Origin of the sequence: Campylobacter sp. P0109, assembly GCF_002138755.1 — a bacterium.
Taxonomy (GTDB): domain Bacteria; phylum Campylobacterota; class Campylobacteria; order Campylobacterales; family Campylobacteraceae; genus Campylobacter; species Campylobacter devanensis.
The window spans coordinates 403701-518583 of record NZ_MJKK01000001.1 but is presented as its reverse complement, the minus strand read 5'-3'; the positions used below and the strand labels follow the sequence as shown (position 1 = coordinate 518583).

The window sequence follows — 114883 nt, the reverse complement described above, 5'->3', positions numbered from 1 at the left end:
ATTCTTTATATCTTATATTTATTAATCTATAGTTTTAGTATTTATTTGTTTTTACCTTAATGGATGAAATGGTATAAATCGCTTTTTATTTTATATATTTTTATATATTTTTATATATTTTTATATATTTTAACTAGTTTATTAATTCTTGGATATTTTATTATCATAAGTTGTTAAGCTTAGATGTTGTAGTGTTTTTATGGCTTATATTATTAATCCTTTAGATATTTTTGTTATTGATTTGGATGGAACTTTATTAGATACTAATTATACTAATCTTATATTATATAAAGATGTTTTAAGCAATAAGTTTGGAATGTCTCACTTAATAGAGTTACTATAAAAACTTTAAACAACTGTTTGGAAAATCCATTATCTGCAGTAGAATTACTTAAAATAAAAGAGTATAAAGATCAAATTTATTCTAAATATTTAATTTAACAAAAGTAAATTATTTACTATATTATCTAATATTAGAATTTCATAAAACAAATAGAATTATTTTATTGACTAATACTAATAAAAATAGAGCTGATGAGCTTATAAAATTTTTATGATTTACAAAATTATTTTTCTTATATCTATTATAACTCTAGCAGAAATAAGCATTATAATTTGATTAATAATTTAAATTTAGTTCCTAATAATCTTATTGCTTATGATGATGAAACAATGGAAATTTAAAATGCAAGAATGCGTGAAGTAAAACTATATTATCAAATTTTTATATAGGATAAAATATGCAAAAATATAATATATTTGATTTTACAATTAGTAGAAATGATTTTTATCTAAAAATATAAAAGCCTTTTATAGCTTAGATTATATTGGTAATTTACGTGTTGATTGTGAAAATTTAAAAAAAAATCCTGCTAGATTTATTTATACTATTAAAGAGGATTTTTACAAACCAAAAGATCAAGGTAAACTTAATAATATTTCAAATATATGTTTTAAATATATCTATACTTTTTTATCAAATATTGATTTGCTTAAATGGTCTTTTAAGCATTAATATTATGTTTGTTTGGTTTCTGATATATATACTAATAATGAAAAAATGCGCTTTAGAGATAGCTAGGTTTGCGTGAATAATTTAAAAGATGGTATTGATTTTTTCTTAGAGTTAAAGATGATGAGTGTTTGTATATATTGCTTCTAAATTTGTAAATAAATGGAGTCGTGATTGCAAGTGGATTAGCATTTATATGTGATGGTATTGCTCATAGGGCTGCTTTTAAATTTAATATGCTAACAATTACGATTTTACTAAGTAGGATAAAAGAGATTATCCCTAAATAAAATACTGATTTGGCAAACCAATATCTATTAATGGTGGATTGATTATTAGTAGATATTATAAAGATATTTTAAATTTTAAAGAACAAATGAGTGGATGTGTGTGAAGAGATAGATTGCAAGTGTTATTTAGCGATATGATGGTTTTAACTACTAGCTATAGCAAAAGTGATGCTAAAAAGAATAAAAAGTTAAATAGTTAGTGGTTCAAGACACGTTATAAAAAATCTAAAAATTATGGTATAAAATTTGCTGTTATATATGATGAGAAGCTTTATAATAGTAAGCAGTTTAATTTAAATATGGAATTTATAAACAAATATAAAAATTATCATGATACATCTGAGATAAATAAAAATATACGATAATTTAAGTTTATAAGCTCTCAAAATGCTGAATTAAGCTATACTAAATTTAAGAGTATTTAAATTTGAAATTCTAAATTAATAATAGATTATATTAAATAAAGATAAAGATAATAATATTAAAGAAAAGATAATATAAATTTATCTTTATAAATAATTATTTGATTTAGTTTTATTTTTTCTTAAATTTAAAATAGTTAATATTCTCATTTTATAAGTTTTTATATTTTATTAGCATAACAAAAAATATGTAAATAAAATATAAAATTGGTAAAAGATGGGAATTTGAGTATTTTTAAAGCTAAATTTAGCTATATTAATAATAAAAATTATTATTTGGATATATAGATGGAATTTGGTTTTATGCAACTTTTTTATGCATTTTTGCTTACGCTTTTTGCTGGGTTTTCTACTTCAATTGGTGCAGTAATTGCATTTTTTAGTAAAAAAGATGATTATAGGCTTCTTAGTATTGGGCTTGGATTTAGTGCTGGAGTGATGATTTATATCTCATTTATGGAGATTTTGCCTAGTTCTATGGATGATTTTGCTAGAATTTTTGAAAGTAAAAATGCTGAGTTTATAGGACTTTTAGCATTTTTTAGCGGAATAGTTTTAACTGCTTTAATTGATAAATTTATTCCAAGCGATTTAAATCCCCATGAACCAAAAGATAGCCTTGATGAGCTTAAATTTTGCCCACTGCCAAAAAGTAATGAGCCACGTCCAACCTATCATCCAGGAATTAGTCAAAAGAGCTTAAAGAGCTTAAAACGAACCGGGATTATTACTGCTTTTGCTATTGCGATACATAATTTTCCTGAGGGATTTGCGACATTTATTAGTAGTGTTGAGTCGTTAAGTTTTGGGCTAGCAATTGCTGGGGCTGTAGCATTACATAATATTCCTGAGGGACTAGCAGTTTCATTGCCAATATATCATGCTACTGGAGATAAAAAGCGAGCCTTTGCCTATTCGTGTTTATCAGGACTTGCTGAGCCTATTGGCGCAATTGCTGGAGCATTGATTTTGATGCCTTTTATGAATGAGACAGTGATGGCTAGTGTTTTTGGTGTTGTTGCTGGAATTATGGTTTTTATTAGCTTTGATGAGCTTTTACCAGCAGCTAGGAGTTATGATAAGGCACATGATAGTTTATATGGTTTAGTTGCTGGTATGGTGGTAATGGCAGTGAGCTTGATTTTACTTGGGATCTAAATTTTGTATTAAATTTAGATCCATAATTTAGCTAATTTATTTTTTTATCTTAGTAGTACGGTATAAGAAACTAAATACTTCAGCGACGGCTTTGTATAAATTTGGTGGAATTTCTTGATTAATATCAACTTTGCTTAGAATCTCGACTAAGTCACTATCTTCTCTAATGGGAACTTTATAAATTTTGGCTGCTTCAATGATTTTATTAGCTACTTCACCTTTGCCGCTAGCTAAAACCATTGGAGCATTGTTTTTATCTTTATTATAACCTAGAGCAACTGCCTTTTTAATTTTTTTTGCCATCTTATGCCTTTTTGTTAAATCCAAAATCAAATGCCCTGTCAGCTTGATGATACGGGGCTTTTTTAGGTTTATGAACCAAAGTAAAGCTACTAACTATTAATCCCAATCCAGTGATTGCACTTTTTAGTTCTTTACTAGCACTTAGGATTAGGTTTTTAAATTCAGCCGTACCAGTAGCAATACTAATATCGATATATTTGTTATCGTTTAAGGCAATTACGATATCAACATTACCAAAATGAGTAAAATTTAGATCAATTTTAGCGTAGAAACGTTTCTTTTTACCTTGTTTAAAAGCTACGCTACTACTCTCAAGCGCATCCCATGAGTATGGTAAGTATGTTTGAAGCGAATTTTGTGCATAGCTAATTAGCTGGTGCATTTCGATTTGAGTTAAAAGTCTATTTATATTTTGATTTAACGCAGCCTGATTTGGTTGATTGGCTGTGGCTTCTTTTAGGGCTAAAAGTGTGGCTTTAACATCGTTTTGTAGTGTTTGAGCAGCTAGATTTTTATCATTTGGAGTGATATTTGCTATATCAGCTTTAGCTAAATTTGTAGCTTTTATCAATCCTTTTAGTTCAGCTAGATGGCTTTTAGCATCTTGGCTATTTTTATCAAAAAAGTTAATAATATTTGATAGCTTTCTAGCAGCCATAGAGAGTTTATCTTGTAGATTTAGATTATTAGCATCAGTGTTAATATGTTGTATGAAATTACTTAAATTTGTGCTATTTTGAGATTGATTTAGACCGCTTATTAGACTTTCTAAATTTGGCGTAGATTGAGCGGTTTGTGCTATTGTAGCGCTATTAATCTGGCTTAGCTGTGTAGATTCTAGCATAGCTGAGAGGCGATTAGCACTGGCTGCTATATTGTTTGATAGCTTAAATTCTTTTATATCAAGAGCGGGATTATTTATATTGGATTTTAGTGAATTTAACTCAGCTTTGATATCTAGAAGCATTTGGCCTAGCTGCGTACTTAGAGGTTTGACATTTTTTAAATTTGGGTGGTTAAAATTAATCTGTGATAGCGAAGTTTCTATATTTTTGATTATATTTTGACCTTGGTTTATAGCTCGTGATATATTTTGCTCTATTGAGAGTGGATTTTTGGGATTAGTTTGAATTTGATATGCGATTTTATCAAGGAATTTCGCCATATGTTCTAGCTTAGTATTTGCCTCTAAAAGCGGCTTAAAATTTGAGTTTTGTACAATTTGGTTATTTTTTAATTTATTTTTTTGTAAAATTTCTAAAAGCGCATTAAAGCTCTCTTGTGGACTACTTTCTTTGGTATTTGCAAGACCCATAAAGGCTAGCGTAAGATCTTTATTAGTAGTATTTTTCATCAGTGATAAAAGTTCTTTAATGCTTGATGGTAAAATTTCAGCCTTTAGAGTTTGGGCGAGTTTAGCCTCTAGCATTATGCCTGTATCTTTGATAGTTTGGGCAATGTTTGTTGTTTTAATATGCTCAACTGGTTTGATAAAACTTTCAAGCTTTGCACCAAGTTGACTTAGCTTCGGGTCTGATTTTATAGAATTTAAAAGAGAGGCTAGATCTTTGGCTAAATTTGGTGCTACTTGCGATGATTTTATCTGGGCTAAGGCATTTTGTTTATATGTTCCATCATCGATATTAGCCTTGAGTGCATTTAATAGTTTTGATGTGAATTTATTTAATTCTAAATCGAGTTTAGTCTGCTCAATTACAATACCTTGGGTTGGTTTTTTTAGTATGGTTTTGCCATCATTTAAGCTAGTTGTATTACTAGTCTCTTTAGATGATTTTTTATCATCTTTGGTTTGGGTTGGTTGTTGGGTTGGGGTATTATTTACTATTATCATCATTTAACTCATCAAAAATCACACTATGACCACCGTGGCGAGTAAATGCCACCTCTTGGTCTTTGGGTACATTTTTTTGAAATGTAGCAAAGATTATCAAAAATGCCAACAGTGTAATGTAGTAATATATAAAAGCTGTAGCGCCAAATTGGTTTATTAAAAATCCTATAATTATTGTAGATAAAAATGAACCTATTAAGTAGTTAAATAGTAAAGCTCTTACAACTTCGACATAAGTAGTTTTATCCGTTACAACATCGTTTGCCCTAGCTAATGCTAGTGCGTAAAGTACAAATATTCCAAAACCTAAAAAGAAAACAATAAGATACTGTAAAGCAATACCTGGGTTAATAAATATAAATATAAGGCATGCTAGCAGTGCTATGCTAGAGGCTAAAATAATAGCAAACTTTCTACCAAATTTATCAGAAATAGTTCCAAATATAGTATGTGCCATAAATCCGCCACTCATTCCAATAATTATAAAAATTCCAGCTTGTGCTGGGGTATAGCCTTGGGTTATTATAAATAGTGAAGCCATTGAAAAAAATCCATTCATTGTAAGACCAGCAATTATACTTGTAGCAAGCGCTAATGGGGCGATATTGTAAATTTTAGGCAAGCTAATACTCATTGCTTTTGGGATTTTAGGTGATTTGATTTTAAGAAAATTTAATGGAATTGAACCTAAAATGATTGCAATTGTGCCAATTAAAAATACCTTCGTAGTGCTTAAATCCATACTCATAATCACAGCGCCAATGGCAAAGGCGCTATAAAAGATAATTTCATAAAATCCAAGCACCCTTGAGCGAACAGAATTTGAAATCTTCTCATTTAACCAACTCTCTACAATTAATACAATACTATAATAGCAAAACCCTAGCATAAATCTTAAAATAGCCCAAAATATGAGATTTTCACTTATATCATGAAGTAGGGCTGAAATGGCAAAAAGCGCAGTAAATATAGCATAAGCCCTCATATGTCCTACATGTGAAATTAACCTATGCGATATAATTGTACAAGTAAGCGCTCCCATAAAAAAGCAAGAAGTAATAAGGCCAATTTGCGTATTTGAAGCTCCTAATTCATTTAGTAGAACTCCAGCAGAACTAACAACTAACCCACTAGCTATAAATATAAAGCTAACTCCTATAAATAAAGCACTAAGCGAGGTTATAGCTCTTTTACTTCCTGCCATAAAATACTCCAGCGCAAAATACCCCAAGTGGCATTAAAGCAAGTCCGGCTAAAAATGCGATTGGTTCTAAAATTCCGTGCCTAAGCAAAACAAAAAAGGAAATAATTAAAATAAAATAGCTAAGCAGCCTAAGCGGTTTAAAAGCACCTAGAATATCTATTTTACGAAATTTAGCTAACTTTTTATCACTTTTGGTAGTAAAATTTTTCTTATTTAAATTGTCTGAATTATCATTGTTTTTAATCTGCTCATCTTCGCTATCTTCAAAAAGCTCAAGTTCTTGCTCGCTTAATTGATAATTAACACTTTTATTCTCAACTCTACTCTTATATCCAAAATAACTAGCAAATAAAATAAGAGTAGAACAAATAAAGGCTACTTGTGAATTTAAAAGCTCAACCGCCCCAAAAGCCGAGCTAATAGCAATTAAAATAGCGTCTAAAATCAGGTAAAAAAAAGCTAAATTTTTAAATTTCATCTCTTTTCTTTAAACTCTTCATAGCTTTTAACTTGAGATTTATAGGCCTTATAGATATTATTTATCGCAGCACCAACACCTATGAAAATACCAACTCCAAGTCCCCAGTTTGAGCCTGTTAGTTCCTTTAATCCCCAGCCGATGCCAAAGCCTATAAGCACCGCAACTACGATTGAGATCCCAAGGCTTAGGCTATCAGCGGCTTTTATTGCGGTGTTTATCTTTTTGCTTTTTTGACTCATAGCGATTTAAAACTCTCTTTTATGGCTTGTGCGGTTTTGTCTAAGCTAGTTTGGCTTAGAGGCTTGCAAACAAAGCAAGTTTCAAACTGACTTGGTGCTAGATAGATGCCACGCTTTAGCATTTGAGCGTGGAATTTGGCAAATAAATTTGTATCGCTTTGTAGGGCTTGAGTGTAGTTAGTAACAGGATTTTCATTGAAGAAAAATCCCCACATAGACCCACGCACTTCAACTTGTAATCCAATCCCGCTCTCATTAGCAGCTTCTAGCATACTATCTGTGATAAATTTGCTTTTTTGCTCTAGTTCATCATATAAATTTGGCATATTATAAATTTTATTTAACGCAGCTAGTCCCGCAGCCATAGCAACAGGATTTCCGCTAAGCGTCCCAGCTTGATATACTCCACCAAGTGGGCTTATAAGCTCCATTATATCCTTTTTACCAGCATACGCAGCGCACGGCATACCACCACCAATGACCTTACCAAAGGTAACTATATCAGCTTCAATCTTATTTAATCCATAGCTACCAGTGGCACTAGCTCTAAATCCACTCATAACTTCATCAAAGATTAAAACCGCACCATTTTCATCACAAATCTTTCTAAGCCCATGTAAAAACTCATCGCTACCAGGCACCAATCCCATATTTCCAGCGATTGGCTCAACGATAATAACACCGATATCACCATTTTTAAAGCACTCTTTGACGCTATCTAGGTCATTATATTTGGCTAGATGAGTGTTTTTGACTATATCATTTGGGACGCCTAAGCTACTTGAATATCCAAAAGTGGTAGCCCCACTACCGGCTTTAACTAATAATCCATCGCTATGGCCGTGATAGCAACCTTCAAATTTGATTATTCCATCTTTTTTGCTATATCCACGAGCTAATCTAATAGCGCTCATAGTAGCTTCAGTCCCGCTACTAACAAAGCGAATTTTATCTAAATGAGGGAATTTAGATAATACTAATTGAGCAAGCTCAGTCTCTAATAAACATGGCGCACCAAAGCTTAGGCCCTTTTTGGCCGTTGATATCACAGCATCTTCTATATCCTTATCACAATGCCCAAAGATGAGTGGCCCCCAGCTTAAAACATAATCAATATACTCATTATTTTCAATATCATAGATAAACTCACGCTCACCCCTATCTATCATCACAGGAGTAGAACCAACTGAACCAAAGGCACGAACAGGCGAATTTACACCACCTGGGATATACTTTTGTGCTTTGAGGAATTCATCTTTATTTCTCATCTTTTTTATCCTTATTAAATGAAGTTATGTATTCAAATAAATTTAAAATCTCATTTTGAGTAAGAAAATATGATGGCATAATGCCTTTTGAGTCTGTGACTGCAGATTCGAATTTATCAAATTCAAGATTATTTATGCGTGGTGCCATCAAAGACCTCTCCTCATATTTATTAGTTTTTTTATTAAATGCTTTGTATTTTACTATCAAAGCGCCATCCCCTTTGCTTCCATGACACTTGTCACAGCCGATTCCACGAGGATTTTTATATAGCATTTTAGCATATTCGCTCTCAGTAATAAACTCTTCACTAAAAGCAAAAGTAATAAAAAGCAAAAAAAAGCCAATAAATTTCATAAATCTCACCTGAGTTTAATTTGAATTTAGGTATGATACAATTTTTGTAATTAAAAAATGCATAAAAGGATTAAAAATGCAAATAATTGATGGTAAAGAGATAAGTAACAGAGTAAAAGAGAGAGTAAAAGCTGAAGCTATAGCTTTAAAAGATATGGGAATTACTCCAACTTTAGCAGTTATTTTAGTAGGTGAAGATAAAGCTAGTCAAACTTATGTTGCAAGTAAAGAAAAATCTACAATAGCTTGCGAAATGGGTTCAGTAGTTCATAAATTACCTGAATCTACTACTCAAGACGAGCTTTTAGCTTTGATTGAGCTTTTAAATGCAGATGATAGTATAGATGGAATTTTAGTTCAACTGCCGCTTCCAAAACATATAGATAGTAATAAAATTTTAGAAGCTATTGATCCAAGTAAAGATGTGGATGGATTTCATGCTATAAATGTAGGTAAATTAAATAGCGGATTAGATGGATTTGTGCCTTGTACGCCACTTGGGATAATGGAGCTTTTAAAAGAGTATAACATTGAAGTTAGTGGTAAAAATGCCGTGGTAATAGGAAGAAGTAATATAGTAGGTAAGCCGATGGCAGCACTGCTACTAAATGCTGGGGCTACTGTGACTATAGCTCACTCTAAAACTAAAGATTTAGCAAAAGTTTGTCAAAATGCCCAAATTATAGTAGTTGCTGTAGGTAAACCAAATTTTTTAACTGCTGATATGGTAAATGATGGAGCAGTGGTAATAGATGTAGGTATAAATCGTTTAGATAATGGTAAGTTAGTAGGTGATTGTGATTATGATAATGTAGCTCCGAAGTGTTCTATGATAACTCCTGTTCCAGGAGGAGTAGGGCCAATGACAATTGCTATGCTGCTTAGCAATACGCTAAAATCAGCTAAAAATAGAAAATTAAAAGGCTAAACTTTGAGAAAAATTTTATCGAAATTCTATAATTTTTGTAGTGGTTGGACGGGGACAGTAATTATAGTTTTGTTTATAATATTTTTTATCGCTCAAGCATTTGTAATCCCTAGTGGCTCTATGAAAAATACTCTTTTAGTTGGAGATTATCTATTTGTAAAGAAATTTTCTTATGGAATTCCAACGCCACATATCCCTTTTGTAGAAATTCCAGTTTTACCTGATAGCGACGGTGATGGGCATTTGATAGCTAGTGATGGGCCAAAGCGTGGTGATATAGTAGTTTTTCGCTATCCAAAAGATCCTAAAATTCACTATGTAAAGCGTAATTTTGCTACTGGAAATGACGAAGTTATATTTGCTCCAAGTGCAATGTATCTAAGACCAAGCGGTGGTGATGATGAGATAAATAGTAAATTTAAAGATGCTGATATTGTAATATTAGGTGGTAAAAGATTTATAAAAGAGCCATATAAGATGGCTGGAATTCACTATGATAATAACACTAATAAGGATAATTATGGTGGATTAGAAGCTGATACATTTACTATTGCTGGTATGGTGGATTTTGCTATGAGTGAGGTAATGGTGCCAGAATTACCTAAAATTAATGGATTAAATTTCAACGCATATTACTTTAAAGTGCCACAAAATGAGTATTTCATGGTAGGTGATAATAGAGAAAATAGCAGCGATAGTAGATTTTGGGGTTCTGTGCCTTATAAATATATAGTTGGCAAGCCGTGGTTTGTCTATCTAAGCTATGATGAAAATTACAAAATTCGCTGGGAGCGTATCGGACGCTTAGCAAGTAGCTTAGAAGATATGGCAAAATAGTTAAATTTATATCATTTTATATGATATAATCAGATAATTTTAATTTAAAGTAGGTTTAGATGAATATTTCTAAGATTTATATAGCAAGTGATCACGCTGGATATGAGGCTAAGATGCAAGTTAAGAGTATTTTAGAAAATATGGGCGTATTGGTGATAGATTTAGGAACTGATAATGCTAAAAATAGCGTGGATTATCCTGATTTTGCTGCTTTAGTGGCTAATAGTATTAAAAGTAATGATGAATTTGGTGTGTTGATATGCGGTAGCGGGATTGGTATATCTATAGCAGCTAATCGCTTTTCTCATATACGCTGTGCTTTGAGTCATAATGCTACTATTGCAAGACTATCTAGAGAGCATAATGATGCAAATGTGCTGTGTTTTGGTGCTAGAGTAGTTGGCGCTGAGATTATTAAAGATATGGTTGAAGTATTTTTTACTACTGAATTTAGTGGTGGTAGGCATCAAAAACGAGTTGAAAAATTGGGAGTATGTCAATGTTCTTAGATTGGATTTTTTATACATTTTTTATCTGCTGTAGCCTTTATTTGGTTGTTATGGTATTTTATTATAAAACTTTACTTAAAAAAGAGCGTGCTATGCGTGATTTTGTTAAGAACAATCTAGATGATACTGAAATAATAATTCGCAAATTGCAAGTTCAACTTCAAAGAAGTCTTGGGAATATAGATATTTTAACCGATGAATTAAATAAAATTAAAAGTGATGTAAGCAGCTTAAGAGCTAGAAATTCTCAATACAGAGTAGAAAATGACAAATTAAGAGCTAGAATAAAAGAGTTAGAGGGCAAAATCGAAGCGCTATTGTAAAATAAATTTATTTATAGAAGGACTAGTGTGTATAGTTTATCACAAGAACAAAAAGATTATTTAGATTCAACTATTAGAAAGATTGCTGATTTTCCAAAGCCTGGAGTGATATTTCGAGATATTACCACACTTTTAGGCGATGGTAAGGCATTTAATCTTTTAATCTCTCATCTCTATGATAGATATAAAGATAAAGATATTGATTATGTAGTTGGGATCGAGAGCCGTGGCTTTATCTTTGGTGCGGCTTTGGCTGATAGGCTTGGGGTGGGATTTGTGCCTTTTAGAAAAAAGGGTAAATTACCAAGTGCTACTATCTCTGAAAAATACTCATTAGAGTATGGAGTAGATGAGATTGAAGCGCATATAGATGCCTTTAAGCCTAGAGCAAATCTATTATTAATAGATGATCTTATAGCTACAGGTGGCACGGCTAAGGCGGCTTGTGAGCTTATTTTAAGACTTAATGGAAATTTGGTTGAAATCATCTCTATAATAGATATTGGAATTGGTGGATTAAAAGAGATTAAAAATTATGCGCCAATTTATGTGGTATTACAGGAGTAGGATATGGAAGAGTTTTTAAAAGGTCTATTATATGAGTATAAAAATTGGGCGTATCTGATTATATTTTTATGGTGTATTGCTGAAGGAGAGTTAGCTCTTATTTTAGGTGGGATATTTGCTCATGAGGGGCATGTGAATTTAGGGCTTATAATATTTGTGGCTGGACTTGGTGGATTTGTGGGGGATCAAATTTATTTTTATATTGGTCGCTATAACAAAAAATATATCCAAAAAAAATTAGCCAAACAAAGACGCAAATTCGCCGTCGCTCACCTACTACTTCAAAAATTTGGCTGGCCGATTATCTTTATGCAGCGTTATATGTATGGATTTCGCACTGTTATACCTATGAGTATAGGAATCACTAGATATAGCGCTAAAAAATTTGCTTTTATAAATTTAATTAGCGCTTGGGTATGGGCGGCTATTACGATACTTTTGGCTTGGCATTTTGGTCAGCTCATTTGGGCTGGGATAGAGTGGGCCGAGTCGCATTGGTATTTTGCGGTGCCAATTATTGGTGGATTTTTAGCATCACTATTTTTTGGTTTAAAATATATGGAAAAGCGAATTTTAAATGAAAGGAAAAAGAGAAGAAATGAATGTTGAATTAATAGATAAAAAATTAGCTGATGTTTTGGCTGATTATGAGATAATTTTTATTGTTGATAAGAATTTGAGTCATAGATTTGTAGATGATCTGAGTGAGTTTGATTTTTACTCTTATAAGGGTGATGTGGTTTTAAATTTGCCTAGTAAGAGGCGGATTTATGTAGGGATTAAAAATCTTGATTTAAATTCTCTTAGATTGGCGAGTGCTACGGCTTTTAATGCTATTAAAGAGCTTAATATCAAAAGTGTCAAAATCGCTAGTTATAGCGGGGATTGCGTTAAGATGAGTTTTGAGGCTATGGTTGAGGGATTTTTGTTAGCTAGTTATAAATTTGATAGATACAAAAGCGAGAAAAAAGAGAATAAAATAGAAAAAATTCTAATTTCAACTGAGGATTATAATAGCAAAAAGATCGCCCTAGATGAAGCACAAATCGGTATAGATCACGCTCATATCATAGCTGAAGCGACTAATTTTACAAGAGATATAGTAAATGAAATTCCAGAGATCTACACCCCACAAAAGATGGCTGAAGATGCAAAAAATTTAAGTCTAAGCTATGCTAATATAGAGTGCGCTATACATGATGAAAACTACCTAAAAAGCCAAAATATGAATGCCTTTTTAGCGGTTAATAAAGCCTCAATCCATCCGCCGCGCCTAATACATTTAAAATACACCCCAAAACAGAGTATTAAAAGAGTTGTATTTGTAGGTAAGGGTCTTACATATGATAGTGGCGGACTAAGCTTAAAGCCAGCTGATTATATGCTAACTATGAAAAGCGATAAGAGTGGCGCAGCGGCTGCTATGGGAATCATAATGGGAGCGGCTAAGATGGAGTTGCCATTTGAAATTCACGCCGTTTTGGGTGCGACTGAAAATATGATAGGCGGAAATGCGTATAAGCCTGATGATGTGCTAATTACTCGTAGTGGAGTTAGTGTAGAGGTTAAAAATACAGATGCTGAAGGTAGGCTTGTTTTGGCTGATTGTTTGGATTGGGCGCAAAGTGAGCTTGACCCAGAGCTTCTTATAGATATGGCGACACTTACAGGTGCTTGTGTTGTAGGGCTTGGTGAATATACTAGTGGAGTTATGGGAAATAGCTATGAATTACAGAGTGAATTTAAAAATTACGCTAGTAGAAGTGGAGAGTATCTAACTGTTTTGGAATTTAATGATCATCTAAAAGAGCTTATAAAAAGCGATATAGCCGATATCTCAAATATCTCTTCAAGTAGATATGGTGGGGCTATTACAGCTGGAATATTTTTGGATAAATTTATAAAAGATGAGTATAAAGATAGGTGGTTACATCTTGATATCGCTGGGCCTGCTTATGTAAATAAAGCATGGGGATATAATCCAGCTGGGGCTAGTGGAGCTGGAGTTAGAGCGTGTTTATACTATCTACAAAAACTAGCTAGAAATCATCAAAAAGGTCAGAATTAATGGGATTATCAGTAGGTATTGTAGGTTTGCCAAATGTGGGTAAATCAACTACATTTAACGCACTAACAAAAGCTAGTAACGCCGAAGCGGCTAATTATCCATTTTGTACGATTGAACCAAATAAAGCTATAGTGCCAGTGCCAGATCCTAGGCTTGATGAACTCGCTAAAATCGTAAAACCAAACAAAATTCAACACTCTGTAATTGAATTTGTAGATATCGCAGGGCTTGTAAAGGGTGCTAGTAAGGGCGAAGGGCTTGGGAATAAATTTCTTTCTAATATTAGGGAAACCGAGGTGATCTTACACATGGTAAGGTGCTTTGAAGATTCTAATGTTACGCATGTAGAAAATAGCGTAGATCCAATTAGAGATATCGAGATTATCGAAACTGAGCTTATACTAGCTGATATAGAGCAACTTGCTAAAAAGATTGAGAAATTAACAAAAGAGGCTAAAGCAAATGTAAAAGGTGCTAAAGAGAGCTTAGAGTGTGCTAAAGCCTTAGCAGATCATTTAGATAGTGGCAAGAGTGCGGCGTCGTTTAGTGAATTTGATAGTGATGTTTTTAACGCTTTAAATAAAGAGCTTAGACTTCTTTCAGCAAAAGAGGTTATATATGGCGCTAATGTTAATGAAGATGAAATTTCTATCGATAATGAGTATGTAAAAAAGGTAAAAGAATATGCCAAAGAGCGTGGGGCAGAGGTTATCAAGCTTTGTGCTAAGATAGAAGAGGAGCTAATAGGGTTAGATGATACTGAGGCTAAAGAGATGTTAGAGAGCTTAGGAGCGAGTGAGAGTGGATTAGAGAGCATTATACGCACGGCATTTGCGAAGCTTGGGCTTATTAGTTATTTTACAGCTGGGGTTGTGGAAGTTAGGGCTTGGACTATACACAAAGGGTGGAAAGCCCCAAAGGCTGCGAGCGTGATACATAATGATTTTGAAAGAGGATTTATCAGAGCTGAAGTTATCAGCTATGATGATTATATCGCTTGTGGCGGTGAAGCCAAGGCCAAAGAAGCTGGCAAGATGAGATTAGAAGGTAAGGATTATGTCGTTAATGATGGCGATGTGATGCATTTTAGATTTAATGTGTGATAATTCAATCCGAATTTAGAGAGATCTAAATTCGGATATATTCTATATATTAATTTTAATTTAAAAACTTATTTTTCAATTATTAAAAATTTATAAACTATTATATAAATTGAGCTAAAGCACAAGATATTTTATTTATATATTTTTATAATTTTACTTAGTATTTATGATAATAAATATCAAATATTTTGTAAATTTTAAATTACTAAAATTTATTATATATATCTTAAATACTGATTTTACCATATATTTTTTGATTTTAATAAAAATATAAAAAGAGTATTAAAGTCTAAATTTAATTAAAATATATTATATAAATAATTATATATCAAAAAAATTTTAAGTAGTAAAATACAAATAAATGTATATAATAACACCAATTCTACATTATTTTAGAAAGGTCGAACATGGATAGACGAGATTTTATTAAAAGCTCAGCTGTTGCAGCTGCGTGTTCAGCAGCTGGTCTTACTGCGCCTAGCGCACTAAGTGCTGCTAACAAAGAGCAAGATTGGCGTTGGGATAAAGCAGTATGTAGATTTTGTGGTACTGGTTGTGGTATTGTCGTTGCTACTAAAGATGGTAAGATAGTTGCGGTAAAAGGCGATCCATTGGCTCCTGTAAATCGTGGTTTGAATTGTATTAAAGGCTATTTTAATGCTAAGATTATGTATGGCGAAGATAGAATTACTAAACCACTTTTAAGGGTAAATTCTAAGGGTGAATTTGATAAAAATGGTAAATTCGTTGAAGTTAGCTGGAAAAGAGCATTTGACGAGATGGAAAAACAATTTAAAAGAGCTTATAATGAGCTTGGACCAACTGGTATTGGTGTATTTGGCTCTGGACAATATACTGTCCAAGAGGGATATTCGGCTGTTAAGCTAATCAAAGGGGGTTTTCGCTCAAACAATATTGACCCAAATGCTAGACACTGTATGGCTAGTGCGGTTGTGGGCTTTATGCAAACTTTTGGTATAGATGAACCCGCTGGTTGCTATGATGATATAGAGCTAACTGATACAGTAGTGTGCTGGGGTGCTAATATGGCAGAGATGCATCCAGTTTTATGGGCTAGGGTGAGCGATAGAAAACTTCAAAATCCAAATAATGTAAAAATTATAAATTTATCTACATTTTCAAATAGAACATCAAATATCGCTGATATGGAGATTATCTTTAGACCGCAAACTGACTTAGCTATATGGAACTATATCGCTAGAGAGATTGTATATAATCATCCAGAAGCTATAGATGAAAAATTCGTAAAAGAGCACTGTGTATTTACTACAGGCCCAGCTGATATTGGCTATGGTATGAGAGATAATATCAACCACCCTAAATATCTACCAAGCGAGCTTGACACTGCAGCCAAAGAGAGATCTAAAGTATTAACTGAAGCCGAAGGCGTAACACTAGCATATTTAGGAATGAAAGCTGGTGATACAATGGAAAATAAACACACAGCTGCTCCAGATGCTCATTGGCAAATTTCATTTGATGAATTTAAAAAGGCTTTAGCGCCATACACACTTGATTTTGTAGCGAAATTAGCTAAAGGTGATGCTAATGAAGATTTAGAAGAGTTTAAGAAAAAACTTCAAACTCTAGCAAATTATTATATAGACCAAAAACGCAAAGTTGTAAGCTTTTGGACAATGGGTATGAATCAACACACTCGTGGTACTTGGGTAAATGAACAAAGCTATATGGTGCATTTCTTACTAGGCAAACAAGCTAAACCGGGCAGTGGAGCATTCTCACTAACAGGTCAGCCAAGTGCCTGTGGTACCGCTAGAGAGGTTGGTACATTCTCACACCGCTTACCAGCAGATATGGTCGTAGCCAATCCAAAACATAGGGAGATTACAGAGAAAATTTGGAAACTTCCAGCTAAAACTCTAAACCCAAAACCAGGTGCGCCATATATGAAAATTATGCGTGATCTTGAAGATGGTAAGATCAAATTTATTTGGGTACATGTAAATAACCCATGGCACAATACTGCAAATGCCAACCACTGGATTAAAGCGGCAAGAGAGATGGATAACTTCATAGTAGTGAGCGATCCATATCCAGGTATTAGTGCTAAGGTAGCTGACCTTATCTTGCCAACAGCTATGATATATGAAAAATGGGGAGCTTATGGTAATGCTGAGAGAAGAACTCAACATTGGAGACAACAAGTCCTTCCAGTAGGCGAGGCTATGAGCGATACATGGCAATATATGGAATTTAGCAAACGCTTTAAACTAAAAGAGGTTTGGGGTGAGAAAAAAATCGATAACAAACTAACGCTTCCAAGTGTCTTAGATGAAGCGGCTAAATTAGGCTATACTCCAGAATCAACTCTATATGATGTGTTATTTGCTAATGCTGAGGCTAAATCATTTAGTGCTGATGATGCTATTATAAATGGATTTGATAATACTGAAGTATTCGGTGATAGCAGAAATGTAGTTGGTAGCGATGGTAATGTATTTAAAGGCTATGGATTTTTTGTCCAAAAATATCTTTGGGAAGAGTATAGAAAATTTGGCGTAGGCCACGGTCACGACCTAGCAGATTTTGATACATATCATAAAGTTAGAGGTCTTAGATGGCCAGTTGTAGATGGCAAAGAGACTCAATGGAGATTTAATACCAAATATGATGTATATGCGAAAAAAGCAGCTCCAGATAGCGATTTTGCTTTCTATGGTAACGCAGGTGGCGCTCTACCAAGTGGGGATTTAACCAAAGTTACTAACCCTGAAAAAACTTCTATAAAAAATAGAGCAAAAATATTCTTTAGACCATTTATGGATGCACCAGAAACTCCAAGCAAAGAGTATCCACTATGGCTATGTACAGGTAGGGTGCTAGAGCACTGGCATAGTGGTACTATGACAATGCGTGTTCCTGAGCTATACCGTGCTGTTCCAGAAGCACTTTGCTATATGAATGAAGAAGATGGCAAAAAAATCGGCGTAGCTCAAAATGATGTCGTATGGGTAGAGAGCCGCCGTGGCAAAGTAAAAGCTAGAGTGGATTTCCGTGGTAGAAATAAACCACCTGTAGGCTTGGTATATGTGCCTTGGTTTGATGAAAATGTATATATTAATAAAGTTTGTCTAGATGCTACTTGTCCATTATCTAAACAGACAGACTTTAAAAAATGTGCTGTAAAAGTCTATAAGGCCTAAAATGCAAAGGCGAGATGCTATCAAGACGGGTTTTAGTTTAGTTGGACTTTTAGCTGCTAGCTCATTTGTTTATAAAGAGTATGCAAATGCTAAGCCTGTGCTTAAACTGCGTCCGCCTGCAGCTTTGGATGAAGATGAGTTTTTGACTCGTTGTATTAGATGCGGGCTATGCGTTGAGGCGTGTCCTTTTGATACGCTAAAACTCGCTGAATTTAAAGATAGTGGCGTAGGTATCGGAACTCCATTTTTTACCCCAAGGGATATCCCTTGCTTTATGTGCGAAGATATTCCTTGTGTAGTTGAGTGTCCAACAGAGGCGCTAGATCCTAAGCTAGTTACAAAAGATGGAGCTTTGGATATCAATATGGCTAAAATGGGTGTAGCAGTTGTTGATGAGAAAAACTGTGTAGCCTATTTTGGAATTCAATGTGATGCGTGTTATCGTGCTTGTCCGTTGATAGATAAGGCTTTATTGATAGATTATAAACGCAATGAAAGAACTGGCAAACACGCATTTTTATTGCCGATTGTAGATAGTGATTATTGTACTGGATGTGGTAAATGTGAAATAGCATGTATCACAGATAAAGCCGCAATAACCGTGCTTCCAAGAGATATGGTTATGGGTAAGTTGGGTAATAACTATGTAAAAGGCTGGGTAGAAGGTGATGATGCTAAACTAAAAGATGCTGATACTAAAATGCATTTAGATAGCAAAAAGGGTATTAAGTATCTAAATGGAGATGAGCTATGAAATTTACAATTGCTAGAAGGGTAGTTCAATTAGCTATTTTGGGATTGTTTATAGCTGGAAATATATATGGCGTAAATATCTTAAAAGGAAATTTAAGTAGCTCAGAGATCTTTGGTGTAATCGGACTTAGTGATCCATATGCTTTACTTCAGCTATTTTTGGCTGGATTTAGTGTAGGTAGTGCAAGTGTAATTGGGGCTTTGATTATGGTTGTCTTTTATGCTTTGATAGCACCTAGAGCATTTTGTTCTTGGGTCTGTCCAGTAAATATTCTAACAGATCTTGGTGCATACATAAGAACAAAGCTAAAAATTGGCAAAAATCTAGTTAATATAAGCTCAAATTCAAGATACTATCTATTTGCGCTGAGCTTGATATTTAGCTTTGCTTTTAGCATAGCAGCCTTTGAAAGTATAAGCTATATAGGGGCTTTTACTAGAGGTGTTGTATATCTTAGTGGATCGGCTATTAGTATAGCTATCATAATTATTTGTATAGAGGCTTTTTTAGGTAAGCGATTAATATGTGGTCATTTATGTCCTTTGGGAGCATTTTGGGCATTAGTTAGTAGATTTAGCTTAATACGCATTTATCACAACAGTAAAAATTGCACTCATTGCAATAAGTGCAAAGTTGTTTGTCCAGAGATGCAAGTCTTGGATATAGTGGGTAAACAAAGTGGCAATATAAGAAGCGAGTGTATAAGTTGCGGACGTTGCGTAGAGGCTTGCGATGATGATGCACTTAATTTTAGTATATTAAAATTTAGGAGAGAACAATGAAAAAGGGTTTGCAAAATGTTTTACTTAGTGCGACTGCAGCACTAGTTTTAGCAGCTTGTAATTTGAGCACAGGACAAGGCTCAGCAGTAGAAGATACACAAATTGGCCTTAGAAGTGTGGAACTTAAAGATGAAGTTAATGTAAAAAATCCAGTAATTACTTGGAAAGGCGATCTGCCAGGTAACAATGAAGTATATGAAAGAAGCTATGAAAATGCTCCGCCATTAATTCCACATAGCTTGGAGGGTTTGTTGCCTATTACAATAGAGTCTAATATGTGTTTGACATGCCACACTCCAGAAACAGCTAAAGAAATGGGCACAATTCCAGCTCCACAAAGTCACTATATGTATCTATCAACTGGTAAAAAAACAAAAGAGCTAAATACAGAAAGATTTAACTGCGTTCAATGCCACGTACCACAAGCAGATGCTGAACCGCTAGTTAAAAATAATTTTAAAGCTGATTTTAGAGATGGTGAGGGTAATAGATCATCTAATCTTATTGATGTTTTAAATCAAGGTATTAAATGATAGATAGGCGAAATCTCTTTGCTAAATTTAAGCAAAGAGAGCCTAGACTTATTGCACCGCCATATTTCAGCGGAGAGTTTGATTGCATTAACTGCCATGCGCCTTGTGTGTCTAGTTGCCAAAGAGAACTTTTGGAGTTTGATGATGGTAGAATTAAATTTAACCAGTATAAGCTTGGTTGTAATTTTTGTAAAGAGTGCGCTATAGCGTGTGAATCTATAGGTAAGAGCGTGTTAAATTTGGCTTATCCGGCTAAAATAAATGCAAGCGTAGAGATAAATACGGCTACTTGCTTGGCTTGGAATGAGGTTATATGCTACAACTGCTTAGATATTTGTAAATTTAGAGCCATAGAGTATTTAGGAATGTTTAGGCCTACTGTTAATGATAGTTGCGTAGGGTGTAGTGAGTGCGTAAGCGTATGTGTAAATAACTCAGTAATTGTAAGGGGAAATTGATGAGATTTTTTGTAGTTTTATTTATGGCTATTACATTTTTATGGGGTAGTTTTGAGTTAAAATTACCTGCAAATGCTGTAAGTGTCAAGCTTGATAAGGATGAGCTATTAATAGGGCTTGATAATGGTGAGCTTTATAATTATAGCATAAAGACTCAAGAGCTAAATAAGATGATAGATCTACCAAAGTTCTCAAATTATTTTGATAATGATATAGCACCAAAGATTTTTAGTATTGACAAACTTGGCGAAGTGGTAGCTATTTTGTATGAGAGCGATAATGGAACCAAGTCGCTTGGTATTTTAGAAAATGGAAATTTAAAGAGCTTTAAAATGCATACTGATGGAGTTAAAAAGATATTTTTACTCGATAGTAATCATGTAATTTTTGTTACTTTAAGTAGCGAGGTTGAGTATTATAATTTTAGAGAAGGTAAGGTTGTTTTTGAAAATAAATTAACTACTTCAAGCACTGGAGATGCTGCTTTTGATAGAAAAAATGGTGTTATAGCTATTGGGATTGAAGGTGGTGTGATATTTTATTTTGATACTAAGCTTAAAAGCGTTGTAAAGCAGGTAAATGCCCAAAAAGATACAATTTATAGCGTTGGTATTGATGGCAAATTATTAATTAGTGGTTCTGCTGATAAAAAATCATATTTTAATAACGGCTCAAAAGAGTTTTATTATGAGGCTAAATTTTTAGTATATTGTGTTGGGATAAGTAGTGATAAGGGAGCATTTAGTACAGAAAATAGTATAAAAATTATTGATAAAAATGGTGAAATAATTAAAAATATAGAGTATGATGGAGCTTCATTAAATTATTTAATTTTTAATGATGAGTATCTAATTGGTTCAAGCTATGATAATAAAATATATTTTTGGAGTATGTAATGAATAATATATCAAGTGTGGTTATAACTCTAATGAATCCTAATATTTGCGAAGAAGTAGCTACAAAAATAGATAAGATTTCAAACTGTGAAGTAGCTGCTAAAGAAAATGATAAAATAGTAGCTGTCATAGAGTCTGCAGATTTAGATGAAGAGTTGGCTACTTTTAGAATGTTAGAACAAATAGAAGGCGTAAGTACCGTAGCTATGATATATAGCTATCAAAATTTAGAAGGCGATATATCTAAAGCCAACTCAAATGATATAGGTAGTATAGTGCGCAAAATAGATGAAATGGATGTTAAAGATATAAAATATAATGGCAATCCAAATATTTGATTTGGATTAATTGTATATAAAACTAGGTTTTTTAAGCTCCTGTATTGGAGCTTAAATTAGATTGAGTTATATCATTTTGTGATAGAATTTGCATATTTTATTAATTCTTCACGCAAAGAGTAGATATCATCTGGCGTTTGAATATCATATCTTTTATCTTCACCATTTTGATCTGGTATGATAATATAAGATCCATTTGGACGATAATAAATTCTACATACCCATTTTGTTGTTTTATTATATAGATAAACATAAAAATAACTTCTTGTATCTTTATAATTCACATCGCTTGCTTGAATGGTTGGACTACAAACAAGTATGGAGCGCACAATATAAAATGACTGCAACTCTTCTTCTGTTGTTATTATTTGATTATCTTCTGCTGTGTTTATGTTGCTTTCTTCTATTTGGGATTGTTGCGAGTTATTGTGTGATTGATTTTGCTTAATTTGAGCTTGGATACTATCGATTTTTTCATTTGCAATGTCATTTATCATATTGGTAAATACTCTTTTGATATGAGATCTAAATTTATCTAAGACATTTCCAGTTATTCTATTGCTAGTAATTTTTTGAGCAAAAAATCTAGTAAAATCATCACTAGGATTTTCTATTTCTTGTTTAAATATATCTCTGATTTTATTATGATATATTTGCTCTGTAGCCATAGATGATAGGTCATCTATATTTAGCTTATCACACTTAAATTTTTCCAACTCTTTTAATTTGCTATCTATTAATTGATTCATATTGATAAGCAAGAAAGGAGTTAAATCCATTATATTAGGTTCTTGGCTATCAGTATAAAATCTATACTCTATACCGTTTGTCAATATTGCAAATTTAGCCTTAGTAACATTAAAATAACGCATAAGTTGATTACAATGAGTGTCTAAATTTTCACTATGATGCTTAGCTTCGATCAATATTAAAGGAGAATCATCTTTTAATATAGCATAATCAACCTTTTCTCCATTTCTTGTTCCGATATCTGCTGTAAATTCTGGTACTACCACAGATGGATCAGTTGCATCATATCCTAAAATTCTAAGAAATGGAACTATAAAGCTCATCTTTGTAGCTTCTTCAGTTAGCACTCTATCTTTTGTATTTTCTATCCTTTTAGAAAGTTTTAAAAGCTCTTCTTTAAACTCAGCCATTTTTATTCCTTGCTAATTTTGCGTAATTTTAGCAAATTTAAAATAAATAATCAAATTTAAATTCAGATTATTTTCATTTGTTATGCTTGTAAATTTTTTACAAATAAATGTAAAATATAATCTAGTATTGCTTAAGTTTTAAAAAATACCTTTTTTAGATAGAGTCCATTTGGTGGAGCGGGCATTTTTGTTAGTGGCTTTTGAGCTTTGTGAAGCTCTATAAATTCCTCTAGCTTTTCATCGCTAGTTGCAGCTTTTATAGCGTTTGCGACCATTAGCCTAACTTGAGCTCTTAAAAAGCCATTGGCTCTAAATTTAATAATAGTTAAATTTGGTTTATCGCTATATCTATTTATGCTAAATGCAGATTTTTGAATTTGATACGCATAAGCTTTGTAAATCTCTCTAATAGTTGATTTTTCACCACTTCCAACTTTGTAATATGGTTTAAAATCTTGCTTACCAATAAAGCAAGCAAGTGCTAAATTTAATCTTTTTAAGTCTAAATTTGGATAAAAATATACAAAATCACTCAAAAATGGTGATTTGTCACCATGATAGATTATATATCTATACTCTCTAGCTACTGCACTAAATCTAGGATGAAAATCTTTATCTACAATCCATATATCTTTAAGATTAATATATGGGCTAAGATGGCGGCTAATTTGATCTTTTAATCTATTTAAATTCCAAAAATCGCCACAATGCACGGTTGATATTTGATTTAATGCATGAACGCCTTTATCGGTTCTAGAGCCTGATAGTATTGGTTCATAAATTCCTACATGATTTAATGCTTCATTTATAGCATCTTCTACGGCTTGGACATTTGGTTGTGTTTGAGAGCCACTAAATTTAGAGCCGTTGTAGCTATATTTGAGAGCTATTTTCATCAGTATTTTTTTACCACTTTATTTATAAATGCTACTTGACTTAATAAAAATGTAACAACAAAAACAAGCGGAATTCCATAAAATGGATGTTTAGATAGTAGTAAAATTGCTGTAAAATATGCCGATAAAACAGCAAATATTCCAATATATACCATACCTTTTTCATATCTATATGTTACAATTCCAAAGCTTAGTGCAAATAGAGTACTGGCTAGAGGGAATAGGGCGATAAGGCAGTATATTGTAAGATTTTTAGCAACTTTTGGATCGCTACTGGTTTGTTTCCAGTATGCAGCTATACTAAAATTATCATTAGAACTATCTTGTATATTTGAACGAATCGTTAGTAAGTCATATTTTGAAACATTCCATTTATTATCTTTAATATCATAAATATAGCCATCTTTTAAGATTAAATTTAGTCTTGCATTCTCATTTGTGATATCGCCACTACTAGCAGTAATAAATCTTTCGTTATCTTTGTTGTGATTATATAATACAATATTTTCATATTTTGAGAGATTTTCATCTATATTTTGCTTATCTATAAATACCATCCACTCGCCAAATTTCTGCCCAAATTCGCTTGGTTTTATATTTAGGCTTAGTTTTGTTTTTTTATATGCTACAAAGTTATTATTTAAATTCATTGCAGTAGGCATTGCAACAAGAGCTATAAATAATAGCGTAATTGATAGTATAGTTGATATTTTTAGAAAAAATTTGGCTATATCTTTTGGATTGTATCCTAAGGTAAATATAACTATGCTCTCATTTTCTCTTGAAAGACGAAAAAAACTCATCGCTAAAGCAACAAAAAATCCAATAGGTATGGTAAAAAGTAGAATTTGTGGAAGCATAAATAGATATAATTTAAGAAGCTCAAAAAAACTAATATCTATATAGCTAGTAATTCTAGCAATTTGGATAAAAAATACAATTGAAACTATTAAAAATAGCGTAGCAAATAAAGAGGCAAAAGTCGATAAAAAGCTACTAAAAAGATATTGATTAACTCTATTCATATTAATCCTAAATTTATATTTGTAAAATTCTTAAGGCTTGCAGCAACGATAAATCCGCCAAAAAGTGCCGGAATAAATGCAATGGTTTTATCTTTTATAGATATGTGGATAAAAAGCTGAACTAATGCGCCTAAAAATAGAGCTATAAATCCCCACTCAAGCCCTAAAATCGCCACCATCGAAGCGATAAAAATACTATCAGCCTCACCCATTGGTTCTAAAATTTGATGGCGTGGGCGTAGCATTAGAGTGCTTTTTAGTATTACCATAATACCAATTATGATAAATGAGTCTAAAATATTGTTAATTTGAGTTATAGAAGCATATAATACAGCCAAAAAATATCCACTCATTAGAAGATAATTTGGAACAGCTTTTAGTCTAAAATCGATCGCCCCAAGGGCATAAAATATAGCAAAAATTAACGCTAAAAGCATAGCTAAGATTAAATTTGATTCTAAAAAAAAGGCAAAAATTGCCAAAAATCCTACTATTAGTTCAGATAACGGATAAAATGACGAAATTTTTGTTTTGCAGTTTTTACACTTTGCTTTAAGCATTACCCACGAAAGTATAGGTATAAGCTCAGTAGCGCCAAGCTTTTTAGCGCAGCTTGGGCAGCGGCTACGACTAAAGACAAAATCCTCTCCAATAGGTATGCGAGTGATTAAAACTGTAGTAAATGAACCAAGACATATCCCAAAAATAAAAAATATTAGCAACATTAAATTGCCCCAAATTTACGGTGAATGGATTTAAATTTAGCTATAATTTCTTCAAGTTCTTTGCTGTTAAAATCTGGCCAAAGAGTTGGCGTAAATGCTAGTTCTGCATAGCTAGACTGCCATAATAAAAAGTTGCTAAGCCTTTGTTCTCCACCAGTACGAATAAGCAGATCTACATCTCCAAAGCTAGCACTATCTAGATGTTTGGCTATGCTTTGTTCTGTAATTTTATATCCATTTTTAAGAGCTAAATTTACAGCTCTTGTAATCTCATTTTGACTTCCATAATTTATTGCTAGGATTAAATTTAATCCATTATTGTTTTGGGTTTTATTTTTTAGATTTGCTATGGCGTCTTTTAGTTTATTGCTAAATGGACTTAAATCACCTATAGTATGAAATCTAATATTGTTTTGTAAAAAAAGCTCCTCTTTGAGTTTGATAAATTTCAAAAGCAAATTTAGTAAAAAATCAACTTCGCTTTTTGGTCGTTTCCAGTTTTCTGTGCTAAAGGCATAAAGTGTTAAATTTTTTATATTATTTTTAGCACAATATATGGCAATATCATTGACCACATCTGCGCCTTTTTTGTGGCCATTAGTCCGTACTAAAGAGCGATTTTTAGCCCATCTTCCATTGCCATCCATAATTATAGCTAGATGATTTAATATATTCATATTGTAGCCTTTATGACTGTTTTTTGCCATAGAGGTGATACTTGTTTAATTTCAAATTCGCATCCTAACTCATCAGCTAAGGCCTTGCTAAGACTAACATAAGGTGAGCTAACTAGGCGAATTTTTTCATCTTTTATAGAGATAATTATTGGTGCAAATAAAGAAAATATCAGGTAAATTTTAGGATTTTTCCCAAGTAAAATTTGTATTAATGCAGAACGGTTATCATAATAAAATGGTATATGAAGTATGTTCTCATTTAATGCCATAATCATATCTGCGTATATGCTAAATTCATCTTTTGAGAGTGGATTTGCCATTTTGGATTTAATATATGGTATTAGCCATGAGAGATTTTGCGAGCTTGCTACCATCTCAATAAGAGCTACTCCATCATCTAAAACTGGCTTTATAATCTCTCTTTTAGTAAGAGAGTTTATACTTATCATACCGCCGCTTTGAGATCCGATATTAGCATAGTATTCGCTTCCTACTTCTAGATCTTTATAGCTTGTAGTGCTGATTGTTTTGGTGCCAAATTTAATATTATAACGATTAAATCTAGTTTGTTCTAATACTTTTATGATAACTGGCAAACTTGAGTTTATTATTGTTGGAATATTATTTGATATTTGAGCAGATTGAATTTTAGATAATTTATTTATCATATATTTTTTGCCAATTTAGTAATTTGTGATGCGACTAGTTCTTTTGATGTTAGTTCTGTTTGTATAACTGTCTCTTTGGTTATAAAGCTTATTTTGGTCTCATTGGAGCCAAATTTAATATCATCTCCTAAGATATTTAAACACACTGCATCAAGATTTTTATCCATTAGCATATTTTTAGCATTATGTAGAGCATTTTTAGCGTCCATTTCCATCTTAAAGCCAATTTTTTTACACTTTAAATTTAGATTTTTTAATATATCGATATTTAATTTTAGCTCAATTTTATCTTCCATTTGATCTTTTTTGATCTTGCCATCTTTGGGATTAGCACAGATAAAATCACTAACTGCTGCACACATTACTAATATATCATCTGGAGCGACTATTTGCTGATTTAATATGCTATTTAATTGGTCTGAGCTTTTAAATTTGATTATCTTATATGGGGTGTTAAAATCAATAGAGCTAATAAATACAACATCAGCCCCAGCATAGTAAAAGCTATCAGCTAAAGCTTTAGCCATTTTACCGCTTGAGTGATTGGTAATAGCTCTTGCATCATCTATTTTTTCAGTTGTTGGACCACCGGTGATTATAACCTTTTTGCCTTTGTAAAACTCATCTTGGTTTAATACTCTTTTGGCGGTTTCTACAATTAGCCATGGCTCATTTAATGCACCTTTTCCATAATCTCCACAAGCTAAAGTTTTAGTAATTGGCTCAATAATTGTAAAACCATCATCATTTAAAATTTTTAAATTTCGAATTGTGGCTGGATTATCTAGCATATTATTATTAGCAGCTGGAGCTATAATCTTAGGACAAGAGGCTGCTAGAATTGTTTGTAAAAATATATTATCAGCTATTCCATTTGCAATTTTATTGATACTATTAGCTGATGCTGGTGCGATGATAAGCAGATCATTTTTACTAAAGCTTATGTGATCTAAGCCATTTGTCCAGCTCTCATTAAGCGATGTTAAAACACCATCGCTAAGGGCTTCAAAGCCAACCGGAGTAGCAAATTTAAGAACTCCATCGCTTAGTAATACTTTAACATTGGCTCCATTTTTTTTAAGCAGACTTAAAATTTCATAAGCTTTATAAAAGCTAATACTCCCACAAACTGCTAAGAGAATATTTTTATTTTTCATCTTTTTTACCAAAGAATTTATAAAAGAATCCACTTTTATTATTTTGTTTGGCTCTAGCTATGATTAGGTCGCCTTTTTGACTATCGTGTGTTACGCTTGAACCTGCTGCTATTAGAGTATCATCAGCGATATTTAGTGGCGCAATAAGCTGTGTATCGCTACCGATAAATACATTTTTGCCTATTATGGTTTTATGTTTGTTTTTACCATCGTAGTTGCAAGTGATTGTACCACATCCTACATTTGTTCCACTATCAATTTGGCAATCTCCCAAATAGCTTAAATGGCCAGCCTTTACACTATTTAAATTTGCATTTTTAAGCTCTACAAAATTGCCAATGTGAGTAGAGACTATGTGGCTTTTTGGTCTTAGGTGTGCCATCGGACCAATATCACTATCAATTACGGTGCTATACTCTATAACTGAACTGCTTTTAATTATAGAGTTTTTAATAAGACAATCGCCTTTAATCACACAGCCACTCTCTATCTCGCACTCTCCTTCAAATTTGGCTCTACTATCTATAAATACAGTTTGAGGAAGTCTAATGATAACGCCATTTTTCATCAAATTTGCTTTTATCTGCTCTTGCATTATATTTTCAGCTTTGCTTAGAGCTAGCTTGTCATTAATACCCATAAAGTTTTGCTCATTTACTAAGACAGAGCTTACGCTTTTGCCAGCTTTCAACGCTAGTTCTATGGCGTCTGTTAGATAGTATTCATTGCTTGCATTTTGGTTATTTATCTGTGGTAGGACTGAATTTAATAAAGCCGTATCAAAGCAGTAAGCCCCAGCGTTGCATAGATTTATTGCTTTTTCATCTTCGTTGGCATCTTTTTGTTCTACTATTTTGATAACTTGATCGCCATTTTTTACTACTCTACCATATCCAAAAGGATCTTTAGATTCAAAAGCAGCTATAGTTATATCAGAATTTGATTGAGTTAGTGATATTAGTTCGCTAGTTGCAACTAGTGGCATATCAGCGCATATTATTAGAGTTTTATCAAATTTAGGTTTTGCTGCCATTACGGCTCCAGCAGTTCCAGGAAAGTTGATAGTATCTTGAGCGACAATATTTATATTATTAAATTCTCTATTTATCTCTGAGCTTACTTCATCAAATTGATAGCCTAAAACTACTGTTATATCATCAGATATTTGTAGCGATTTTTCTACTACATGAGCAATCATTGATCTACCGCTTAGAGTGTGTAGAACTTTAGATTTAGGTGATTTCATACGAGTACCATTACCAGCTGCTAGTATAATTATTGATATATTTTTCATGATCTTTTCTTTTGGATGAAATTTGACAATATTGTAGCTAAATATGGTTAAAATTGATTAAATCTAAATTACAATCTTAACAATAAATTTACATAAATTTCATACAATGGCAATAAAAAATTCTAAGGAAAATAATGAAAATTTCAAAAAAATTATTAATTATTACCGGTCTTATAGCTGTTAGTGGGGCTATTTTATGGTGGGGATTAAAAGATGATGAGCCAAAAGATAAATATATCACAACAGTTGTTAAACGCGGAGATATCATACAAAGTGTAGATGCAGTAGGTGAGGTATTTGCTAGTAATCTAGTAGATGTTGGTGCTCAAGTAAGCGGTCAGATAAAAGAGCTATATGTAAAAGTAGGCGATAAGGTAAAAGCTGGAGATAAAATAGCTCAAATAGATAGCATAAAACAACAAAATACACTAGACCAGCAGCTTGCGGCTTTGGAGATTTTAGAAGCGAAGTTAAACTCGGCTAAAATTTCAGTTGATATCGCATTAAAGCAGTATAAAAGGGAGCAAAACCTAGCTAAACAAAACGCCACAAGCCAAGAGAGCTTAGAAAATGCTAAAGATACTTATAGTTTAAAATTAGCTAGTTTAAAAGAGATAGAAGCTCAAATTAAACAAACTGGAATTGAGATAGATACTGCTAGAACAAATTTGGGCTATACTGATATTAGGGCGCCATTTGATGGAGTTGTAGTATCTGTGCCAGTAGAGGTTGGTCAAACTATCAACGCTAATCAAACCACTCCAACCTTAGTAAATATCGCAGATTTAAGCAAAATGGAGATAAGATTGCAAGTTAGCGAAGGAGATATACCAAATATTAAGGTAGGAAATAAGGTAGAATACTCGATTCTTTCAAATAATACTAAAAAATTTACCGCATATATAAGCTCAATTGACCCAGGTTTGACTACTTTAAGTGATGGCAAATACTCCACTTCAAATTCAAATTCAAGCAGTACTAGCTCAAGCTCAGCTGTATATTATTATGCTAAGGTAAATGTAGATAATAGCGATGAGATTTTGCGTATAGGTATGACAACAGAAAATAAAATAATAATTACTGAAAATAAAGATGTCTTATATCTACCTACAATGGCGATAAAATCAGGTAAAGATGGTAAATTTGTATATATTAAAAATGGTGATAAAATCGAACAAAGAGCTATAACTACAGGAATTACAAATGGTATAAATACACAAATTCTAAGCGGTCTTAGCGAAAATGAAGAGGTAATATATTTTCATCTAAACTCAGCTAGTATGCAAAATATGATGAATGGCTCTAAAAGACCGATGATGAGGTTTTAATGATTAGGCTAAGCAAAATCCGTAAATCCTTCAAAGTCGGTGATACTCAAACAGAGGTATTAAAAGGGATAAATTTAGAGATTAAAAAGGGTGAGTTTGTAGCTATTATAGGGCAATCAGGTAGCGGCAAGAGTACGCTTATGAATATATTGGGTTGTCTAGATACTCCAACAAGTGGTAAATATGAGCTTGATGGTAAAGATATAAGTAAATTTAATAAAGATGAACTCTCAAATTTAAGATTAAAAAAATTTGGCTTTATCTTTCAGCGTTATAATCTACTTAGTTCAAATGATGTCAAAAGCAATGTCGCCTTGCCTGGAATTTATGCTGGAATGAATAAAGATGATAGATTAAATAGATCTAAAGAGCTTCTAGCAAAACTTGGCCTAGAGTCTAAAATAGATACTATGCCAAACTATCTAAGTGGCGGTCAGCAGCAGCGTGTAAGTATCGCTAGAGCGCTGATGAATGGTGGGGAGATTTTGCTATGTGATGAGCCTACTGGAGCGCTTGATAGTGCTAGTGGTGTGATGGTAATGCAGATCTTAAAAGAGCTTCACAAAGATGGCCATACAATTATAATAGTAACACATGATAAAGATATAGCTAGTTGGGCAAATCGTATCATAGAGATTAAAGATGGCAATATAATTAAAGATGATATAAAAAATAATCAATGTTACGAAAAAAGCTCTAAAAACATATCTATAGAATCAAATTTCAAAGCTTTAAAAGATCGTTTGTTAGAGAGCTTTATGATGAGTATTGGAGCGATTAAATCGCATAAGCTTAGATCATTTTTGACTATGCTTGGTATTATTATAGGTATTGCTTCTGTAATTTGTGTAGTTGCTTTAGCCAAAGGTAGTGAGCAAAAGATTTTAGCTAATATCAATAGTATGGGAACAAATACAATTACGTTGCATTTAGGTAAAAATTTTGGTGATAAAAATGCTAGAAAGTTAAAAGATTTTAGTATTGAGAGCTATAAGATGCTTGAGAGTCTTAGCTTTGTAGATTATGCTACGCCTAGGATTAATGCTATTGGATTACTCACATATGGCAATAAAAATATAGATGCAAGTCTAAGAAGCGGAAGTGAAAATTTGCTTAATGTCTCTGGGGTAACAATTACGCATGGTAGGGATTTTGAATTTGATGATTTAAGATTTTCAAGATCAAATATTATCATTGATAATTTAACACAAAAAGAATTTTTTGAAGGTGTTGATCCTATTGGCAAAACAATTATATTTAATAAACAACCTTTTACAATTATAGGAGTAGGATATAAGGATTCAGGCTCATTTGGTGCTGATAATATTACTGTATATCTACCATATACTACAGCAGTAAATAAATTAACAGGCCAACAAAACATTCGATCAATAATTGTAAAAATTAATGATGAGGTAAATGCTCAAGTAGCTGAGAGCGGGATAATAGAGGCTATGAGTTCTATGCGAGGGACAAAGGACTTTTTTACTATAAATTCAGATACTATTATGCAAACCGTTCAAAGCACTGTAAATTCAATGAGTCTTTTAATCTCTGGAGTGGCTTTTATCTCACTGATGGTTGGCGGAATTGGGGTTATGAATATTATGCTTGTAAGTGTATTTGAGAGGACTAAAGAGATTGGTATTCGCATGGCAATTGGTGCTAAAAGTAGAGATATTTTACTTCAATTTTTAATAGAGGCGATATTGCTATGTGCTATTGGCGGGGTAATTGGAGTTGGACTAGCATATTTAGTTGGTACTATTATAAATGCTTTAGATACTGGATTTACGATGATATTTAGCACAGCTTCGATTATTATAGCTATTGGAGTTTCTAGTCTTATTGGGATAATTTTTGGTTATATTCCAGCTAAAAATGCATCTAAATTAAATCCAATTGATGCACTACTAAGGGATTAAAATGAGATATATAATTGTTATTTTTATAGCTATTATCTTTGGCGGATGTACCGGCAAAAAGCTAGATTATGAGATTAAAGATGTTGAGTTTTATACTCCTAAGTGGCATAAAGATTTTAACCAAACTACCTTAAATGAGCTTATTGATTTGGCTCTTAAAAATAATGAAGATATTGGTGTAGCGGTGTTAAATTTAGAAGTAGCTATGCTAAATGCAGGTATAGCAAGTGATGGCTATATCCCATCAATGAGTGGCGAGATAGGAGCAAATAGCAGTAGAGATATAGGCAAAAGTGATGAGTTTAGCAGCAAATTTAATTCTAAATTTAGCCTTAGCTATGAACTTGATATATTTGGTAAGATATATGATAATTATAAATCAAAAGAGTGGATAATGCACTCTAGTAGATTAACATTGGATAATTTAAGATTGACTATTATTAGTCAAGTAGCAAATAGTTATTTTAATATCTTATATCTTAATGACTCTTTGCGTAGTTTAAAGCAAAATTTAGATAATGCAAAGATGCTTGATGATATAGTTAAGGTTAAATTTGAAAATGGTAAAGAGGAGCTTTTAGCTATTAAGCAAAGTTCTCAAAATATATTAAAAATTCAAAATCAAATTCACTCTACACAAAGATCATTAGAATCTAACTATGAGAGTTTAAAAAATCTTACTAGAAGTGATAAAAGGTTTGATGAGCTTAGCTTAGATGGTGTTGAATTTATAGGAATTAGCCAGTTTGATGTTGGTGAGCTTTCAAATCGTCCAGATATTAATGAAGCAGTAGCAAAACTAAATTCGAGCTTTTATGAGTATCGTCTAAGTCAAAAAGAGCTTTTGCCTAGTCTTAGTCTTGGTGCAAATTTAAGCGATAGCGATAAAGAGTTTAAAAATAGCTTTGATTTTAATCAGCTTGGTGGAGTTGTGAGTTTTAGTTTGCCATTTTTGGACTATTTTAAGCTTAAAAAACATATTAAAATTAGTGAGCTTGAGTTTAATAAACTTAAATTTAGCTATGAAAAAACGCTAAAAAATGCCATAAATGAGTCTTTAAAATATCTATTATTTTATCAAACTGATAAAGCAACATATGATAATTTAGCCATAATGGTAAACGATCAAGCTAAGATTGTTGCAATTTATAAGAGTAAATATAATGAAGGAAGTGCTGAGTTAAAAGATCTATTAGAGGCGCAAAATAATCTAATCTCAGCCCAAATTTCACTCCTTAATCAAAAATTTGAGCTATTAAATGATGAGCTAAGCTACTATAAAGCCATTGCAAAGTAGATGAATTTATTTTCTAACTTTAGACAATTTGGAGTATTTATTGCTATTTGTATTGCGATTTTTACTCTAAATTTGTATCTAGAGTTTAGAAGTTATGAAGCTTTTAAAGTTAAGCCATATAGCTTTATTAAGGCTGATCTTTTATTTAGCGATAAAAGACAAGGAAAAAACTCCGAGTATTATGTTTTGCAGTTTAAAAGTGATAACTTTATATTTTATACTCGCTCTAAGAGCTTGCCAAAGTGTAGTAGTTGCGAAGTAGGGATAATAACTAAAAATCTTAAATTTAAAGATTATATTGCTGGTAGATTTTTCTTGCCTAGTTTTAAGATTAGTAAGCTTGATATAAATTATAGTCTTGCTAATATTCTTAAAAATGCAATCATATCTCAACATCAAAATCCTAAAATGCAAGAATTATATAGCGCCTTATATTTAGCAACTCCAATGAGTAAAGAGTTGCGTCAAAATGTTACTCACTGGGGAATTGCGCATATTATTGCAATTAGCGGATTTCATCTTAGTGTAATATTTATTTTTGTATTTTTTGTAGCTAGATTTACTATTGTGCCGTTGCAAGACCGATATTTTCCATACTTAAATTTAAGATTTTATATTAGTTTGATTTTGTTTATTTTAATGGGATTTTATCTATATATTTTAGATTTTACTCCTAGTTTCTTGCGTTCATATATTATGGGTGTGGTTGGGTTTTTATTGCTTAGTCGTGGGCTTAAGGTTTTTAGCTTTGGAAATTTGATTTTAGCAATATTGATTGGATTAGCTTTTAGTCCGCAATTACTATTTTCTATCGGATTTTATTTTTCATGTCTTGGGGTATATTTTATATTTTTATATATCTATCATTTTGGCAATAGAAGTGACCTTAGTAGTTTAAAGAGAATTTTGATGCATACTTTAATTCTTGAGATTTTTGTATTTTTAGCGATGAATATTCCTGTTTATTACTTTTTTCCTATAGCTAGCTGGTATCAAATTAGCGTAATTCCATTATCTTATGTTTTTATAATATTTTATCCAGTTAGTCTATTTTTGCATTTTTTTGGAATAGGCGGGCTTTTTGATGATTTTATGATTAGATTTATTGAATTTGCACCAGCTCAAGGCAAGGCTAATCTGGAGCTATGGCAGTTTATAGGGTATAATATTATTGCATTATTAGCAATATATAAAAAGTGGATAATGCTTTTATTGGCGTTACTTGGATTATTTGTCTATATTTTTGCCTTGATTTAAATTTATATCACTAAAGATAAAGTTATTTATTCCATTATTATATTTATATATTAGTTTTAATTTATGGGCTATTAAGATATTATGTACTATATATAGACCTAGACCAAAGCTTTTTTTGGCATTTGTTCCTTGTGTAAATGGTTCTATATAGTACTTTATATCATTTTCTAATGGCTGGCCTTTTGATGAAAATACTATCTCATTGTTTGTGATAGTGATTTTAACAAATTTGTCATCTGAATATTTTAGAGCATTATCAATTATATTTTTACATGCAATTGCTAAAAGTTTAAAATCTGCCTTTACAGTAGCATCATCTATGGCCTCAATTCCAACGCTAGACTCTTCAGCCATAGCAATATCTATAGCTTCATCTATTACATCTCTTACTTTACAAGGTTTTAATTCTCCTATTAATCTAGAAGTGGCACGCTCTACAGCTGCAAATTCATTTATTAAGCTCTCAAGTCGCTCAAATACATCGATTAAACGCTCTTGATTTTTATTTTTTTGAATCATCTCAGCAGTAATTCTACCTTTTGTAATTGGTGTTTTTAACTCATGCATGATATTGCGTAAAAAGAGCTGACGGCTATTATTTAAATTTTTAATCTGGCTAACAGCATCATAAAAAGCACTTGCTACCTGACTGATCTCATCATTTCCAGTGGCGACATTTTTGATCTCTAAATCCCCTTGAGCAAATTTATCAATCTGGCGTTTTAACTTTCCAAGCGGCATAATCTTACGAATAATAAATATATATGTAAGTAAGATAATTCCAGCTACAAAAGCAAAAATAATCTGAATAATTATATATCTATATGGCTGATATGCTGTATCTATAAGAAGTAGAGTATTGTCATCTTTGGTAACCTTTAAATAGTTTTTTTTCTCATAAAATAATATAGCGCTTGATCCTAATTCAGTAGTAATCTCTTCTAAGATTACAGCTTGATTTAGTATTTTTTCTTTTTTTTCTATATTATCTATTTGGGGCATATATAAATTTGAGACCTGTTCTTTATACTCATCTTCATTAATTAACTCATTTAAATGAAGTAAAGTAGCCCTAGCTACAATAGAATATTTGGTATTCAATTCTCTTGCGTAATTGGCTTTATCATACTCTATAAGCCATAAAAATGCTATTCCTATAGCCCCAATTCCAAGGGCGAAAATAAGCGTAATGGTGTAAAAAATTGATGAAAATCTCATTTTGCCCTTTTTGGTTTTAATTTATTGTTCTAGCTTGTAGCCTACGCCTCTAATAGCGTGGATATATTTTGGCTCTTTTGGATTTTCACCTATTTTGGTGCGAATACGACCTATGATAACATCTATACTTTTATTTGTGCTATCTTCATTTATGGAGTTGCAATTATAAATTAACTCTTCACGACTTATAGCGCCACCTTCTTTTTTAATTAAATATCTTAAGATATCATACTCAGCAACTGTAAGCTGAAGCGGCTCGCCTTTTAGAGTAATAATATGACGAAAATCATCACATACTAGATCTTTTGGAGCTGGAGATATCTCTTGCATTGTGATACTTTGGCGTCGTAAATGGCTTTTGATTCTAGCTAGAAGCTCTTGGGGATTATATGGTTTTGGCAAGTAATCATCTGCGCCAAATTCAAATGCATTTATCTTATCGCTTATATCATGTCTAGCACTAGAGATAATGATGGGAATTGTATGTTTGGTGCGTATCTCTTTGCAAACCTCAAGCCCATCAATACCTGGCAAGGTAAGATCTAAAATAACTAGATCAAATTTATTTGTATTAAGAGTAGAAAGGCCAAGATATGGATCATCACATATCTTAACCTCTATTTCAAATTGCTCTAAATATTCGCTTAATATCTCTGCAAGTTCAAAATCATCTTCAATCATTAGAATCTTTATCATATATCTGCCTTATAAATTTGAGCTGATTATAGCCAAAAATAGCTATTATTTCAATACAAGCCCCATTAAAATTCCGGCTCTATTTATCCAGATTATTGGTTTTCTTTTTGATGCTTTTGACGCTTTTATCTCTTGGCTAAATTCATTAATATTATTTATAATTTTCTCATTTACTTGAATAATTATATCTCCACTTTCAAAGCCTGTATGTGCAGCATTTGAACCATCTTTGACATCTGTGATTAATATACCTTTTATCTCTTGTGGTATTTTGTATTTATATTTTATTTCTTCACTTAAATTTTGTACGCTTAAGCCATCAATGCTTAAATTTTCAGCTGTATTACCAGTAACATCTGTATCAGCTAGCTGGAGTTTAGTAGAGTAGATTTTTCCTGCTCTTTCATATTCTAAATTAATTTTTGTATTTGGCGAGTATGCACCAATTATATTTTTTAAATCATTTGCACTTTTTATGATTGTATTATCTACTTTGATGATAAGGTCGCCTCTTTGAAGGCCGGCTTTACTAGCTGGATAGTCTTTTTCTACATTAGTAATTAATGCGCCTTCTTTGTTTTTATATATCTCTTTTTGGTCTTTTGTTAAATTTGCAATCATAACACCAATGTAGCCACGAGTTATCTTTCCATCACTAATTAGCTTTTGAGCTATTGTTTTTACCATATTTGATGGAATGGCAAATCCTATTCCATTATTGCCTCCACTTCGGCTAAGAATAGCTGAGTTTATACCAACTAAGGCACCACGACTATCTATTAAAGCACCGCCACTATTTCCAGGATTTATACTAGCATCTGTTTGGATAAAATCTTCATATTGATTTAATCCAATATTATCTTTATTTAATCCACTTATTATTCCGCTTGTGATACTTCCACCTACGCCAAAAGGATTACCAATAGCAAATACTACATCGCCTTCAAGAAGCTTAGAGCTATCAGCAAAATATGCTGGTTCTAGGTTTTTAGCATCTATTTTTATAATTGCTAAATCTGTTTTTGGGTCTGAGCCAATTATTTTAGCTTTATACTCTTTTGAATTATCTAACATTGATACTATAATCTCATCACTATCTTCTATTACATGATAATTTGTAACTATATAGCCATCACTAGAGATGATTACACCTGAACCAAGAGATGAGCTTTTTTGGCTTCTTTGTTCTGGAATATTAAAACCAAAACCAAAAAATTCTTTAAAAAATGGATCATTCATTAGGCTATTTAGATTATTTTTTACCTTTATAGTTTTGGTTGTTGATATATTTACAACTGTCTGTTTTGCTTTTTGAATTGAACTATTATATGATAGGATTGAGTTTTGATCTACAGTTGGATTTATGCGGTTAAAATTTGGGTTTGCATCACTAAATTCTACATTAGCACCAAAAATTGTTGAGGCTGCTATAAGTGATATTAATGTTATTTTTTTCATATTATTCCCTTTTAAAAAATTGCTTTGGATTATATTATGTAGGGATAAATATAAATTTAATATTTATACAAATGAATTTAAATAAGTTGATTGACATTAGCTCAACTTTTATGATATAATTTATATAAAAAAATATAAGTGGAGAATTATAATGAGTAATAGTTTATATGAAACTTTGGGAATCTCTAAAGATGCTAGTAGCGATGAGATTAAAAAAGCCTATAGAAAGCTAGCTAGGCAGTATCATCCCGATATCAATAAAGACCCAGGGACTGAAGAGAAATTTAAAGAGATTAATGCAGCTTATGAAATTTTAAGCGATGAAACGAAGCGTAAGCAGTATGATCAATATGGCGATAGTATGTTTGGCGGGCAGAGTTTTCATGATTTTAGTAGAGAAAATTTTGGCGGTAATGCTGATTTTAATGATATATTAAATCAACTTTTTGGCAATTTTGGCGGTGCAGGACGATCTAAGAGAGGGTTTAGTGGATTTAGTTCAGCAGGTTTTGGTGGATTTGATGGTTTTGATCAAGGATTTGGGCAAAATTTAGATATTCAAGCTAGAATAAATATTTCACTTGAACTAGCTGTAAATGGCGGTGATTATGAGTTTGGTATAAATGGTGAAAAGATTAAAATCAAAATTCCAGCTGGATTAAATAGCGGTGAAAAGCTACGGGCTAGAAATAAAGGTAAAAGTGCTGGAAACCATAGAGGAGATCTAATTATTACTGTAAATATAGAAGAGGATAAGGAGTATAAAAGAGATGGCGATGATCTATATAAAAATTTAGATTTAACTCTTAAAACTGCTCTTTTTGGTGATAAAATTGATGTAAAGACATTTAAAAAAGATGTATCAATCAAAATACCGCCTAATACTAAAAATGGTCAAAAAATTAGATTAAAAGGTTATGGTGTAAAAAATAGAAAAAGCAATATCTATGGCGATATGTATTTAGTTACCAATATAATTTTACCAGATATTGAGCGGATTGATCCACAATTAAGAGATATGTTGCAAAGCAAACTATAAAGGAGATGGTATGAGAGATTATGAAGAGCCGGTCTATCTAATAAGCGTAGTAGCAAAGGTTTTAAGTATCCATCCCCAAACTCTAAGACAGTATGAAAGAGAGGGATTAGTAGAGCCTAGCAGAACTGAAGGCAAGATGAGACTTTATAGCGAAAAAGATCTTGATAGGATTAAGATGATTTTAAGACTTACTAGAGATTTAGGTGTAAATTTAGCAGGTGTTGATGTGATTTTGCGCTTAAAACAAAGACTTGAAGAGTATGAAGCTGTAATAGAGGAGTTAAGAGCAAATATAAAAACACAAAATAAAGGTTCGCTAGTCAAGCGTGGTAGTAGTTTTGATTTAATATTTGTAAATGATAAAAAGTAGAGAAAATGGATAATATTATATATATATTTGTAATAACAGCTGGTTGTGCTGTTTTATTTAATCTTATATTTCGCAGATATGGAATCCCAACTATTATAGGTTATATTGCTACAGGAATCTTGATTTCACAGCTTTTTGGGCTAAAAAATAATCATGATTTAAGTTTTGTAGCTGAATTTGGGATTGTATTTTTGATGTTTACTATTGGGCTTGAGTTTAGTATTAAGCATTTAATGTCAATGAAAAAATATGTATTTATATATGGTCCTATTCAAGTATTTGCTACTGGCTTTGCATGTAGCATTTTATCGGTTTATATATTTGATGTAGATATTAAAAGCGCTATTATTATAGGCTTTGCATTATCTCTTAGTTCCACAGCAATAGTTTTAAAAACATTAAATGATAATGGGCATATATCAAAGCGTTATGGACGCAAGGTACTTGGAATATTATTATTTCAAGATATAGCAGTTATTCCTTTGCTTTTAATGATAGATATATTTAATGTAGAAGATGGCGCTGTAAGCTCTTTGATATTTACATCTATGGTTAGTGCTGTAATATTAATTGTAATATTATATTTTATTGGTAAGTATATATTAAGTCGTGTTTTATATTTAGTAGTGAGTGCAAATTCAAAAGAGATATTTATAACTACTATTTTATTTACGGTTATTGGCTCTAGCTTTTTAGCACACTATTTTGGATTTAGTTATTCACTTGGAGCATTTATTGCTGGTATGCTAATAGCTGAAACGCAGTATAAACATCAGATTGAGACAGACCTTATACCTTTTAGAGATCTTCTTTTGGGTCTATTTTTTATAACAGTTGGTATGCAGATAAACTTTAATGTAATTGCTAATAATCTTTTTATAATTGCTTTAGTTTTGATTACTGTTTTAATAATTAAAGCTTTGATTATTTATCTATTCTTAATGATATTAACTAGAAAAAAAGTCGCATTAAAAGCAGCGCTAAGCTTAGCTCAAGTTGGAGAGTTTGCTTTAGCTATATTTACATTATTATCTGTAAAAGGTATGGCTGATGATAAAACATTGCAGATTTTAACTGCTGTAGTAGTTATATCTATGGTTCTTACTCCATTTATCTTAAAAAATGTGAGCAAAATCGCTGATAGCATGGAAGAGCAAGATGAGCTAATGCAGGAAGTTGTAACTACAAAAGAACAAGATGAGATAGAAGAGCTTGTAAATATAGATATTCCAGAGTATAAAAACCATTTTGTAGTATGTGGATATGGCAAGCTTGGTCGTGAAATAGTAAGGCAATTAAAGGCTAAAGGTTGTTCATATATAGCACTTGAAAATGATTTAAATTTAGTAGAGCGTGGTAAGAATAGTAGAGATAATGTATATTATGGAAATGCTATTCAAAAAACTACTTTAGAAAAAGCTCATATTAAAAATTGTATAGCTACAATAATTGCTGTTAGCAATGAACAAAAATCAGAGTTAATAGCAAACTCTATAAAAAATCTAGGATATGATGTAAATACTATTATAAGATTTGCTGATACTATTGAGAAGGGGCTTTATACTGATTTTGGAGATCATTTTTATTTGATTAAAGAGAGAGAAGCTGTGGCTAAAGCTATTATTAGTAAGGCTTTAAAGTGCAAAATAAATAATGACTTAAATCAAGGATAATTATGGATAATTCGTTGATTATATTTGGAGGATTATTTATCCTTAGTGTTTTATTTAGCAAAATATCTGATAAATATGGAGTTCCAGCACTGCTTATGTTTTTAGCAATTGGTATGCTAGCAGGTAGCGATGGGCTTATAGGGCTTGAATTTGATAATGCTAAAATAGCTGAAAATGTAGGAACTATAGCGCTTATATATATACTATTTTCTGGTGGATTTAATACCAACTATAAATCAATAAAACCTATTTTTAAAAGCGGTATAGTATTAGCAACTTTTGGGGTTGTTATCTCAGCTGTGATTACTGGAGTATTTGCTTATTATATAATTGGCTTTTCTATGCTTGAGTCATTACTATTTGGTGCAATTATTAGCTCGACTGATGCAGCAGCAGTATTTTCTATTATGCGTTCAACTAAGCTTAAAAATAATCTTGCGTCGCTACTTGAGTTTGAAAGTGGCAGTAATGATCCGATGGCTATCTTTTTAACTATTACTCTACTTGGACTTCTTACAGCTACTACAGTTATAGATCCATACACAATGAGTATCAAGCTTATACTTGAGTTTATCCTTGGTGGTACAATGGGTTATGTATTTGGTATTATAATCCCAAGCCTTATAAATAGAGTAAAGCTAGGCTCTTGGGGGTTATATCCAGTGCTTTTAATAGCTTTGGTTGCTGTGCTTTTTGGTTTGACAGAAAAGATTGGTGGTAATGGATATATTGCAGTATATGTAGCTGGAATTATCGCTAATAAAAAAGAGTTTTTGTATAAAAAGAATTTAACTGGTTTCTTTGATGGAATAGCTTGGATGATGCAGATATTTATCTTCCTTACACTTGGGCTTTTGGTCTTTCCTAGCGAACTACCTCATGTTGCTATGATTAGTATTTTAATGTCGCTTGTTGTTATGTTTATTTCAAGACCTATTAGTGTATTTATGTCTACTATATTTTCTAAATATAATTTAAAAGAGAAGTGCTTTATCTCATGGGTTGGCCTTAGAGGAGTTGTTCCTATTATTTTGGCTACATATCCTCTCTCAGCTGAACTAGAAAATGGTCAATTAATCTTTAATATAATATTTTTTATGGTATTAATATCTGTGCTTACTCAAGGCACTACGCTTAATAAAAGCGGAAAAATATTTGGAGTTATCGAACCATCTAAGACTACAATTCCAAATATGCCTAGCAGCCCAATATCTTATTCGGACATAAAGCAGTATAAAATAGGGGAATCATCAAAGGTAATTGGTAAAAACTTAACGGAGCTTGGTTTGCCAGATGATTTTTTAATCGTTTTAGCAAAACGAAATGGTGAGCTTATAAAGGTTAGTGGTTCATTTGAATTTATGCAAAATGATATTTTGCTTATTTTGTGCAATAGCGAGTTAAGATATCAAAAGATTATTAGAATTTATGAATTATAGGATTTGAAATGGAGTTAGAAATTTGGGTTTTTGTCCTGTTGTTTTGTGTGGCGTTTTTTAGTGGTTTTGTAGATGCTATCGCTGGTGGTGGTGGGCTTATCACTATTCCAGCGCTTATTTCAGTTGGAATTCCAGAGCATATAGCCTTAGCAACTAATAAATTACAAGCTACATTTGGTAGCTTTACAGCAGCAGCTAACTTCACTCATAAAAAAATGGTGGATTTTAACTCTCTTTGGCGTGGTATTATATGGACTTTTATTGGGGCAGTGCTTGGTACTTGGGCGATTCTTTTAATTGATGCTAGTGTGATAAAGTATCTAATACCGATCTTTTTAATAGCAATTTTGATATATACGATTTTTAGTCCAAAACTTGGCGAATCAGATAGCCAAAAGAGAATTAATGAGTCTTTATTTTATGCTATTTTTGGTTTGGTGATCGGATTTTATGATGGATTTATAGGACCTGGGACTGGGTCGTTTTGGATGTTTGCTTTTGTGAGTTTATTGGGATTAAATTTAAAAACCGCAGTAGCAAATACTAAAATATTAAATTTTACTTCTAATATCGTATCTTTAGCTGTATTTATTGGAGGTGGGCAAATTCTATGGCTACTTGGAATAGTTATGGGTTTTGGCCAAATGATTGGAGCATATTTTGGATCGCATATGGTCATAAAAAAAGAGATTAAATTTATAAAAATTATCTTTTTAACTGTGGTAAGTTTAACTATTGTTAAGATTATTTATGATTTATTTATTAAATAAAATTTAGAATAAAATAACCAAATAGATATTTAAATTGATTTTTTAATTTGTGCTTAATCTAAATTAAGATATAATTACCGCAAATTTTTTCAAAAGGCGCTTTTCTATGAAAGATCTGTTTCTCTTTTCAAATTTGATCGTTAATGATCATAGTTTTACGTACCTTTTTCACATTATTTTAGTTGCGATTATAGTACTAATTGTTGCTAAAATGGCTACTAGCTCGATGCAGCTTGTACCTCGTGGTACTCAAAATTTACTTGAGGCATATTTAGAAGGTATCGTATCAATGGGTCGTGATGTAATGGGTAGTGATGAGCTTGCTAGAAAGTATCTACCGCTAGTAGCTACAATTGGTTTAATCGTATTGACAAGTAATGTAATTGGTATTATTCCTGGTTTTGAAGCTCCTAGTTCTAGCTTGAATCTAACTCTTTGTTTGGCTCTTTGTGTGTTTATATATTATAACTTTGAAGGTATTCGCACTCAAGGTGTGATTAAATATTTTGCTCATTTTATGGGACCAAATAAATTTCTTGCTCCTTTAATGTTTCCTATCGAGATTGTATCTCATTTATCTCGTATAGTTTCATTATCATTTAGGCTTTTTGGAAATATTAAAGGTGATGATCTATTTTTGATGGTTGTTCTTAGTCTTGCTCCGTGGGTTGCTCCACTTCCAGCATTTGCATTACTAACATTTATGGCATTGCTACAAACATTTATCTTTATGATTTTAACATATGTTTATTTAGCTGGTGCTGTGGTAGTTTCTGAAGAGCATTAATTTTTTGGTATATATTTTAAATTTTATTCTAGGTGCGTCGTGGGCAGTTGCTATTGTCGGCGCACTATGTTGTATCTATCATTTTTATTTTTTAGGACTTTTTCTTAGTGGTTTAATTGGGGCTAGTTTCGGTCTTATTTTAGCTTTGATATCATATCTGTTATTAAGGATTTTAAATAGTGATCAAGTATGCAATTAGCGACCCCAAATTTTATTCAAATTTGGATTATGCTTTTAATAATTTTATTAGATTAAAAGAGGCTAACATGCTACTTTTTAGAGATAAAAACTCTAATAACTATGATAAAACAGCTCAAGAATTTATTAAATTTAAATCTCATAATATAAAATTTTTACTTCAAAATGATATCGATTTGGCTTGCAAACTTGGCTTTGACGGTATTCATTTTAGTTCAAATTTTATTCATTTATTAAAGGAAACTCCGCCAAATTTAATCAAAATTGCTAGCACTCATAATATTAAAGAGATAGAATTGGCCAATCAATATGGAGCCGATTTTATTACATTTAGTCCAATTTTTGCAACTCCAAATAAGGGCAAACCAAAAGGCTTAGAAGGATTAAAAGAAGCTATAAAAATATCAAAATTTAAGGTTATTGCTCTTGGCGGGATAATGAGTGCTGAGCAAATTTGTGCTGTGATGAAGTGCGGTGTGGCTGGATTTGCATCAATTCGCTATTTTACGCTAGATTAACCTTATTAATATTTAATTTTTTTTGTGCTAAAATATATTATTTTATCAATATCAAAAGGCTAAATTTATGTTTGAAACAGTTATAGGATTAGAAGTACATTGTCAGTTAAATACAAAAACTAAGATATTTTGTGGATGTTCAACTAGTTTTGGAGAGGAGCCAAATACTCATGTTTGTCCAACATGCTTAGCTCTTCCTGGGGCATTGCCGGTGTTAAATTCTCAAGCAGTAAAAAAAGCAATTAGCTTTGGTAAAGCAATAAATGCAACCGTAAATAAAAAGAGTGTTTTTGACCGCAAAAACTACTTCTATCCAGATCTACCTAAAGCCTATCAGATATCTCAATTTACTATTCCAATTGTAGAAAATGGTGAGCTAATTATTAAAGTTGGCGATAAAAGTAAAAGAATTGGTATTACTAGAGCGCATTTAGAAGAAGATGCTGGCAAAAATAGCCATGAGAGTAAATCTAGTCTTGTAGATCTAAATCGTGCTGGAACTCCGCTTTTAGAGATCGTAAGCGAACCAGATATTAGAAGTAGTGATGAGGCAGTAGCGTATCTTAAAAAACTTCATAGTATTTTAAGATTTTTAAATATTAGCGATGCTAATATGCAAGAAGGCTCTTTTAGATGCGATGTAAATGTTAGCATTAGACCAAAAGGTGATGAAAAGCTATATACAAGAGTTGAAATTAAAAATTTAAATTCATTTAGATTTATTCAAAAAGCTATTGAGTATGAGGTAGAGCGTCAGTGTGAAGCTTGGGAGGATGGCAGATATGATAGTGAGGTTGTTCAAGAAACTAGACTATTTGATACGACAAAATTAATAACTAAACCAATGAGAAGTAAAGAAGATAGTGCAGAGTATCGCTATTTTCCAGATCCTGATTTATTACCAGTTATTATTCCTGATGAGCTTATGGAAGAAGCTAGTATTTTACCTGAGTTACCAGATGAAAAAAGAGCTAGATATATAAGTGAATTTGGAATAAAAGAGAGCGATGCTGATGTGATAATTAGCAGCTATGAGATGGCAAAATATTTTGAAGATCTAATAGCTGGCACAAACTCACCAAAACTATGCGTGACTTGGCTTACTGTAGAGCTTTTAGGTAGATTAAAAAATGGTATAACTATAGAGACAAGTCCAGTTAATAGTGCAAAACTCTCAACTCTATTAAACAGAATAGAAGATGGCACCATATCACAAAAAGCTGCTAAAGATGTCTTAGATGCAATAATAGAAAGTGATGAAGATATAGATAGTGTGATTGATCGTCTAGGCCTAAAACAAGTAAGTGATGATTCAGCTATATTATCTATCATTGATACAGTATTAGCTACAAATGAAGATAAAGTAGCTGAGTATAAGAGCGGTAAAGATAAATTATTTGGTTTCTTTGTTGGTCAAGTTATGAAAGAGGGCAAGGGTGCATTTAATCCAGCCAAAGTAAATGAGTTATTAAAAACGAAATTAGGGTAGCATTATTGGTTTATTAGCAATTTTCATAAGATTAAATTTATTAATATATAGCAAGATTTTTATTTATAAAATTATGTTTTTTATTTTGAAAAATTAAATTTAATCTTATAGAGATTTTGTTAGTAAGTATTAGTAGCGATATAAAACTATGGATAGCAAGATATGAAAATAGCAGTAATCGGTGCTGGAAAATGGGGGCAGGCTTTATACTCAGCACTTAAAATAAATAATGATTGCATTATCTCATCTCGAACAAAGCGTGATATTGAAGGTTTTGTAGAGTTGGATAAGGCGCTAGAGTGCGACTATTTGCTCTTTAGTATATCAACTCAAAAAACACATGAGTTTTTACGCTCAAATTTTAAAGCAAAGAATCAAAAAATATTAGTAGCTTCTAAAGGTATAGATACGATTAGTGGAGAGTTTTTACATGAGATCTATTCTAAATTTGCTCCAAGTGAAAATTTGGCATTTTTAAGCGGTCCTAGCTTTGCAAGTGAGGTTATACAAGGATTGCCGTGTGCTTTAGTGATAAGCAGCAAAAATGATGAGTTAGCTCAAATTTGGGCTAGCACTTTTCCAAGTTTTATTAAGCCATATATTAGCTACGATGTTATAGGAGCTGAGATTTGTGGCGCATATAAGAATGTGATCGCTATAGCTGGCGGTGTATGTGCTGGTCTTGGTCTTGGACAAAATGCTAGAGCCAGTTTGATATCTAGAGGATTAGTAGAGATGGCTAGATTTGGTGAGCATTTTGGTGCTAAGAGTGATACATTTTTAGGTCTTAGTGGAGCAGGGGATCTATTTTTAACTGCAAGTAGTGAATTATCTAGAAATTATAGAGTTGGTCTTGGGTTAGCTAGTGGATTTAGTCTTGATGAGATTTTAGCTCAAATTGGAGAGGTGGCTGAAGGTGTAGCTACAGCATATGCAATTACTAAAATTGCTCAGCAAAAAGCGATTTACACTCCAATTGCTAGTCAAGTAGTTGATATGCTAGGTGGCAAAGACGCCAAAGAGGCATTAAAGGATTTATTAAAACGACGATGAAAAAGATTATTTTGCTATTTATTTTTACTATTTCACTCTTTGGCACACCAAGTGATAAAGAGTTAAGAAATATGATCGGTCAGATGGTGATGGTGGGATTTACTGGAAACAGTTCTAGTGATGAGTGGGTTAAGCAGCTCCATCTTGATATTAAAAATGGTAGAATCGGTGGAGTAATGATACTAGCTAGAAATATTAGCAGCAAACAGGGGTTAAAAAATTTAACCAAATATTTAAATTCCGCCAGTTCTAAATATCCTCTTTTTATAGCTATCGATGAAGAAGGCGGGCAAATTAGTAGATTTAATAAATTTAGTGATTTTGAGCATTTTCCATCAGCTTATAAGGTTGGTAGTGAGTTAGATTTAAATAGTGCTAATAAGCTATATACCAATATGGCAACTCAGCTTAAAAATCTTGGAATAAATATGAATTTTGCTCCAGTAGTTGATCTTCATAATGATATATCACCTATAATTGGTCAAAGACAAAGAGCATTTAGCAAGGATGCAGGTGAAGTAACTGCATATGCTAGTGAGTTTATATCAGCTTTTGATAATGTAGGCGTTGCTAGTGTGTTAAAGCATTTTCCAGGTCATGGCAATGCCTCATCTGATACGCATAAGATTAGCACTATAGTAGATAGTTTTGATTTTGATGAGATTAGGCCGTATTATGAATTAATTAAGCGTAAAAAAGCTAAATTTATAATGGTTGGCCATATGATAATCCCGACAATCGATGATGTAAATCCAGCTACGCTCTCACGCCAAATAGTTACAAATTTACTAAAAGATAGCTTAAATTATGAAGGCGTTGTAATAAGCGATGATATGTTAATGAAAGCACTTGGAGGAACACTTGAGCAAAATGCTATAAAGGCAGTAAATGCTGGAGTAGATATATTGCTAGTAAGTGAGTATTTTTATAATAAAACCAACTCTATAAAAGCTTTAAATGATGCAATTTTTAACTCTGTTAAAAGTGGTAAAATAGAGATTGCTAGAATTATTGATGCGTATAATCGTATAATTGCTCAGAAGGCTAGATTCTAATCTCTATCTAGCCCAAGTCTGTTAAACTCATCTCTTAAATTCTCTTTAATGCTTCTAGCAAGCTGTTCTCCGTTTATAAAATTAGACTCTACAAAACTATCAAGTCTGCTAAGAAGAGCAAAAAGTTTGCTTTGCCATTGGGTGCTATCTTTTGAATTTAAAGACTCAATAAATACAAGTTCTTTACTAAAATCGCTTAAAGCTTCTAGTATTTCATCTTTTTTATTAGGTTCTAATATCATATCTTCTTGGATATTTTGACGCAATATATCTATTTGATTGTCTATCGCATCACAAAATTTAGAATAGACTAAATTTGGATTTTCATCATCATTTGTGATATTTTGTGTTACTTTATTTATCTGTTTATAGAGTATTACTCCTACAATTAATACAGCAACTGCCATTATAATTAAATCATTTTGTGCCATTTTTTCTCCTTAAATTTGAAATTGTAGCAATTGCAAGACTAATCCATATGAGTGCAAAGCTAATAATTTTATAAAAATCTAAAGTCTCATTATATATAAAAACTGCAATAATCATACTTAAAGTTGGGCTTATGTATTGCAAAAATCCAATTGTAGATAGTTTAAGATATTTGGTGCTAGCATTAAATGTAAGTAGTGGTAGTATAGTTACAAATCCGCTTAAAAATAGCATAATTCCATTGAAATTTATCCCAAATTCGCTGCTATTATTTATAGCTAGATATAGCAAATAAAATAGAGCAAATGGTGTTAAAATGATAGTTTCTATAAATAACCCCTCAAAAGTTCTAACCCCAAGTCTTTTTCGCAAAAGTCCATATAACGCAAATGATAATGGCAGTATAATAGATATTAGCGGTAGATTGCCAATGGCATAAATTTGAACTCCAATAGCAATAAATACGATAAAAATTGAGAGTTTTAAAGCAGGACTTAACTCTTCTTTTAATATGATCGCACCAAGAAGTATGGAAAAAAGAGGATTTATAAAGTATCCAAGGCTGGTGGCTAAAATTTCATTTTGGTTGATTGCATAGATAAATACTCCCCAATTACTAGCAATTAATGCACCTGTAATGGCTAAGGTTAGAGTAACTTTTTTGATTTTTGCTATTCTTTTGACGCTGTTTAATCTTTTTGTAATTATAAGTATAGCTAGCAAAATTAAAGCTGACCATATAATCCTATGAGCTAAAACCTCAGTAGCTGCAATTCCTTCAATGAATTTAAAAAATATCGGGAATACACCCCACATAATAAATGTAGCTAAAGCTAAGATAAATCCTTTTTGTGTTGCTTGCATTAGTAATTTAGATCACCTATAAATTTGAGAATTCTTGGATTGTTTTGCGAACTAAAAAACTCTTTTGGGGATTCAATAGTAACTATTTTGCCATCTTCTAAAAATATAATCTTATCAGCGATATCCTTGGCAAATTTAAGCTCATGAGTGACTAAGATCATAGTTTGGTGTTCATTTGCTAGCATTTTAAGCGTGGATAAAACTTCGCTTACTAGTTCTTTATCAAGTGCGCTTGTAGGCTCATCAAGCAATAAAATATTTGGTTTTAAAGCAACAGCTCTAGCAATTGCTACACGCTGTTGTTGTCCTCCGCTTAAAGAGCTAGGATAGGCATTTGCTCTATCTTTGAGGCCAAATTTATTTAGTAAATTTAAAGCAATCTCAATGGCTTTTTCTTTTGGCATTTTTTGGACACTGATTAGCCCTTGAGTAATATTTTGCGTAGCATTTAGATGAGCAAAAAGATTATAAGATTGAAATACCATTCCCATTTTGCGTCTTAAATTTAAAATTTCTTGTTTGCTTGGATGGGATTTAAAATCAATTTTTAATGAACCATCGCTAAATTCTAAAATTCCACTATCTGGTATCTCTAGATAGTTTAATGAACGAAGAAGCGTAGTCTTGCCACTTCCGCTTGGCCCGATAATTGCAATTATCTCACCTTTTTTAATATCAAAACTAATATTTGATAATATGGTATGAGAGCCGATTTTTTTATTTATATCTCTTATTTGTAGCATATTTTCCTCTTATAGATGCTTGCTAAATTTTGCCTCAAGGTGGGTTTGTAAATATCCAAGACCTATACAAATAATCCAGTATATAAGAGCAGCTTGCGAATAGACTCTTAGAAATTCATAATTTTGAGAGGCGATAGTTTGAGCTTGACGAAATAGTTCAGCTACTAATACTACTGATGCTAGTGATGTATCTTTAACTAACGCAATAAATGTATTTGATAGGGTTGGTAGAGCAATTTTAAGTGCTTGTGGAGCAATAATTTTAATAAAAGTATCACTATTAGTTAGTCCTATACTCCATCCAGCTTCCCATTGTCCCTTTGGTACAGCTAAAATACTAGCTCTAATAGTTTCACTGCTATATGCGCCAATACTAAGACTAAAAGCAATAATTGCGCTAATGAATGGATCTAGCGTTATGCCAATATTTGGCAAACCATAAAATATTATAAAAAGCTGTACAAGTAGAGGTGTTCCACGAATTATAGAGATGTAGAACTGACAAATAGCCTTAGCTAAATTTGATAGTGGATTTTTGCTGTGATTGATACGGATAAGCGCTACAATAACACCTATTGCAATACCACAAATAAAAGATATAATACTAAGGGGGATTGTATATAAAATAGCCCCCTTAATCATAGGCAAAAATGCCTCAATATAATTACTCACTAACATCTATTCCAAAATATTTTTCTGAAATTTGTTTTAGGGTGCCATCTTTTTTCATAGATTCTAAGGCTTTGTTGATTCTATCTCTTTGTTCTGTTAGCTCTTTTTTAAACAAAAAGACACTTCTAGTGCCATCGCCTGTATCAAATGCGATTTTAATATTTTTATCGCCAGTTGTTTTTAAGTAGTTTAAAATCGCTAATTTATCATTCATAGTAGCGTCAGCTCTACCTTGGCTTACAGCTTTAATGGCGGGTGCTAAGCCATCAACTAAGATTATATTTGCTCCATTTTTGATAGCAGTTTCATAGTAGTTGCTTCCCATAGCTTGAGCTATGTTTTTGCCTTTAATATCGCTTAGTGAGTTGATGCTATTATCATCAGCTCTTACTGCTATGGCAGCTGAAGTTACAATATATGGCGCACTAAGAGTATAAAGCTCGGCTCTTTTAGGGTCAGCATCGCTAATTTGATTAGCTATCATATCAAAGCGATTTGAGTTTAATCCAGAAAATATCGCATCCCAATTTGTCTCATGAAATTCAATATCAAATCCAGCTCTTTTGGCTGCTTCAGTGATTACTTCTACATCATATCCGACTAGTTTGCCACTTGCATCATGATATGAAAATGGATTATATGTTCCTTCTGTTGCGACTCTTAATTTATCTTTGTTGGTATTATTAGAAGAACAACCAATCATTAAAAGACTAATGAATAAAAAAGATATTAACTTTTTCATATTTACTCCTCAAATTTATTTAAAATTTCATAATATTATCTAAAATATATAAATAAATTATAAAAATTATATATTTTAGATAAAGGCTATATTATAGTTATTTAAAAAATATATATAGTAAAATTATATATTTTTAATATTTTTAATATAAGCATGTATATATTCATATCCCGAATATAAGGTAAGAATAACAGAAATCCAAAGTAAAATTTCACCACCCCACCATTGCATAGATAAAAATCCAATAGCTACCATCTGCATTATTGTTTTAATCTTGCCAGCTATGGATGCACTTATATCTATATTTTCACTAGCCATTACAACTCGAAATCCAGTAATGAAAAACTCTCTAACAAGAATTATATATACTGCCCATGCATCAGCTCTATCTATTATCATTAAACCTAAAAATGCTGCTAAAATCAACATTTTATCGGCAAGCGGATCTAAGATTGCACCTAGTTTTGTCTTTTGATTCCAGCTTCTAGCTATATACCCATCAAAAAAATCAGTAATGCTAGCTACTACAAATGTTAAAGCACAAAAGTAATTAAGCCAACTAATCTCTATAGCATTTCCATTGCCCTTAATACATAAAAGCAAAAAAAACATAAGTGGAGCTAAGAGTATACGAAATATAGCTAGAGAATTTGGTAAATTTATCATTTAAAAGTAGTGCCACCATCTATTATAAATGTATGGCCTGTTACCCAGCTAGCTTTTGAGCTGCATAGAAATAAACAAGCACCAGCAAGATCAGTTGGTTGTCCCATGCGACCTAAAGGACTTAATGATGCTGTAGCATCTCTTACTTCTTCATAATTTGTAAATGCTCTTAAAGCATCAGTTTCTATTGGCCCACCACTTACTACATTTACTCTGATGTTTTTCTCGCCAAGCTCAGTAGCTGCGTATCTTGCCATAGCCTCCACTGCAGCTTTTGCTGTGCCGTGACCGCTATAGTGTTCTATATAGACTAGGTTTCCAGTTGAGCTTAAGCTAACTATGCTACCACCGCCTACCTTTTCCATCCTTTTGGCTGCCTCTTGAGAGCCTACTACAAAGGCATTAACGGTAGCTGTAAAGATATTGTTTATTCCACGAGGTTTTAGCTTCATAAATTTAGTATATCCACCAGCTACTGCGCGTCCTGAAATAATTGCATTTGATACAAAAAAATCGACTCTATCAAAATCTTTATCTATCTCTAAAAATAGCTCTTTATAAGTTTCAGGTTCAAGAATATTTAAAGGATATGCTCTAGCTTTGATGCCAAATTCTTTTTCTAATTCTAATGCTTGATTTTTAGCCATCTCTTCATTAGAGTTATAGGTAAATGCAATATTTGCACCATATTTTGCAAATTCAAGTACAATTGCTCTACCAATTCCTCTTGTACCACCACTAATAACTAGGGTTTTGCCTTTAAATTCTTCATGATAACAGTTCATTAAAATCCTTTTATATCGTAAGTTTTCATTATTGATTCTATCTTTTTGAGATTCTCACTGCTTGGAGCTACAAGTGGTAATCTATATTCTAAGCTATCTATTAAACCAGCAATATACATAGCAGCTTTAATAGGTATTGGATTTGACTCGCAAAATAGAACTTTATTTATATTATATAGTTTATCATTAATCTCTTTTGCTTTTAGAAACTCATTTTGCATAGCATAGTGAGTAAGAGCTGAAGTTTGATCTGGTAAGAGATTTGATGTAACTGATATAACGCCTTTTCCTCCATTGCTTAAAACTGGATAGTTAATAGCATCATCACCGCTTAATAAATATATCTTTGGTTCATGAGCTAAAATATCAACACATCTTTCTATATTGCCACTTGCTTCTTTAACTCCATAGATATTATCGCAATCATTAAATAGCCTTATAATTGTCTCTGGCAGGATATCACACCCAGTTCTAGATGGGACATTGTACAGCAAGATAGGTATATCTACTGATTTGGATATAGCTTTGTAGTGTTGATATAATCCTTCTTGAGTTGGTTTATTATAGTATGGTGCTACTGATAAGATTCCGTCTGCGCCACAATTTTGAGCAAATTCAGCCAAACCTATAGCCTCGTGAGTAGCATTACTTCCAGCACCCGCTAATACTTTTACATCGCTATTTTTACACGCATTTACAGCTATCTCAATACAAATTCTGTGTTCATCATGTGTCAAAGTAGCACTCTCTCCAGTAGTACCTACAGGTACAACTGCATCAATTCCATTTTTTATCTGTCTTTTAATAAGTTTTTCATAACCATCTTCATCTATTTTACCATTTTTAAAAGGTGTTACTAGAGCTGTCATCGCTCCATAAATACTTTTTTTCATTTGATTCCTTTTAATATAATTGTAGTGGATTTATCTTTGTTAAAATACCTATTAGCACACTCTTTGATATCTTGTGTTGTAAGTGCATTTGTTCTATCTGAGAGTTGCCAAAGTGGCTCTATATCGCCTCTTGCTATATAGCTTCCATACAGACTTGCAAGCTTGCTTGCGCTACTTAATGAGTAGATAAAATTGCTCTTTAGGCAATTTTTAATTTTAGTTAGCTCATCAGTATCTATATCACTATTTTTTAGTTTTTTTATCAGCTTTAAGATCTCTTTTTTAACTAGTTTGGCTTTTATACCTGGATTGCAAATAGCGATTATTATAAATAAATTTTCATCAATGCTTTCCATAGGATAAGCATAAATTTGATTTACTAAATTTAATTTATCTATTAAAACTCTTTCAAATAATGAGCTTTTACCGCTGCTAAGATATTCGCCAATTGCACTTAATGCAGTCTGGTCTGGATGATTAAATGGCGGTATTTTATAAGCGATAGCTATCATCTCTACATCACTTTGTTTGTGAATTATTAAAGACTTTTCTCCGTTTTGTTCAGGCTCTATGCAGTGCATAGTAGGTATTTCGCAGCGGTTTGCTATACCTTCAAAGTGTTTTTTGCCAAGTTCAAATGCAGTATTCTCGTCAATATCTCCAGTAATCATTAAAAATGCATTTTTTGGTTGATAAAATTTAGACCAAAACTCTTTAATATCAGCAATATTCCAATTTTCAATATCTTTAATAAATCCAATTGGTGTCCAGTGATAAGGATGATATATAAAAGCGTGATTAAATAGTCTAAAATATAGTATTCCAGTTGGATTATTGTCCGTTCTCCATCTGCGCTCTTCTAAAACAACATCTCGCTCAGGTAAAAATTCATCTTCTTTAAGGCTTAAATTTGCCATTATATCAGCATAAAGTTCTAGCGATGTATCAAGATTTTGACTCGAACATTTGATAAAATAGTGAGTAAAATCAAAACCAGTACTAGCATTATTTACTCCGCCAAAACCCTTTACAATGGAGTCAAATTCACCAGCTTTTCTATTGTCTGTACTTTTAAAATTTAGATGTTCTAACATATGTGCGATTCCGCTCTTACCCATTGTTTCGTTTCTAGAGCCAACTTTATAATAAAGATCTATGCTAATAACATTTGAACCTAAATTTAAAGGGGTATGATAGATCTCAAACCCATTTTCAAGGGTAATTTTGCTAAATTTTGGTAGCATTTATCTCCTTAGATTAGCGCCAACTGCTTGAGAAATATTTTCATATCCCTCGCTTAAGGCTAAATTTAATATTTGACTATTGATATTTTTACAAATACTTGGACCTTCATAGATAAAACTAGTATATATTTGTACTAAGCTTGCACCCATTTTGATACGCTCATATGCATCTTGACCATTATCAATTCCACCACAGCTAATTAATACTGCTTTACCATAAAGCTCTTTAGCAACCTCTTTAAATAGCTCTTTGCTCTTGTTTTTAATAAGCTGACCGCTGATACCGCCAAAATCTTTTGCCTTTGGTGTAAGAGAGTAATCCACGCTAGTATTATTGATAATTAACCCTTTAAATCCAACATTTGCAGCTGTAGAACAAAGAGATATAGCTGAGTCTATACTCATATCTGGAGCTATTTTTAAAATTAGAGATTTTTTGGTTAAGCTACTTAAAGCAGCAAATAGTTCATTTATAAAAGACTCGCTTTGTAAATCTCTCAAATTTGGAGTATTTGGTGAGCTGATGTTGATTACAAATGCATCACAACAACTATCAAGCCCTTTAACCAAAATTTCATAATCTTTAATAGCCATATCATTTGGCGTAATCTTATTTTTGCCAATATTAGCAATAAGAGGGATACTAAAAGGATATACCTTTGAGACTCTAGCTTTAATTTTATCTAAGCCATCGTTATTAAATCCCATGGCATTTTGTATACTTTTTTCTTCTATTAAGCGAAATAGCCTTGGTTTTGGATTTCCATCTTGAGGTTTTGGTGTAAGAGTGCCATACTCTAAAAATCCAAACCCCATCGCAGATAGCGGTGTAATCATTGTAGCATTTTTATCAAATCCACCGGCGAGTCCAACTGGATTTAAAAAATTAATTCCAAAAATATTTTGTGATAGCTTAGTGTCAATAAAACAGAAATTATCCACCAAATAGTCACTAACAAATGGAATTTTTACAGATAATTTCATTCCAAATTCAGCTATTTTATGGGCATTTTCTGGGTTTAGTTTAAAAAAAATTTTTTTAATATCGCTATAGTCCATAATTTTCCTTTAAATCTGCTATTTTAGCTAAAATTTGCTTAAATTTGCTTATAATTAATAAGAAATTTAATGATATTTTGGGTAATTTATAGATATAATATTTTATAAATTTAAGGAGTAAAAGTGGCATATCAAGAGAAAAAATGGCAAAATTTTTATGAAAATGCTTGGGCTATAAATGAGTCAATTTATAAATAGGGGGGGGGTATAATGCTCTTCAAGTGATTGGCGAATTAGAGAAAAAGGAGCGGTATTATCATTTAGCGATTAATGATGATGGGAATTATGAGTGGCAAAGAAAAAAGAGCGAGAGTGAGAAATTTAACTTTGCTGATATTCCATATAATAAAATAACCTCCTTAAATGGTATAAATATTCTTGTTCCATTTTATACTAATACATCTATTGTAAATATGATTATTGATGCGCTAGCGCTAGAACAGTATGATAGCGTTATTGAGCTAGGCTGTGGATATGGACAAAATCTTTTTAAGATATTTTATAGCGGCGGTGGAGTGAATTTAAAATATTTTGGCGGTGAATTTACCAAAAGCGGCGTAGAGATGGCAAGAAAATTAGCAAATATTGAACCAAATATGAAGGCTGAGTTTTTTCATTTTAACCATTTAAAGCCTAAATTTGATAAGAATTTGGATTTTGGTAAGCGTGTTTTGGTCTTTACTTGCCATACGATTGAGCAAGTTAAAGAAATTCCTGATAATTGGTTTAAGGTTGTAGCTAGTATCGCTCCATTTGTCAGGTGTATTCATGCTGAGCCATTTGGGTTTCAAATTTGCAATCTAGGTGAAGCTAGCCAAAATCACAAAGATTATTTTATACAAAATGGCTGGAATTTAAATTTCGCTTCAACACTTAAAAAAGCTAATCAAAATGGTGATATAATCATCGAAGATGCTATGCTAGAGTATAGCTGTGGAACTGATCCATTTAATCCAACTTCAATTGCTGTATGGAGAACGGTTTAGAGTTTAATATTGTTAGATTTTAGTGGAATTGAGCCATAATGAATAGTAAATTGGCCTTGATTTAATCTATTTTGCAAGGCCATAATCTTTTCTTTGCTTAAGTGCGCGATCTCCTTGCGTACTTGTGTATCTAGGGATTTTGATACTACGATATAAATGGCGATATTTTTTGGGCTAAATTTATAGGCAATTGTGATTTTGCCTTTGAATTCTTGTAGTGTAGTCTTGATTAGTGTTACAGCCTGCATTTGATGGTTTTTGTCTGTTGATACTGATTGTATAGTTGAATTTAATGTAGTTTGAGTTTGAATTTCAGATTTGGTTTTTTGTATTTGATTTGTTGTCTGATTAGTTGAAGATGATAAATTTTGACTTGGATTTATCTGTTGATTTGGTGTATTTATAAGCAAATTTAACGCTAAATTATTATTAGGATTTATCGTAGTTGTTGGATTATGGTTATGTTTTTCATACTCTATTATATCTTTAAAATTAGCATCGATAAATTTTATTAGAGGCTTTATAAATGCGGTATATATGAGCTTTTTAATAAATTTAGATAAGATAAATTTATTTTTTATTGTTATTATTAGCTGCTCTTTTTGGGAGTATCGTTTAGAAATTTTAAGCGATATAATGGCGCAATCATCAACATAACATACTCCTTTTAGCGCATCAAGCGTGTATTTTAAAATATTATCAATGTCGGCTGGTAAGTGCTGTTTCCATAGTATTTCGACAGCCAAATCCCCATTCATAATAAATGCATTTTGTTCTAAAGCAGCTTTTTTTAACCCCTTTTGATAAATTGCTTTAATAGCATCATTTTTATTATTTATGCTTGTTGGTCTGTCGTTATATACTATTTTTTGTAGCATTAGTGGATTGCTCCTAGTTTTAGTTTTTGATAGATTTCACATTCTGCTTCAAGCTCTTTATCTGTACCAAATCCTACGATTTTACCATGACCTATAACAGCAATTTTATCAGCATTTTTGATAGTTGATAGACGGTGAGCAATAACAAATATAATCTTATCTTTGCTTAAATTTTCAATAGCTTTTGTTATTTCTTGTTCGCTTTCATTATCTAGTGCGCTAGTGGCTTCATCAAATATTAGAATTTGTGGATTATGATACAAAGCTCTAGCTATGGCTATTCTTTGTCTTTGGCCACCGCTTAGATTGGCCCCATATTCACTAAGTGTTGTATATATGCCATCATCTAAATTTTGGACAAAGCTATACGCATTTGCCATTTTAAGGGCCTTTATCACCTTGGCTTCATCTAGTGGAGCAGCATATGCTACATTAGCTGCTATTGTATCGTTAAAGATATATACACGCTGAGTGACTAGACCAATATTTTGCCTTAGGCTATCTAGTTTAAATTCGCTTAAATCATTATCATTGATTAAAATCATTCCAGAATTTGGGTCATAAAATCTCATTAATAGATTAATAAGTGTGCTTTTACCGCCACCACTACTACCTACTAGTGCTATCATTTGACCCTTATAGACTTTAAGATTTATACCATTTAGTGCAGTTTTATCACCGTAGCTAAATTTTAAATCTTGGATTGTGATTGAATTTACCTTAGCTGGGAAATTTATGTTTCCATCAACAATACTTGGCTGCATATCAAGTAACTCAAATGTTCTTTGGCTAGCTACTACTGCATCTTGCATTTGATTATATATATTTGTTATACGTTTTATAGGCGTATAGAGCATAAATAGCGCTGTAAGAAAGCTAAAAAAGCTACCTACTGTAATTTGTCCATCAATAACTTGCTGGCCGCCTATAATTATAGTAACTGCGATTCCAACTGAGCCTAATGTTTCCATCATTGGACTAACTAAAGCATTTACCTTAACGCTTTTTAAATTTAAATGAAATATTTTAGTATTGTGATTATCAAATTTGCTTAACTCTTTTTCTTGGGCACTACTAGCTTTAACTATTTCGATATTTGAGAAAATTTCATTTAACACCGATGTGATATCGCTAGAAGTTTCTTGCGATGTTCGGCTAAGTTTTCGCATTCTTTTAGCTAAGCGTGAAAGCGGATAAAAGGCTGCTGGTAACACAATAAGTGAAAATAGTGCTAAAGTAGGGCTTTGATAAATTACAACACAAAGTAATCCAATAATAGTTACAAACTCACGCACCAGTTCAGGAATGAGCGATGAGACGATATTGCGAATACGCTCAATATCACCCATGATCCTACTCATTAGCTCGCCAGTGCGATATTTATGGAAAAAACTCATATCTAATCCAAGTAGATTATCAAGTAGCTTGTATCTAAAACGCCTTATCATATCTTGTCCGATATAAGCGGTAAAATATACCTGTAGATATACTCCAAGGCTTTTTATAAAATATATTGCAATAATCGCATATGGAAGCAAATATAAAAGTGTTTCATTTTTTTCAACAAAGATATAATCAAGCACAGGTTTAACAAGCCAAGCAGAAACCGCAGTTCCAACGCTAGCCATAATCATTCCTAAAATTGCAATAGTAAACTGCCACACATACTCTTTATAATAGGATTTAAACCGTCTAAAGACTTCTGTTATTCCGTCCATATTTTCTCCCATTTTACTCCATTTGGCGTATCCATTATCGCTACACCAAGGGCGGTTAATTTCTCTCTTATAGCATCAGCTTTGGCATAGTCTTTAGCAGCCTTAGCGCTATTTCTAGATTCTATTAAATTTGCAATTTGCTCTTTTTGCTCTAAGCTAAATCCATATTGAAACCACTCAAACTCATCTATATAAAGAACTCCTAAAATCTCTTTTATAAATTCTAAATTTGCCATTATATCAGCTTTTAGTGCTTTGTTTTTTGGTTCTTTATCTAGATTTGTATTGGCTATATTTACCATTTCATCAATTTTTGCTAAGGCCTCTGAAATATTTAAATCATCGCTTAGAGCCTCTATAATCGCATTTTTAAACTCTAAATTTATCTCTCCAGGAGTTACGCCACTTAAGCGTTTTTTAAGTCTATAAATTTTATCGAGCCGTTTTTTACTAGAGAGTAAATCTCCTATATCGTAGTTGAAATTTGCCCTATAATGACTACTCATCAGATAATATCTTACCGCTTCACCCGGAGCAATAGCTAAAGCATCTTTAACAAAAAATGAATTGCCAAGGCTTTTACTCATTTTTTCGTTATTTACTTGAATAAATCCATTATGTAGCCAGTATTTAGATAGCTCTTGATGGTTTGCGCATCTGCACTGTGCAGCTTCGTTTTCATGGTGGGGAAAGAGCAAATCAGCTCCACCAGCGTGAATATCAATGGTTCCATTAAAGATCTCTGCAATCATTGCTACACACTCAGTATGCCAGCCTGGTCGCCCCTTGCCAAACGGACTATCATACCATTGTTCATCAAATTTCCATAGCACAAAATCTTTTTCATCTTTTTTAGCTCCACTGCTAGTAACTCTTGCGATTAGATTTTCGTCTTTTCTGCCGCTTAGACTTAGATATTTTTGATCTTTGCTAGTATCAAAATAAATTCCATCATCTAGCCTATACGTAACGCCATTTTGTTCTAGTTTTTGAATATAATTTATGATCGCATCAAGCGACTCTGTGGCTTTAGGTTCTATATCGGCATTTAGGACATTTAAAGCGTTCATATCGTTTTTATATCTATCTATATAGTAGGTCGTTATCTGCTCTAAGCTTTGATTGCTAGATTTCATTTTAGCTAGAATTTTATCATCTATATCAGTAAAGTTTTTGACAAACTTAACCTTATACCCAAGAGCTATTAAAACTCGCCTAAGTAGATCAAAGCTAATACTAGATTTTGCATGCCCTAGATGAGCATCATCATAAACAGTTGGTCCGCAGACATAGATATTTATATCATTGCCATTAAGTGGAACAAGTTTAACTTTTTGTTTTAAAACTGTATCATAAATTTGCATATATTATACCCCTTAATTCTATTAATAAATAGCCAAAAATTACTGCTAAGATTATAGTTATTAGATTTATCCTATTAAAGATTATATCCAAAAATTGCCTAATTCCAAATACAAAAATCGCATATCCTAGTAAAAATAGTCCGCTAATACTCCCAGCAAGTGCTAGTCCGCTTGCTCCTAAAGGTTTAAAAAGAAGCAAGCATAAAGCAGTATTTATAAAAAGTGAATATATAGCTATTTTAGCAGCGATTTTTTGTTGCATTTTAGCATATAGCCAGAGCGAAAAGAGCTTATAAATCCCAAAAGGTAAAAGTCCTAACATATACATTTGCAAGACTTTAGCTGATTCTATAGTATTATTAGTGTTAAATTCACCCCTTTGAAATAGCAGCCAAATAATCTCATTAGCTAAAACAAATCCGCCAATAGTAGAAAATAGTAGTAAAAAAAATAGTAAACTAAAGCTTTTTTTTAGTAAATTTATGGCGTTTGTATCGTTTTTAGATTTTATTGCTTTGGCAATTTTAGGAAATATTGCCGTAGAAAGTGCGATAGCAAAAAGTGCTAAAGGCAATTGAAAGATTCTATTTGCGTAGTATAGATAGCTAATTGCCCCAGTAGCTAGAAAGCTAGCAATAAAAGTGGAGATAAAGTCACTTAGTTGATTGGCGCTACTACCAATAATTCCATGGCCAAAGTTTTGCCAAAAACCTTTAGCTTTAGCTCTTTTGCCTTTGGCAAATTTGGCTATACCAAGAGTTAATAAACGGAGTAAATTTAATCTTTTAAGTGCGATAATATGAGATAAAACCTGCAACATTCCTCCAGCTACAACCCCCCAGCTAAGATACATTGCAGCACTTTTTTGGTCTAAATTTAATGCTAAAAGCAAAGCAATTATCATCGATATATTTAGCAAAGCTGTACTAAAAGCTGTAGTGGCAAAGTGATTTTTATATTGAAGAAGTGCTGAGAGTAGTGTAACAATAAAAATTGCCAAAAGATACCAAAAATTTATTCTTACTAGTGGAACAGCTAGAGCAATTGTCTCAGGACTAAATCCAAATGCAAGCGCCTTAGTAACTAAAGGAGCAAAGAGCATCACAATAAGACTAAGACCAAGCATCGCAAGGCTAAGCTTGATTAAAATTTCAGCACAAAATAACCCTTTTTGACTAACTTTTACTAAATTTGGCATAAAGGCTTGAGAAAATGCACCCTCACCAAAGAGTCTACGAAATAGATTAGGTAGCTTAAACGCTACAAAAAATATATCACTCCAAATACTTGCACCAAGAGCATTTGCCGTCATTAAATCTCTAATAAACCCAAGCACTCTAGAACATAAAATTCCGATACTATTTGTAAAGAAATGTCGCAGCAACTATCAAATCCCAAATTTAAAAACTATGTATTATACTTAAAATTAATTTGATTTTTATAAAATGTCTCAAACTTACTCTGTAAAAATAGGGCTAAAACAATCAAAAATCCACCGATTGTCATCTTATACATATCAAAATCTACTCCCCAAAAAATTGCATTTACCAAAATTGCTATTGGAATTATAGCATTATTCATAATTGCTAAAGTGCCACTATCGACCATAAGCGAGCCACTACTCCACAAATAATAGCCAAACCCAGAAGCTACTACACCAAGGTAGAGTAAAACTACCCAGTTTTGCAAATTTTGTGGAAGCATTGTAAAATTCCCAAAGAGAATAAAGCTAACCCCTGAAACCAAAACCGCCCCAAGATAAAAATATCCAAAATTTGATCTATTATCTTTTAAATTTTTACAAGTAAGCTTATAAAATGCTTGTGCTGCCCCAAAGCAGATATTTGCCATCTGCACGAGTATAAATCCATATAAAGAACTAAGGCTCCAACTTTCAAATTTAATAATAAAAGCACCAATTATACATAAAGTAATGCTAATTAAGTATAGTTTTTTAAATTTGCACGATATAAGATCATAGATTAGGCTTAGATAAAATGGTGTAAATATAGTAAAAAGAGCAACTTCGCTTACGCTAAGATATAAAAATGAATGATAGTAAAATATACTCATAAGACCAATTTGTAGGCCACCAATAGTGATTAATTTTAGCTTTAAATCAAATTTTAACTTTAAATTTAAAAATGGTAAAAATATCAAAAATGCTATACAAGAACGAAAAAGTATAGCAAAATAGTTATCAACAACTCCGACGATATAGTATCCAATAAGCGGAAATGAGAATGCCCATATAAAAGTTGTTACCCATAAATTGGCCATTTTTTATCCTAAATATTGAAATTTGATTTATAGTATCGCTAAAAAAAGTTAATATTAATCTATTTTTTAGTAAAATATCCGATTAAAAATCTTAAGGAGTCTAGGTGTTATTTACCAAAGCCAGTGAATATGCTATGCTATCATTGATTTTATTATCACAAGCTAATCACCCAAAAGATGTAGATACTATATCGTCTGAACTTGGAATTTCAAAAAGTTTTTTAGCAAAAATTTTACAAAATTTAGCAAAAGAGGGTATATTGCACTCCTTTAAAGGTGCAAATGGTGGGTTTGTTTTAGCCGATAAACCATCAAATTTAAGCATTAAGCGTATTTTAGAGAGTGCTGAAAAGCGTAAGGTAAATGTATTTGAGTGCGCAAATTCTAGATGTGATTGTCCTAGCAGCAAAGGCGATGAATGTAAAATTTGGCCTATGTTTAATGATTTACAAGGTCGAATTGATGAGTTTTTAGACCAGATTACCTTAACTGATATTATAAAGAAATAACCTTGGCTAAGCGCAATATTCTAACAATGGTGGCGCCATTTTTAGCGCCAGTGATGAAGGCAAAGAGTTTAACTGTAGTTTTTGTTATTGTAGCGATTTTAGCTATTATCATTGTGCCATTACCTAGTGCTGTGTTAGATTTTTTCTTAGCACTATCTATAGCTATATCTGTTCTTATAATATTAATATCTATTTATATACCAAAGCCTACAGACCTTAGTACATTTCCTACTCTTGTTTTAATTGTTACTCTATTTAGATTAGCGCTAAATATTGCAACAACTAGAATGATTTTAAGCGAAGGGCATAATGGACCAGAAGCTGTAAGTGAGATTATTGCTAGTTTTGGTGAATTTGTTGTCGGTGGAAACTATGTAATCGGGGTTATTGTATTTTGTATTTTGGTGCTTATAAATTTTATGGTTGTAACTAAAGGCTCAACTCGTGTAAGTGAGGTTCAAGCTAGATTTACTCTAGATGCGATGCCTGGTAAGCAGATGGCGATCGATGCGGATTTAAATGCTGGTTTGATAGATGAACAAACAGCCAAGCAAAGACGCCAAGATATCATATCTGAGGCGAATTTTTATGGAGCAATGGATGGTTCTAGTAAATTTATAAAAGGTGATGCTGTAGCTGGTATTATTATTACTATTATTAATATTATTGGTGGATTTTTAATTGGTGCATTTCAATATGATATGGCTATCAAAGATGCAGCAGCTACATATACTATTCTTACAATTGGTGATGGCTTAGTGAGTCAAATTCCAGGGCTTATTACTTCAACTGCAACAGCAATTATAATTACTAGAGCTAGTAAAGATGAAGATAATTTTGCTGAAGGTGTTGTAAGTCAGTTACTTGGTGAGTATAAGACGCTTTTAATTGTCGGTTTTATACTATTTGTATTTGCTTTAGTGCCAGGTCTTCCAACATTCTCTTTAGGATTTATGGGCTTATTATTTTTAGGGATTGGATTTATTTTAAAAATGATAGAAGAGGGAAAAATCGATTTTAGTGCTATCAAAACCGATAAAAATGGCTCTCAGCAAGCTGGAAATGGTAATAAGGCTGCACCATCGGCTAATAAACTACCTAAGAAAAGCGAAGAAGAGATTGCCCTTGAAGAACAAGCTAAGATTGATGATATATTAAAGATTGAAATTTTAGAGTTAGATTTAGGTTATGGACTTTTAAAACTTGCTGATGGGGATTTGGTTGAGAGAATCCGTGCTATGAGGCGAAATATGGCTACAATGCTTGGATTTTTGATGCCTAAAATCAGATTAAGAGACAATATCTTACTTGGCCCAAATGAGTATAAATTTAAATTAAAAGGCGTAGTAATCGGCTCTGGCATTGTCTATCCTGATAAGTGCTTGGCCATGGATAGCGGTTATGTAAGTGCAGATATCGATGGTATCGCAGTCAAAGATCCAGCCTTTGGGCTTGATGCATTATGGATTGATCAAAATTATAAAGAGGATGCGATTTTAAGTGGTTATACAGTAGCTGATGCAGCTAGTGTTATTTCTACTCATATGAGCGAGTTAGTTAAGCAAAACGCTAGTGAATTGCTAACCAAGCAAGAGGTTCAAAATATCCTTGAAAAGGTAAAATCAGAATATTCTGTAGTTGTAGATGATGCTCTAAAAGTAGTTGGCGTGGGCGTTATCCAAAAGGTATTAAAAGCTTTGCTTAAGGATAATATCCCAATTAAAGATATGTTAAGTATACTTGAGGCTATTAGTGATGTAGCTGAAGTTAGTAAGAATTTAGATATGATTATCGAACATGTCAGAGCGGCTCTAGCTAGAGTTATTACATCTATTTATACAGATGAAAATGGTCAATTAAATTTCTATATTTTAGATGCACCAGCCCAACAAAAGCTAATTGATAGCCTAAGTTATAAAGATGGAGCGTATACCTTAATGATAAATGTAGCCCAAACCTCAGCTATAGTTAGCGCACTAAGGGCAAAAAGAGAAAATAGACCTATAAGCGAACAAGGCGATATGGTGCTTTGCGTTGAACCAAGTATTCGTAAATTTATAGCTAATATAGTTCAAAATTTTTCAATCGATATAGCAGTGCTAAGTTTTGCTGAGATTGCGCCAAATACTCAGTTTGAAACACTTGGTACTATAGAGATACCAGAACTTTAATAAAGGAATAAAATGAAGATTTATCATCTTAGTCACACTGATTTAGATGGATACTCTTGCCAATTTGTTAGTAGTTTTTATTTGAAAAATGTCGAATTTTATAATTCAAACTATGGTAAAGAGATTGATAAAAAGATGTCGCATATAATTTCAAAGATAGGCGATGAAAAGGCGGTGATTTTAATCACTGATCTAAATTTAACCAAAGCTCAATGTCAAAGCTATCAAGATCAGCTAAAAAACAAAGATGTTAAGCTTATTTTGCTTGATCATCATCAAACAGGAGCTGAGTGTGCAGCAGAGTTTTCTTGGTATTATTTAGATAATGCTAGAAGTGCGACAAAAATTTGTTATGATTTTTTTAGTGCAATTTTTGGCAAAGATGAGAGGCTAGGAGCATATTGTGATGTGGTAAATGCTGTCGATATATGGCTTAAAAATGATCCAAATTTTGAACTTGGTAAGGTCTGTATGGGTGCAATTGCTGGAGCAAAAGAGATAAATAAGGTAATGTTTGAAGATGAGCATATAGAGTATATCTTTTATCTTATGAGAAGCTTTTGTGAGTTTTTAAGTCTTAATAATGCCCATATTGAACTTGATAATAGACTTCATGGGATTAAGAAGGAGTTTTTTTATCTTAAAAATGATGATACTTTAAGTAATCTAAACTCTAGTTATCTAGTTAGACGCCTTGGAGCTAATAAGGATAAATTTAGCATTAATTATCGTGGTAGTAAGGGGGTTTTAACCTACAATATAGGAAGTGCTAGTGTGATTGGTAATGATTTTTTAGTGGCTAATCCTGAATTTGATTTTTTTATAGATATGACTAGCAAAAAGACTATGAGTTTTAGATCAAATGGAGATTTTGATGTAAGCTTAATGGCTAAAGAGCTTTGCGATGGTGGAGGGCATAAAAATGCTAGTGGCGGGTTTTTTGCTGGATTTGTAGATAGCTATAATTATGATGAGATAAAATCACAAGTTGTAAATTTGATAAATAAAAAAACAGGAGAATTATAATGAAAAATTACGAAAATGATGTTACGCTAGAAGAGATGAGCTATGAATTGGAGTTAGCTACTCTTGGAATGCTTTACTACGCTGGAGTAAAAAAAGAGCGTTTAAATGACGCCTTTGATAGATATATAGATGTTATAGATGATGTATTAGAAAACAGCGATGCAAATGGCGTTGATGAAGTTATTACTGTGATTGAACATCTCAAAAAGAGCTGCCCAGAACTATTTAAAAAATAGTCTTTTGCTCTTAAATTTTAGTAATCTGATCGCTAGTTGACCTTTTTTATTTAAGATTTTATAATAGTTCCAAATATTAAAATTAAATCTAGCGATCTGAATTTGGGCAAAGATTTGCTCTAAATCATCTCTTTCTTTTGCAGTTAAACTATTCATCAAATTATCTCCTTTGAATTAAAATGAAATTATACTTGATAGCTTATTAAAAATCAATAAAATTTAGATTGTTTATATTTTATATTTTTATTTTGTATAGATAATATTTAATAAAAATAAGCAATCAATCATATAAATTGCTAAATAAATTTACAAATTTTAATCTTTTTGCTTAAATTACTTGACAAAGATAGGCTCAATGTTGTATAATTATCTTAGCAATTAAATATAAAGAGTGCTAATAAATGAAACTAGATAAAAGAGATTTGATATTAGAATCTATCATTCATGCTTATCTTGAGGTTAATGAACCAATCGGCTCTAATGAACTTGGCATGAGAATGAATGTAGCAATTCCAGCATCAACTATTAGAGTCTATTTTAAAAAGCTTAGCGACGAAGGAGCGATCACTCAACTTCATATTAGCGGTGGTCGCATACCAACAGCTAGTGCGATGGAGTTTTATTGGCAAAATAGGCTAAAATTTAGCTCTGTTTTATCTATTAATAATATAGATTTGCTAAATTTATTAGTTTATAAAAATGATATTTATTGCATGATTTTTAAAGATCAAAAGCTATTTTTACAAGATGTTTTAAATCTCAAAAATCGTTTTTTGGTGCTTGATTTTCTTACTGAGAGCATATCAATTAAATTTAGCTCAAAGGTGGAAAGATTCTTAAGCAACTTAATTGGCGTTAGCTTAGAAGAGCTTGAAAATATCTCTATACAAGTAGGATTGAGCGAGTTAAGAGCAAAGATTAAGGCTTTGAAAAGATGCGAGATTTTATTTCAAGAAAATGAGAAAATTGCTTTTGAAATTTGTAAAGATGATAGCATAAAGGCGATTTTAGATCCATCATTTGGTGATAATTTTAATGGAAATTTAGCCTTTAGTCCGCTATTTTCTACCGGCTATATGGGGTTAAAAACTGATGTATTATATCAAGGTAAGCCCGCTGTAATGGTATGTGCTAGTAGTGTGTATAGTGATTATGAAAAGTTTTTTAGTATGTTAAAGGAGGCAGCGTGAGTCAAAACGAAAAAGAAAATTTAGATGAAAATCCAGCTTTGGATGAACAAAATTGCCAAGAGTGCGAAGCAGAAGAAAAAAATTGTGAAGATGATTTAGCAGATGAGCTTAATAAAGTTAAAGAAGATTTGATAAGGGCTACGGCTGATTTTGAGAATATCAAAAAGCGTTTAGAGCGTGAAAAAGCTGAAGCTTTGAAATTTGCAAATGAGAGCTTTGCTAGAGATCTTTTGCCAGTTATTGATGCTTTGGAGATTGCTGCGAATTTACAAAGCGGAGATGATGAGATAACAAACAAGATAAAAGATGGGATAAATCTAACTATTGAGCAGTTTAAAAAGTGCTTTGAAAAGTATGGTATAAAAGAGATTGATACCAATGTTGAGTTTAATCCTGAATTTCATAACGCTATAAATTATATAGAGACAGACGAGGTAGAAAGTGGCAAGATAGCTACTGTTTATCAAAAAGGCTATCTATATAATGATAGAGTTTTAAGACCTTCAATGGTTGTAATAGCAAAATAAATTTTAATAAAAAGGATACAAAATGAGTAAAGTAATAGGAATTGACCTAGGAACAACAAATTCATGCGTAAGCATATATGAGAGAGGCGAAAGCAAGGTAATACCAAATAAAGAAGGAAAAAATACAACTCCTTCTGTGGTGGCTTTTACTGATAAGGGTGAAATTTTAGTTGGTGATACTGCTAAACGACAAGCCGTAACAAACCCTGAAAAAACTATATTTTCTATCAAAAGAATTATGGGTCTTATGATGAATGAGAAAAATGCTAGCGAAGCCAAAGCTCGCCTTCCATATCATATCGTAGATAGAAATGGTGCGTGTGCTGTTGAGATAGCTGGCAAAACATACACTCCACAAGAGATTTCGGCTAAAGTATTGATTAAGCTAAAAGAAGATGCTGAGGCGTTTTTAGGTGAGAGTGTTACTGATGCGGTTATAACTGTGCCTGCATATTTCAACGATAGTCAAAGAAAAGCTACAAAAGAAGCTGGAACCATCGCAGGATTAAATGTACTTAGAATCATAAATGAACCAACAGCGGCGGCTTTGGCTTATGGTTTGGATAAAAAAGAGGCCGAAAAAATCGTAGTTTATGACCTAGGTGGCGGGACTTTTGATGTAACTGTGCTAGAAACTGGCGATAATGTGGTTGAAGTTTTAGCTACTGGTGGTAATGCGTTTTTAGGCGGTGATGACTTTGATAACCGCTTAATTGACTTTTTGGTAAATGAATTTAAAAGTGAAAGTGGAATAGACCTTAAAAACGATGTTATGGCTCTTCAACGCCTAAAAGAAGCTGCTGAAAATGCCAAAAAAGAGCTAAGTAGTGCTATGGAAACAACTATAAATCTGCCATTTATCACAGCTGATGCCACTGGACCAAAACACCTTACAAAGACTATTAGTAGGGCTAAATTTGAAAGTATGATAGATGATTTGGTATCTCAAACAATATCAAAAATTAGCGAAGTTGTCAAAGATGCTGGTGTGAGCAAAAGTGATATAAAAGAAGTAGTTATGGTGGGTGGCTCAACTCGTGTGCCTTTGGTGCAAGAAGAGGTTAAAAAAGCATTTGATAAAGAGCTAAATAAATCAGTAAATCCTGATGAAGTAGTGGCAATTGGTGCAGCTATACAAGGTGCGGTAATTAAAGGCGATGTAAAAGATGTTTTGCTATTAGATGTTACACCTCTTAGCCTTGGTATTGAGACTCTTGGTGGGGTTATGAGTAAATTGATAGAAAAAGGTACCACAATCCCAACTAAAAAATCTCAAACTTTCTCAACTGCTGAAGATAACCAAAGCGCTGTTACTATCAATGTTTTACAAGGTGAGCGTGAATTTAGCCGTGATAATAAAAGTCTTGGTAATTTCAATCTTGAAGGCATTATGCCAGCACCAAGAGGCGTGCCACAAATTGAAGTTACATTTGATATAGACGCAAATGGAATTCTCACAGTCTCTGCTAAAGATAAAGCTAGTGGAAAAGCTCAAAATATCACCATTTCAGGCTCAAGCGGTCTAAGCGAAGAAGAGATAAATAAAATGGTAAATGACGCTGAATTACACAAAGAAGAAGATAAAAAGAGAAAAGAGGCCGTTGAAGCTAGAAACGCAGCTGATAGCCTAGCTCACCAAACTCAAAAATCTCTTGATGAACTTGGTGAGAAAATTTCAAGTGAAGATAGGGCTAAAATTGAAGCAGCCTTAAATGATCTAAAAGAGACATTGAAAAATGAAAATGCCACAAAAGAGCAGATCGATGCGAAGGTAAAAGCCCTAAGTGAAGCAAGCCATAAGCTAGCTGAGGCAATGTATCAAAATCAAACCGCTGGTGCTAACACACAAGATAAGAAAAAAGATGATGATGTTATCGACGCAGAAGTAGAGTAAATTTATAAGCTGGCCTTTAAGGCTGGCTTAAATACAAAAATATCTCATCAGCTAATAAAAAATTTGGATTATAGATTCTCTCATTTTCTAATATCAATTTTTTCTCTTCAATTAGTATTTTAGCTCTTTGTCTCATCTCTAAGCTTAAATCTAATAAATCAACCCCAACGCAGCTCCTAAGCCCTAAAAAGACTCTTTCATCTCTTTTGTTTTCATCATTTAAAATTTCAATAGATTTTTTAAAAGGATTATCGATATAACTTCTAAGATTAGTAGCACCTTTGTATCTTTTAAATCCAGTTGTCCCCACAGCATACGCACCAAATCCATAGTAATCATCGCCACGCCAATAACTTAGATTGTGGTTACAAATTTGACCAAAATTTGATATTTCATACTGCTTAAATCCGATATTTTCAAGTGAATTTATAAGATATTTAGCTAAGATTGGGCTATCTTTTTGATATGATTTTTTGGTGCTAAATTTGCTCTCAAGCATTAAGCTATAAGCTGAAATATGTGTGATTTCTAGCTCTTTTAGGGCTTGAATTTCACTAGATAGCAAGGCTTTTGTATCAAGCTTGGTGCTATACATTATATCTACATTTATATTTGTAAAACCAGCTATTTTAGCATCTTTTATGGCTTTAAAGACTCTTTTTGAGTCGTGAATTCTACCTAGAAATTTAAGCTTATTTTCATTAAAGCTTTGCGCTCCAAGGCTTAGGCGATTTACGCCGAGTTTTCTCATATATTTTAGCCAATTTAAATTCGCTGAGTTTGGGTTTGCTTCGCTAGTGATTTCGCAATTGATATCTAAATTTGGCACTAAATACTCAAAAATCTCATCATATAACCCAGCTTCAACGCTACTAGGAGTGCCGCCACCTATGAAAATTGTAGAGATTTTATCTTTGAATTTTATGCTTTTTATCTCTTTGGTTAGAGCTTTAAAATACTCTTTAGTTATATTAAATTTATCACTATGAGAGCCAAAAGCACAATATGGGCATTTTGATTCACAAAATGGAATATGGATATAAATATGCAACTTTTGTCCTAAAATTTATTCTAAATTTAACAAATAATTTATTAAATTTAGTTGATTTATTAAACTTTAAACGCTTTTAAGGTAGGATTTTACCAAATTTTTAGGAACAAAAAATGGATAAAGGCAAGAGATATCGCCCAAATGTAGCGGCTATTATCTTATCTCCATCTTATCCTTTAGAGTGTAAGGTATTTATCGCCCAAAGGCACGATATTAGCGGTGCTTGGCAGTTTCCACAAGGTGGAATTGATGAGGGTGAATCGCCTAAGGAGGCTCTTTTTAGAGAGCTTGAAGAGGAGATAGGAACAAATGAAATAGAAATTTTGTGTGAGCATCCTAAGTGGCTAGAGTATGATTTCCCTAAAACCATCGCTAAAAAGATGGCTCCGTATGATGGACAGACTCAGAGATATTTTTTGGTTAGATTAAAGCCAAATGCAAAAATAGATCTAGCGACTAAACACCCTGAATTTGATGATTACTGCTTTATGCCTGTAAATGATGTATTAAGCAAGGTTAATCACTTTAAAAAGGGTGCTTATGCTAAGGTGCTTAAATATTTTAAAGATGAAGGGTTTATATAATGCTAATTGTACAAAAATATGGCGGAACTAGTGTTGGGAATTTAGAAAGAATAGAAGAGGTAGCTAAGAGAGTAATCGCTACAAAAGATGCTGGAAATGATGTAGTAGTAGTAGTTTCAGCTATGAGCGGGGTAACTAATCAGTTAATAGAATATGCTGAGCATTTTGCTAAAATTCAGCCACAAAGTGCTGATATGGATATGTTACTTAGCTCTGGTGAGAGAGTTACAAGCTCACTTCTTTCAATAGCATTAAATTCAAAAGGTTATAAGGCTGTAGCATTTAGCGGTGATATGGCTGGGATTATCACTAATGATGATTTTACTAAAGCTAGGATTATCGATATAGATGGCAAAAAGATGAAAGAGGCGCTAAAAGAGGGCAAAATAGTCGTAGTAGCTGGATTTCAAGGGGTCACAAAAGATGGAGATATAACAACTCTTGGGCGTGGCGGAAGTGATCTTAGTGCTGTGGCTGTGGCTGGAGCGTTGGACGCTGATTTGTGTGAAATTTATACCGATGTAGATGGGGTATATACCACAGACCCAAGAATCGAGCCTAAGGCTAGAAAACTTGATAAAATTAGCTATGATGAGATGCTAGAGCTAGCTAGTATGGGGGCGAAGGTATTGCAAAATAGAAGTGTAGAATTAGCTAAAAAATTAAAGGTGAAATTGGTCACTAGAAGTAGTTTTAACAATAATGAAGGAACACTAATAACAGGAGAAGCGGATATGAATACATCAGGAATGGAACAAGCACTAATAAGCGGTATAGCACTAGATAAAAATCAAGCAAGAGTAACTATGAGAGGGGTTGTAGATAAGCCAGGAGTTGCTGCTAGTATCTTCAAAAAATTAGCTGATAAAAATATAAATGTAGATATGATTATCCAAAATACAAGCCACGAAGATGGCACTACAAGTCTTGGCTTTACAGTGCCTCAAAATGAGATGGAAGCGGCTAGAAATGTTGTTGATGATGGTAGCGCAAAATCTATTGAGATAGATAGCGAAGTAGTTAAAGTAAGCGTAGTAGGCGTAGGTATGAAAAGTCATAGCGGTATAGCATCTATGGCGTTTTCTGTGTTGGCAAATGAGGGGATTAATATTCAGATGATCTCTACAAGTGAGATTAAAATTTCAATGATAGTAGCAGCAAAATATGGTGAATTAGCTGTTAGAGCACTTCATAAAGCTTATGAGTTAGAGAAGTAATGGATCTAATCAAATGGAGTTTGGACGCTATTAGGAGTTCAAGCAAGGAGCTAAGCTGGATGGAAGAGAGGCGTCTAGAGTGGGCGCCACTACTTGCATCTAGGCTTAGATATTTGATTGATGGAGCGCCGTTTATTGTAATATGCGATGAAGATAGAGATTGGTTTGAGAGCTATTTTTTACGCAGTATTAATCGCAAAGGCTCTCATCGCCCCATATTGCCATTTATCTCACTTAAATCTTTATATCCAAGATTAAATGATATAAATTCCAAAGAGGAGATAAGCTTGCTTGATGATATGCTTAGTATCGCATTTCCAAATGGATTTGTATATTTTTACATTGGTAAAAGCAGCTCAAAGCTATGCGCAATAGCCAAAAATCGTACCAGTAGCTATATGTGGCTATTTGACGAACAAGCAGAAAATAGCTTCTATCTTAGCTCTACAGATGAGAATTTGGATTTTAAGCTTTTATCTATGTTTAGGTTATTTGATCGCACTATTGATGCTGTGTTATTTGGTCAGGTTGAGCTTTGAGTTTAGATAGTAAGATTATTATTAGCGATGATTTTGAGAGTATTAAATCTGAGTATGTCTCTATTTTAAAACCTGAATATTTAAAAATTTTTGAATATGAGAGTTTATTGATAGACGGAGTCAAAGAGATAATATCTCAAGCCTATATCGCAGAAAAAGAGCCAAAAGTATTGCTAATTATGGCTAATAAATATGGCATCGAGTCGCAAAATGCTCTACTTAAAATCCTTGAAGAGCCACCAAGAAATATAATCTTTGTCTTAGTCGCACCAGCTAAAAATATATTTTTAGCTACAATTCGCTCTAGATTAAGTATAGAAAATAGGGTTAAATTAACCAAAAGTGAGCCAACGGGGATAGACTTTACTAAGCTAAGCTTAAGTTATATCAATGAGTATGTATCTACTCAAACAGCACTTGAAAAGAGCGATAAATTAAGCAAAACTCAACTTCTAAATTTACTTAAATCCATAATAATAGACGCAGTCAAAAATGGGGTTAAATTTACCCATGAAGATTATATATACTTTAATAAATTATATAGAATTACAGATCTAAATTCCAAAGCTCAAACCACGCTTTTACCGCTACTTTTACTAATAATGCAAAGGATAAAATGAGAGCGTATAAATTAAATACAGATAGCGATTTTGACCAAATTTGCCACTTTATATCACCACACAAAAGTGGGGCGAAAATTATGAGAAAAAAGGCAAATTTAAATTTTATTTTAATCAAAGATATAAAGGCTGTAGCGGTTAATATCTTAAAGCAAGATGCCCTTAGTATCGGTGCTGAATTGGTAAGTTCTCATAACGCAATTTTTGGTGGAGTAGAGTTAGAAAACGCACTTTTAATAGCAAATGATAAGCAAATTCAAATTCTAGCCAAAAAGGAGCTAGCTCAAGATTTTGGCCTAGATAAATTGGCTAAATTTCTATCAAATTCATTTACAAAACCATCAAAATGCGAGATTATGGCGGTTTTAAATTTCAATAATGATAGCCTCAATCCAGCAAGTAGAGTTGGCATTGATGATGCGATTTTGCGCATTGAGAGCGTGATTGATTTGGGCGCCGATTATATAGATATCGGTATGGTAAGCTCACGGCCAGGGAGTGAGTATATCGGTGCTAAGGCTGAATTTCAAAGAGTTAAGCCAGTTGTAGATCTAATCTATGCTAATAGGCTTTATGAGAGGATGGAGTTTAGTCTTGATAGCTTTGATCCATTGTGTTTGGAGTATGCCTTAGATCATGGATTTAGCTTTGTTAATGATATAACCGCAGATCCAAATTTGGCTTTTTTAGCCGGTAAATACAATGCCAAGTATTGTCTAATGCATAAAAATGGCGATCCTAAAACTATGCAAATCAATGTCAAAGATAGCGATATTTTAGAGCTTATAAGTGAGTTTTTCTCTCAAAAATTAGAAGAGATTAAAGAGTCTAAGGCTAAGCAAATTTATCTTGATATAGGTATAGGATTTGGCAAAACTGCTCGTGATAATATGGCTTTGATTAAGCATTTGGAGCATTTTTTGTCTTTTGGATATCCGCTTTTAGTAGGTGCTAGTAGAAAATCTATGATAGATTATTACAGCCCAAGTAGCGTAGATGAGCGCTTAGCTGGGAGTTTGTATCTACACCAAAAAGCTATAGAAAATGGCGCTACTATCATTAGAACGCACGATCCAAAAGAGCATATCCAGATGCTAAATTTACATAATTCGTATAAGGATTTAGAGATAGTATGAATCATAAAGAGTATTTAGAAGCAGTTGAGACGCTAAATAGATGGGCGAAGGCTTATTATACTGATGATAATCCTATAGCTAGTGATGATGAGTATGATGCTTTGTATCATAAGGTGGTTGAGTTTGAGAGCCAAAATCCAAATTTAAAAGCTATATTTTCGCCTACTAATAGAGTTGGTGGCGAGATTTTAGAGCAGTTTGAGAAGCTAGCCCACAAAGCTAGAATGTGGTCGATGGAAGATATTTTTAGTGATGATGAGCTTTTGGCGTGGATAGAGCGCGGGGATAAACGCTCACAAAGATTTTTTGTAGAGCCTAAATTTGATGGGGCGAGCTTGAATTTAACCTATGAAAATGGAGTTTTAAAAAGCGCAGCCACAAGGGGTGATGGATCCATTGGTGAAGATGTTACTAGCAATGCTAGGGTTATTAGTTCTGTGCCTTTACAGATTCCATATAGCGGTCTTATTGAAATTAGAGGCGAAGTAGTTATAACTAAAAGTGATTTTGAAAAGATTAATGCTGATCGTGCTAAAGATGGCCAAAATTTACTAGCTAATCCTAGAAATGCAGCTGCTGGTAGCCTAAGACAATTAGACTCAAGTATAACAAAATCAAGAAAATTAAAATTTTACCCATGGGGCGTGGGTGCAAATGATCTTAAATTTGATACTCACAGTGATATGATGGATTTTGTTAGATCTTTAGGATTTTTAAGGGATGATTTTGTTAGGGTTTGTAATAGTATAGATGAGATTAGACAAGCTTATGATGAGCTTTTATCTTTAAGAGATGAAAAGCCTATAATGATGGATGGTATGGTAGTTCGTGTTAATAGCTTGGCAAAATGCGATGAATTAGGATTTACAGTAAAATTTCCTAAATTTATGGTAGCTTATAAATTTCCAGCTATTCAAAAATCAGCTAAGCTTATAGATGTAGCCTTGCAAGTTGGCAGAACAGGTGTAGTTACGCCTGTTGGAGTTCTTGATGGGGTTGAGATTGATGGGGCTTTTGTTAGAAATGTTACATTACATAACTTCGATGAGATTGAGCGTCTAGGTCTTATGAAAGGCGATATGGTTTGCGTGATTAGAAGTGGCGATGTAATACCTAAGATTACTGATGTATATAAGGCTAGAAGAGATGGCCAAGAAGTAGCGATAAGTCGTCCATGCAAATGCCCTGAGTGTGGAAGTGAGCTTTTAGATGAAGGGGCGTTTATTAAGTGTCAAAATTTAAGTTGCAAGGCTAGAGTTGTAAGCTCTATTATATATTTTGCTTCTAAGAAGTGTATGAATATAGATGGTCTTGGTGATGCAATTATAGAGCTTCTTTATAAAAATGGTAAAATCTCAAGTATAATTGATATATATAGATTAGATAGTTCTAGTTTTGATGGATTAGAGGGTTTTAAGAGTAAAAAAATTGAAAATACTCTAAATGCTATAAAAGCAAGTCAAAGACCACCACTTCATAGATTTATTACTTCGCTTGGGATTGAACATATCGGTGAAGTAGCAGCTAAAAAGATAGCTGCAGTTTATCCTAACAAATGGCTAGACCTTAGTATGGATGAGCTTTTAAATTTAGATGGTTTTGGCGAAGCGATGGCGCTTAGCTATTTGGAGTTTATGCGTGTTAATCATATCAAAGTAGTAGAGTTACTAAAGTATATAACTCCAATTATAGATGAAATAAACACTACTCAAAATATATTTAGCGGTAAAACGGTAGTAATAACTGGCACTCTTTCTCGCCCTAGAGATGAGGTTAAGGCTGAATTAGAGAGCTTTGGAGCAAAGGTTAGCGGGTCAGTATCATCTAAAAGTGATTTTGTATTAAGTGGAGAGTCAAGCGGAAGTAAATATCAAAAGGCTCTATCTTTGGGTATTAAAATAATAGATGAGATAGAGTATGAAAGATTAAAAAATGAGAGCTGATCTAGCTGTATCAAAGGCTTTAAATATTAGTAGAAATCAAGCAGCTGGACTTATAGAAAATGGCGTAGTATTGGCTGATTCAAAAATTATCAAAAAAGCTAGCCAAGAGATTGATAAAGATCAAATCATAGAGATAAAATCTCAAATTTATGTTAGTAGAGCCGCACTTAAATTGGCTGGATTTTTAGACGAGATTAAGCTAAATTTAAAAGATAAAATTGCTTTAGATATTGGCTCAAGCACAGGAGGCTTTGTGCAAATTTTATTAGAAAATGGCATTAAGCAAGTTACAGCTCTTGATGTAGGAACTATGCAACTTAGTGCAAATTTAAGAGATGATAGCAGGGTAATAGTCCAAGAAAATACCGATATTAGGGAGTTTGAAAGTGTGGATAAATTTGATATTATCACTGCTGATGTGAGCTTTATATCATTATTACATATCATTTCTCATATTGATAGATTGGCATTAAGCGATATAATACTATTATTTAAGCCGCAATTTGAAGTTGGTAAAGATGCTAAACGAACCAAAAATGGCGTAGTAAAAGATGAAAAAGCTATAAATAAAGCGATGATAAATTTTGAGACTCAGTGTAATGCTTTAGGTTGGAAGTTAATTAAAAAAAGTGAATCAAAAATAAAAGGCAAGGAAGGCAATATTGAACTATTCTACTATTTCAAAAAGTAGTGTAAAATCTGTAGCTATTGGAAGTTTTGATGGTATTCACAAAGGACATAAAGAGTTAATTAAAAAGCTTGGCGATGGTGGCGCTTTGGTTGTAATATGCAATGGCAGAGCCTGTTTAACTCCAGGAGATAGACGCCAAGAGTATAGCGGTGTGCCGTGTTTTTACTATGATTTAGATGATATATCTGGGCTTAGGGGTGATGAGTTTATAGATATGCTTAAAAAAGATTTTGTGAATTTAAATAAAATTGTAGTTGGTTATGATTTTAAATTTGGCAAAGATAGAGCATGGGATAAGCACGATTTAAAGCATCTATTTGATGGTGAAGTGGTTGTGGTAGATGAGTTTTGCTTTGATGGGCTTGGAGTGCATAGTTCAGCTATTAGAAGATTTTTACGTGATGGTGATATATATAGGGCTAATCGCCTATTGGGTCGTGAATATAGTGTAGTTGGCAAGGTGATAGCTGGTCAAGGAATTGGCAAAGAGCATCTATATGCTACTTTAAATTTAGATATAACTCCATATCTAGTGCCTAAAAATGGCGTCTATGCTACAAGAACAAAGATGGATGATATCACTTATAGCTCTATAACTTTTATCGGTAATAGACTTAGCACCGATGGAGAGTTTGCGATTGAAAATCATATTTTAGATAAAAATATCGATTATAGGCCGAATTTTGTGCGAGTTTGCTTTGTTGAGTGGATTAGGGATAATATGAAATTTGATAATTTAGAAGATCTAAAAAGGCAAATTTCAAAAGATATAATAATAGCGCAAAATGTTGCTAAAAGCTGTGATTTAAGCATAGATGAGATAAGCTTGCACTCAAGAAATTTAGAAGGGGTTTATAAGTGAGAGATGAGGTCTTTAAAAATGTAATAAGCAAGCAGTTTGAATTTGATGAAAGTGTAGCTAGTGTATTTGATGATATGGTATCTAGATCGGTGCCATTTTATAAACAGACTCAAGAGCTTATTGTTTTATTTTTATCTAAAAGATTAGGGCAGGGTGCTAAAGTTGTCGATCTTGGATGCTCTACTGCTACTACGCTTTTAGAACTTTATAGATTGCGTCCTGATCTTGAACTTGTAGGTTTAGATAGTAGTCCTGCTATGTTACAAAGAGCTACAAATAGGGCTAATGGATATGGTGCAAAGCTTAATCTTATACAAGCTGATATTTTAGAATATGATTATGGCAAGGCTGATGCAGTGCTTTTAAATTATACATTGCAGTTTATTAGACCTATTAAAAGAGATGATTTTGTAAAGAAAATTTTTGCTAGTTTGGAATATGATGGTTTATTTGTATTTAGTGAAAAGCTAGTATATGATGATAAAAAGCTAGATTTAGAGATGATTAATATATATCAAGAGTATAAAGAAGCCCAAGGTTACTCTAAATTTGAGATAGCTCAAAAGCGTCAAGCGTTAGAAAATGTTTTGATACCATATAGTGAAAATGAGAATAAAGAGCTATGTAAAAATGCTGGATTTAGCAGCGTAGAGACATTTTTTAAATGGGCAAATTTTGCTTCTTTTATAGCTTTTAAACAAACTATTAATTAAAATGGGTTAATATTTGATTTTAATATCAATTTTAATCATACTAAGATTGCACTAAAACCAATATTTATAAAATATCCCCAGAAAAAATAGTTTTATATTTTGTAAATAATAATTTTTATTATTTACAAAATATTTTAAAAAAAGCCATATAATTTTACTACATATTAAATTTATTAAAAAGGAAAATCATATGGCAAAACAATTAAATACAGCTAGTGGAAATCCAATTAGCTCAAATCAGTTTAGTATCACAGCAGGTGCTAAGGGCCCAGTATTACTTCAAGATTATCAATTGATTGAAAAACTTGCATTTCAAAATAGAGAGAGAATCCCAGAAAGAACAGTTCATGCTAAGGGTAGTGGTGCATATGGTGTTTTAGAGATTACTGAAGATATTAGTAGATATACTAAAGCAAATGTACTTCAAAAAGGTGAAAAAACTAAATTATTTTTACGCTTTAGCACAGTTGCTGGTGAGGCTGGTGCAGCAGATGCAGAAAGAGATGTTAGAGGATTTGCAATTAAATTTTATACTAAAGAGGGCAATTGGGACTTAGTAGGTAATAATACACCGACATTTTTTATCAAAGATGGTATGAAATTCCCAGATTTTATCCACTCGCAAAAAAGAGACCCAAGAACACACTTAAGATCAGCAAATGCTGCGTGGGATTTTTGGACGCTAAACCCTGAGACAATGCACCAAGTTATGATCTTAATGAGCGATAGAGGAATTCCAGCAAGTTATCGTCATATGCATGGTTTTGGCAGTCATACATATAGCTTAATAAATCAAAATGGTGAGAGATTTTGGGTTAAATTTCACTTCAAAACTCGCCAAGGTATCAAAAATCTAACAAACAAAGAAGCTGCTGAGCTTATCGGTAAATGCCGTGAGAGCCATCAAAGAGATCTATATGAGGCAATTGATAGAGGTGAGTTCCCTCAGTGGGATTTTAAAATTCAAATTATGAGTGAAGAACAAGCAAATAATGCTAAATTCAACCCATTTGACCTAACCAAAATTTGGCCACACGCCGATTATCCGCTAATACCAGTTGGTGTGATGACCTTAAATAAAAATCCTGAAAACTACTTTAACGAAGTAGAACAAGCAGCATTTAGCCCAAGCAATATAGTCCCAGGTATCGGATATAGCCCAGATAGAATGCTACAAGCTAGAATTTTTAGCTATCCAGATGCTCAAAGATATAGAGTTGGTGTGCATTATCAACAACTTGAAGTTAATAAGCCAATAGTTGAAGTCAATAACTACTATGTAGGTGGAGCTATGAATAATGGTAGCTATGCACAAGAAAAATCAGCATATTATGAGCCAAATAGCTTTGGTGGGCCAGTAGAGAGTGCTAAATTTGCTGAGCCAGATTTGGCTATTGGTGATATAGCGCAAAGATTTAGCCATAGAGAGCATTATGCTGATTACTACACAGATGCAAGAGCTTTATATAAGATACTTCCGGCTGATGAAAAAGATAGATTATACTCTAATATCGCTGAGAGTATGGAAGGGGTCAAAGATGAGATAATCCAAAGAGCGATTAATCACTTTGAACAGATAGATCCAGAATACGCAAAAGGTGTTAAAGCGGCTTTGGCTAAATAATAAACCCTCCCCCACATTTGGGGGAGATATTGTAAATTTAAGTATCATAAAAATGGAATTTAAATTTACAATAAGGATAGAAAATGATAACTCCAGAAGAAGAAAAACGCTATGAAGAGCTGTGCGGATATGCATTTAATTTTGCTAGAAATAATGAATTTGCTCAGCTAGAGTTAATGCTAAATGCAGGATTAAATGTAAATCTTAAAAATCATAAAGGCGATAGTTTGTTAATGCTAGCTAGTTATAATGGCTCATATGAGACAACTAAGATGCTTTTAGAGCGTGGTGCAAATGTTGATGAGAGAAACGATCGAGGTCAAACCCCGCTAGCTGGAGTATGCTTTAAAGGGAATCTTGAAATAGTTAAGCTACTTGTAGAAGCAGGAGCTAATATCGATGCAAATAATGGAATGGGGCTTACTCCATATAGTTTTGCTATTATGTTTAATAGAGCAGAAATTGCTAAGTATCTATTAAGTAAGAGTAAAAAAAGAGGTATATTTAAAATAATAAGTGCTAAAATACTTGGAATATTTAGTAAAAATAGTGCTGCTTAAGGAATAAAAATTGCTTATTTTATCTAATAATTATTAAGGATAAAATATGCAAATAAATAATATATCAAAATATCAAAATGAAGTATATGGCACTTCAAAGCATTATAAAAGCGATGCTGAATTTAAAGATATATTATCTCAAATGCTACAGAGTGATAGCAAAAGTAGTAGTGTAGATAGCGTTGATACTTTTAGAGATAATATAAATAAATACGGTATAATGAATACTGTAAATATTATGAATAATGAGAAAATTGAAAAGCAATTAGAGATCAAAAGAGCCGAGCTTTTAAAGGCATTAGATGTTTCAAATATGAATCCATCTGATAAAGCAGCAGCGCTTGCTAGTATCGAAGAGACACTAGATAGGTATAAAAAAGATTTACAAAAATTAAATTCAGCCTACGATAGTGAAAAATTAGAAAATAGCAGTCTTAAAAAGTTATTTGCAGTTATATGATTTGGAGTGAAATCACTCCAAAAAATTTTAATCATAAAGCACAGTTGATAGATATCTCTCGCCAGTATCGCATAAGATTGTTACGATTGTTTTGCCTGGATTTGCCTTTGCTACTTGGCTAGCGGCGTATATATTTGCTCCACTTGATATCCCGACTAATAATCCTTCTTTTTGAGCTAATGCTTTAGCAGTTGCGATAGCATCTTCATTTGAGACAGTTAAAAACTCATCTATAACATCTCTATTTAAATTTTTTGGTATGAAGTTAGCACCTATACCTTGGATCATATGTGGGCCGGCTTCGCCTTTGCTTAGAAGTGGTGATTTAGCTGGTTCAACTGCGATTACTTTGATATTTGGATTTTTAGATTTTAGTATCTCACCAACACCGCTTACCGTCCCGCCAGTACCAAATCCAGCGACTAATATATCGACTTTACCATCTGTATCATTCCAAATTTCAAGTGCGGTTGTCTTTTTATGCATTTCTGGGTTTGCAGGGTTATCAAATTGACTTGGGATAAAGCTATTTGGTATCTCTTTTGATAACCTTAATGCTTCATCTACAGCGCCTTGCATACCATATTTTGGATCTGTTAATACTAGCTCAGCACCAAATGCTTTAAGTAATTTTTGGCGCTCAATACTCATTGAGCTTGGCATTGTTAAAATAATTTTAAGCCCACGCTCAGCTGCTATCATAGCTAGGCCTACACCTGTGTTGCCACTTGTTGGTTCTATGATTGTAGTGCTTTTATCAATTTTATTAGTTGCGATTGCGCTCTCAATCATATTTAAAGCGATTCTATCTTTAACCGAGTGGCTAGGATTTAGAAATTCGCATTTAGCTAAAATATTAGCCTCAACGCCGAATTTATTTATTTTGATAAGCGGAGTGTTGCCGATTAATTCGCTTACGCTATTTGCAATTTTCATCTTTATTCCTTAAATTATATAGTTCAGATATTTACCAGCTTGAGCTTGATCTATTTTAATACTGCTTAAAGGCTGCATAAAAAGCTCTTTTAACTTATCATTATACTCTTTGAAAAATAGATTATATAGATTATTTTCTAACTCTATATTTATTAGATTAAATTCATTTTCTAAGCTGTTAAATAGATCATAAAGGGTGATCTCATCTATAGGTTTGCTAAGATAATACCCACCCCTAATTCCTTTAATACTACCTACTATTCCATCTTTGCGAAGACTATTTAGAAGTTGTTCTAAATAGTTTTTTGAAACATTTATAGCTAATGAGATATCTTTTAAGGAGATAGGATTGCTTCTATCTCCTTTTGATATCTCAAGAATAGCCATCAAGCCATACACACCTTTGGTTGTAAGCAGGCTCATTTTAATGCTTCTTGAAGATCGCTTATTAAATCATCAGCGTTTTCTAGACCTATGCTTAATCGTATTAAGCCTGGACTAATGCCAGTGGCTGCTAATTCATCAACTGGAATTTGCTGATGAGTTGTGCTAGCTGGGTGAGTTATGATAGATTTACTATCACCGATATTTACTACTACGCTAAAGATTTTGACGCTATCTAGCACTTTTTTAGCTGTTTCATAATCAGCTACTTCAAAGCTCAAAAGCCCACTAGCTAGGCCATCTGTGAAATTAGCTTTGACATATGCATTTAAATTTGAGCTTTTTAAGCCTGGGTAATTTACAGATTTTACCTTTGGATGAGATTCTAAGAACTCAGCTACTTTTAGCGCGTTTTTAGAGTGTTCTTTGACTCTGATACTTAGAGTTTCTAAGCCTTGTATTAATTGCCAAGCGTTAAATGCTGAAAGTGTAGCGCCAATATCTCTTAATAGACTTAGGCGAATTCTCAAAGTATATATATCAAAAGCCTCAACCAAATCAGCATATACTAGGCCGTGATAGCTCTCATCGGCTAGATTGAAGTGGTCATATCTTTTGTTGCCGACTAATTTTTGGTTTAGTTGTTCGCCAGCTACGATGGCACCAGCTACGCTAATGCCTTGTCCGCTGATATATTTGCTAGCACTATGAACTACGACATCTACACCTTTTTTGATTGGGTTAAATAAAATTGGAGTTGCAACTGTGTTATCAGCTACTGTCACTACGCCATATTTGTTGGCTATTTCAACGATTTTTTCTACATTTGCGATAGCTATTTGCGGATTTGATAGAGTTTCAAAGAATATAGCTTTTGTTTTATCATCTATCAAGGCTTCTAAATCATCAGCACTATCAGAATCAAAAATTTTAGCTTTTATACCAAATCTTTTAATAGTGTGAGTTAGAAGTGTAGTGGCACCACCATAAATTTTCTTAGCTACTATTATATTGTCGCCAGCTTCAGCTAAATTCGCAATTGCAAAGAATATCGCCGCTTGACCACTTGAAGTGCTAATAGCTGCTTTCCCATCTTCAAGGGCTGCAATGCGAGCTTCAAATATATCAAGAGTTGGGTTTGTAAGACGAGAATATATAGGCCCAAGCTCTTTTAGAGCAAATCTATTTGCCGCAGTCTCAGCTGTACCAAAATCATAAGCTGTGCTTTGATAAATAGGCACTGACATAGCACCTGTGCCAACCTTTGTATCATAACCATAATGTGTTGCTAAAGTTTCTTTTTGCATTTTATCTCCTTTTTACTCAAATTAATAAGCAAATTGTAGCAAAAAAATTTAATAATGTCAAGTAAATCAATAATATATCTATATTTTATTAAATTTATTTAATTTTTATCGGTAAAATGGATATTAAAATTATATACTATATTTATATTTATTTTTAAATATATCTATATATATGATTATAAATTTTAATTTTTTATTTTTTTTTTTTTTCAATTCAAGGTATAATTTGGCAAAAATTTTAAATTTAGGAGTTTTAATGAAATTCTGTAAAAGATGTGTCATGCCAGATACCAAGCCAAATTTAAATTTCGATGAAGATGGAATTTGCGATGCTTGTAGATCTCAAGAGGCAAAAAATAGTGATATTGATTGGCAAAGTAGAAGGGCTGAATTATTAGAGATTGTTAAAAAGTATAAAAAGCACCCAATTTATGATTGTGTGATTGGAGTAAGTGGTGGCAAGGATTCTACTTTTCAAGTTTTAACAATGTTAAATTTGGGTCTTAAACCACTTTGTGTATGCTTTGAGCCGACTATTCCAACAAAAGTAGGTCGCAAAAATTTAAAGAATTTAAATAGCATAGGTGTAGATATCATCCATATAAAAAGAGATCCAAATGTCTATAAAAAACTTGCCAAAGCAGCTTTTAAAAAAACTGGAGATAATGAGTGGCAAAACCATCTTGGGATATTCTCTTGTGTGCCACGCATTGCTGTAAATTTCGGAATTCCATTAATAATTTGGGGCGAAAGTCCGCAATTAGAGTATGGTGGCCCAGCTTCATCAAAGGATAATAATATCTTAGATAAGGCTTGGCTAGATAGATTTGGCGGGCTTTTAGGAAGTAGTATAGAAGATATGATAGGTGTAGATGGCCTTACGCAAAAAGATCTATATTTTTACACTTACCCAAGTAATGAAGAGTTAAAAAGGGTAAATGTAACTGGTGTATTCTTAGGATATTATGTAAAATGGAATTATAAAGAGAATTTAAGAATTGCCAAAGAGCATGGCTTTAGCTGTTCTGATCGCCCAGTAGAGACTACATATGAAAATTTTGAGAATTTGGATTGCTATTCTAATCATCTACATGACTATTTAAAATATTGCAAATATGGCTTTGGTAGGGCTACTGATAATGCGTGTATCGATATTAGATTGGGTTATATAGATAGAGAAGAGGGCGTAAGATTAGTAAATAAATATGATGGCAAACCGCCTAAAAAGGCTATTAAAAAATATCTTGAGTATAGCGGATTTAGTGATGATGAGTTTTGGGAAATTGTAGATTCATTTACCAATAAAGATATATTTAAATGTGATGAAAATGGCAAATTTTTGCGTGATATAGATGGCTCATTAATCCGCAAAGAGAATACAATACTCAAATAATTTTATAAATTTGGAGCAACTCTAGCTCCAAATTTAACCAAGCTTCATAATAACTTAAATTCAAAATAACCAAATCATATAAAATATCAAATTTTAAGCATATTTTGGCTACAATACCCCATTTTATTTAAGGGAGCAAAGATGAAAGCAAAAGATGTCAAAAAGGTAGTTTTGGCCTATAGTGGCGGACTTGATACTAGTATAATTTTAAAGTGGCTACAAGATGAGTATAAATGCGAAGTTGTTACATTTACAGCTGATATCGGTCAAGGCGAAGAGGTAGAGCCAGCAAGAGCAAAAGCGATTAGCCTTGGTATAAAACCTGAAAATATATTTATTGAAGATCTTAAAGAAGAATTTGTGCGTGACTTTGTATTTCCTATGTTTAGGGCAAATGCTATATATGAAGGTGAGTATCTTTTAGGCACATCAATTGCTAGACCATTAATAGCTAAAAGACTTGTAGAGATAGCAGCACAAACCGGGGCTGATTGTATAAGCCATGGTGCTACGGGTAAGGGAAATGATCAAGTTAGATTTGAGATTGGAGCTTATGCTTTAAATCCAAATATCAAAGTTATTGCCCCTTGGAGAGAGTGGGATCTAGATAGTCGTGAAAAGCTCTTGGCTTACGCTGCAAAACATGGAATAGATATTAGCAAGAAAAAGGGTAAATCTCCATACTCAATGGATGCGAATTTGCTTCATATATCTTATGAAGGGTTGATTTTAGAGGATCCAAATAACGCACCTGAAGATGATATGTGGCGTTGGACTACAAGCCCAAAAGATGCTCCAAATGAGAGCGAAATCATTGAAATCACATACAAAAATGGCGATCCAGTAGCGCTAAATGGCAAAGAGTTAAATCCTAGCCAAATGCTTCAAGAGCTAAATAGACTTGGTGCTAAGCATGGTATTGGCAGACTTGATATAGTCGAAAATCGCTATGTAGGTATGAAAAGCCGTGGTTGCTATGAAACCCCAGGTGGGACTATAATGCTAAAAGCTCATAGGGCAATTGAGAGTATAACCTTAGATAGAGAAGCAGCTCATTTAAAAGATGAATTAATGCCAAGATATGCTAAATTAATCTACAATGGATATTGGTTTTCTCCAGAAAGAAAGATGCTACAAGCCGCTATCGATGAGAGCCAAAAGCATGTAAATGGCGTAGTAAGAGTAGAATTATATAAAGGCAATGTTATAATAATCGGCAGAGATAGCAAGAGTGATAATCTATTTAACGAAGCTTATTGTACCTTTGAAGAAGATAGCGTATATGACCAAAAAGATGCAAATGGATTTATCAAACTAAATGCTCTTCGTTTTATCATCGCTGGTAAAAATGGTAGAAAAATTGATTAATAGAATTTAACCAAGCTATGAAGTATAAGTTAGATTGTAAAGATAATTTCAAAAGCTCTATGCTATTTTGGCTTGGTAGGTTTGTAAAGTATAAGTTAAATTCTTTATCAAATAAAGAATTAAAAGATCCTAAAGCCCTAGCTAGTATCAATTTAGCTCTATCAAAGAATATAGATAATATTGATGAGCTTGATATTTTAGCAAAGGCTGCTAGAAATGCAGGATTAACAGGGATAAATACATATTTTAACCCACTGAAAAAAATTTACGAAACGCTATGTTATTATGAATTAGAAAGTATTACACAGATTGATGAGGATTTAATCAGTGAGGTGTTAGCTAGTTGCACTGGCTCATTAAGCGATGCAAGCAAGAAAAACTATAGAATAGCAGCTATAAATTTCTTTGGCTATTTAAGCAAGCAAAATGAAGAAAATGGTAAATCTCATATATTTGATATTGAGCTTAAAAATTGGGGTGGAATTAGCGGAAGGCGTGGCGCTAAGCTACCTGAATTTATGGGTGAGGATGAAGTAAAGAGATTTATAGCAGCTATTGATACGGCTGAATTTAAGAGCAATACGCATAGAAATAGATTAATTATAAAGATTATTATTTTTACTGGAATTCGTGTGAGCGAAGCTATAAATTTAAAACGAAAAGATATTAGCCAAGAGGGTGATTTGTATATCATTAGGATACGAGGCAAGGGTAATAAATATAGGGTTGTGATGGTCAAAAAACATCTCATAGATACACTTTTAGACTCTATAGCTATCAACTATATAAATCAAGATGGATATATATTTGTCAATCGCAATGGTGGGAAATTAACCCAAGCTTATGTGAGTAGGATAGTGGAGCAAATTTTGTTTCAAGCTGGTATTAGAAAGGGCAAAAATGGCGCTCACATGCTTAGGCACACATTTGCTACAATGCTATATAAAAAGCAAAAAGATCTAGTCTTAGTTCAAGAAGCGCTAGGTCACGCTAGTCTAGATACATCTAGAATTTACACACATTTTGATAGTGATAAACTCAAATTAGCCGCCAAAGTGGCTGAAGAGTTAAATGATTAGGAGAGCTAAATGTATGAGGTAGATTCTAGGCTATTTTATGCTTGTATTGTGCTGATTGCTATTGGAATGGTATTTTCGCTCTCATTGCCAGCTTTTACTGTGCTTTATTATGATTATTCTAGTTATCACTTTTTCCTTAGGCAGTTTGCGGTTGGATTTGTGGGGATTTTTATTATGTGGAAGCTCTCACAAATAGACCCAGATAAGCGTTGTATTGGTTCGCTTACAACATTTGAAGTAATTGGTTTTACGCTATTTTTTGGTTCATTTTTAGCAATGATTGTGATGCAATTTTTACCCGCATCGCTTGTACCAGTTACTGGTGGGGCAAAGCGTTGGATACGGCTTGGTCCAATTTCTCTCTCTCCGGTTGAATTTTTTAAAATCGGTTTTGTGTTTTTTTTAGCATGGAGTTTTACACGCAAACTAGATCACAATAAAAAGCGTTTAAAAGATGAGTTTGTCTTACTTTTTCCATATTTTATTTTATTTGCTATTGCTGTTTTTTTAATCGCAATTTTACAAAAAGATCTAGGTCAAGTGGTGGTTTTGGCACTAACTTTGATAGTTTTGGCGACATTTGCTGGGACTAGTAAGAGATTTTTTGGTTTGTTTGGTTTGGCTGGGGTGATTTTGGTGTTTTTTGCTATTATAACCCAAGAGCATAGGATTAGGAGATTTCAGTCTTGGTGGGTAACAAATCAAGATTTTGTATTGTCATTTTTACCTGCTAGTATGGCTGATATTTTAAGAGTTAGCGGAGCAGAAGAGCCATATCAAATAGGCCACTCTCTAAATGCAATTTATCATGGCGGGTTTTTTGGCGTTGGATTAGGAAATGGTACATTTAAGCTTGGATTTTTAAGTGAAGTTCACACAGATTTTGTGCTTGCTGGAATTGCTGAAGAAATTGGATTTATTGGTATTTTTTGTATTACTTTGATGATGATTTATGTAATTTTTAGAATACTTAAGATCTCTTCAAGAAACAAAAATAGAGTATATCATCTATTTGGGCTAGGTGTTGGTACGATTATTACTATGGCATTTTTGATTAATTCATATGGCATTACATCAATTACGCCAATTAAAGGGATTGCTGTTCCGTTTTTAAGTTATGGTGGTAGCTCTATTTTAGCACTTTGTGTAGGAATTGGAATGGTACTTATGATTAGTAAAAAGGCAGATTTATCATGATTGCTATAACTGGCGGTGGAACTGGCGGGCATTTGGCTATTGCTAGAGCGCTTGGACGTGAGCTAAATTTACGTGGCCTTAAAGCTATTTTTATTGGTTCAAGTAGTGGGCAAGATAGAATGTGGTTTGAAGATTCAGATATATTTAAAGCTTGCTATTTTTTAGATAGTAGCGGTGTAGTAAATAAACGTGGATTTGGCAAGGTATTATCTTTAGTTAATATTTTAAATTTAGCATTTAAATGTAAGCATATTTTTGATACTCATGGCATTAAAATGATAATTAGTGTAGGCGGATATAGTGCAGCACCTGCGGCTATTGGAGCGATTATATATAATAAAAGGCTATATATTCACGAGCAAAATGCAATAATTGGTAGATTAAATTTATTGTTAAAACCGTTTGCTAAAGGATTTTTTAGCTCATATTTTAAGCCAAAATTTGATTATCCAGTGGATGATAGATTTTTTAAAATTGCTAGAATTAGGCAAGATTTTAAAGTAATTTTATTTTTAGGTGGTTCACAAGGAGCTAATTTTATTAATACTTTAGCATTAAATTTAGCTCCAAATTTAGCCCAAAATGGTATAAAAATTATTCATCAATGTGGCCAAAAAGAGTATGATGCAATGATACGTAAATATCAAGAACTAAATATAAAAGCTGAAGTTTTTGCTTTTAGTAAAGATATTGAACATTATATGAATAGAGCTGATTTTTGTATTAGTAGGGCTGGGGCTAGTACGATTTGGGAGCTTTGTGCGGCTGGGTTACCTACGATTTTTATTCCATTTCCTTATGCGGCTAATAATCATCAATTTTATAATGCAAAATTTTTGTGCGATCAAGGCGCTGGAATGATTGTAAGTCAAGATGAATTAAATTTAGATAGTGTAAAAGAGATGATTTACAGTGCAAATTTAAAAGAAATTTCTCAAAAACTATTAAATTTAATAGATAAAAATGGCTCAAAAATTATAATTAATGAGATTTTGAAAAATTGTAAAAAATAGTGATTTTATGGCTATTTACTTAGAAGTTTTAAATTTATATCAAAAAATTGTGTAAAATGGCTTAATTTTTATGTAAAAATGGACTAAACCCTTGAATTTAGCGGTAAAATAGTGTAGAATTAGAATGTAAATTTCCACATAAGGATTAACAATGACAAAAGCAGAATTTGTAGGCCTAGTAGCTGCTAAAGCCAGCTTAACTAAAAAAGATGCAGAAGCTGCACTTGATGGTGTGCTTGAGACAATCAGCGAAGTGCTAACAAAAGGCGATAGCGTAACTTTTGTTGGTTTTGGTACTTTTAGTATATCAGAAAGAGCTGCTAGAACAGCTAAAGTTCCAAGTACTGGTAAAGAAGTTAAAGTTCCAGCTAAAAAAGTTGTTAAATTTAAAGTTGGTAAAAATTTAAAAGATGCAGTTGCTAGCTGCAAAACTTGTAAGAAAAAATAATCTTTTCCCTCTTCACTTGAAGAGGGCTTTATTTATGTTATATTCCATCGTAAAATTTATAAATTAAAATCAAAATTCAGCCAAATTTAGCTAAAATATGTCTATGAGAGTAGATAAATTTTTAAATACAGTTAATATTACTAAGCGTAGAGCCATTAGCGAAGATATGTGTAAAAGTGGCGTTGTGAGTATCAATGGTATTGTAGCAAAACCTAGCAAAGATGTTAAAATTGGCGATAAGATTACGATTAAATTTATTGCTAAAGAGGTGAGCTACGAGGTTTTAGCTATTCCAGCAACTAAATCAATTCCAAAAAGCGATCAAAATAGATATGTTAAAGAGATTTAAGTTAGGCTTAAATGAGCTAGATACTCTTATAAATGAGTTGCCAAATAGTGGAATTATTGCCCTTAGAGGTAATCTAGCCAGTGGCAAAACAACACTTAGTAAAGCTATCATAAATAAGAATAATCCAGCTATTGTAACCTCTCCAACTTTTAGTATAATGCAAGATTATGGTCAAATTTACCATTATGATATTTATCAGGGCGGATTTGAGGCTATTAAAAGAAATGGTCTGTATGAGAATTTATATGAAGATGGTTTACATATTGTTGAATGGGCCGATGATGAGCTGCTTAAATTTGCTAACAATAATGGGTTAGATATATGTATTGTAGATATTATAGTTAGTGGCAATGAGAGAGTTTATGAGGTAAGATATGCATAGATTAGAAGTCTTAAATTTAAAGAAAAATATTAAAAAAACAAATATTATAAACGGCGTTTCGTTAGAGATTAAAAGCGGTGAAGTCGTAGGACTTTTAGGGCCAAATGGTGCTGGTAAAACTACGACATTTTATATGATTTGCGGATTAATCTTGCCTAGTAGTGGACAGATTATGCTAGATGGTAAAGATATAACGTCTAATCCATTACATAAAAGAGCTATGCAAGGTATTGGCTATCTGCCTCAAGAAAGTAGTATTTTTAAGGATTTAACAGTTGAAGAAAATCTAACTTTAGCAGCACAAATAGTATATAAAGATAGCAAAAGCATCGATGCAAAGGTTGAAGAGATGCTAAATTTGCTAAATATAGAGCCGATTCGTTCTAGAAAAGGGCTTAGTCTAAGCGGCGGTGAGAGGCGAAGATGTGAAATTGCTAGAAGTTTGATGATTATGCCTAAATTTTTACTACTTGATGAACCTTTTGCTGGGGTTGACCCAATTGCAGTAGCTGATATTCAAAATATTATAAATGATTTAAAAAAGCTAAATATTGGAATCTTAATCACTGATCATAATGTGCGTGAAACTTTAGCAATCTGCGATAGGGCTTATGTAATAAAAAGTGGAACGCTACTAGCTAGTGGAAGCGCAAACGAGGTGGCAAATAATCAGCTTGTTAGAACCCATTATCTGGGTGAAGAGTTTAGATTGTTAGACTAATGAAACTCTCTCAAAAGCTCACTACTAAAGCTAAATTAAATCAGACTCTACGTAGCTGGTTGCCAATTTTACAGGTTGCTAGTGATGAGTTAAAGGAGACTTTAGAGCCATTTATTGAGAAAAATCCATTTGTACAGCTTGAGCCAAATCCAAAAAGTAGATCGTTAAATTTCTACAGCGATATCTATAAAACAAGTATTAGCGATACTATAGAATCAAGTATAGTTTATAAAGAGAGTCTTTATGAGAAATTATATAGGCAAATTGATGATAGATTATTTCCATCTAAAAAATCCAAAGAGATTGCAAATTTGATTATAGAGTGTATTAATAGTGATGGTTATTTTGAGTGGGATGATGGAATTTTTATAGGATTTAGTAAAGATGAAGTTGAGCGAGTTCGTGCTAGATTTGCCTATTTAGAGCCTGTGGGTGTCGGAGCTGTGGATTATAAAGAGAGTTTTATATTTCAACTTGATGAGCTTTGCGATGATGATGAGATTTATGAGCTTTGTGTTGAAATTATTCAAAATTTTGAAAATATAAGCAAATTTACAAAGCGTAAAAATTATGAAGCTGCTATGAGCTTACTAAAGAAATTTAAAAATCCTCCGGCAATTGAGTATATGGATGATGAGATGTTGGTAATACCTGATATATTTGTCTATGATAGTGATGGCGGGATTGAAGTAGCTATAAATGATGAATTTTATCCAAATATTCATATAGATATTGAAGGTATAGATGAAAAAAGTGAATTCGTCTCAAGTAAAATAAAAGAGGCAAAAGATCTAATTGATGCTTTAGAGATGCGTAAATCCACACTTCATAAAATTGGTTTAATGATAATAGAGTATCAATACGACTACTTTTTTGGTGGCGATATAAAGCCGATGAAATTAAAAGATATTGCTGAGGATTTAGGTAGAAATCCATCTACAATTAGCCGTGCTATCCAAAATAAATATCTAAGCTCAAAGCGTGGAATCGTCCCGCTTAAAAACTTCTTTGCAGCTGCAGCGTCTCAAGAGGTTTCAAATACTGCTATTAAGGAATTTTTATTAAATTTAATTAAAAATGAAAATAGGGCTAAGCCACTTAGTGATGAGGCGATTTTGGCTAAGATTGAAGATGAATTTAATATCAAGCTAGTTAGAAGAACAATAACTAAATATCGCAAAATGCTAAATATAGCTAGCTCAAGCGAACGCAAAAAATTATACGCAATTCAAGGATAATTAAAGAGTAATTAAAGGTGAGTTGGATAAAATCAAAAAAAAAGGATAAAATATGCAAATTGATATAAATTTAGACAAAAATAGCTACAAAGTATATATAGATGAGCTTTCTAAGCTTAAATTCAAAGGAAAAGTCGCAATCATCACAAATTCCAAAGTCGGTGGATTATACCTAAATGATATCTTATCAATAGTTGAAGCTGATGAAAAGTATGTAATCACCATAGCAGATGGAGAAGAGTATAAAAATTTAGCTACAATCGAAGATATTTTAGAACAGCTTTTTGTAAGTAGATTGGATCGCTCTAGCACTATAATTGCTCTTGGTGGTGGGGTGATTAGCGATATGAGTGGATTTACGGCTAGTATTTATGAGCGTGGGATTGACTTTATTACTATCCCTACTACTCTTTTGGCTCAAGTTGATGCTAGTGTGGGTGGCAAAACTGGGGTAAATAATAAATTTGGTAAAAATCTAATCGGTAGTTTTTATCAACCTAAGGCGGTCTATTGTGAGAGTAGATTTTTAAAGAGTTTGCCTAAGCGTGAATTTGCCGCTGGGATCGCTGAGGCGATTAAGATGGCTATTATGTTTGATAGGGAGTTTTTTGAATTTTTTGAGAGTTGTGATATAGATAATCAAGATGATTTAACCAAAATTATCAAACGATGTGTTGAGTTAAAAGCTATGGTAGTTAGCCAAGATGAGCGTGAAAAGGGGCTTAGAGCGGTGTTAAACTACGGACATACCTTTGCTCATGTGATAGAAAATGAGCTAAATTACAAGGGGCTTTTACACGGCGAAGCGGTGGCTATAGGGATGAATATGGCAAATAGATTAGCGGTAAATTTAGGGCTTTTAAGTGTTAAGGAATTTGATAGGATAGAGAATTTATTAATCAAATTTGATCTGCCAACAAAGTATAAAATCAAAGATGAAAACGCATTTTATAACGCATTTAGCCTAGATAAGAAGAGTGAAAATAGCGTGATTAAATTCATCCTGCCTAATGAAATTGGCAAAAATCTTATAAAAAGTGATATTTCTAAAGAGCGAGTATTAGAAGTTTTAGGGCTATTTAAATGAGTAAAATTATAAAAATTTTGCTATTTTTGGCTCTCTCTTTAATGGCTGAGGAGAGTCAAATTTCGATACTAAATGAGAATATAAATAGATTAGACGCAACTCTAAAAGGAAATATCTGGCTGATAAAATATGCCAATTACAACACATATCAAAATCTTCTTTTGGAGTTAGAACAGGCTCAAAATCAATTAAAAAATGGTAAATTTGAACAAAATAAAGATGAATTAAATAGCAGAGTTTCAAGCTTAAAAGAGCAGATTGAGTTATTAAAAGAGTATGAAAAATCTCCATTTCAAAGTATGCTAGCTGTGCCAGATGTAGAAGAGGAGTATAAGATCACAAATCCAATTGCAATAATTGGAGGATTTTCGTATCTTAAGAGATTAAAAGGACAAAAAAGTGAGTATTATAGTCGCTTAGCTCAGCTTGAAGTAGCTGTAGATATTCTTAGCAAGAAGCAAAATTTGCTTCAAGAGTTATATGATTTAAATAAAACAGCAGCAAATTACGCAAATTTAGTTGAGATTAATAGAACTTTAAGTGAATTTAATATCGCCAAAGAGATTGCCACAACTACATTTGGAGTGTATCAAACTAGATTAGATGAGACAATTAGCCGTGCTACTGATAGCCTAACTTCACAGATCAAAGAGACATTAACTATATTTTTTACTATTATTATTGTGATTTTGATTGGATTTTTACTTAAATTTACAGCCAAAAAATATGTAATTGATAATCAAAAATTCTACACTATAAATAAATTTATAAATGTTATAAACTTTACTATTATTATTTTTATTTTACTTTTTGCATATATAGAAAATGTTAGCTATATGGTTACGATTCTTGGTTTTGCCTCTGCTGGTTTAGCAATTGCTATGAAAGATATGTTTATGAGTTTGCTTGGGTGGAGTGTGATTATATTTGGTGGGACATTTCATGTGGGTGATAGAATTCGTGTAAGATATCAAAATGGAGATTATGTAGGTGATATTATAGATATTAGCTTACTTAGAATGACAATTTATGAAGACATTACACTAACGACATATAAAGTAAATCGCAGAAGCGGCAGGATTATATTTATACCAAATAACTATATATTTACAGAGTTAATAGCTAATTATACTCATAGCGGTATGAAAACCGTATGGGATGGGATTGATATAATGCTAAGTTATGATAGCAACCACAAAAAAGCGATGCATATAATCAAAAATATAGCAAGAAAGTATTCAAAAGGTTATACTGATATAGCTAAGCAGCAGATGAATAAATTACGAGATCAGTATAATATAAAAAATACAAATGTTGAACCTAGGATATTTAGTTTTTTTGAGCCTTATGGGATTAATATTAGTGTTTGGTATATGAATAATTCTTATGGTACATTAGCTCTTCGTAGTACTATTAGTGCTGAGATTATAGAGGCATTAAATGCTGAAAATGATATCAAAATCGCTTATCCGACTCAGACACTATTTATGGGAAGACATACTGGCAAAATCGAGCAACAATTAGAATTAGATAAGGAAAATTTAGATTGAGAGTATATTTTAAAACATTTGGATGTAGGACAAATATCTATGATACTGAGCTTTTAAAAAGTTATGTTAAAAACTATGAGATAACTAATGATGAGAGTATAGCTGATATTATTGTGGTAAATTCTTGCACAGTAACAAATGGTGCAGATAGCGGAGTAAGAAACTATATAAATAGTATGCGCAATAGTGGTAAAAAAGTAATCTTAACTGGTTGTGGAGCAGTTAGCAAAGGTGATGAATTATTTAAAAGTTCAGCTATTTTTGGAGTTCTTGGTGCTAGCAATAAGAGTAAAATCGATGAAATGCTAGGCAAGAGTGAGCCGTTTTATGAGCTAGGAGATCTAAATTTTATCGATAAAAATATAGTAAGTAACTATGAAAATCACACCAAAGCTTTTATTAAAATTCAAGAAGGATGCGATTTTGCCTGTAGCTACTGTATTATTCCAAGTGTTAGGGGATTTAGTAGAAGTATAGATGAGGATATAATATTAAAAGAGGCTAAAATTTTAGCAAGTAATGGCTATAGCGAGATAGTATTAACTGGTACAAATATCGGTAGCTACGGCAAAGGTGTTGGAACTAGTCTTGGCAGATTAGTAGCGCATTTGGGTAAAATTAATGGAATTAAGCGAATTCGTCTTGGAAGTATTGAACCAAGTCAGATTGATGAGAGTTTTAGGGAAATTTTACACGAGCCATGGTTAGAGAGACATCTGCATATAGCACTTCAGCATACCAGTCAACAGATGCTTACTATAATGAATAGAAGAAATAGAGCCTTAAGAGATTTAGATCTATTTTGTGAGCTAAGCTCAATGGGGTTTGCGTTAGGAACTGATTTTATCGTAGGGCATCCAGGTGAAACGCCGCAAATATGGAATGAAGCTATAGAGAATTTTAATAAATTTCCATTAACGCATATTCATGCCTTTATCTTTAGCCCACGAAATGGCACCAAATCAGCCACAATGCCTATGGATGTTGATTCTCAAATTGCTAAAGAGCGGCTAAAAACGCTTCAAAATATCGTAGCACAAAATAATCTAAAATTTAGACAAAACAATGCCGATAGACCGCTAGATGTGTTAGTAGAGAAGCAATCAAATGGAGATATCTATGAGGGTTGGGATCAATATTATAATAAAATCAAAATTAAAAGTTCTAAAAATATAGCAAAAGAGTGGATACATATAACAGATTATGAAATTATGCAGGAATCTAATTATGCTCAAATTTAGCCAAATAAAACTACCTAAATTTAATAAAAAATCAGCCATAATCGCAGCTAGTATTGTTTTAGTATTGCTATTTGTAATTGCTATTTTTCGCTCGATGCCTAGTAAAATTACCCTATTAGAGTATGATAATTTTTTGCAAGCCGGAGCTATTCAAAATGCTATAATAGATGGCGATAGTGTGATAATTAAAGCATTAAATAGAAGTTATATAATTCCAAAAGAGATGATAAGCTTAAGCGAGTTAGGACAAAGGGTCGCAGTAGAGAGTAGTGGTGATGGTGGCTTGATTTGGGTAATTTTGATTTTAATGCTTTTAGCTGTAGCGGTATTTGTGGTTATTAAATTTACACCACTTATTAAGGCGGCAAAAAAACCACAAGAAAAAAGTGAGTCAGCCAATCTACTTGAGGGTGTATCTAATCAGATAACTCCAGTAGTCTCAGATATCTCATTTAACGATGTTGCAGGGATTAAAGATGTAAAAAGTGAGCTAATTGAGATAGTAGATTTTTTAAAAAATCCAACTAAATATTCAAATTTAGGCATTAAAATGCCAAAAGGCGTGCTAATGGTAGGCCCTCCAGGTGTCGGCAAAACACTAATAGCCAAAGCAGTAGCCGGAGAGGCAAATGTACCATTTTTTTACCAAAGTGGAGCAAATTTTGTTCAAATTTATGCTGGTATGGGGGCAAAGCGTGTCAGAGAGCTTTTTAGTATGGCTAAAACATATGCACCAAGTATAATCTTTATTGATGAGATTGATGCAGTAGGCAAAGCTCGTGGCGGCAATAGAAGCGATGAGAGAGAGGCTACACTAAATCAGCTCTTAACTGAAATGGATGGGTTTTTAAGCAGTAGCGGTGTAGTTGTAATAGCAGCAACTAATAAGATTGAGATGATGGACGAAGCTTTATTGCGTAGTGGAAGATTTGATAGGCGTATATTTGTAGGAATGCCTGATATTAGCGATAGAAATGATATACTTAGTATATATTTGCAAGGCAAAAGACACTCAGTAGATATTGGTTTTGTAGCTAGAAGTACAACTGGATTTAGCGGAGCAGCACTTGCAACACTAGTAAATGAAGCAGCCATAAATGCATTAAGAAATGGTAGAGAGATTATAAATAATGATGACTTCAAGGCAGTGGAAAATAGGGTAATTGATGGTAAAAAACATCTTCATAGTCTAAGTCAAAACGAAAAGAAAATCCAAGCTATTTATCAATCAGCTAAGGCGCTAATGGCTGAGTTTTGCGGTATTAATTTTAATCAAATTTCACTTTTAAATGATAAATTTGGTGCTAGCGATACATTTTTAAGCTCAAAAAGTGATCTTTTGGGGCTTATTAAAGTTCATTTAGCTGGTATTTGTGCGATGAATTTAATCACTGGTGAACTATATACTAATTCCAAAAATGATATAAAAATAGCTAAAAATATCGCTAGGGAACTAGTAATGGAGTATGGAATGGGGGATAGGATTATGCCTAGTGATGATGAGACTAGAGAGCTTTTAGAACGAATTCGCAGCGAAGTAAATGAGCTAATAGATAAGATGAGATCTGAGATAGATGCCTTGGCTAAATTTTTACTAGAGAATGAATTAGCAAGTAGAGCTGATGTAATAATGATAATACAAAGGATAAATAATGGCTAAAATAGGAGTATTAACACTAAGCGATAGAGCAAGTGCTGGAGTCTATGCAGATGAGAGCGGTGTGGCGATTCAAAATATACTAAAAGAGTGGGTAATAAGCGATTTAGAGTTTATTTATAGGGTTATACCTGATGATTATAAGTTAATAGTAAATAGTCTAGAACAAATGTGTGAGCAAGGTTGTGATATAGTATTTACTACTGGCGGGACAGGGCCAGCACCTAGAGATGTAACACCTGAAGCAACTGAAGCTGTATGTGAGAAAATGCTACCAGGATTTGGTGAATTAATGCGAAGTAGTAGTTTAAAGTATGTTCCTACAGCTATTTTATCTCGCCAAACAGCCGGCATTAAAGACCAGAGCTTAATAATTAATCTACCAGGTCAACCAAAAGCAATTAAAGAGTGTTTGGAACCTATTTTCCCAGCAATTCCATATTGTCTAGACCTAATTGGTGCGGCTTATATTGAGTGCGATGAGAATATTATGAAAGTATTTAGACCAAAGAAGAAGTAGGTTGTAATATAGATTATCATTAGATTGATTAATGTTTAATGAATTAGAAAATTTAAACTCTAATAAAATTAATTATGTTAAATTTAATAGAAAAAAATTAAAAAAAATGTATAAAAATTAAGTATTACATGTCAAAAGATAACTATAAACTATTTTATGCCCATAGAGTTAAATAAATTTAACTCTATGGTTGCAATATTTAACCCTTTTGTCCTAAAATATTTAACCCAAATCCACTAATAGCTACAAACTCTTTAAATTCGCTCGAACTTAAAATCTCAATATCGCTAGCACCGAAGTATTTTAAAATCTGCGCTCCTATACCATAGTTTTTAATAAGTCCGCCATCATCTTCATTGCCGGCTAAAAATATCAGTATTCCACCTTCGCTCTCTAGTAGCTCTATGTGAGATAAAAACTCATTGAATTTATGTGAATTTAAAAGCTCTATATCATCTTTTATCTTGTGAAATTTTACATTTGTTTTGGTATTTATATTGCCAAAAGTAAAAGCAAAATGAGTATTACCCAAATGATCTGTTATGCTATATTTGTGTGCTTTTTTACCAGCTATTTGCGACTCTCCTAGCTCATCAACACTAATTAATTTTTCATGATGTAGGCGATACTCTATAATCTCGGCTATGCTTACCATATTTAGATTAAATTTATCGCAGAATTTTTCTAAATCATCGCGTCTAGCCATCGTACCATCATCATTTACTATCTCGCAGATTACAGATACTGGAGCAAGACCAGCCAATCTACATAGATCTATACTGCCTTCAGTATGTCCAGTTCGCTCTAACACGCCACCACTTTTAGCAATTAGTGGAAATATATGACCTGGACGGACAAAATCATCAGCCTTTGTAGCACTATCTACTAACATTTTAATTGTCATATCTCTTTCATATGCGCTTACTCCAGTGGTCGCCTTTTTAGCATCAATGCTAATAGTAAATGCTGTCTCATGAGAGCTAGTATTTGTTCCAACCATAGGATATAGATCAAATTTATCAGCTAACTCTTTACTAAGTGGGGTACATAAAACACCTCTAGCGTGAGTGATCATAAAATTGACTTTTTGCACATCGCTAAAGGCTGCAGCAAATACTATATCACCCTCATTTTCTCTATCTTCATCATCTACCATGACTATCATTTTGCCATTTTTTATATCATCTATAGCTTGCAAAACTCTCTCAAAAGCCATCTTAATTTCCTTTTAAATCTAAATATTTTTTAATGCTATTTTCATTGGTATGCCAGTTTTTATCTATCTCTACATTTAATTTAATAAATACTTTTTGATTATTCAATTCACTTATAATTTTGCGAGCCACAATTCCAATACGCTTAATAGTAGCACCATTTTTGCCTATTAAAATTGCCTTATGGTGGGTATTATCTGTTATAATTTTAGCCTCGATTTCTAAGATATCGCTCTTTTGTTTTACCTTTGATACAATCGCATCAGAACTATATGGCACCTCTTGACTAACACACTCAAATATAGCCTCTAATATAAAATCTCTATAAATATCTTTTTCATTTGTTGTGGTGATAAACTCTGGATCATAGTAATGAGGATGCTCTGGAAGCAGGGGGGTAAGAGCATCTAAAAAAATCTTTCTATAGGCTTGCTTTTTAATAGTTATTGGGACTATAGCTTGAAAATTATTTGAGTATTTTTGATACTCATTTAACTTTTGAAATAGCTTATCTTGGCTCGCTTCATCTATCTTTGTAAGTGCGATTATATGAGGTAAAGTAGTATTTAAGCTTAAGAACTTTTCGTAATTTTCTAAACTATCAAAAACACTAGCTACAAATACTACTGCATCTGCATCACCTAAAGATTTAATAGCGCTTTGAACCATTAGTTTGTTTAATGTCTTAGCGCTATCATGAAGACCTGGGGTATCTATAAAGATTGCTTGGTCTTGCTCATTCATTACAATGCCTAAAATTTTTCGTCTTGTAGCATTTTGCTTATGTGAGACCATTGATATTTTTTGATCAAGCAAATAATTTAAAAGGCTACTTTTACCAGCATTTGTTCTGCCTATTAAGGTTACAAATCCGCTTCTCATAATATATATTTTGCCCTATCTTCATCTTGGCAAATTTGCCCTAATTTTTCATCAACTAACTCTTTTGTTATGCTAAATTTCTGGCCTTTATATTCATCAGCATTAAAGCTAATATCCTCAAGTAGTTTTTCGATAACAGTATGAAGTCTTCTAGCTCCGATATCTTCTACTTTTTGATTGGTACTTTGAGTTAGTTTAGCAATTTGCCTTAAAGCATCATCACTAAATTCAAGTTCTACACCCTCTACATTAAGTAAGGCTTGATATTGATTTAAAAGTGAATTTTTAGGTTTTGTTAGAATTTCATATAGGGCATCTTCATCTAAGCTATCAAGACTTACACGCAGTGGAAATCTACCTTGAAGCTCAGGAATTAGATCGCTTGGCTTTGAGATATGAAATGCTCCAGCAGCTATAAATAGTATATGATCAGTTTTAATAGTTCCAAATTTAGTAGATACATCACTACCTTCTACAATAGGCAAAAGATCTCTTTGAACGCCTTCTTTGCTAGGGTCTTGGCGAGATGAACCAGAGCTACTTACAGCAACTTTATCTATCTCATCAATAAATATTATTCCTTCATTTTGAGCTCTTCTTAATGCTTCGGCTTTAATGCTTTCCATATCTAATATTTTTTCGCTAGCTTCGTTTTTTAGACTCTCTTTGGCGTCTTTTACTTTTAGCTCTTTTTTGACTTTTTTGTTTGTAATTCCAATTACTTTTATAAAGCTCTCTTGCATAGCTGCCATATCAGGTGGCAAATTCGCCCCAGCTTCAAAGCTCGATTGATCTACTTCAATCTCGATTGTAAGGTCATCAAGTTTGCCATCTTTTAGTTTTTGTTTCATCTTCTCATAGCTGATTTGGTATTGCTCTTTTTTCTCATCAGTTGCGCCATTTGGTAGTGGTGGAAGGAGCTTTTCTAGAATTCTCTTTTCTATATACTCTTCTATTTTATCGATATTTTTCTCACGATGCTCTTGCTTGACTAAATTTAGCGCTGCCATTGCTAAGTCTCTTATCATCGACTCTACATCTCTACCTACAAAGCCAACTTCTGTATATTTACTAGCTTCAACCTTTATAAATGGTAAGCCAAAAAGCTTTGAAAGACGCCTAGCAATCTCTGTTTTACCTACGCCTGTTGAGCCTATCATTAAGATATTTTTAGGCACTATATCATCTTGAATATCGCTTGGTAATTGCATACGCCTATAGCGATTACGAAGTGCGATAGCGATAACTTTTTTAGCATCATTTTGACCAATCACATAATCATCTAGAAATTTTACTATATCTTTTGGTGTTAAGTTCATATTTTAATCCGTTAATGTATAAGTTTTTATATTTGTATTTGTATAGATACAGATCTCTCCGGCTATTTTTAGACTCTCTTTTACCAATTCCTCACTACTAAGAGATCCAAATTTATCTAAAGCTCTAGCAGCTGAGAGTGCGTAGTTTCCACCACTTCCGATAGCAGCTATCTTGCCATCTTCTGGTTCTACTACATCTCCAGTTCCACTTAGTAAAAATATATGATCACGATTTAGTACTAACATCATAGCCTCTAATTTTCTTAATACTTTATCTTTTCTCCACTCTTTGCTAAATTCAATTACAGCCTTAAGTAAATCACCCTTGACTCCATCAAGAATTCTCTCAAACATATCAAAAAGATTAAATGCATCAGCAGTAGAACCAGCAAATCCGGCTAAAATTTTACCCCCATAGAGCTTTCTAATCTTAACAGCATTACCTTTTAAGATGGTAGAACCAAAGCTTACTTGACCATCGCCACCTATTACAGCAGCATCTTTGCCTCTATAAGCTAGTATAGTAGTAGCATGAAACATTACTCACCTACTACTTCTATTTTAAATTTAGCATGAATTTGGTGAGTTAATTTAACTGAAATTTCATGTTCGCCAAGAGCTTTTATATTATCGCATTCTAAAGATTTTTTATCTATTTCATAGCCTTTTTGCTCTTTTAATGCTTTTGCTATTTCATCTTTGGTAATGCTGCCAAATGGGCTTCCATTGGCGCCTAATTTTGTTTTTATAGTGATTTTGACCCCAGCTAATTCATCTTTTAACTTCTCATTTTGGCTAATCTCATACTCTTTGATTTGAGCTTCATTTCTCTTAGCGGCTTCCCATTGTCTTAGCACAGCGTCTGTAGCGGCCTTGGCATATCCTTTGCCTATCAAAAAATTATTGCCATAGCCATCTTTTACCTCTTTTACCTCTCCAGCCTTACCTAGACCTTTGACATCTTTTATTAGTAGTACTTTCATTACTTTTCCTTTAAATTTGATTTGGGTTATTTTACTTTTTTATGTTAAATTTTTGGTTTTAAATTTAGTGCTTCCACTTCCACTTAAAAACTCATCGTTAGCAATATCTAGCTCACGATAAATCTGCTGACATGGCTTTAAAAGATCATTTAACTGTATATTTGTAAAATTTACTAAAATTTCGCTACTTTTTAGCTTTTTTAAATCTCTAGCTAAATTCTCATCAAATCCATTAAAATTAACTCTATATTGGTTAAAAACTTTTGGAGTAGAGCAAAAAATAGGGCTAGTGATAACATCTAAATTTGGTATATCATCATCAAATTCTTCTACAATCTCACCAATTCCACTTACATTTGCAGCTTTAAATTTGCTTACAAAAAATGCTACATCAGCACCAATTTTATGAGCTATTTGCATTAATTTTTTTTGTGAAATATTTAAATTTAATGTATCATTTACTAAGTGTAAAAAGGTTGCTGCATTACTGCTACCACCACCTAATCCACCACCAACTGGAATATTTTTAATTAGACTTACTTGATGGAATTTAAAAAACTCTTCAAGCTGTTTGCTAAAACCAAGCGCTACTAAAGCATCATAAGCCTTAAAGATAATATTATCGCTAAATGAATTATTTATAATCAGGCCATCACTTATTCGTTTAACTAGCTCAACCTCATCATATAACCAATCACAAATAATAAATCTAGAGCTTAGTTCATGATAGTTCCCACGAAATCCAGTAATTTTTAAGAAAATATTAATCTTAGCAAAACTTCTCATTTAAATATCTTTTTGGCTAGAATTTCTAGCAAATTTTGCTTTGGCTCGCTAGCAACTGTGTTATTATCGGCAATCTCTCTTACTAACTCTTTGCGTAGAATTAAGATATCTTTTGGTGCTTGAATTGCTATTTTTACATTTTGTGTACCAATACCTAAAATTGTAATTTCGATATCATCTCCAATTTTGATTGATTCTGTAACTTTTCGTGTTAATATAAGCATTTTTCCATCCTATTTATCATATATTTTACTTCTTGATTTTCTATTTTAATTATGCTAAAAGTATCATCTAATTCAATTAGATACTCCCCATCGCTACTAGTTTCAAAATCACTACATTTAAGTTTTTTACCTAAAACTATATCTAAAATATCGCCTTTATAGCTATTTTTAGTTAAATTTAGATATTCTAATGGATTTAGTGGAGTTTCGTTTTGAAATTTAAATTTTCCTTCACTGATTCTTTCAAGCGCACTTAATGTACCTATTAAGCCTAAATTTTTTGCTAGAATTTGTGCATAAGAGCGTATATATGACCCAGCTGAAACTGCTATATCAAATGTGATAAATGGGTGGCAATAGCTTATAAATTTAGTACTAAAAACTTCCATTTGACACTCTTTTAACTCAAATTCACTCCCAGCTCTAGCTAGTTCATAGGCTCTTTTGCCATCAATTTTTTTTGCACTAAATTTTGGTGGTATGTAGTTTATTTTGCCTTGAAGATTTTGTAAAGCGTTTTTTATCTGTGTTTCATCTAGAGTAGGTGGAAGGTGAATTTGGTTGATATTTTCATTATCTCCACTATTTGAACTAGCCCCTAGCCAAAGCGTAGCTCTATAAATTTTAGGTTCTAAGTTTAAGTAGTTAAAAAGTTTTGTATATGCCCCAAATGCTACAATCAAGCATCCGCTCGCAAATGGATCTAAAATCCCAGAAAATCCAGCCTTTTTGACTCCATATTTTCGTTTAAGTCTGCTTAAAAAGTGGTTTGATACCATACCTTTTGGCTTATACGCTACAAATAGCCTATTCATATAACCTTCTCTACAAATGATGACATTATATCTTTGATATTTCCACCAAAATTTATTTTTAGTTTAAATTCATTTTTGATTTTAGTCACCTCTACAACTCGCCCGATACCAAAAATTTTATGCTTGATTAGATCGCCTTTTTTAAACTCATTTTGGCTCTCTATCTTTAAAGAGCCTTCGCAAAGACCAGCTTCACTTAGAAATCTTGATCTATTTAGCCTTGATCTTTGGCCTTTGTAAAACCGTGAATTTGAGTATGATAAATTTAACCCCCTTTTAGCCCTAGTGATGGCTACATACGCTAGGCGTCTCTCTTCTTCTATATCGCTTCCATCGCCAAGAAGCGGGAAAAATCCCTCTTCAAGCCCAATTACAAATAGATGTTCAAACTCCAGCCCCTTGCTAGCATGCACACTCATAATGGATATAGCATCATCGCTAATTCTATCTTGTTCGCTCTCAAGCGCAAGCTCATTTAAAAACTCTTCTAAATCAAATTCAGGAGTATTTAATATATGATCTTTCAATAAAGCATAAAATTCATCAATATTTATAACCCTCTCAGCTCCATCAGGCAGGCTCTCATAATATGCCTTTATCCCAAATATAGAGTCAAATCTACTTATCAAATCGTATGGCGCTAGAGTTGATAGCTCTTTTATATTGTTTGCTAGTTCAATTAATGTTTGGCTTAATTTCTTGCTCAATACATCTTCACCAGCAATATATATAGCATTATATAAAGAAGTTTTGCTATCAAAGGCAAATTTCTCTAATTTAGCTAGGCTTACCTTGCCTAGACCCCGTTTTGGGCGATTGATAATGCGAGTTAGAGAGAAGTCATCATTTGGGTTTAAAATCAGCCTTAAATAGCTTATGATATCTTTGATTTCAGCTCTTTCATAGAATTTGACTCCGCCTACCATTTTATATGGAATTCTAGCTTTGTTTAACCCATCTTCTAAGCTTCTTGATAGAGCATTAACTCTATATAAAATAGCAATTTCGTTAGCCGATACACCACTTGATAGGAGTTTATTTATCTTTGTAGCGATGTTTTTAGCTTCAGCATTTTCATCACTATGCTCTAAAATTTCTATAGGATTTTCATCTGCTAATTGACTGACTAGTCTCTTACCAAGCCTTGTTCTATTGTGATCTATTAGCTCATTAGCAGCATTTAGTATAGATGGAGTAGAGCGGTAATTAGTCTCTAATTTGATTAGTTTGACGCTATTAAATTGATCTTTGAAATTCAAGATATTTTCTATCCTTGCACCTCTCCATCCATATATGCTTTGGTCATCATCGCCTACGACAACTAAATTTTGGTGATTATAGCAAAGCTGGCGAAGTAGTTTGTATTGTAAATCATTTGTATCTTGATACTCATCTACCATTATATACTTATATCTATCTGAAATTTGATCGCTCAAATCTGGATTTTTAGCCAAAATATTATAAGTCAAGCATAAAAGATCATCAAAATCAACTAAGTTATTACTCTTTAAATACTCTTCATATAATTTATAAGCTTTGGCTATTTTTTCGTAATTTGTCTTTGAGTATTGAGCGTCTAGTTTTGAGCTATCCATTACGGCCTCTACGCTTAAAAGCATATTTTTATATTTTGATATCTCATTTGCTACTATGGCGGTTTGGACTTCGCTCTCTATCTCTTTTATAATCTTTTTTTTATCATCAGTATCAATTATTATAAAGTTATTGCTTCTATTTAACTCATTTATATGAAATTTTAAAAATAATAGACCAAACTTATGAAATGTGCAAAGCAATGGATTTGTATTATAATTACCAAGCATAGCCATAGCACGCTGTTTCATAGTAGTGGCTGCTTTATTGGTAAATGTAAGTGTAAGAGTGTTTAGTGGATCTATGCCAACTTCACTTATTAAATAGGCTAGACGCGAAGTTATGGTTTTTGTTTTACCGCTTCCAGCTCCAGCTAAGATTAGCATTGGGCCATCTATATGGGTGGCGGCTATTTTTTGATTTTCATTAAGTGAATTTAATAAATTGTTCATAAATTACTCTTTTTTGTTAATAAAGCTAAGATTATATCAAATTTTAACTTAATAATAATACGTGTTACAAAAAGTTACAGATTAATTATTAAATATTAATATAAGTAAACATTATATAAAATTAAAATCTAGTTTAAGGATTAAATTAATAAAATTGAAAAAGTAAATTTACTAAAGGGGTTGCTTTGATAGATTTTAATAAGATATATACATTTATGACGATTGTTAAAGAAAAAAGTTTTTCAAAAGCTTCAGCCACTTTAGGCCTTTCTCAGCCAGCCGTTACTTTACAGATTAAAAAGCTTGAAGAAATGTTGCAAACTACGCTTTTAGTTAGGCGTAAAAATGGGATTGTTTTAACAAAAGAGGGGGATAGATTTTATAAATTATGTCTTAAATTTGAAGGAGCTATGTTTAGATTTAAAGAGGAAGCTCATAGAATAAAAGATGAGAAATTTAAAATCTCAGTTGCTACAAACTTACTTATAGCTCATGCTATTTTGCCATTTATGTTAGATAAAATTTGCAATGTTATAAATAGCGATTTAGATGTAAAAATAGCCGATACAAATAATGATCTAGTATCAAGTTTAATGGATAAAAGATGCGATATTATAATGACTCAAGAGAGATTATATAATGATCATTTGATATTTAAAAAGCTATTTGAATATGAGATAATCTTAGTCTCAAATAAAGTTTCAAATCAAAAAATAACTCCAGCAAAGCTTAGTGAATTTAACTTTATCACAGATAGAACGAAGGCATTTTTAAAAGGGTATTTCGAGCAATTTGGTGTAAATTATGATGATTTACACACTGTCTATACTCTTGATGGCGCTATAGCTACTAGGTGCGCAATGCTAAATAATAAATCTAGGGAGTATGTAGCGTTTTTGCCTAATTTTTTGGTGAAAAAATCAATTGCCAATGGTACTTTATTTCCAGTAGAAATTGAGGGTGTTAATATTATTCGTCCAGTATTTATAGCAGGACTCAAAGAGAATGAGTCCATACTAGAAAAGGTTAGTAAAATATCTATTGACCTTTAAAAATATCTCTATTTTTAGGGTTATTTAAAAATATCTGCTTTGAGCGCTCCTGTTTTGTTTTGGAGTCGCTTGGGCTATATGTAGCAAAATTTATTAATATAGGATTTTCATCTATACTAATTCTAATAATAGCACCAATTGGTATGTTTACTACGCTAGCAAAATTATCTGGCCCAAATCCAGCTTCAAATTTTATCTCATCTTTAATAATTTCAACACTACTTAGCGTATATCCAGCTAGACTAAATAAAATAACAGATGGATTAAAACTAGATTTGATCTCATCAGGCAATTCGGGATTAAAGCTTACAAATTTAGTATTTACTAAAATATCAAATGTAGCCCCTTTTTTTATCAAAAAATTTAATAAATCATAAACATTTCTATGCATCATAGATGCAAACTCACTATCTTTTAAAAACTCTTCAAGCACTACTACTCTCCTTGTATAAACTCATCTACCAAATTTGCTACTTGAGCAATTCCTACACTCCAAAACTTCTCATCATCAATATCAAATCCAAACATAGCGACAAGCTCTTTTGGGCTCTTGCTACCGCCAAGAGATAAAAACTTAGTATATATCTCTATAAAATTTTCACATTTTCCACTTTTATATAGTCCAAAAAGAGCAAGCACTAAAAGCTGAGCGTATGAGTAGGCATAGCAATAAAATGGTGAGTGGATAAAATGCGGTATATAGCTCCACCAAATTTTATAATACTCATTTAATTCTAAAGAGTCGCCAAACATCTTTTTAGACTCTTCTAGCCAAATTTGATTTAGCTCATCGCTACTTATTTCGCCATCATAAGCATGAACTCGTCTTTCAAATGTAGTAAAATTAATCTGTCTATAAAGTGTAGCAAAAATATCTTCTATTTTGCCAGCTAGTAGGGCAGTTTTTTGTTCTTTTGGTAGAGTGTTTTTAATATATTCAAAAACCAACATCTCACAAAATACCGAAGCTGTCTCAGCAGTAGTAAGCGGAGTATGTGAGTTAAGATAGCCTACTTCATAGCTAAGATATTGATGTATGCTATGGCCTAGTTCATGTGCTAAAGTAAAAAGATCACGCCTTCTACCTGTGAAATTTAAAAGTACAAATGGATGCACATCGCTACTAGCAGAGTGAGAAAATGCTCCAGCTTGTTTATTTTTATCTGGATATACATCGCACCAATTCTCATCAAAAGCTCTCTTAGCCAAAGTGCCAAAAAGTGGATTAAAACTATTAAAAGCATCAATTACAATCTCTTTAGCCTCTTCATAACTTATCTGTTCATCGCCACCTAAAGGAGCATATCTATCATAATCATATAGTTTATCATAACCTAATATTTGACGCTTTTTATTATAAAATTTAGCCACTAGATCAAAGCTATTTTCACTAGCTTTTATTAGCGCATCTACGCTAGCTTTTTCTATTTGATTGCTTAGGTGTCTACTTGATTCACCTAGCTCATATCCACGTAACTCACAGCTATTTTTTAGATCTGTTTTTATCATATTATATATGTATGTTAGTAGGTGTTGCATCGGCTCTAAACCTTTGCTTAGTGAGTATGCAGCATCTTTTCTAACGCTTCTATCATCGCTACTAAGCTTAGATAAAATCTCCTCTTCTTTTAAGCTTTGCCCACGAAACTCAAATCTAGCTCTAGCCATACTCTCATCAAACAATCTGCTAAATGCACTAGCACCAGTATTTGCAGTTCTTAGTAAAATTCTCTCTTCTAAAAAACTCAACTGATGAGCTTTATTTTTAGCTAGATTTTCTAAGTAGTAGCTAAATTTAGGATTTATGGCTATAAAGCTAGATTGTCTATCTTTATCAAGCTCATTAAATTCAATCTCAAAAAATAGAATTTGCTCTTCAATCTTAGTACAAATCTCTTCATATTTAGCCAAAAACGCCCCTTGGCTTGTATCTTTGGCAAATTTTAAATACACATAGCTCATTATCTTGCCAATATCAGCTAAAATTTGCTCATATTCACTTATTGCAGTTTTAAATTCATTAGGCTTTAATGAGTTTAGATTTTTATTAAATTTAGAATTAAACTCATTGGCATTTTTTTGTAAATTTAAACAAAATGTATCTAGCTCATCGCTACTAGCAAAAAATTTAGATAGATCCCATATCATATCATACTCCCTTAGTGTTATTTGATGCAATAGCAGTAAATAAAACATCTGTAGAGCTATTTAATGCAGTCTCTACTGAATCTTGAATCACTCCAATAATAAATCCTATAGCTACAACCTGTATAGCTATATCATTGCTAATTCCAAATAATGAACATGCCAATGGAATAAGCATAAGCGAGCCACCAGTTACACCGCTAGTACCACATGCTCCAATTGCTGCTATAATGCTAAGTAATAAGGCATTCCAAAATCCAACTTCAATCCCTAAAGTATAAACTGCACTAAGAGAAAGCACAGCTATAGTAACAGCTGCACCGGCCATATTGATAGTAGCTCCAAGAGGTATAGAGATAGAGTATAGGTCTTCATTTAGTTCTAATTTTTTACATAAATTCATATTTACAGGAATATTTGCGGCACTACTTCTGGTAAAAAACGCCGTAATAGCACTCTCTTTTATACATGTCATTATAAGTGGATATGGATTTTTTCTAATAACTATAAAAGCAATAACAGCATTTATCACAAAAGCCACAAATAGCATAGTCCCTACAAGAACAAATAAAAGCTTTGCATATCCACCAAGTGCGGCAAATCCAGTCTGAGCTACGCTGATGCTTACAAGACCAAAAATACCAAATGGCGCTAGACGAATTACAAATTTAACTATTCTTGTAATTGCTTCACTAATATCTTTAAATACTCTTTTTGTTTCATTGCTACAATGTCTAAGAGTCAAACCAGTTGCAATAGCCCAAGCTAAAATCCCAATATAATTACCAGTTGCAATAGCATTTAGTGGATTATCTACAATCTTATATACTAAATCTTTTAATACCACTGCTATATTACTAGGTGCTGTGCTCATAGCTACAGATGTATTTTGTAACACTAAAGCAGTAGGAAAGATAAAGCTAACACACACAGCAGCCAAAGAGGCTAAAAATGTGCCAATTAGATATAATATTATCACATTTTTCATTCCATTAGTACGGCCAAATTCTTTAAGCACTATAGAGGCGCTTACTAACACAAATACTAAAACAGGCGCCACAGCTTTTAGCGCACCTACAAAAATCGAGCCTAAGATCGCTGCTAAATCAGTTAAATTTACAGCAAATGAATTACCACTATGAGCTATAAATCCTAAAATCCCACCAAGAACAATACCAACTAAAATTTGAATTATCAAATTCCCATCTTTATATCGCTGAGCAATATGTCTAATCATTAAAATCCTTTTTAATTAATAAAAACTAATATTATATTTGAAATTTAATTAAATTTGGCTTTACAAAACTTTAAAAAATACACTAAATTTTTAACTTAATTTTTTATATTGTTCTAAATACAATAAGCTACAAATTATTTTATATTTGTCGTATTATTTATATTGTTAATTATTTGAATATAGATTAACCTCATATTTAAATCTATGAAAAAGATATCCAAACCATTGCCACTATTAAATTTAGGGTATAGAATTAATATATAATTTACAAAAATTATGCTAGAATTGCGCCCAAAAATCAAATATAATAAGGAAAAATATGTATCTATTTACAAGTGAAGTTGTAAGCCCAGGACATCCAGATAAGTGCGCTGATATCATAGCTGATAGCATTGTTG

117 protein-coding genes (1 of these 117 running past the window's edge) are annotated in these 114883 nt (G+C 32.6%); 67 read left to right on the top strand and 50 right to left on the bottom strand.

Annotated features, from left to right (window positions below; genetic code table 11):
• Positions 1–2012: 2012 nt before the first annotated feature.
• Positions 2013–2882, top strand: a complete 870-nt coding sequence (gene zupT / locus CIGNP109_RS02665) for a zinc transporter ZupT (RefSeq protein ID WP_086224646.1) — start codon at positions 2013–2015, stop codon at positions 2880–2882.
• A 36-nt stretch (positions 2883–2918) separates the two neighbouring features.
• Here zupT and CIGNP109_RS02660 read toward each other — a convergent pair whose 3' ends face one another.
• The 7 genes from CIGNP109_RS02660 to CIGNP109_RS02630 are packed head-to-tail and all read right to left on the bottom strand — an operon-like array spanning position 2919 to position 8584.
• On the bottom strand, positions 2919–3185 hold the full coding sequence (locus CIGNP109_RS02660; protein WP_086224645.1) for a FlhB-like flagellar biosynthesis protein: 267 nt from the start codon (positions 3183–3185) through the stop codon (positions 2919–2921).
• 1 nt (position 3186) lies between these two features.
• Positions 3187–5040, bottom strand: a complete 1854-nt coding sequence (fliK, locus tag CIGNP109_RS02655) for a flagellar hook-length control protein FliK (protein ID WP_086228097.1) — start codon at positions 5038–5040, stop codon at positions 3187–3189.
• Complete coding sequence (locus CIGNP109_RS02650) at positions 5021–6241, bottom strand: MFS transporter (RefSeq protein ID WP_086228096.1); 1221 nt, start codon at positions 6239–6241, stop codon at positions 5021–5023. Before CIGNP109_RS02650 ends, fliK begins: the two co-directional genes overlap by 20 nt.
• Positions 6228–6719, bottom strand: a complete 492-nt coding sequence (locus CIGNP109_RS02645) for a hypothetical protein (RefSeq protein ID WP_086228095.1) — start codon at positions 6717–6719, stop codon at positions 6228–6230. The genes CIGNP109_RS02650 and CIGNP109_RS02645 overlap by 14 nt, the downstream gene beginning before the upstream one ends.
• Positions 6716–6961, bottom strand: coding sequence for an AtpZ/AtpI family protein (locus CIGNP109_RS02640; RefSeq protein ID WP_086224641.1), 246 nt, complete (start codon positions 6959–6961; stop codon positions 6716–6718). Before CIGNP109_RS02640 ends, CIGNP109_RS02645 begins: the two co-directional genes overlap by 4 nt.
• On the bottom strand, positions 6958–8229 hold the full coding sequence (gene hemL / locus CIGNP109_RS02635) for a glutamate-1-semialdehyde 2,1-aminomutase (protein ID WP_086228094.1): 1272 nt from the start codon (positions 8227–8229) through the stop codon (positions 6958–6960). Before hemL ends, CIGNP109_RS02640 begins: the two co-directional genes overlap by 4 nt.
• The gene (locus CIGNP109_RS02630) at positions 8219–8584 is read right to left on the bottom strand and encodes a c-type cytochrome (RefSeq protein ID WP_086228093.1); all 366 of its coding nucleotides are present in this window, start codon (positions 8582–8584) and stop codon (positions 8219–8221) included. Before CIGNP109_RS02630 ends, hemL begins: the two co-directional genes overlap by 11 nt.
• A gap of 76 nt (positions 8585–8660) precedes the next feature.
• Here CIGNP109_RS02630 and folD point away from each other — a divergent pair, with 76 nt between their 5' ends.
• The 15 genes from folD to CIGNP109_RS02555 all read left to right on the top strand — a co-directional run bounded on the left by folD (position 8661) and on the right by CIGNP109_RS02555 (position 21865).
• Positions 8661–9512, top strand: a complete 852-nt coding sequence (gene folD, locus CIGNP109_RS02625; RefSeq protein WP_086228092.1) for a bifunctional methylenetetrahydrofolate dehydrogenase/methenyltetrahydrofolate cyclohydrolase FolD — start codon at positions 8661–8663, stop codon at positions 9510–9512.
• Positions 9513–9515: 3 nt separating this feature from the next.
• Positions 9516–10349 carry a signal peptidase I gene (gene lepB, locus CIGNP109_RS02620; RefSeq protein ID WP_086228091.1) on the top strand — a complete coding sequence of 278 codons (834 nt, stop codon included), beginning with the start codon at positions 9516–9518 and terminating at the stop codon, positions 10347–10349.
• A gap of 59 nt (positions 10350–10408) precedes the next feature.
• Positions 10409–10858 (top strand): ribose 5-phosphate isomerase B, encoded by a 450-nt coding sequence (rpiB, locus tag CIGNP109_RS02615; RefSeq protein WP_086226921.1) that lies wholly within the window; start codon positions 10409–10411, stop codon positions 10856–10858.
• Positions 10849–11181, top strand: coding sequence for a hypothetical protein (locus tag CIGNP109_RS02610; protein WP_086224635.1), 333 nt, complete (start codon positions 10849–10851; stop codon positions 11179–11181). Before rpiB ends, CIGNP109_RS02610 begins: the two co-directional genes overlap by 10 nt.
• Before the next feature lie 27 nt (positions 11182–11208).
• Positions 11209–11748, top strand: coding sequence for an adenine phosphoribosyltransferase (locus CIGNP109_RS02605; RefSeq protein WP_086228090.1), 540 nt, complete (start codon positions 11209–11211; stop codon positions 11746–11748).
• Between the two features lie 3 nt (positions 11749–11751).
• Positions 11752–12357 carry a DedA family protein gene (locus CIGNP109_RS02600; RefSeq protein WP_086228089.1) on the top strand — a complete coding sequence of 202 codons (606 nt, stop codon included), beginning with the start codon at positions 11752–11754 and terminating at the stop codon, positions 12355–12357.
• Positions 12347–13816 (top strand): leucyl aminopeptidase, encoded by a 1470-nt coding sequence (locus tag CIGNP109_RS02595; protein WP_086228088.1) that lies wholly within the window; start codon positions 12347–12349, stop codon positions 13814–13816. The genes CIGNP109_RS02600 and CIGNP109_RS02595 overlap by 11 nt, the downstream gene beginning before the upstream one ends.
• Positions 13816–14919, top strand: a complete 1104-nt coding sequence (gene ychF / locus CIGNP109_RS02590; RefSeq protein ID WP_086228087.1) for a redox-regulated ATPase YchF — start codon at positions 13816–13818, stop codon at positions 14917–14919. The genes CIGNP109_RS02595 and ychF overlap by 1 nt, the downstream gene beginning before the upstream one ends.
• A gap of 407 nt (positions 14920–15326) precedes the next feature.
• Entirely contained in the window at positions 15327–18104 is a 2778-nt protein-coding gene (gene napA / locus CIGNP109_RS02585) for a periplasmic nitrate reductase subunit alpha (protein WP_086228086.1), read from the top strand.
• A gap of 1 nt (position 18105) precedes the next feature.
• The gene (gene napG / locus CIGNP109_RS02580) at positions 18106–18858 is read left to right on the top strand and encodes a ferredoxin-type protein NapG (protein ID WP_086228085.1); all 753 of its coding nucleotides are present in this window, start codon (positions 18106–18108) and stop codon (positions 18856–18858) included.
• Positions 18855–19640, top strand: a complete 786-nt coding sequence (napH, locus tag CIGNP109_RS02575; RefSeq protein ID WP_086228084.1) for a quinol dehydrogenase ferredoxin subunit NapH — start codon at positions 18855–18857, stop codon at positions 19638–19640. The genes napG and napH overlap by 4 nt, the downstream gene beginning before the upstream one ends.
• A complete protein-coding gene (locus CIGNP109_RS02570) occupies positions 19637–20173 on the top strand; it encodes a nitrate reductase cytochrome c-type subunit (protein ID WP_236845544.1) in 537 nt (178 codons plus the stop codon). Before napH ends, CIGNP109_RS02570 begins: the two co-directional genes overlap by 4 nt.
• Positions 20170–20631 (top strand): 4Fe-4S ferredoxin, encoded by a 462-nt coding sequence (locus CIGNP109_RS02565; RefSeq protein ID WP_086226928.1) that lies wholly within the window; start codon positions 20170–20172, stop codon positions 20629–20631. The genes CIGNP109_RS02570 and CIGNP109_RS02565 overlap by 4 nt, the downstream gene beginning before the upstream one ends.
• The gene (locus tag CIGNP109_RS02560; RefSeq protein WP_086228083.1) at positions 20631–21527 is read left to right on the top strand and encodes a hypothetical protein; all 897 of its coding nucleotides are present in this window, start codon (positions 20631–20633) and stop codon (positions 21525–21527) included. Before CIGNP109_RS02565 ends, CIGNP109_RS02560 begins: the two co-directional genes overlap by 1 nt.
• The gene (locus CIGNP109_RS02555) at positions 21527–21865 is read left to right on the top strand and encodes a chaperone NapD (protein ID WP_086228082.1); all 339 of its coding nucleotides are present in this window, start codon (positions 21527–21529) and stop codon (positions 21863–21865) included. Before CIGNP109_RS02560 ends, CIGNP109_RS02555 begins: the two co-directional genes overlap by 1 nt.
• Positions 21866–21936: 71 nt before the next feature.
• On the opposite strand, the gene CIGNP109_RS02550 is transcribed toward CIGNP109_RS02555, so the two are convergent.
• The 8 genes from CIGNP109_RS02550 to glmU form a co-directional block, all read right to left on the bottom strand.
• Complete coding sequence (locus CIGNP109_RS02550) at positions 21937–23025, bottom strand: type I restriction endonuclease (RefSeq protein ID WP_086228081.1); 1089 nt, start codon at positions 23023–23025, stop codon at positions 21937–21939.
• A gap of 131 nt (positions 23026–23156) precedes the next feature.
• A complete protein-coding gene (gene truA, locus CIGNP109_RS02545; RefSeq protein WP_180380003.1) occupies positions 23157–23924 on the bottom strand; it encodes a tRNA pseudouridine(38-40) synthase TruA in 768 nt (255 codons plus the stop codon).
• Positions 23921–24946 carry an LptF/LptG family permease gene (locus CIGNP109_RS02540; protein ID WP_086228079.1) on the bottom strand — a complete coding sequence of 342 codons (1026 nt, stop codon included), beginning with the start codon at positions 24944–24946 and terminating at the stop codon, positions 23921–23923. Before CIGNP109_RS02540 ends, truA begins: the two co-directional genes overlap by 4 nt.
• A complete protein-coding gene (locus tag CIGNP109_RS02535; protein WP_086228078.1) occupies positions 24943–25671 on the bottom strand; it encodes a prepilin peptidase in 729 nt (242 codons plus the stop codon). The genes CIGNP109_RS02540 and CIGNP109_RS02535 overlap by 4 nt, the downstream gene beginning before the upstream one ends.
• Positions 25671–26348: a polyprenyl diphosphate synthase gene (gene uppS / locus CIGNP109_RS02530; protein WP_086228077.1), complete on the bottom strand. Its 678-nt coding sequence runs from the start codon at positions 26346–26348 to the stop codon at positions 25671–25673. Before uppS ends, CIGNP109_RS02535 begins: the two co-directional genes overlap by 1 nt.
• On the bottom strand, positions 26345–27016 hold the full coding sequence (locus tag CIGNP109_RS02525) for a hypothetical protein (RefSeq protein ID WP_086228076.1): 672 nt from the start codon (positions 27014–27016) through the stop codon (positions 26345–26347). The genes uppS and CIGNP109_RS02525 overlap by 4 nt, the downstream gene beginning before the upstream one ends.
• The gene (gene coaBC, locus CIGNP109_RS02520) at positions 27013–28173 is read right to left on the bottom strand and encodes a bifunctional phosphopantothenoylcysteine decarboxylase/phosphopantothenate--cysteine ligase CoaBC (protein WP_086228075.1); all 1161 of its coding nucleotides are present in this window, start codon (positions 28171–28173) and stop codon (positions 27013–27015) included. Before coaBC ends, CIGNP109_RS02525 begins: the two co-directional genes overlap by 4 nt.
• A complete protein-coding gene (gene glmU, locus CIGNP109_RS02515) occupies positions 28163–29470 on the bottom strand; it encodes a bifunctional UDP-N-acetylglucosamine diphosphorylase/glucosamine-1-phosphate N-acetyltransferase GlmU (protein ID WP_180379792.1) in 1308 nt (435 codons plus the stop codon). The genes coaBC and glmU overlap by 11 nt, the downstream gene beginning before the upstream one ends.
• Positions 29471–29601: 131 nt before the next feature.
• Between glmU and CIGNP109_RS02510 the strand changes: the two genes are divergently transcribed.
• From CIGNP109_RS02510 to CIGNP109_RS02495, 4 genes are read left to right on the top strand one after another with little or no spacing between them, the layout of a single operon-like run.
• Entirely contained in the window at positions 29602–30795 is a 1194-nt protein-coding gene (locus CIGNP109_RS02510) for an efflux RND transporter periplasmic adaptor subunit (protein ID WP_086228073.1), read from the top strand.
• Positions 30795–32720, top strand: coding sequence for a MacB family efflux pump subunit (locus CIGNP109_RS02505; RefSeq protein ID WP_086228072.1), 1926 nt, complete (start codon positions 30795–30797; stop codon positions 32718–32720). Before CIGNP109_RS02510 ends, CIGNP109_RS02505 begins: the two co-directional genes overlap by 1 nt.
• Position 32721: 1 nt before the next feature.
• Entirely contained in the window at positions 32722–34017 is a 1296-nt protein-coding gene (locus tag CIGNP109_RS02500) for a TolC family protein (protein WP_086228071.1), read from the top strand.
• Positions 34018–35274 carry a ComEC/Rec2 family competence protein gene (locus tag CIGNP109_RS02495; RefSeq protein ID WP_086228070.1) on the top strand — a complete coding sequence of 419 codons (1257 nt, stop codon included), beginning with the start codon at positions 34018–34020 and terminating at the stop codon, positions 35272–35274.
• Here the strand turns inward: CIGNP109_RS02495 and CIGNP109_RS02490 are convergent.
• From CIGNP109_RS02490 to CIGNP109_RS02480, 3 genes are read right to left on the bottom strand one after another with little or no spacing between them, the layout of a single operon-like run.
• On the bottom strand, positions 35245–36492 hold the full coding sequence (locus CIGNP109_RS02490; protein ID WP_086224613.1) for an ArsS family sensor histidine kinase: 1248 nt from the start codon (positions 36490–36492) through the stop codon (positions 35245–35247). The two genes, CIGNP109_RS02495 and CIGNP109_RS02490, sit on opposite strands and share 30 nt — an antisense overlap.
• Positions 36493–36513: 21 nt before the next feature.
• Positions 36514–37188 (bottom strand): response regulator transcription factor, encoded by a 675-nt coding sequence (locus CIGNP109_RS02485; protein ID WP_086224612.1) that lies wholly within the window; start codon positions 37186–37188, stop codon positions 36514–36516.
• Positions 37189–37233: 45 nt separating this feature from the next.
• Entirely contained in the window at positions 37234–38646 is a 1413-nt protein-coding gene (locus CIGNP109_RS02480) for a Do family serine endopeptidase (RefSeq protein WP_086228069.1), read from the bottom strand.
• A 151-nt stretch (positions 38647–38797) separates the two neighbouring features.
• On the opposite strand from CIGNP109_RS02480, the gene CIGNP109_RS02475 reads away from it, so the two are divergent.
• The 10 genes from CIGNP109_RS02475 to CIGNP109_RS02430 all read left to right on the top strand — a co-directional run bounded on the left by CIGNP109_RS02475 (position 38798) and on the right by CIGNP109_RS02430 (position 49037).
• Complete coding sequence (locus tag CIGNP109_RS02475) at positions 38798–39685, top strand: DnaJ C-terminal domain-containing protein (RefSeq protein WP_086228068.1); 888 nt, start codon at positions 38798–38800, stop codon at positions 39683–39685.
• A 10-nt stretch (positions 39686–39695) separates the two neighbouring features.
• Positions 39696–40055 (top strand): heat shock protein transcriptional repressor HspR, encoded by a 360-nt coding sequence (locus tag CIGNP109_RS02470; protein ID WP_086224609.1) that lies wholly within the window; start codon positions 39696–39698, stop codon positions 40053–40055.
• Between the two features lie 5 nt (positions 40056–40060).
• On the top strand, positions 40061–41728 hold the full coding sequence (locus CIGNP109_RS02465) for a cation:proton antiporter (protein ID WP_086228067.1): 1668 nt from the start codon (positions 40061–40063) through the stop codon (positions 41726–41728).
• Between the two features lie 2 nt (positions 41729–41730).
• Entirely contained in the window at positions 41731–43167 is a 1437-nt protein-coding gene (locus CIGNP109_RS02460; RefSeq protein WP_086228066.1) for a potassium/proton antiporter, read from the top strand.
• Positions 43168–43175: 8 nt separating this feature from the next.
• Positions 43176–43937 carry a TSUP family transporter gene (locus tag CIGNP109_RS02455; protein ID WP_086228065.1) on the top strand — a complete coding sequence of 254 codons (762 nt, stop codon included), beginning with the start codon at positions 43176–43178 and terminating at the stop codon, positions 43935–43937.
• Between the two features lie 106 nt (positions 43938–44043).
• Complete coding sequence (locus tag CIGNP109_RS02450; RefSeq protein ID WP_086224605.1) at positions 44044–44724, top strand: F0F1 ATP synthase subunit A; 681 nt, start codon at positions 44044–44046, stop codon at positions 44722–44724.
• Positions 44725–44903: 179 nt separating this feature from the next.
• A complete protein-coding gene (locus CIGNP109_RS02445; protein ID WP_086226947.1) occupies positions 44904–45440 on the top strand; it encodes a thiamine phosphate synthase in 537 nt (178 codons plus the stop codon).
• Positions 45441–45507: 67 nt separating this feature from the next.
• Positions 45508–46929: an Asp-tRNA(Asn)/Glu-tRNA(Gln) amidotransferase subunit GatB gene (gatB, locus tag CIGNP109_RS02440; protein WP_086228064.1), complete on the top strand. Its 1422-nt coding sequence runs from the start codon at positions 45508–45510 to the stop codon at positions 46927–46929.
• Between the two features lie 162 nt (positions 46930–47091).
• Complete coding sequence (locus tag CIGNP109_RS02435) at positions 47092–47982, top strand: NAD(P)H-dependent glycerol-3-phosphate dehydrogenase (RefSeq protein ID WP_086228063.1); 891 nt, start codon at positions 47092–47094, stop codon at positions 47980–47982.
• Entirely contained in the window at positions 47979–49037 is a 1059-nt protein-coding gene (locus tag CIGNP109_RS02430) for a glycoside hydrolase family 3 N-terminal domain-containing protein (protein ID WP_086224600.1), read from the top strand. Before CIGNP109_RS02435 ends, CIGNP109_RS02430 begins: the two co-directional genes overlap by 4 nt.
• On the opposite strand, the gene CIGNP109_RS02425 is transcribed toward CIGNP109_RS02430, so the two are convergent.
• From CIGNP109_RS02425 to CIGNP109_RS02380, 10 genes are all read right to left on the bottom strand, one after another.
• On the bottom strand, positions 49034–49468 hold the full coding sequence (locus tag CIGNP109_RS02425; RefSeq protein ID WP_086228062.1) for a hypothetical protein: 435 nt from the start codon (positions 49466–49468) through the stop codon (positions 49034–49036). The genes CIGNP109_RS02430 and CIGNP109_RS02425 overlap by 4 nt on opposite strands.
• Entirely contained in the window at positions 49455–50330 is an 876-nt protein-coding gene (gene rarD, locus CIGNP109_RS02420) for an EamA family transporter RarD (protein WP_086228061.1), read from the bottom strand. The genes CIGNP109_RS02425 and rarD overlap by 14 nt, the downstream gene beginning before the upstream one ends.
• Positions 50330–51073, bottom strand: coding sequence for an amino acid ABC transporter ATP-binding protein (locus CIGNP109_RS02415; protein WP_086228060.1), 744 nt, complete (start codon positions 51071–51073; stop codon positions 50330–50332). Before CIGNP109_RS02415 ends, rarD begins: the two co-directional genes overlap by 1 nt.
• A gap of 9 nt (positions 51074–51082) precedes the next feature.
• Complete coding sequence (locus CIGNP109_RS02410) at positions 51083–51745, bottom strand: amino acid ABC transporter permease (RefSeq protein WP_293652035.1); 663 nt, start codon at positions 51743–51745, stop codon at positions 51083–51085.
• Positions 51738–52487 carry a transporter substrate-binding domain-containing protein gene (locus tag CIGNP109_RS02405; RefSeq protein ID WP_086228059.1) on the bottom strand — a complete coding sequence of 250 codons (750 nt, stop codon included), beginning with the start codon at positions 52485–52487 and terminating at the stop codon, positions 51738–51740. The genes CIGNP109_RS02410 and CIGNP109_RS02405 overlap by 8 nt, the downstream gene beginning before the upstream one ends.
• 123 nt (positions 52488–52610) lie before the next feature.
• A complete protein-coding gene (pgsA, locus tag CIGNP109_RS02400; RefSeq protein WP_236846216.1) occupies positions 52611–53150 on the bottom strand; it encodes a CDP-diacylglycerol--glycerol-3-phosphate 3-phosphatidyltransferase in 540 nt (179 codons plus the stop codon).
• Positions 53150–53938 carry an enoyl-ACP reductase gene (locus tag CIGNP109_RS02395; RefSeq protein ID WP_086224594.1) on the bottom strand — a complete coding sequence of 263 codons (789 nt, stop codon included), beginning with the start codon at positions 53936–53938 and terminating at the stop codon, positions 53150–53152. The genes pgsA and CIGNP109_RS02395 overlap by 1 nt, the downstream gene beginning before the upstream one ends.
• Positions 53938–54831 carry a 4-hydroxy-tetrahydrodipicolinate synthase gene (gene dapA / locus CIGNP109_RS02390; RefSeq protein WP_086228057.1) on the bottom strand — a complete coding sequence of 298 codons (894 nt, stop codon included), beginning with the start codon at positions 54829–54831 and terminating at the stop codon, positions 53938–53940. The genes CIGNP109_RS02395 and dapA overlap by 1 nt, the downstream gene beginning before the upstream one ends.
• Positions 54828–56075: a M16 family metallopeptidase gene (locus CIGNP109_RS02385; RefSeq protein WP_086228056.1), complete on the bottom strand. Its 1248-nt coding sequence runs from the start codon at positions 56073–56075 to the stop codon at positions 54828–54830. The genes dapA and CIGNP109_RS02385 overlap by 4 nt, the downstream gene beginning before the upstream one ends.
• The gene (locus CIGNP109_RS02380; protein WP_086228055.1) at positions 56076–57134 is read right to left on the bottom strand and encodes a quinone-dependent dihydroorotate dehydrogenase; all 1059 of its coding nucleotides are present in this window, start codon (positions 57132–57134) and stop codon (positions 56076–56078) included.
• A gap of 221 nt (positions 57135–57355) precedes the next feature.
• Here CIGNP109_RS02380 and CIGNP109_RS02375 point away from each other — a divergent pair, with 221 nt between their 5' ends.
• Entirely contained in the window at positions 57356–58120 is a 765-nt protein-coding gene (locus tag CIGNP109_RS02375; RefSeq protein WP_086228054.1) for a hypothetical protein, read from the top strand.
• Here the strand turns inward: CIGNP109_RS02375 and CIGNP109_RS02370 are convergent.
• The 5 genes from CIGNP109_RS02370 to CIGNP109_RS02350 are packed head-to-tail and all read right to left on the bottom strand — an operon-like array spanning position 58117 to position 64360.
• On the bottom strand, positions 58117–58998 hold the full coding sequence (locus CIGNP109_RS02370; protein ID WP_086228053.1) for a RusA family crossover junction endodeoxyribonuclease: 882 nt from the start codon (positions 58996–58998) through the stop codon (positions 58117–58119). The genes CIGNP109_RS02375 and CIGNP109_RS02370 overlap by 4 nt on opposite strands.
• Positions 58998–60716, bottom strand: coding sequence for an ABC transporter ATP-binding protein (locus CIGNP109_RS02365; RefSeq protein WP_086228116.1), 1719 nt, complete (start codon positions 60714–60716; stop codon positions 58998–59000). Before CIGNP109_RS02365 ends, CIGNP109_RS02370 begins: the two co-directional genes overlap by 1 nt.
• On the bottom strand, positions 60704–62080 hold the full coding sequence (cysS, locus tag CIGNP109_RS02360) for a cysteine--tRNA ligase (RefSeq protein ID WP_086228052.1): 1377 nt from the start codon (positions 62078–62080) through the stop codon (positions 60704–60706). The genes CIGNP109_RS02365 and cysS overlap by 13 nt, the downstream gene beginning before the upstream one ends.
• Positions 62067–63464 (bottom strand): murein biosynthesis integral membrane protein MurJ, encoded by a 1398-nt coding sequence (gene murJ, locus CIGNP109_RS02355; RefSeq protein WP_086228051.1) that lies wholly within the window; start codon positions 63462–63464, stop codon positions 62067–62069. Before murJ ends, cysS begins: the two co-directional genes overlap by 14 nt.
• A gap of 23 nt (positions 63465–63487) precedes the next feature.
• Entirely contained in the window at positions 63488–64360 is an 873-nt protein-coding gene (locus tag CIGNP109_RS02350) for an EamA family transporter (RefSeq protein ID WP_086228050.1), read from the bottom strand.
• A gap of 104 nt (positions 64361–64464) precedes the next feature.
• Between CIGNP109_RS02350 and CIGNP109_RS02345 the strand changes: the two genes are divergently transcribed.
• Genes CIGNP109_RS02345 through CIGNP109_RS02330 form a run of 4 tightly spaced genes read left to right on the top strand, consistent with a single transcriptional unit; the run spans position 64465 to position 68302 of the window.
• Positions 64465–64869 carry an RrF2 family transcriptional regulator gene (locus CIGNP109_RS02345; RefSeq protein ID WP_086224586.1) on the top strand — a complete coding sequence of 135 codons (405 nt, stop codon included), beginning with the start codon at positions 64465–64467 and terminating at the stop codon, positions 64867–64869.
• Between the two features lie 2 nt (positions 64870–64871).
• On the top strand, positions 64872–67040 hold the full coding sequence (gene flhA, locus CIGNP109_RS02340) for a flagellar biosynthesis protein FlhA (RefSeq protein ID WP_236847535.1): 2169 nt from the start codon (positions 64872–64874) through the stop codon (positions 67038–67040).
• Between the two features lie 12 nt (positions 67041–67052).
• Entirely contained in the window at positions 67053–68066 is a 1014-nt protein-coding gene (locus CIGNP109_RS02335) for a DHH family phosphoesterase (protein ID WP_086228049.1), read from the top strand.
• Positions 68066–68302, top strand: coding sequence for a hypothetical protein (locus CIGNP109_RS02330; protein ID WP_086224584.1), 237 nt, complete (start codon positions 68066–68068; stop codon positions 68300–68302). The genes CIGNP109_RS02335 and CIGNP109_RS02330 overlap by 1 nt, the downstream gene beginning before the upstream one ends.
• Here CIGNP109_RS02330 and CIGNP109_RS08390 read toward each other — a convergent pair.
• Positions 68288–68458 (bottom strand): hypothetical protein, encoded by a 171-nt coding sequence (locus tag CIGNP109_RS08390; protein ID WP_179187299.1) that lies wholly within the window; start codon positions 68456–68458, stop codon positions 68288–68290. The genes CIGNP109_RS02330 and CIGNP109_RS08390 overlap by 15 nt on opposite strands.
• A 245-nt stretch (positions 68459–68703) precedes the next feature.
• Between CIGNP109_RS08390 and CIGNP109_RS02325 the strand changes: the two genes are divergently transcribed.
• Genes CIGNP109_RS02325 through dnaK form a run of 3 tightly spaced genes read left to right on the top strand, consistent with a single transcriptional unit; the run spans position 68704 to position 71913 of the window.
• Positions 68704–69492 carry an HrcA family transcriptional regulator gene (locus CIGNP109_RS02325; protein WP_086228048.1) on the top strand — a complete coding sequence of 263 codons (789 nt, stop codon included), beginning with the start codon at positions 68704–68706 and terminating at the stop codon, positions 69490–69492.
• A 38-nt stretch (positions 69493–69530) separates the two neighbouring features.
• Positions 69531–70019 carry a nucleotide exchange factor GrpE gene (locus CIGNP109_RS02320; protein ID WP_086228114.1) on the top strand — a complete coding sequence of 163 codons (489 nt, stop codon included), beginning with the start codon at positions 69531–69533 and terminating at the stop codon, positions 70017–70019.
• A gap of 22 nt (positions 70020–70041) precedes the next feature.
• Entirely contained in the window at positions 70042–71913 is a 1872-nt protein-coding gene (gene dnaK / locus CIGNP109_RS02315) for a molecular chaperone DnaK (protein ID WP_086228047.1), read from the top strand.
• 16 nt (positions 71914–71929) lie between these two features.
• Here the strand turns inward: dnaK and hemW are convergent, their stop codons facing one another.
• Positions 71930–72964 (bottom strand): radical SAM family heme chaperone HemW, encoded by a 1035-nt coding sequence (gene hemW / locus CIGNP109_RS02310; protein ID WP_086228046.1) that lies wholly within the window; start codon positions 72962–72964, stop codon positions 71930–71932.
• Positions 72965–73077: 113 nt separating this feature from the next.
• On the opposite strand from hemW, the gene CIGNP109_RS02305 reads away from it, so the two are divergent.
• The 12 genes from CIGNP109_RS02305 to CIGNP109_RS02250 all read left to right on the top strand — a co-directional run bounded on the left by CIGNP109_RS02305 (position 73078) and on the right by CIGNP109_RS02250 (position 83913).
• Positions 73078–73548, top strand: a complete 471-nt coding sequence (locus CIGNP109_RS02305; RefSeq protein WP_086228045.1) for an RNA pyrophosphohydrolase — start codon at positions 73078–73080, stop codon at positions 73546–73548.
• Positions 73548–74765 carry an aspartate kinase gene (locus CIGNP109_RS02300; protein ID WP_086224578.1) on the top strand — a complete coding sequence of 406 codons (1218 nt, stop codon included), beginning with the start codon at positions 73548–73550 and terminating at the stop codon, positions 74763–74765. Before CIGNP109_RS02305 ends, CIGNP109_RS02300 begins: the two co-directional genes overlap by 1 nt.
• A complete protein-coding gene (locus CIGNP109_RS02295) occupies positions 74765–75304 on the top strand; it encodes a HobA family DNA replication regulator (protein WP_086224577.1) in 540 nt (179 codons plus the stop codon). The genes CIGNP109_RS02300 and CIGNP109_RS02295 overlap by 1 nt, the downstream gene beginning before the upstream one ends.
• On the top strand, positions 75301–75924 hold the full coding sequence (locus tag CIGNP109_RS02290) for a DNA polymerase III subunit delta' (RefSeq protein ID WP_086228044.1): 624 nt from the start codon (positions 75301–75303) through the stop codon (positions 75922–75924). The genes CIGNP109_RS02295 and CIGNP109_RS02290 overlap by 4 nt, the downstream gene beginning before the upstream one ends.
• Entirely contained in the window at positions 75921–77060 is a 1140-nt protein-coding gene (folP, locus tag CIGNP109_RS02285) for a dihydropteroate synthase (protein WP_086228043.1), read from the top strand. The genes CIGNP109_RS02290 and folP overlap by 4 nt, the downstream gene beginning before the upstream one ends.
• The gene (gene ligA / locus CIGNP109_RS02280; RefSeq protein WP_086228042.1) at positions 77057–79003 is read left to right on the top strand and encodes an NAD-dependent DNA ligase LigA; all 1947 of its coding nucleotides are present in this window, start codon (positions 77057–77059) and stop codon (positions 79001–79003) included. The genes folP and ligA overlap by 4 nt, the downstream gene beginning before the upstream one ends.
• The gene (tlyA, locus tag CIGNP109_RS02275; protein ID WP_086228041.1) at positions 78993–79694 is read left to right on the top strand and encodes a 23S rRNA (cytidine-2'-O)-methyltransferase TlyA; all 702 of its coding nucleotides are present in this window, start codon (positions 78993–78995) and stop codon (positions 79692–79694) included. Before ligA ends, tlyA begins: the two co-directional genes overlap by 11 nt.
• Entirely contained in the window at positions 79663–80556 is an 894-nt protein-coding gene (locus CIGNP109_RS02270) for a bifunctional riboflavin kinase/FAD synthetase (protein WP_086228040.1), read from the top strand. The genes tlyA and CIGNP109_RS02270 overlap by 32 nt, the downstream gene beginning before the upstream one ends.
• Entirely contained in the window at positions 80553–81269 is a 717-nt protein-coding gene (gene cmoA / locus CIGNP109_RS02265; RefSeq protein WP_086228039.1) for a carboxy-S-adenosyl-L-methionine synthase CmoA, read from the top strand. The genes CIGNP109_RS02270 and cmoA overlap by 4 nt, the downstream gene beginning before the upstream one ends.
• A 190-nt stretch (positions 81270–81459) precedes the next feature.
• Complete coding sequence (locus CIGNP109_RS02260; RefSeq protein ID WP_086228038.1) at positions 81460–82893, top strand: catalase; 1434 nt, start codon at positions 81460–81462, stop codon at positions 82891–82893.
• A gap of 83 nt (positions 82894–82976) precedes the next feature.
• Entirely contained in the window at positions 82977–83453 is a 477-nt protein-coding gene (locus tag CIGNP109_RS02255) for an ankyrin repeat domain-containing protein (RefSeq protein WP_086228037.1), read from the top strand.
• 46 nt (positions 83454–83499) lie between these two features.
• Entirely contained in the window at positions 83500–83913 is a 414-nt protein-coding gene (locus CIGNP109_RS02250; protein WP_086228036.1) for a hypothetical protein, read from the top strand.
• A 27-nt stretch (positions 83914–83940) separates the two neighbouring features.
• On the opposite strand, the gene cysK is transcribed toward CIGNP109_RS02250, so the two are convergent.
• Genes cysK through CIGNP109_RS02235 form a run of 3 tightly spaced genes read right to left on the bottom strand, consistent with a single transcriptional unit; the run spans position 83941 to position 86540 of the window.
• Positions 83941–84849, bottom strand: coding sequence for a cysteine synthase A (gene cysK / locus CIGNP109_RS02245; protein ID WP_086228035.1), 909 nt, complete (start codon positions 84847–84849; stop codon positions 83941–83943).
• 9 nt (positions 84850–84858) lie between these two features.
• Positions 84859–85272 (bottom strand): RrF2 family transcriptional regulator, encoded by a 414-nt coding sequence (locus tag CIGNP109_RS02240; RefSeq protein ID WP_086226983.1) that lies wholly within the window; start codon positions 85270–85272, stop codon positions 84859–84861.
• On the bottom strand, positions 85269–86540 hold the full coding sequence (locus CIGNP109_RS02235) for an O-acetylhomoserine aminocarboxypropyltransferase/cysteine synthase family protein (RefSeq protein ID WP_086228034.1): 1272 nt from the start codon (positions 86538–86540) through the stop codon (positions 85269–85271). The genes CIGNP109_RS02240 and CIGNP109_RS02235 overlap by 4 nt, the downstream gene beginning before the upstream one ends.
• 256 nt (positions 86541–86796) lie before the next feature.
• Here CIGNP109_RS02235 and pseA point away from each other — a divergent pair, with 256 nt between their 5' ends.
• The 15 genes from pseA to mog all read left to right on the top strand — a co-directional run bounded on the left by pseA (position 86797) and on the right by mog (position 101783).
• Positions 86797–87933, top strand: coding sequence for a pseudaminic acid biosynthesis protein PseA (gene pseA / locus CIGNP109_RS02230; RefSeq protein ID WP_086228033.1), 1137 nt, complete (start codon positions 86797–86799; stop codon positions 87931–87933).
• A 141-nt stretch (positions 87934–88074) separates the two neighbouring features.
• Positions 88075–89301: an argininosuccinate synthase gene (locus CIGNP109_RS02225; RefSeq protein ID WP_086228032.1), complete on the top strand. Its 1227-nt coding sequence runs from the start codon at positions 88075–88077 to the stop codon at positions 89299–89301.
• A gap of 17 nt (positions 89302–89318) precedes the next feature.
• On the top strand, positions 89319–90380 hold the full coding sequence (locus CIGNP109_RS02220; protein ID WP_086224563.1) for a tyrosine-type recombinase/integrase: 1062 nt from the start codon (positions 89319–89321) through the stop codon (positions 90378–90380).
• 9 nt (positions 90381–90389) lie between these two features.
• Positions 90390–91577 (top strand): FtsW/RodA/SpoVE family cell cycle protein, encoded by a 1188-nt coding sequence (locus CIGNP109_RS02215; RefSeq protein ID WP_086228031.1) that lies wholly within the window; start codon positions 90390–90392, stop codon positions 91575–91577.
• Positions 91574–92590: a UDP-N-acetylglucosamine--N-acetylmuramyl-(pentapeptide) pyrophosphoryl-undecaprenol N-acetylglucosamine transferase gene (locus CIGNP109_RS02210; protein ID WP_086228030.1), complete on the top strand. Its 1017-nt coding sequence runs from the start codon at positions 91574–91576 to the stop codon at positions 92588–92590. Before CIGNP109_RS02215 ends, CIGNP109_RS02210 begins: the two co-directional genes overlap by 4 nt.
• Before the next feature lie 151 nt (positions 92591–92741).
• On the top strand, positions 92742–93038 hold the full coding sequence (locus CIGNP109_RS02205; RefSeq protein ID WP_086224560.1) for an HU family DNA-binding protein: 297 nt from the start codon (positions 92742–92744) through the stop codon (positions 93036–93038).
• A 103-nt stretch (positions 93039–93141) separates the two neighbouring features.
• Complete coding sequence (locus tag CIGNP109_RS02200) at positions 93142–93387, top strand: RNA-binding S4 domain-containing protein (RefSeq protein ID WP_086228113.1); 246 nt, start codon at positions 93142–93144, stop codon at positions 93385–93387.
• Positions 93371–93769 carry a tRNA (adenosine(37)-N6)-threonylcarbamoyltransferase complex ATPase subunit type 1 TsaE gene (tsaE, locus tag CIGNP109_RS02195; RefSeq protein WP_086228029.1) on the top strand — a complete coding sequence of 133 codons (399 nt, stop codon included), beginning with the start codon at positions 93371–93373 and terminating at the stop codon, positions 93767–93769. Before CIGNP109_RS02200 ends, tsaE begins: the two co-directional genes overlap by 17 nt.
• Positions 93762–94490, top strand: coding sequence for an LPS export ABC transporter ATP-binding protein (gene lptB / locus CIGNP109_RS02190; RefSeq protein WP_086228028.1), 729 nt, complete (start codon positions 93762–93764; stop codon positions 94488–94490). Before tsaE ends, lptB begins: the two co-directional genes overlap by 8 nt.
• The gene (locus CIGNP109_RS02185) at positions 94490–95728 is read left to right on the top strand and encodes an RNA polymerase factor sigma-54 (RefSeq protein ID WP_086228027.1); all 1239 of its coding nucleotides are present in this window, start codon (positions 94490–94492) and stop codon (positions 95726–95728) included. The genes lptB and CIGNP109_RS02185 overlap by 1 nt, the downstream gene beginning before the upstream one ends.
• 52 nt (positions 95729–95780) lie before the next feature.
• On the top strand, positions 95781–96815 hold the full coding sequence (gene aroB, locus CIGNP109_RS02180; RefSeq protein WP_086228026.1) for a 3-dehydroquinate synthase: 1035 nt from the start codon (positions 95781–95783) through the stop codon (positions 96813–96815).
• Entirely contained in the window at positions 96812–98365 is a 1554-nt protein-coding gene (locus tag CIGNP109_RS02175; RefSeq protein ID WP_086228025.1) for a mechanosensitive ion channel family protein, read from the top strand. The genes aroB and CIGNP109_RS02175 overlap by 4 nt, the downstream gene beginning before the upstream one ends.
• Positions 98362–99606, top strand: coding sequence for a tRNA (N(6)-L-threonylcarbamoyladenosine(37)-C(2))-methylthiotransferase MtaB (gene mtaB, locus CIGNP109_RS02170; protein ID WP_086228024.1), 1245 nt, complete (start codon positions 98362–98364; stop codon positions 99604–99606). The genes CIGNP109_RS02175 and mtaB overlap by 4 nt, the downstream gene beginning before the upstream one ends.
• Complete coding sequence (locus CIGNP109_RS02165; RefSeq protein ID WP_086228023.1) at positions 99593–101266, top strand: AAA family ATPase; 1674 nt, start codon at positions 99593–99595, stop codon at positions 101264–101266. The genes mtaB and CIGNP109_RS02165 overlap by 14 nt, the downstream gene beginning before the upstream one ends.
• On the top strand, positions 101256–101783 hold the full coding sequence (mog, locus tag CIGNP109_RS02160; RefSeq protein WP_086228022.1) for a molybdopterin adenylyltransferase: 528 nt from the start codon (positions 101256–101258) through the stop codon (positions 101781–101783). Before CIGNP109_RS02165 ends, mog begins: the two co-directional genes overlap by 11 nt.
• Before the next feature lie 199 nt (positions 101784–101982).
• Here mog and CIGNP109_RS02155 read toward each other — a convergent pair whose 3' ends face one another.
• The 9 genes from CIGNP109_RS02155 to CIGNP109_RS02115 are packed head-to-tail and all read right to left on the bottom strand — an operon-like array spanning position 101983 to position 110051.
• Positions 101983–102999, bottom strand: coding sequence for a bifunctional 3,4-dihydroxy-2-butanone 4-phosphate synthase/GTP cyclohydrolase II (locus CIGNP109_RS02155; protein ID WP_086228021.1), 1017 nt, complete (start codon positions 102997–102999; stop codon positions 101983–101985).
• Between the two features lies 1 nt (position 103000).
• Positions 103001–103879: a GTPase Era gene (era, locus tag CIGNP109_RS02150; RefSeq protein WP_086228020.1), complete on the bottom strand. Its 879-nt coding sequence runs from the start codon at positions 103877–103879 to the stop codon at positions 103001–103003.
• A complete protein-coding gene (hslU, locus tag CIGNP109_RS02145; RefSeq protein ID WP_086228019.1) occupies positions 103876–105198 on the bottom strand; it encodes an HslU--HslV peptidase ATPase subunit in 1323 nt (440 codons plus the stop codon). The genes era and hslU overlap by 4 nt, the downstream gene beginning before the upstream one ends.
• A gap of 3 nt (positions 105199–105201) precedes the next feature.
• Positions 105202–105738, bottom strand: coding sequence for an ATP-dependent protease subunit HslV (gene hslV, locus CIGNP109_RS02140; RefSeq protein WP_086224543.1), 537 nt, complete (start codon positions 105736–105738; stop codon positions 105202–105204).
• On the bottom strand, positions 105738–106181 hold the full coding sequence (rplI, locus tag CIGNP109_RS02135; RefSeq protein ID WP_086228018.1) for a 50S ribosomal protein L9: 444 nt from the start codon (positions 106179–106181) through the stop codon (positions 105738–105740). The genes hslV and rplI overlap by 1 nt, the downstream gene beginning before the upstream one ends.
• Positions 106182–106220: 39 nt before the next feature.
• Positions 106221–106967 carry a 4-(cytidine 5'-diphospho)-2-C-methyl-D-erythritol kinase gene (locus CIGNP109_RS02130; protein ID WP_086228017.1) on the bottom strand — a complete coding sequence of 249 codons (747 nt, stop codon included), beginning with the start codon at positions 106965–106967 and terminating at the stop codon, positions 106221–106223.
• Positions 106964–107191 (bottom strand): carbon storage regulator CsrA, encoded by a 228-nt coding sequence (gene csrA / locus CIGNP109_RS02125; protein WP_086224540.1) that lies wholly within the window; start codon positions 107189–107191, stop codon positions 106964–106966. Before csrA ends, CIGNP109_RS02130 begins: the two co-directional genes overlap by 4 nt.
• Complete coding sequence (gene truB / locus CIGNP109_RS02120) at positions 107179–108006, bottom strand: tRNA pseudouridine(55) synthase TruB (RefSeq protein ID WP_086228016.1); 828 nt, start codon at positions 108004–108006, stop codon at positions 107179–107181. The genes csrA and truB overlap by 13 nt, the downstream gene beginning before the upstream one ends.
• A complete protein-coding gene (locus CIGNP109_RS02115; RefSeq protein ID WP_086228015.1) occupies positions 108003–110051 on the bottom strand; it encodes an ATP-dependent helicase in 2049 nt (682 codons plus the stop codon). The genes truB and CIGNP109_RS02115 overlap by 4 nt, the downstream gene beginning before the upstream one ends.
• Before the next feature lie 185 nt (positions 110052–110236).
• On the opposite strand from CIGNP109_RS02115, the gene CIGNP109_RS02110 reads away from it, so the two are divergent.
• Positions 110237–111103: a LysR family transcriptional regulator gene (locus tag CIGNP109_RS02110; RefSeq protein ID WP_236845188.1), complete on the top strand. Its 867-nt coding sequence runs from the start codon at positions 110237–110239 to the stop codon at positions 111101–111103.
• On the opposite strand, the gene CIGNP109_RS02105 is transcribed toward CIGNP109_RS02110, so the two are convergent.
• Genes CIGNP109_RS02105 through sstT form a run of 3 tightly spaced genes read right to left on the bottom strand, consistent with a single transcriptional unit; the run spans position 111090 to position 114485 of the window.
• Positions 111090–111536, bottom strand: coding sequence for a hypothetical protein (locus CIGNP109_RS02105; protein WP_086228014.1), 447 nt, complete (start codon positions 111534–111536; stop codon positions 111090–111092). The two genes, CIGNP109_RS02110 and CIGNP109_RS02105, sit on opposite strands and share 14 nt — an antisense overlap.
• Positions 111537–111538: 2 nt before the next feature.
• Positions 111539–113251 (bottom strand): M3 family oligoendopeptidase, encoded by a 1713-nt coding sequence (locus CIGNP109_RS02100; protein ID WP_086228013.1) that lies wholly within the window; start codon positions 113249–113251, stop codon positions 111539–111541.
• Between the two features lies 1 nt (position 113252).
• Positions 113253–114485: a serine/threonine transporter SstT gene (sstT, locus tag CIGNP109_RS02095; RefSeq protein WP_086228012.1), complete on the bottom strand. Its 1233-nt coding sequence runs from the start codon at positions 114483–114485 to the stop codon at positions 113253–113255.
• Between the two features lie 319 nt (positions 114486–114804).
• On the opposite strand from sstT, the gene metK reads away from it, so the two are divergent.
• Positions 114805–114883 carry the beginning of a methionine adenosyltransferase gene (gene metK / locus CIGNP109_RS02090; protein ID WP_086227017.1) on the top strand. It continues 1115 nt past the right edge of the window, so the window shows 79 of its 1194 coding nt (coding positions 1–79); it begins with the start codon at positions 114805–114807; its stop codon lies beyond the right edge, outside the window.

Coding starts and splice junctions, on each gene's coding strand:
- CIGNP109_RS02505 (WP_086228072.1), top strand. CDS start 30,795: ATGATTAGGCTAAGCAAAATCCGTAAATCCTTCAAAGTCGGTGATACT.
- CIGNP109_RS02525 (WP_086228076.1), bottom strand. CDS start 27,016: ATGATAAATAAATTATCTAAAATTCAATCTGCTCAAATATCAAATAAT.
- CIGNP109_RS02480 (WP_086228069.1), bottom strand. CDS start 38,646: ATGAAAAAAATAACATTAATATCACTTATAGCAGCCTCAACAATTTTT.
- uppS (WP_086228077.1), bottom strand. CDS start 26,348: ATGAATATATTAAATCATCTAGCTATAATTATGGATGGCAATGGAAGA.
- hslV (WP_086224543.1), bottom strand. CDS start 105,738: ATGTTTCATGCTACTACTATACTAGCTTATAGAGGCAAAGATGCTGCT.
- CIGNP109_RS08390 (WP_179187299.1), bottom strand. CDS start 68,458: ATGAATAGTTTAACTGCAAAAGAAAGAGATGATTTAGAGCAAATCTTT.
- CIGNP109_RS02475 (WP_086228068.1), top strand. CDS start 38,798: ATGAGTAATAGTTTATATGAAACTTTGGGAATCTCTAAAGATGCTAGT.
- CIGNP109_RS02430 (WP_086224600.1), top strand. CDS start 47,979: ATGAAAAAGATTATTTTGCTATTTATTTTTACTATTTCACTCTTTGGC.
- CIGNP109_RS02155 (WP_086228021.1), bottom strand. CDS start 102,999: ATGGCTTTTGAGAGAGTTTTGCAAGCTATAGATGATATAAAAAATGGC.
- zupT (WP_086224646.1), top strand. CDS start 2,013: ATGGAATTTGGTTTTATGCAACTTTTTTATGCATTTTTGCTTACGCTT.
- csrA (WP_086224540.1), bottom strand. CDS start 107,191: ATGCTTATATTAACACGAAAAGTTACAGAATCAATCAAAATTGGAGAT.
- CIGNP109_RS02295 (WP_086224577.1), top strand. CDS start 74,765: ATGGATCTAATCAAATGGAGTTTGGACGCTATTAGGAGTTCAAGCAAG.
- CIGNP109_RS02460 (WP_086228066.1), top strand. CDS start 41,731: ATGGATAATTCGTTGATTATATTTGGAGGATTATTTATCCTTAGTGTT.
- dapA (WP_086228057.1), bottom strand. CDS start 54,831: ATGAAAAAAAGTATTTATGGAGCGATGACAGCTCTAGTAACACCTTTT.
- sstT (WP_086228012.1), bottom strand. CDS start 114,485: ATGATTAGACATATTGCTCAGCGATATAAAGATGGGAATTTGATAATT.
- CIGNP109_RS02240 (WP_086226983.1), bottom strand. CDS start 85,272: ATGAGCCTGCTTACAACCAAAGGTGTGTATGGCTTGATGGCTATTCTT.
- truB (WP_086228016.1), bottom strand. CDS start 108,006: ATGAATAGGCTATTTGTAGCGTATAAGCCAAAAGGTATGGTATCAAAC.
- CIGNP109_RS02115 (WP_086228015.1), bottom strand. CDS start 110,051: ATGAACAATTTATTAAATTCACTTAATGAAAATCAAAAAATAGCCGCC.
- CIGNP109_RS02405 (WP_086228059.1), bottom strand. CDS start 52,487: ATGAAAAAGTTAATATCTTTTTTATTCATTAGTCTTTTAATGATTGGT.
- CIGNP109_RS02350 (WP_086228050.1), bottom strand. CDS start 64,360: ATGGCCAATTTATGGGTAACAACTTTTATATGGGCATTCTCATTTCCG.
- CIGNP109_RS02455 (WP_086228065.1), top strand. CDS start 43,176: ATGGAGTTAGAAATTTGGGTTTTTGTCCTGTTGTTTTGTGTGGCGTTT.
- CIGNP109_RS02500 (WP_086228071.1), top strand. CDS start 32,722: ATGAGATATATAATTGTTATTTTTATAGCTATTATCTTTGGCGGATGT.
- CIGNP109_RS02595 (WP_086228088.1), top strand. CDS start 12,347: ATGAATGTTGAATTAATAGATAAAAAATTAGCTGATGTTTTGGCTGAT.
- CIGNP109_RS02385 (WP_086228056.1), bottom strand. CDS start 56,075: ATGCTACCAAAATTTAGCAAAATTACCCTTGAAAATGGGTTTGAGATC.
- CIGNP109_RS02395 (WP_086224594.1), bottom strand. CDS start 53,938: ATGAACTGTTATCATGAAGAATTTAAAGGCAAAACCCTAGTTATTAGT.
- CIGNP109_RS02600 (WP_086228089.1), top strand. CDS start 11,752: ATGGAAGAGTTTTTAAAAGGTCTATTATATGAGTATAAAAATTGGGCG.
- CIGNP109_RS02300 (WP_086224578.1), top strand. CDS start 73,548: ATGCTAATTGTACAAAAATATGGCGGAACTAGTGTTGGGAATTTAGAA.
- CIGNP109_RS02510 (WP_086228073.1), top strand. CDS start 29,602: ATGAAAATTTCAAAAAAATTATTAATTATTACCGGTCTTATAGCTGTT.
- CIGNP109_RS02465 (WP_086228067.1), top strand. CDS start 40,061: ATGGATAATATTATATATATATTTGTAATAACAGCTGGTTGTGCTGTT.
- CIGNP109_RS02200 (WP_086228113.1), top strand. CDS start 93,142: ATGAGAGTAGATAAATTTTTAAATACAGTTAATATTACTAAGCGTAGA.
- CIGNP109_RS02365 (WP_086228116.1), bottom strand. CDS start 60,716: ATGGACGGAATAACAGAAGTCTTTAGACGGTTTAAATCCTATTATAAA.
- folD (WP_086228092.1), top strand. CDS start 8,661: ATGCAAATAATTGATGGTAAAGAGATAAGTAACAGAGTAAAAGAGAGA.
- CIGNP109_RS02610 (WP_086224635.1), top strand. CDS start 10,849: ATGTTCTTAGATTGGATTTTTTATACATTTTTTATCTGCTGTAGCCTT.
- pseA (WP_086228033.1), top strand. CDS start 86,797: ATGAAATTCTGTAAAAGATGTGTCATGCCAGATACCAAGCCAAATTTA.
- CIGNP109_RS02645 (WP_086228095.1), bottom strand. CDS start 6,719: ATGAAATTTAAAAATTTAGCTTTTTTTTACCTGATTTTAGACGCTATT.
- hslU (WP_086228019.1), bottom strand. CDS start 105,198: ATGAACTTAACACCAAAAGATATAGTAAAATTTCTAGATGATTATGTG.
- CIGNP109_RS02495 (WP_086228070.1), top strand. CDS start 34,018: ATGAATTTATTTTCTAACTTTAGACAATTTGGAGTATTTATTGCTATT.
- era (WP_086228020.1), bottom strand. CDS start 103,879: ATGAGAAGCGGATTTGTAACCTTAATAGGCAGAACAAATGCTGGTAAA.
- coaBC (WP_086228075.1), bottom strand. CDS start 28,173: ATGAAAAATAAAAATATTCTCTTAGCAGTTTGTGGGAGTATTAGCTTT.
- CIGNP109_RS02215 (WP_086228031.1), top strand. CDS start 90,390: ATGTATGAGGTAGATTCTAGGCTATTTTATGCTTGTATTGTGCTGATT.
- CIGNP109_RS02555 (WP_086228082.1), top strand. CDS start 21,527: ATGAATAATATATCAAGTGTGGTTATAACTCTAATGAATCCTAATATT.
- CIGNP109_RS02415 (WP_086228060.1), bottom strand. CDS start 51,073: ATGCTACAAATAAGAGATATAAATAAAAAAATCGGCTCTCATACCATA.
- CIGNP109_RS02235 (WP_086228034.1), bottom strand. CDS start 86,540: ATGCAAAAAGAAACTTTAGCAACACATTATGGTTATGATACAAAGGTT.
- gatB (WP_086228064.1), top strand. CDS start 45,508: ATGTTTGAAACAGTTATAGGATTAGAAGTACATTGTCAGTTAAATACA.
- CIGNP109_RS02660 (WP_086224645.1), bottom strand. CDS start 3,185: ATGGCAAAAAAAATTAAAAAGGCAGTTGCTCTAGGTTATAATAAAGAT.
- CIGNP109_RS02570 (WP_236845544.1), top strand. CDS start 19,637: ATGAAAAAGGGTTTGCAAAATGTTTTACTTAGTGCGACTGCAGCACTA.
- ychF (WP_086228087.1), top strand. CDS start 13,816: ATGGGATTATCAGTAGGTATTGTAGGTTTGCCAAATGTGGGTAAATCA.
- ligA (WP_086228042.1), top strand. CDS start 77,057: ATGAATCATAAAGAGTATTTAGAAGCAGTTGAGACGCTAAATAGATGG.
- CIGNP109_RS02640 (WP_086224641.1), bottom strand. CDS start 6,961: ATGAGTCAAAAAAGCAAAAAGATAAACACCGCAATAAAAGCCGCTGAT.
- CIGNP109_RS02220 (WP_086224563.1), top strand. CDS start 89,319: ATGAAGTATAAGTTAGATTGTAAAGATAATTTCAAAAGCTCTATGCTA.
- CIGNP109_RS02260 (WP_086228038.1), top strand. CDS start 81,460: ATGGCAAAACAATTAAATACAGCTAGTGGAAATCCAATTAGCTCAAAT.
- napA (WP_086228086.1), top strand. CDS start 15,327: ATGGATAGACGAGATTTTATTAAAAGCTCAGCTGTTGCAGCTGCGTGT.
- CIGNP109_RS02185 (WP_086228027.1), top strand. CDS start 94,490: ATGAAACTCTCTCAAAAGCTCACTACTAAAGCTAAATTAAATCAGACT.
- aroB (WP_086228026.1), top strand. CDS start 95,781: ATGCAAATTGATATAAATTTAGACAAAAATAGCTACAAAGTATATATA.
- CIGNP109_RS02250 (WP_086228036.1), top strand. CDS start 83,500: ATGCAAATAAATAATATATCAAAATATCAAAATGAAGTATATGGCACT.
- tsaE (WP_086228029.1), top strand. CDS start 93,371: ATGTTAAAGAGATTTAAGTTAGGCTTAAATGAGCTAGATACTCTTATA.
- CIGNP109_RS02210 (WP_086228030.1), top strand. CDS start 91,574: ATGATTGCTATAACTGGCGGTGGAACTGGCGGGCATTTGGCTATTGCT.
- CIGNP109_RS02255 (WP_086228037.1), top strand. CDS start 82,977: ATGATAACTCCAGAAGAAGAAAAACGCTATGAAGAGCTGTGCGGATAT.
- dnaK (WP_086228047.1), top strand. CDS start 70,042: ATGAGTAAAGTAATAGGAATTGACCTAGGAACAACAAATTCATGCGTA.
- fliK (WP_086228097.1), bottom strand. CDS start 5,040: ATGATGATAATAGTAAATAATACCCCAACCCAACAACCAACCCAAACC.
- CIGNP109_RS02450 (WP_086224605.1), top strand. CDS start 44,044: ATGAAAGATCTGTTTCTCTTTTCAAATTTGATCGTTAATGATCATAGT.
- folP (WP_086228043.1), top strand. CDS start 75,921: ATGAGAGCGTATAAATTAAATACAGATAGCGATTTTGACCAAATTTGC.
- CIGNP109_RS02335 (WP_086228049.1), top strand. CDS start 67,053: ATGAAGATTTATCATCTTAGTCACACTGATTTAGATGGATACTCTTGC.
- CIGNP109_RS02560 (WP_086228083.1), top strand. CDS start 20,631: ATGAGATTTTTTGTAGTTTTATTTATGGCTATTACATTTTTATGGGGT.
- CIGNP109_RS02100 (WP_086228013.1), bottom strand. CDS start 113,251: ATGATATGGGATCTATCTAAATTTTTTGCTAGTAGCGATGAGCTAGAT.
- CIGNP109_RS02305 (WP_086228045.1), top strand. CDS start 73,078: ATGGATAAAGGCAAGAGATATCGCCCAAATGTAGCGGCTATTATCTTA.
- CIGNP109_RS02325 (WP_086228048.1), top strand. CDS start 68,704: ATGAAACTAGATAAAAGAGATTTGATATTAGAATCTATCATTCATGCT.
- CIGNP109_RS02540 (WP_086228079.1), bottom strand. CDS start 24,946: ATGAATAGAGTTAATCAATATCTTTTTAGTAGCTTTTTATCGACTTTT.
- napH (WP_086228084.1), top strand. CDS start 18,855: ATGAAATTTACAATTGCTAGAAGGGTAGTTCAATTAGCTATTTTGGGA.
- CIGNP109_RS02535 (WP_086228078.1), bottom strand. CDS start 25,671: ATGTTGCTAATATTTTTTATTTTTGGGATATGTCTTGGTTCATTTACT.
- tlyA (WP_086228041.1), top strand. CDS start 78,993: ATGAGAGCTGATCTAGCTGTATCAAAGGCTTTAAATATTAGTAGAAAT.
- CIGNP109_RS02130 (WP_086228017.1), bottom strand. CDS start 106,967: ATGAGAAGTTTTGCTAAGATTAATATTTTCTTAAAAATTACTGGATTT.
- hemL (WP_086228094.1), bottom strand. CDS start 8,229: ATGAGAAATAAAGATGAATTCCTCAAAGCACAAAAGTATATCCCAGGT.
- rarD (WP_086228061.1), bottom strand. CDS start 50,330: ATGCAAGCAACACAAAAAGGATTTATCTTAGCTTTAGCTACATTTATT.
- CIGNP109_RS02370 (WP_086228053.1), bottom strand. CDS start 58,998: ATGCTACAAAAAATAGTATATAACGACAGACCAACAAGCATAAATAAT.
- rpiB (WP_086226921.1), top strand. CDS start 10,409: ATGAATATTTCTAAGATTTATATAGCAAGTGATCACGCTGGATATGAG.
- CIGNP109_RS02550 (WP_086228081.1), bottom strand. CDS start 23,025: ATGGCTGAGTTTAAAGAAGAGCTTTTAAAACTTTCTAAAAGGATAGAA.
- CIGNP109_RS02225 (WP_086228032.1), top strand. CDS start 88,075: ATGAAAGCAAAAGATGTCAAAAAGGTAGTTTTGGCCTATAGTGGCGGA.
- napG (WP_086228085.1), top strand. CDS start 18,106: ATGCAAAGGCGAGATGCTATCAAGACGGGTTTTAGTTTAGTTGGACTT.
- CIGNP109_RS02485 (WP_086224612.1), bottom strand. CDS start 37,188: ATGATAAAGATTCTAATGATTGAAGATGATTTTGAACTTGCAGAGATA.
- rplI (WP_086228018.1), bottom strand. CDS start 106,181: ATGAAAGTACTACTAATAAAAGATGTCAAAGGTCTAGGTAAGGCTGGA.
- CIGNP109_RS02380 (WP_086228055.1), bottom strand. CDS start 57,134: ATGGACTATAGCGATATTAAAAAAATTTTTTTTAAACTAAACCCAGAA.
- CIGNP109_RS02425 (WP_086228062.1), bottom strand. CDS start 49,468: ATGGCACAAAATGATTTAATTATAATGGCAGTTGCTGTATTAATTGTA.
- CIGNP109_RS02490 (WP_086224613.1), bottom strand. CDS start 36,492: ATGAGATTTTCATCAATTTTTTACACCATTACGCTTATTTTCGCCCTT.
- CIGNP109_RS02630 (WP_086228093.1), bottom strand. CDS start 8,584: ATGAAATTTATTGGCTTTTTTTTGCTTTTTATTACTTTTGCTTTTAGT.
- CIGNP109_RS02650 (WP_086228096.1), bottom strand. CDS start 6,241: ATGGCAGGAAGTAAAAGAGCTATAACCTCGCTTAGTGCTTTATTTATA.
- CIGNP109_RS02175 (WP_086228025.1), top strand. CDS start 96,812: ATGAGTAAAATTATAAAAATTTTGCTATTTTTGGCTCTCTCTTTAATG.
- CIGNP109_RS02330 (WP_086224584.1), top strand. CDS start 68,066: ATGAAAAATTACGAAAATGATGTTACGCTAGAAGAGATGAGCTATGAA.
- CIGNP109_RS02470 (WP_086224609.1), top strand. CDS start 39,696: ATGAGAGATTATGAAGAGCCGGTCTATCTAATAAGCGTAGTAGCAAAG.
- CIGNP109_RS02205 (WP_086224560.1), top strand. CDS start 92,742: ATGACAAAAGCAGAATTTGTAGGCCTAGTAGCTGCTAAAGCCAGCTTA.
- CIGNP109_RS02435 (WP_086228063.1), top strand. CDS start 47,092: ATGAAAATAGCAGTAATCGGTGCTGGAAAATGGGGGCAGGCTTTATAC.
- CIGNP109_RS02565 (WP_086226928.1), top strand. CDS start 20,170: ATGATAGATAGGCGAAATCTCTTTGCTAAATTTAAGCAAAGAGAGCCT.
- CIGNP109_RS02165 (WP_086228023.1), top strand. CDS start 99,593: ATGCTCAAATTTAGCCAAATAAAACTACCTAAATTTAATAAAAAATCA.
- cysS (WP_086228052.1), bottom strand. CDS start 62,080: ATGCAAATTTATGATACAGTTTTAAAACAAAAAGTTAAACTTGTTCCA.
- lptB (WP_086228028.1), top strand. CDS start 93,762: ATGCATAGATTAGAAGTCTTAAATTTAAAGAAAAATATTAAAAAAACA.
- cysK (WP_086228035.1), bottom strand. CDS start 84,849: ATGAAAATTGCAAATAGCGTAAGCGAATTAATCGGCAACACTCCGCTT.